Annotated in this window: 77 protein-coding genes, 4 pseudogenes and 1 riboswitch; of the genes and pseudogenes, 60 read left to right on the top strand and 21 right to left on the bottom strand. The window is 40.2% G+C overall.

What is annotated here, in order from left to right:
* The first annotated feature begins 75 nt into the window (after positions 1-75).
* Both ACUW85_RS06890 and ACUW85_RS06895 read left to right on the top strand, forming a co-directional pair.
* Positions 76-252, top strand: a complete 177-nt coding sequence (locus ACUW85_RS06890) for a hypothetical protein (RefSeq protein ID WP_453977981.1) — start codon at positions 76-78, stop codon at positions 250-252.
* A 324-nt stretch (positions 253-576) separates the two neighbouring features.
* The gene (locus ACUW85_RS06895; protein ID WP_046466214.1) at positions 577-903 is read left to right on the top strand and encodes a YnfA family protein; all 327 of its coding nucleotides are present in this window, start codon (positions 577-579) and stop codon (positions 901-903) included.
* A 245-nt stretch (positions 904-1,148) separates the two neighbouring features.
* On the opposite strand, the gene ACUW85_RS06900 is transcribed toward ACUW85_RS06895, so the two are convergent.
* Both ACUW85_RS06900 and ACUW85_RS06905 read right to left on the bottom strand, forming a co-directional pair.
* On the bottom strand, positions 1,149-1,712 hold the full coding sequence (locus tag ACUW85_RS06900) for a recombinase family protein (RefSeq protein ID WP_141410655.1): 564 nt from the start codon (positions 1,710-1,712) through the stop codon (positions 1,149-1,151).
* 255 nt (positions 1,713-1,967) lie between these two features.
* On the bottom strand, positions 1,968-3,893 hold the full coding sequence (locus ACUW85_RS06905) for a heavy metal translocating P-type ATPase (RefSeq protein ID WP_165696166.1): 1,926 nt from the start codon (positions 3,891-3,893) through the stop codon (positions 1,968-1,970).
* A 365-nt stretch (positions 3,894-4,258) separates the two neighbouring features.
* On the opposite strand from ACUW85_RS06905, the gene ACUW85_RS06910 reads away from it, so the two are divergent.
* From ACUW85_RS06910 to trpA, 9 genes are all read left to right on the top strand, one after another.
* A complete protein-coding gene (locus tag ACUW85_RS06910) occupies positions 4,259-4,573 on the top strand; it encodes an ArsR/SmtB family transcription factor (RefSeq protein ID WP_003143660.1) in 315 nt (104 codons plus the stop codon).
* Between the two features lie 38 nt (positions 4,574-4,611).
* The gene (locus ACUW85_RS06915) at positions 4,612-5,520 is read left to right on the top strand and encodes a cation diffusion facilitator family transporter (RefSeq protein ID WP_060779399.1); all 909 of its coding nucleotides are present in this window, start codon (positions 4,612-4,614) and stop codon (positions 5,518-5,520) included.
* Positions 5,521-6,266: 746 nt separating this feature from the next.
* On the top strand, positions 6,267-7,730 hold the full coding sequence (locus tag ACUW85_RS06920) for an anthranilate synthase component I family protein (protein ID WP_182023100.1): 1,464 nt from the start codon (positions 6,267-6,269) through the stop codon (positions 7,728-7,730).
* A gap of 2 nt (positions 7,731-7,732) precedes the next feature.
* Entirely contained in the window at positions 7,733-8,320 is a 588-nt protein-coding gene (locus ACUW85_RS06925; protein WP_069286370.1) for an anthranilate synthase component II, read from the top strand.
* Complete coding sequence (trpD, locus tag ACUW85_RS06930) at positions 8,313-9,341, top strand: anthranilate phosphoribosyltransferase (protein ID WP_149256354.1); 1,029 nt, start codon at positions 8,313-8,315, stop codon at positions 9,339-9,341. Before ACUW85_RS06925 ends, trpD begins: the two co-directional genes overlap by 8 nt.
* On the top strand, positions 9,338-10,120 hold the full coding sequence (trpC, locus tag ACUW85_RS06935; RefSeq protein ID WP_149256353.1) for an indole-3-glycerol phosphate synthase TrpC: 783 nt from the start codon (positions 9,338-9,340) through the stop codon (positions 10,118-10,120). Before trpD ends, trpC begins: the two co-directional genes overlap by 4 nt.
* On the top strand, positions 10,120-10,734 hold the full coding sequence (locus tag ACUW85_RS06940) for a phosphoribosylanthranilate isomerase (protein ID WP_182023101.1): 615 nt from the start codon (positions 10,120-10,122) through the stop codon (positions 10,732-10,734). Before trpC ends, ACUW85_RS06940 begins: the two co-directional genes overlap by 1 nt.
* Positions 10,727-11,911: a tryptophan synthase subunit beta gene (gene trpB, locus ACUW85_RS06945; protein WP_182023102.1), complete on the top strand. Its 1,185-nt coding sequence runs from the start codon at positions 10,727-10,729 to the stop codon at positions 11,909-11,911. The genes ACUW85_RS06940 and trpB overlap by 8 nt, the downstream gene beginning before the upstream one ends.
* Positions 11,904-12,674: a tryptophan synthase subunit alpha gene (gene trpA / locus ACUW85_RS06950; protein WP_182023103.1), complete on the top strand. Its 771-nt coding sequence runs from the start codon at positions 11,904-11,906 to the stop codon at positions 12,672-12,674. Before trpB ends, trpA begins: the two co-directional genes overlap by 8 nt.
* Positions 12,675-12,938: 264 nt before the next feature.
* On the opposite strand, the gene gloA is transcribed toward trpA, so the two are convergent.
* Together gloA and ACUW85_RS06960 are read right to left on the bottom strand one after the other, a co-directional pair.
* Complete coding sequence (gloA, locus tag ACUW85_RS06955) at positions 12,939-13,319, bottom strand: lactoylglutathione lyase (RefSeq protein WP_149256349.1); 381 nt, start codon at positions 13,317-13,319, stop codon at positions 12,939-12,941.
* 298 nt (positions 13,320-13,617) lie between these two features.
* Positions 13,618-14,100 (bottom strand): ECF transporter S component, encoded by a 483-nt coding sequence (locus ACUW85_RS06960; protein ID WP_165696165.1) that lies wholly within the window; start codon positions 14,098-14,100, stop codon positions 13,618-13,620.
* Positions 14,101-14,645: 545 nt separating this feature from the next.
* Between ACUW85_RS06960 and ACUW85_RS06965 the strand changes: the two genes are divergently transcribed.
* A complete protein-coding gene (locus ACUW85_RS06965) occupies positions 14,646-15,308 on the top strand; it encodes an RluA family pseudouridine synthase (protein WP_182023104.1) in 663 nt (220 codons plus the stop codon).
* A gap of 129 nt (positions 15,309-15,437) precedes the next feature.
* On the opposite strand, the gene ACUW85_RS06970 is transcribed toward ACUW85_RS06965, so the two are convergent.
* Entirely contained in the window at positions 15,438-17,336 is a 1,899-nt protein-coding gene (locus ACUW85_RS06970) for an endonuclease MutS2 (protein WP_016897329.1), read from the bottom strand.
* Between the two features lie 991 nt (positions 17,337-18,327).
* On the opposite strand from ACUW85_RS06970, the gene ACUW85_RS06975 reads away from it, so the two are divergent.
* The 13 genes and pseudogenes from ACUW85_RS06975 to ACUW85_RS07035 all read left to right on the top strand — a co-directional run bounded on the left by ACUW85_RS06975 (position 18,328) and on the right by ACUW85_RS07035 (position 29,642).
* A complete protein-coding gene (locus ACUW85_RS06975; RefSeq protein WP_149256346.1) occupies positions 18,328-18,615 on the top strand; it encodes a P-II family nitrogen regulator in 288 nt (95 codons plus the stop codon).
* A 64-nt stretch (positions 18,616-18,679) separates the two neighbouring features.
* Positions 18,680-19,576 (top strand): macrolide 2'-phosphotransferase, encoded by an 897-nt coding sequence (locus ACUW85_RS06980; RefSeq protein ID WP_016897331.1) that lies wholly within the window; start codon positions 18,680-18,682, stop codon positions 19,574-19,576.
* Positions 19,577-19,717: 141 nt separating this feature from the next.
* Positions 19,718-20,290: a sugar O-acetyltransferase gene (locus ACUW85_RS06985; protein ID WP_016897332.1), complete on the top strand. Its 573-nt coding sequence runs from the start codon at positions 19,718-19,720 to the stop codon at positions 20,288-20,290.
* Positions 20,291-20,677: 387 nt separating this feature from the next.
* Complete coding sequence (gene yaaA, locus ACUW85_RS06990; protein ID WP_154837994.1) at positions 20,678-21,409, top strand: peroxide stress protein YaaA; 732 nt, start codon at positions 20,678-20,680, stop codon at positions 21,407-21,409.
* A 200-nt stretch (positions 21,410-21,609) separates the two neighbouring features.
* Positions 21,610-22,191 (top strand): annotated as a pseudogene (locus ACUW85_RS06995) (DUF6241 domain-containing protein).
* A gap of 191 nt (positions 22,192-22,382) precedes the next feature.
* Positions 22,383-22,721, top strand: a complete 339-nt coding sequence (locus ACUW85_RS07000) for a winged helix-turn-helix transcriptional regulator (RefSeq protein ID WP_016897335.1) — start codon at positions 22,383-22,385, stop codon at positions 22,719-22,721.
* Between the two features lie 356 nt (positions 22,722-23,077).
* A complete protein-coding gene (locus ACUW85_RS07005) occupies positions 23,078-23,380 on the top strand; it encodes an ArsR/SmtB family transcription factor (RefSeq protein WP_016897336.1) in 303 nt (100 codons plus the stop codon).
* A 106-nt stretch (positions 23,381-23,486) separates the two neighbouring features.
* Complete coding sequence (locus ACUW85_RS07010; protein WP_182023105.1) at positions 23,487-24,671, top strand: NADH-dependent flavin oxidoreductase; 1,185 nt, start codon at positions 23,487-23,489, stop codon at positions 24,669-24,671.
* Positions 24,672-24,887: 216 nt separating this feature from the next.
* Positions 24,888-26,597, top strand: a complete 1,710-nt coding sequence (locus ACUW85_RS07015; protein WP_182023106.1) for a catalase — start codon at positions 24,888-24,890, stop codon at positions 26,595-26,597.
* A gap of 42 nt (positions 26,598-26,639) precedes the next feature.
* Positions 26,640-27,197 (top strand): hypothetical protein, encoded by a 558-nt coding sequence (locus ACUW85_RS07020; RefSeq protein WP_182023107.1) that lies wholly within the window; start codon positions 26,640-26,642, stop codon positions 27,195-27,197.
* Positions 27,198-27,399: 202 nt separating this feature from the next.
* Positions 27,400-27,885: a PTS sugar transporter subunit IIA gene (locus tag ACUW85_RS07025; RefSeq protein ID WP_182023108.1), complete on the top strand. Its 486-nt coding sequence runs from the start codon at positions 27,400-27,402 to the stop codon at positions 27,883-27,885.
* A gap of 30 nt (positions 27,886-27,915) precedes the next feature.
* On the top strand, positions 27,916-28,209 hold the full coding sequence (locus tag ACUW85_RS07030; protein WP_182023109.1) for a PTS sugar transporter subunit IIB: 294 nt from the start codon (positions 27,916-27,918) through the stop codon (positions 28,207-28,209).
* Positions 28,210-28,238: 29 nt separating this feature from the next.
* Positions 28,239-29,642 (top strand): PTS galactitol transporter subunit IIC, encoded by a 1,404-nt coding sequence (locus ACUW85_RS07035; RefSeq protein ID WP_182023110.1) that lies wholly within the window; start codon positions 28,239-28,241, stop codon positions 29,640-29,642.
* A 105-nt stretch (positions 29,643-29,747) separates the two neighbouring features.
* On the opposite strand, the gene ACUW85_RS07040 is transcribed toward ACUW85_RS07035, so the two are convergent.
* From ACUW85_RS07040 to lacA, 4 genes are all read right to left on the bottom strand, one after another.
* The gene (locus ACUW85_RS07040) at positions 29,748-30,503 is read right to left on the bottom strand and encodes a DeoR/GlpR family DNA-binding transcription regulator (RefSeq protein WP_182023111.1); all 756 of its coding nucleotides are present in this window, start codon (positions 30,501-30,503) and stop codon (positions 29,748-29,750) included.
* A 164-nt stretch (positions 30,504-30,667) separates the two neighbouring features.
* Positions 30,668-31,600, bottom strand: a complete 933-nt coding sequence (gene lacC / locus ACUW85_RS07045; protein WP_182023112.1) for a tagatose-6-phosphate kinase — start codon at positions 31,598-31,600, stop codon at positions 30,668-30,670.
* A gap of 11 nt (positions 31,601-31,611) precedes the next feature.
* Positions 31,612-32,124, bottom strand: a complete 513-nt coding sequence (gene lacB, locus ACUW85_RS07050) for a galactose-6-phosphate isomerase subunit LacB (RefSeq protein WP_016897234.1) — start codon at positions 32,122-32,124, stop codon at positions 31,612-31,614.
* A 24-nt stretch (positions 32,125-32,148) separates the two neighbouring features.
* Positions 32,149-32,577 carry a galactose-6-phosphate isomerase subunit LacA gene (gene lacA, locus ACUW85_RS07055; protein WP_048725896.1) on the bottom strand — a complete coding sequence of 143 codons (429 nt, stop codon included), beginning with the start codon at positions 32,575-32,577 and terminating at the stop codon, positions 32,149-32,151.
* Positions 32,578-32,788: 211 nt separating this feature from the next.
* Here lacA and lacD point away from each other — a divergent pair, with 211 nt between their 5' ends.
* From lacD to rlmD, 7 genes are all read left to right on the top strand, one after another.
* Positions 32,789-33,796, top strand: a complete 1,008-nt coding sequence (gene lacD / locus ACUW85_RS07060; RefSeq protein WP_048725898.1) for a tagatose-bisphosphate aldolase — start codon at positions 32,789-32,791, stop codon at positions 33,794-33,796.
* Positions 33,797-33,820: 24 nt separating this feature from the next.
* On the top strand, positions 33,821-34,138 hold the full coding sequence (locus ACUW85_RS07065; protein WP_149256580.1) for a PTS lactose/cellobiose transporter subunit IIA: 318 nt from the start codon (positions 33,821-33,823) through the stop codon (positions 34,136-34,138).
* Positions 34,139-34,142: 4 nt separating this feature from the next.
* Positions 34,143-35,852 carry a lactose-specific PTS transporter subunit EIIC gene (locus ACUW85_RS07070; protein ID WP_149256716.1) on the top strand — a complete coding sequence of 570 codons (1,710 nt, stop codon included), beginning with the start codon at positions 34,143-34,145 and terminating at the stop codon, positions 35,850-35,852.
* A gap of 25 nt (positions 35,853-35,877) precedes the next feature.
* Positions 35,878-37,299, top strand: a complete 1,422-nt coding sequence (gene lacG, locus ACUW85_RS07075) for a 6-phospho-beta-galactosidase (protein WP_149256579.1) — start codon at positions 35,878-35,880, stop codon at positions 37,297-37,299.
* Positions 37,300-37,631: 332 nt separating this feature from the next.
* Positions 37,632-38,216, top strand: a complete 585-nt coding sequence (locus ACUW85_RS07080) for a sugar O-acetyltransferase (RefSeq protein WP_182023113.1) — start codon at positions 37,632-37,634, stop codon at positions 38,214-38,216.
* Positions 38,217-38,252: 36 nt separating this feature from the next.
* Positions 38,253-38,744, top strand: coding sequence for a YehS family protein (locus ACUW85_RS07085; protein WP_048725910.1), 492 nt, complete (start codon positions 38,253-38,255; stop codon positions 38,742-38,744).
* A 112-nt stretch (positions 38,745-38,856) separates the two neighbouring features.
* The gene (gene rlmD / locus ACUW85_RS07090) at positions 38,857-40,266 is read left to right on the top strand and encodes a 23S rRNA (uracil(1939)-C(5))-methyltransferase RlmD (RefSeq protein ID WP_149256578.1); all 1,410 of its coding nucleotides are present in this window, start codon (positions 38,857-38,859) and stop codon (positions 40,264-40,266) included.
* Positions 40,267-40,511: 245 nt separating this feature from the next.
* Here the strand turns inward: rlmD and ACUW85_RS07095 are convergent, their stop codons facing one another.
* On the bottom strand, positions 40,512-41,393 hold the full coding sequence (locus ACUW85_RS07095; protein ID WP_182023114.1) for a polysaccharide deacetylase family protein: 882 nt from the start codon (positions 41,391-41,393) through the stop codon (positions 40,512-40,514).
* A gap of 219 nt (positions 41,394-41,612) precedes the next feature.
* Positions 41,613-42,188: a rhodanese-like domain-containing protein gene (locus tag ACUW85_RS07100; protein ID WP_149256576.1), complete on the bottom strand. Its 576-nt coding sequence runs from the start codon at positions 42,186-42,188 to the stop codon at positions 41,613-41,615.
* Between the two features lie 164 nt (positions 42,189-42,352).
* Here ACUW85_RS07100 and ACUW85_RS07105 point away from each other — a divergent pair, with 164 nt between their 5' ends.
* Positions 42,353-42,925 (top strand): LOG family protein, encoded by a 573-nt coding sequence (locus ACUW85_RS07105; RefSeq protein WP_149256575.1) that lies wholly within the window; start codon positions 42,353-42,355, stop codon positions 42,923-42,925.
* 32 nt (positions 42,926-42,957) lie between these two features.
* On the opposite strand, the pseudogene ACUW85_RS07110 reads toward ACUW85_RS07105, so the two are convergent.
* Positions 42,958-43,485 (bottom strand): annotated as a pseudogene (locus ACUW85_RS07110) (IS30 family transposase); the annotation flags it as partial.
* Positions 43,486-43,497: 12 nt separating this feature from the next.
* Positions 43,498-43,929, bottom strand: a pseudogene (locus tag ACUW85_RS07115) (transposase); the annotation flags it as partial.
* Positions 43,930-43,993: 64 nt separating this feature from the next.
* Here ACUW85_RS07115 and ACUW85_RS07120 point away from each other — a divergent pair.
* Positions 43,994-44,482 (top strand): GH32 C-terminal domain-containing protein, encoded by a 489-nt coding sequence (locus ACUW85_RS07120; protein ID WP_111857479.1) that lies wholly within the window; start codon positions 43,994-43,996, stop codon positions 44,480-44,482.
* Between the two features lie 229 nt (positions 44,483-44,711).
* Here ACUW85_RS07120 and ACUW85_RS07125 read toward each other — a convergent pair whose 3' ends face one another.
* Entirely contained in the window at positions 44,712-46,052 is a 1,341-nt protein-coding gene (locus ACUW85_RS07125; RefSeq protein WP_149256608.1) for an APC family permease, read from the bottom strand.
* A 411-nt stretch (positions 46,053-46,463) separates the two neighbouring features.
* On the bottom strand, positions 46,464-46,847 hold the full coding sequence (locus ACUW85_RS07130; RefSeq protein WP_205713437.1) for a beta/alpha barrel domain-containing protein: 384 nt from the start codon (positions 46,845-46,847) through the stop codon (positions 46,464-46,466).
* A gap of 72 nt (positions 46,848-46,919) precedes the next feature.
* Here ACUW85_RS07130 and ACUW85_RS07135 point away from each other — a divergent pair.
* Positions 46,920-47,812, top strand: a pseudogene (locus ACUW85_RS07135) (IS30 family transposase); the annotation flags it as partial.
* A 220-nt stretch (positions 47,813-48,032) separates the two neighbouring features.
* Positions 48,033-48,329 carry a hypothetical protein gene (locus ACUW85_RS07140; RefSeq protein WP_048728451.1) on the top strand — a complete coding sequence of 99 codons (297 nt, stop codon included), beginning with the start codon at positions 48,033-48,035 and terminating at the stop codon, positions 48,327-48,329.
* A 279-nt stretch (positions 48,330-48,608) separates the two neighbouring features.
* Here ACUW85_RS07140 and ACUW85_RS07145 read toward each other — a convergent pair whose 3' ends face one another.
* Positions 48,609-49,124 (bottom strand): hypothetical protein, encoded by a 516-nt coding sequence (locus ACUW85_RS07145; RefSeq protein ID WP_048728453.1) that lies wholly within the window; start codon positions 49,122-49,124, stop codon positions 48,609-48,611.
* A gap of 196 nt (positions 49,125-49,320) precedes the next feature.
* Here ACUW85_RS07145 and budA point away from each other — a divergent pair, with 196 nt between their 5' ends.
* The 5 genes from budA to ACUW85_RS07170 all read left to right on the top strand — a co-directional run bounded on the left by budA (position 49,321) and on the right by ACUW85_RS07170 (position 53,265).
* Positions 49,321-50,025, top strand: coding sequence for an acetolactate decarboxylase (budA, locus tag ACUW85_RS07150; RefSeq protein ID WP_182023115.1), 705 nt, complete (start codon positions 49,321-49,323; stop codon positions 50,023-50,025).
* Positions 50,026-50,036: 11 nt separating this feature from the next.
* Positions 50,037-50,777, top strand: a complete 741-nt coding sequence (locus tag ACUW85_RS07155; protein WP_259345349.1) for a M48 family metallopeptidase — start codon at positions 50,037-50,039, stop codon at positions 50,775-50,777.
* 107 nt (positions 50,778-50,884) lie between these two features.
* Positions 50,885-52,087, top strand: coding sequence for a dicarboxylate/amino acid:cation symporter (locus tag ACUW85_RS07160; protein WP_182023116.1), 1,203 nt, complete (start codon positions 50,885-50,887; stop codon positions 52,085-52,087).
* A 273-nt stretch (positions 52,088-52,360) separates the two neighbouring features.
* Entirely contained in the window at positions 52,361-52,642 is a 282-nt protein-coding gene (locus ACUW85_RS07165) for a VOC family protein (protein WP_396027402.1), read from the top strand.
* 122 nt (positions 52,643-52,764) lie between these two features.
* On the top strand, positions 52,765-53,265 hold the full coding sequence (locus ACUW85_RS07170; RefSeq protein ID WP_149358697.1) for an SRPBCC domain-containing protein: 501 nt from the start codon (positions 52,765-52,767) through the stop codon (positions 53,263-53,265).
* Positions 53,266-53,327: 62 nt separating this feature from the next.
* On the opposite strand, the gene gpmA is transcribed toward ACUW85_RS07170, so the two are convergent.
* Positions 53,328-54,017: a 2,3-diphosphoglycerate-dependent phosphoglycerate mutase gene (gene gpmA / locus ACUW85_RS07175; protein ID WP_149256605.1), complete on the bottom strand. Its 690-nt coding sequence runs from the start codon at positions 54,015-54,017 to the stop codon at positions 53,328-53,330.
* A 387-nt stretch (positions 54,018-54,404) separates the two neighbouring features.
* A riboswitch (Fluoride riboswitch) is annotated at positions 54,405-54,501 on the top strand.
* 47 nt (positions 54,502-54,548) lie between these two features.
* Between gpmA and ACUW85_RS07180 the strand changes: the two genes are divergently transcribed.
* The gene (locus ACUW85_RS07180) at positions 54,549-55,730 is read left to right on the top strand and encodes a cation:proton antiporter domain-containing protein (protein ID WP_149315075.1); all 1,182 of its coding nucleotides are present in this window, start codon (positions 54,549-54,551) and stop codon (positions 55,728-55,730) included.
* A gap of 77 nt (positions 55,731-55,807) precedes the next feature.
* Here the strand turns inward: ACUW85_RS07180 and ACUW85_RS07185 are convergent, their stop codons facing one another.
* On the bottom strand, positions 55,808-55,921 hold the full coding sequence (locus ACUW85_RS07185) for an SDR family oxidoreductase (protein ID WP_205713466.1): 114 nt from the start codon (positions 55,919-55,921) through the stop codon (positions 55,808-55,810).
* Between the two features lie 73 nt (positions 55,922-55,994).
* Here ACUW85_RS07185 and ACUW85_RS07190 point away from each other — a divergent pair, with 73 nt between their 5' ends.
* From ACUW85_RS07190 to nox, 3 genes are all read left to right on the top strand, one after another.
* Positions 55,995-56,195 carry a lipoate protein ligase C-terminal domain-containing protein gene (locus ACUW85_RS07190; protein ID WP_082148238.1) on the top strand — a complete coding sequence of 67 codons (201 nt, stop codon included), beginning with the start codon at positions 55,995-55,997 and terminating at the stop codon, positions 56,193-56,195.
* Between the two features lie 117 nt (positions 56,196-56,312).
* On the top strand, positions 56,313-57,533 hold the full coding sequence (locus ACUW85_RS07195; protein WP_154837954.1) for an AI-2E family transporter: 1,221 nt from the start codon (positions 56,313-56,315) through the stop codon (positions 57,531-57,533).
* A gap of 414 nt (positions 57,534-57,947) precedes the next feature.
* Complete coding sequence (nox, locus tag ACUW85_RS07200; protein WP_182023117.1) at positions 57,948-59,285, top strand: H2O-forming NADH oxidase; 1,338 nt, start codon at positions 57,948-57,950, stop codon at positions 59,283-59,285.
* A gap of 100 nt (positions 59,286-59,385) precedes the next feature.
* Here the strand turns inward: nox and ACUW85_RS07205 are convergent, their stop codons facing one another.
* Entirely contained in the window at positions 59,386-60,129 is a 744-nt protein-coding gene (locus tag ACUW85_RS07205) for an alpha/beta fold hydrolase (RefSeq protein WP_154837956.1), read from the bottom strand.
* 182 nt (positions 60,130-60,311) lie between these two features.
* Between ACUW85_RS07205 and ACUW85_RS07210 the strand changes: the two genes are divergently transcribed.
* The 11 genes from ACUW85_RS07210 (at position 60,312) to ACUW85_RS07260 (ending at position 73,740) form a co-directional block, all read left to right on the top strand.
* Positions 60,312-60,464, top strand: coding sequence for a hypothetical protein (locus ACUW85_RS07210; RefSeq protein WP_165696628.1), 153 nt, complete (start codon positions 60,312-60,314; stop codon positions 60,462-60,464).
* 282 nt (positions 60,465-60,746) lie between these two features.
* Entirely contained in the window at positions 60,747-61,175 is a 429-nt protein-coding gene (locus tag ACUW85_RS07215; RefSeq protein ID WP_059134876.1) for a pyridoxamine 5'-phosphate oxidase family protein, read from the top strand.
* Between the two features lie 530 nt (positions 61,176-61,705).
* The gene (locus tag ACUW85_RS07220) at positions 61,706-62,446 is read left to right on the top strand and encodes a CPBP family intramembrane glutamic endopeptidase (RefSeq protein WP_048728001.1); all 741 of its coding nucleotides are present in this window, start codon (positions 61,706-61,708) and stop codon (positions 62,444-62,446) included.
* Positions 62,447-62,824: 378 nt separating this feature from the next.
* Complete coding sequence (locus ACUW85_RS07225; RefSeq protein WP_154837958.1) at positions 62,825-64,384, top strand: LysM peptidoglycan-binding domain-containing protein; 1,560 nt, start codon at positions 62,825-62,827, stop codon at positions 64,382-64,384.
* A gap of 213 nt (positions 64,385-64,597) precedes the next feature.
* On the top strand, positions 64,598-65,314 hold the full coding sequence (yycF, locus tag ACUW85_RS07230; RefSeq protein WP_016896364.1) for a response regulator YycF: 717 nt from the start codon (positions 64,598-64,600) through the stop codon (positions 65,312-65,314).
* Between the two features lie 9 nt (positions 65,315-65,323).
* Positions 65,324-67,216, top strand: coding sequence for a cell wall metabolism sensor histidine kinase WalK (gene walK / locus ACUW85_RS07235; protein ID WP_182023118.1), 1,893 nt, complete (start codon positions 65,324-65,326; stop codon positions 67,214-67,216).
* The gene (locus tag ACUW85_RS07240) at positions 67,206-68,768 is read left to right on the top strand and encodes a hypothetical protein (RefSeq protein WP_182023119.1); all 1,563 of its coding nucleotides are present in this window, start codon (positions 67,206-67,208) and stop codon (positions 68,766-68,768) included. Before walK ends, ACUW85_RS07240 begins: the two co-directional genes overlap by 11 nt.
* Positions 68,769-68,770: 2 nt before the next feature.
* Complete coding sequence (locus tag ACUW85_RS07245) at positions 68,771-69,592, top strand: two-component system regulatory protein YycI (protein ID WP_182023120.1); 822 nt, start codon at positions 68,771-68,773, stop codon at positions 69,590-69,592.
* 18 nt (positions 69,593-69,610) lie between these two features.
* Positions 69,611-71,389, top strand: a complete 1,779-nt coding sequence (locus ACUW85_RS07250; RefSeq protein WP_182023121.1) for a DUF2207 family protein — start codon at positions 69,611-69,613, stop codon at positions 71,387-71,389.
* A gap of 65 nt (positions 71,390-71,454) precedes the next feature.
* Positions 71,455-72,270, top strand: coding sequence for an MBL fold metallo-hydrolase (locus tag ACUW85_RS07255; protein WP_048728018.1), 816 nt, complete (start codon positions 71,455-71,457; stop codon positions 72,268-72,270).
* Positions 72,271-72,381: 111 nt separating this feature from the next.
* Positions 72,382-73,740, top strand: a complete 1,359-nt coding sequence (locus tag ACUW85_RS07260) for a S1C family serine protease (protein ID WP_182023122.1) — start codon at positions 72,382-72,384, stop codon at positions 73,738-73,740.
* A 432-nt stretch (positions 73,741-74,172) separates the two neighbouring features.
* Here the strand turns inward: ACUW85_RS07260 and ACUW85_RS07265 are convergent, their stop codons facing one another.
* A complete protein-coding gene (locus ACUW85_RS07265; protein ID WP_149256596.1) occupies positions 74,173-74,847 on the bottom strand; it encodes a potassium channel family protein in 675 nt (224 codons plus the stop codon).
* Between the two features lie 9 nt (positions 74,848-74,856).
* The gene (locus ACUW85_RS07270) at positions 74,857-76,134 is read right to left on the bottom strand and encodes a TrkH family potassium uptake protein (protein WP_310648930.1); all 1,278 of its coding nucleotides are present in this window, start codon (positions 76,132-76,134) and stop codon (positions 74,857-74,859) included.
* A gap of 290 nt (positions 76,135-76,424) precedes the next feature.
* On the opposite strand from ACUW85_RS07270, the gene rlmH reads away from it, so the two are divergent.
* The 4 genes from rlmH to ACUW85_RS07290 form a co-directional block, all read left to right on the top strand.
* A complete protein-coding gene (gene rlmH, locus ACUW85_RS07275) occupies positions 76,425-76,904 on the top strand; it encodes a 23S rRNA (pseudouridine(1915)-N(3))-methyltransferase RlmH (RefSeq protein ID WP_182023123.1) in 480 nt (159 codons plus the stop codon).
* A gap of 296 nt (positions 76,905-77,200) precedes the next feature.
* Positions 77,201-77,665, top strand: a complete 465-nt coding sequence (locus tag ACUW85_RS07280) for a hypothetical protein (RefSeq protein WP_182023124.1) — start codon at positions 77,201-77,203, stop codon at positions 77,663-77,665.
* Between the two features lie 78 nt (positions 77,666-77,743).
* On the top strand, positions 77,744-78,040 hold the full coding sequence (locus tag ACUW85_RS07285) for a hypothetical protein (RefSeq protein ID WP_182023125.1): 297 nt from the start codon (positions 77,744-77,746) through the stop codon (positions 78,038-78,040).
* A gap of 77 nt (positions 78,041-78,117) precedes the next feature.
* Positions 78,118-82,385: G5 domain-containing protein (locus ACUW85_RS07290; RefSeq protein ID WP_453977984.1), on the top strand; the 4,268-nt coding region annotated here is incomplete at its 3' end.

Below are 82,385 nucleotides of genomic sequence, written 5' to 3' on the forward strand. Positions count from 1 at the left end.
ATTACAATAACACAGCAAACCCCCTCCACCTAGTTTACGTACACACGGACACATACTTCCTTTGCTGCGTTTCCAGTGCTAATTGACGAAGATCATGATCAAATTGTTGGTGCTCATTTGATTAGTAATGAAGCCGATGAACTGATTAATCATTTTGCAACAGCCATTCGTTTTGGGATTTCAACCAAAGAATTGAAACAAATGATATTTGCCTATCCAACAGTAGCTTCAGACATTGCACACATGTTGTAATTTTTATCATATGTTTTTCCAGCATGATTTTTCCATTATCTCTTGTACACGCTTATTCAGAAAAGGGCGATTGTTGAAAATCAAAAGCTTAATTTCTCACTAAAAATACGGAGGAATTAAGCTTTTTTATCTTTCAAAATCCTTAACGTCCGTATTTTTCCGACGGTACCTCGACTATTAAGTATTTGATTTGCATATATAAAATCCTCGTTCAATACTATCCCTCCAAACTGTTGTTAATCACTCTATGCTTGAAATAATTATCATAGTTCAAAAAGGATACGTTATAATTGCTATATTGATTAAATGTTCAAGGAGTGCTTTATGATTTATACAATTGTAGTATTCATTGTTGCAGGATTAGCTGAAATTGGTGGTGGTTATCTAATTTGGTTATGTCTCAGAGAAGGGAAGCCACTTTATTTGGGGATCTTTGGGGGAATAGCCATAGTTTTATACGGAGTCATTGCTACATTTCAATCATTCCCATCGTTCGGTAGAGTTTATGCTGCCTATGGAGGAGTATTTATTGTTCTTTCTGTATTGTGGGGATGGGGCATTGATAAAAAAACACCTGATTTATATGATTGGGTTGGTGCTGGTATTTGCTTGGTTGGGGTATCAGTAATGCTGTTTGCACCACGTCAATAAAAAAACTTCTTCAACTGGCGCTTTACTTGAAGAATCAACCTAAAAAAGTCGGTTCCTTAGCGTACAGGAATTCGACTTTTTTAGGTTGAAATTCCCTTAACGTACAAAATTTCCGAAATGTTGGCGGTACCCCTAACTATAGGTTGCAACATAAATCTTAACGAAAGATATGGGTAAAAATACTTTTTAGCTCAGTAACGTGAATAAGTGACTCACTTTTAAATATGAAATTGGCTCAAAATGCGTTATTTTTTCTTACTCTTTATATATCGATAGAGAGTAGCTTTACTGATACCAGTCATTTCTGTAATCTCTTTGCCACTATACGCTTTGCTCTCATACAGTTTCACGGCTCGTTCAATATCACGTTTGTTCACACGTGGTCTTCCGCCTATCCGACCTCGGGCACGGGCACTCTGGAGCCCCTCTTTCGTCCGCTCCACAATCAAATCACGCTCGAATTGGCTGAAGGCCTGGAAGACGGTCATCATGAGCCTCCCCTGCGGGGTGGTTGTATCGAAGTTCTCCTTCAGGCTGACCAGCTTCACGTCCTGCTCCTCGAAGTAGGTGACCAGGTCAATCAGATCCTTGGTGCTTCGTCCCAAGCGGGAGAAGCTCTCCACCACCACCGTATCCCCAGGTCGCAATTTATCCTTTAGACGGTTCAACTCAGGACGATTGCTCTTAGTCCCTGTCATTTTCTCCGTCAAGATTTCGTTGCAATTTTGTTCCGCTAGCAAGTCTAGTTGTCGGTTCAGATCCTGGTGTTGCGTGCTGACGCGCGCGTATCCGTAGATATATCCACTCACAGTTCTAACCCCCTTTCTTACTCTCATTTTATCACAAAGGGTGGTTAAAGATACATAGATATTGATACAACTTTTGAGACTAAAAAAGAGTGCTTTTAGAGAAGAAAGAGTCGCTTCTCAAAACAGTCTCATAATCGATTGTTTTTGAGACAAAGTAATTTATAAAAAATATGCCTCTAACGTTTTTAGAACGTTAAAGGCATATTAACTTCAGACAGTTATTACTATACCCTAGATTTATGGGTTTTGATAGAATTAATTAGATTTTAATAAACGAAGTCCATTCAGAATAACGACCAACGTACTTCCTTCATGAATAATGACACTGATTGCTATATCTGTTAGACCTAATAAACTCACTACAACTAAAAAGGCTACGACTGCCATTGAAAAAAGGATGTTTTGCCATATGACACGATTCATTTTAGAAGAAATTCCATGAGCTTTAACCAATTTAGATAAGTCATCCTGCATTAAAACTAAATCAGACACCTCTACTGCTACATCGGTTCCGTCTCCCATGGCAATCCCTACATTTGCATTCACAAGGGCTGGGGCATCATTTACACCATCACCCACCATTGCTGTTACGCCGTATTTCTCTTTTTGCTCGTCTATAATTCGAGATTTATCTTCTGGCATGACATTCGCGATTACTTCATCTATTCCTAATTGTTCAGCAACTGCTTTTCCTGTCATTTCTGAGTCGCCAGTGATTAGAGTGGTGTGTATGCCTTGTTCTTTAAAGTATTTAATAGTTTCTTTTGCATGTTCACTTGGAACGTCCATGAGAGCTATAAGTCCAATGACATTCTCATCTTCTGCTACATATACGACTGTCTTACCTTCTGATGCCCACTCATTATTTAAACGAATATATTCATTTGCAACCTCGTCAAATGAAGTTGGTTTTCCGATCCGATAATTTTTGCCGTTGTAATCTCCTGTCAACCCTTTACCAATCTGATTTTCTACTTCAATAGTCAGTTGATTTTTTTGTTCAAACTTTCTTAGAATGGCATCTGCTAAGGGGTGATTGGATTCTTTTTCAAGAGCTACCACGATATCAATCATATTTTCTTCGTTCACGGAATCAGCAAAATAATAATTGGTTACTTCAGGTTTTCCTTTGGTCAAAGTTCCGGTCTTATCAAACGCAATTGCTTGAGTATCGGCTAATTGAGACAGGTAAGAACTACCTTTTGAAAGGACGCCTTTTTTGGCCAGGTTAGAGGTCGTTGATAAAGTTACCGATACGGTAGCTGCTGCTAAAGCACAGGGTGAAGCTGCCACTAAAAGGACCAATCCTCTATAGATACTTTGTGACCATGTCCAGTCTAGGAGAAAAGGAGCCAATAACATGAATAACGGAATGGCAATTAAAACAACTGTAACGTATTTCGGTTCAAATTTTTGGATTATACTCGCAGCTTTTGTTTGGTTGTCTTGGTTCTGGTTTACTAACTGTAAAATTTTTGAAAATACTGTATCTTTATTTTCTTTAGTGACTTCCATTGTGAAAGTACCTGTTCCATTGATTGTACTTCCGAAAACGTCGTCTCCTTTGGACTTCTCTTTTGGGATACTTTCTCCATTAATAGACGACTCATCAATGGACGTAGAGCCTGACAAAATGACGCCATCAATGGGGACTTGATCGCCATTCAATACTTGAAGTTGATCTCCCACTTTTAATTCACTGACGTCAACATTTTTTGTACTGCCATCAGGCTGGATTAACCGGGCAGTCGTTGGATTCATTTCGAGTAATTTCGTGATTTCTCGTTTACTTCTTCCTTCAGCGTAATCTTCCAGGAAATGTGCGCCTGAAAAAATGAGAATCAACAACGTTCCTTCCCAAAAATTCCCTATCGCTGAAGCTCCTATAGCCGCTAATCCCATTAAAATATGAGAATTAGGCGTAAACTTATTATTTGCTTTTGTATTCTCAATTGTCTCTCCAAGACCTTCCAGAACAATGACATGATATCCTGCACTGATTGTAGCGATTGAGAATAAAATATTTCGCATTAACTGATAATCTTCATTCAAAAATAAAGCGATCACCGCTAAGGCTAAACCAATAAAGTATAAAACGATTGGCATTTTTCCGTGTTCATGGTCATGGTCGTGGTTGTGATTATGTTTTTCTTGAGATTGTTGCTCTTTGGTAGTTTCCATTTCTATCACCTTTCTATTAAATTTCTTTGATTTTTGTTGACTTTTTTGTGCCTTGCAAATTCTGATTTCGTATGCTTGCTTAAGTAAAGCAAGGATTTATATGGTTTGGGCTTATCCAGTCTCCATCTCCTTTTATTTGTAAATCGGAATGATTATTATTTTCATATGAAGTTTCGTTCATGTGTTTATGAAATCATATTAACTCACTGTATGAGCTTTGTCAAGACAAGATGCTTCTTATTCAAATGGACTACTATTGCTGATACAAAAGTCTTAATTTTGTCTATAAACAAAAAACTAGCATCGTTTTACTCATGTGGTATTATATATATGAATGGAAAATCATGTGAGAGGAATAAGAGCATATGGATACATCAACAACTTCGCCAATCAATAAAGAGAAGATCCAATCAATAAGCAAAGTATTCAAAGTGATTAGTGACCCTACACGCTTGTCAATTCTCTTTCTTTTACAGAAAGAAGAGCTCAGTGTTGGAAACATTGTGCTTGCATTGGATAAGGAACAGTCCGCGATTTCACACCAACTAAAAATATTGAAAGATTCACGTTTAGTGAAGGCAAGAAGAGAAGGGAAAAGCATGGTTTACAGTCTTGATGATCTTCATGTTTTCAGTATTCTCGAACAAGTCTTAACTCATATCAATGAACAAGAACAATAAAAGCTAATAAGGTATAAAACTAAATGGAGGTTTTTAAAATGTCAAAATCAGATAAAAATCATAATCACTCGCATCAGGATCAATCGAAAAAAAATATTAAAATTGCTTTTTTCACCAACTTTATTTTCTCCATAAGTGAATTTTTCTTTGGGTTTCTTTTCAATAGTGTGTCCATTATGTCTGACGCCGTTCATGATTTAGGGGACTCTATTTCAATTGGATTCGCTTGGTTTTTTCAAGGTTATTCAGAGAAAAAACAAGATGAACGGTTCACCTTTGGCTATAACCGATTTTCTTTACTGGGCGCGCTGATAACTGGCGTTGTGCTAATTAGTGGATCGTTCTTTATGATCTATCGTAGTGTGCCACGTTTGCTTGACCCACAACCCGTAAATTATAGTGGCATGTTCTGGCTTTCTCTCGTAGCTATTGCATTGAATGGATATGCGGCTTGGATTTTAAGCAAAGGCACATCCAAAAATGAGGGTATGTTGAACCTCCATATGCTGGAAGACGTATTAGGGTGGATTGGAGTCTTGATTGTGAGTATTCTAATGAACTTTACCGAGGCTTATCGATTGGATCCAATCTTATCGATTTTGATAGCACTCTATATCCTCTATAAAACTGTACCTGAATTTTTCAGTACAATGAAAATTTTATTGAACGGTTCGCCGGAAAATGTAAACGTAGAGAACCTGGCGAACTCCATTAACAATATTCCTGCTGTAAAGGACCTCTCTCATTTTCACATTTGGTCACTGGACGGAGAAGAAAATGCCCTTATCGTTACGGTTCTTATAGACTCTTCCGATATAAACAAGACTAGGGAAATCAAAGAAGAAATTGCAGAGCTTGCCCATACATCGGGTGTAAAGGATCATATCACAATAGAAATAACTACAAGTAAAGACGAACTGGAAAAAGGGTATGCTTATGGCAGTTAAAGTATTTATATATTGAAAAAAGGACTATTTTAAATCGAGTAGGAGACTAGCCAATTAATGGCTAGTCTCCTACTCGATTTATTAGTGCAAAGCACCCCTTAAATTTAATGCAAAATAAAATTACAATTTACACTTAATTGGCTTTTTTTACTTAATTTATCGGTTTCATAACTTATAGTTTTAGAAACCTTTCAAAGGATAAAATAATGAATTTTATTTCTGAGATACCTAAAATGGATAAAGAAGTTGCAATGAGCATATGATATGAATAATTAAGATATAATGATTTAAATATCCATTCTTTAATGTTTTGTTAATAAAACCCTTGACTTCTTTTTGCCTGTCCCGTTATACTCTAGTTAATCGAATAACAACTTTAAACCAATGAAGTGGAGATAACGGTGTAACGTGCAGTTACAGGGAGTGGGGATTACTGAGAGCCTCGCACAACGCAGTGCATCAAATGGACCACGGAGGGCGCAGTTAAAGGAAGTATATTTGGAGATAAACTTCTGATTATTCTGCGACGTGACGCATACGTCAGTTGCGAGGGATATGTTAGTATCCTGCAGAGTGTACAGGCGTAGTGTCTGTAAATTTAAGGTGGTACCGCGGATGTTTTTAGAGCACCCGTCCTTGACTTGTATTAGTCATGGATGGGTGCTTTTTCTGTTGTTTTCGCCCCAATCGTCATGACTAGCCGTAATTTTATGATTTCAATAATGAATTAAAAGGAGCGTACGACAATGATTAAACCAAGTTTAGAAGAGGCGAGACAGTTAGGGAAAGACCATACGATTATTCCAATTGCTTTAGAAATTTTTTCCGATGTAGCCACCTCAATCGAAGTGCTGAGAACGATCAGCAAACAATCCGACCACTTTTACCTACTGGAGAGTGTGGTGAATAAGGATAACTGGAGTCGTTATTCTTTTCTTGGCTATAAACCAAACTTGTCGATCTACTCAACAGACGGTCAAGTAACCGTGCAAGAGGGCAAGCATGAAGAAAGCTTCCAAGCAGATGATCCACTAGCACCCTTGAACGATATCCTTGACCGTTATAAGAGTCCAAGTATTGATTATTTACCGCCTTTTACAGGAGGTTTGGTTGGTTACTTGTCTTATGACTGCATCAAATATACGGAACCATCTCTACAGTTAACGAAAAATAACCCAGAAAATTTCCGGGACTACCATTTCATGTTGATGGATAAGGTCATTGCCTTTGACCACTTCCGCCAAAAGATTGTCTTAATCGTCAATATTGAAACCAACAAATTAGAAGAAAACTACATCCAAGGGGCTACAGACTTGAAGGATATGGAGCAGATGATTATGCGTCCAGGCCCAGTTCGCGAGGAGGACTTGACCCAAGAGGTTGGCGACTTTGAAGCTTTATTTAGCCAAGAAGATTACGAGCGTATCGTGGAGAAAATCCAACACCATATTGTGGAGGGTGACATCTTCCAAGCGGTGGTATCCAACCGGTTTAAGGCCCCATTTTCCGGGTCATTACTACAAACTTATCGCCTGCTTCGGACGATTAATCCGTCACCTTACATGGTCTACATGCATTTCGATGACTTAGAAATCGCGTGTGCATCACCGGAAACCCTGGTCTCTGTTCGTAACGGTGTCGCTTCATCCTTCCCATTAGCCGGTACTGTACCGCGCGGGGCAACGGATGCGGAAGATAGAGCATTAGTTGAAGGTCTCTTGCAAAATGAAAAAGAGTTGGCCGAACATGACATGCTTGTTGACTTAGCCCGCAACGATATCGGAAAGGTCGCTGAATTCGGTACACTAGAAGTCAGTGAATATAGAGCCATCAAGCAGTTTTCACACGTCAGCCACATTTCATCCAAGGTAACGGCCAAAGTCAGACCAGACGCAACTTGTTTAGATGTCTTAAAATCGGCACTACCAGCGGGTACTTTATCCGGTGCCCCTAAGATTCGGGCCTGCCAATTGATTGATGAAATTGAAGATACCAAACGAGGCCCATATGGCGGTGCTTTGGGCTATATCGACTTTGCCGGAAACATGGACATGTGTATCGGCATCCGGATGGCTGTCTTGAAGAATGACCAAGTCTTTGTCCAATCTGGCGCTGGGATTGTGGCAGATTCAGATCCTGAAAAAGAATACTTAGAAACGAAGAACAAGGCCAAAGCCATGATGACAGCATTAGGACACGAGGAGGCGTAACCATGATTTTACTGATTGATAACTACGACAGCTTTACCTACAATCTCTACCAATTGATCGGCAAGAATACGGATGAAGCCATTCAAGTTGTACGAAATGACCAAGTCACCATCGATGAAATTATTGATTTAAATCCTTCACATATTGTCATCTCTCCTGGTCCAGGACGACCGGAGGATGCAGGCGTCACAGTAGCTGTCACCAAAGAATTGGCTGACCACTTTCCAATTTTAGGGGTTTGTCTAGGCCTTCAAGCGATGTGTCTAGCTTACGGGGCGGATATTATTCATGCCCAACCGGCTGTCCACGGGAAACAGTCAACTATTCATGTGGCAAGTGGGAGTGAGATTTTTAGAGGGCTACCGCCAGTTGTGCCAGTAGCTCGCTACCATTCACTGATTGCGGACCGACAAAGTATGCCGGATGAGCTACTAGTGATTGCCGAATCGGACAAGGGTGAGGTAATGGCTGTCCGTCACCGTAAATATCCAATGTTTGGCGTCCAGTTCCATCCCGAGTCGATACTGACACCTTCAGGCGAAACGATGATTCAGAATTTTCTTAAAGTAGGAGGAAATACACATGATTAACAAGGCGATTAATGAATTATTCTTAGGCAATGATTTATCTAAAGAAACGGCAGGCCAGGTCATGAATCAGATGATGGAAGGGGAAGCTACTGACAGTCAAATGGGTGCTTACCTTGCAGCTTTGCGGATGAAGGGTGAAACAATTGACGAAATTACTGCTTCAGCTGAAGTCATGCGTGATAAGGGACTTAAATTATCCGCGAAAAAGGACGTCCTTGATATTGTTGGAACGGGTGGGGATGAGCTAAACTCCTTCAATATTTCAACCATTTCTGCCTTTGTCGTTGCGGCTGCTGGTGTTGCTGTAGCTAAACATGGTAACCGGTCAGTATCGAGTAAATGTGGGTCAGCGGATGTATTGGAAGCCTTGGGCGCAAATATTTTCCTAACGGCGGACCAAAGTGCACAAATCTTAGAGGAAACAGACTTCTGCTTTATGATCGCCCAAACTTACCATTCAGCCATGAAACATGTGGCGCCTGTCCGCAAACAATTAGGTGCCCGTACGATGTTCAATATTTTAGGGCCCTTAGCCAATCCGGCTGGGGCAACCAAACAATTATTGGGAGTATACGACGAGAAATTAGTGGAACCACTAGCTCAAGTATTAAACCAATTGAATATGAAACGGGCTATGGTGGTTCACGGTCATGACGGCTTGGACGAAATTACAATTACGGATACCACAACTATTTGTGAAGTCAATGATGGTAAGGTGACTAGCTACTTTATTACCCCAGAACAATTCGGCCTTGAACGCGGTCAATTGAGCGAGCTAATCGGTGGAGACCCAGAAGAGAATGCTCAGATTGCTTTAGATATCTTAAACGGTGAACAAAGTGCTCGCCGCAATATCGTCGTCATGAACGCGGCTTGCTGCCTGTACATGGGTAAAGATGAATTGTCTTTACGCGACTGTGTCCGTCTAGCTGAAGAAATGCTTGATTCAGGTAAGGCTAAAGCCAAATTAGATGAATTTATTGCCGCAACTAATCATGTTGGGCAGGAGGTCACTGTATGAGTATCCTAGATGAAATCGTCCTTGCCCGGGGAAAAAGGGTAGCCGAAGACAAGCTGAAAACACCTTTGGAAGAATTGTTGGTGACTTTTCCAGACCGTCATTTGCCACCATTTGCTTTTGAACAAGCCTTGAAAGAAGGGGACATGTCCTTTATATGCGAAGTGAAAAAAGCCTCGCCATCAAAGGGCTTAATCGCCAAAGATTTCCCTTATGTGGACATTGCCAAAGATTACCAAGCGGCTGGAGCGACGGCCTTGTCGGTTTTAACAGAAGAAGATTATTTCCAAGGGCGCAACCAATACTTACAGGAAATTAGCCAAGCAGTGACTATTCCCATTTTGCGGAAAGATTTTGTGATCGACCCTTACCAAATCTACCAAGCTCGGGCAATCGGGGCGGACGCTATACTATTGATTTGTGCAATCTTAAGTCCAGACCAGTTGGCCGCATACATTTCCTTAGCGGACGAATTGGGCTTGTCGGTTTTAGTGGAAGCCCATGATGCGGATGAAATCGCCATGGCCATTGAAGCTGGTAGCCGAATTATCGGGGTCAACAACCGAAATTTACATAACTTTGAAGTGGACTTCCAAAATTCGATTCGCTTGAGAAATCTGACGCCGGATGACACGGTTTTTGTGGCTGAGAGTGGGGTTAAGACAGCAGCGGATATCAAATTATTGCATGACAACCGAGTGGACGCGGTTTTAATCGGTGAATCTATGATGTTGGCTGAGGATAAGCAAGCGAAATTAAGTGAACTTAAAGGGGCTTTGTAATGGTTAAGGTGAAAATTTGTGGCTTGAGACGGCCGGAAGATATTGAGGCAGCAAATGCGGCTAAACCAGATTATGTGGGTTTTATCTTTGTGCCAGAAACCAAGCGATATGTGAAGCCTGACTTAGCGGCAAGTTTTAGACGTGATTTAGCGGCGGATATTCAAACGGTGGGCATTTTTGTAAATGCCCCAATTGAAGAGATTGTGGCGATTTGTCAGGCGGGAACTATTGATTTAGTCCAGTTACACGGTGAAGAAGACCAGGCCTATATTGAACATTTGAAGGGGCAAGTTAACCAAGACATTATCAAATCGGTTGCGGTTGGGAATGAATTGGTGGTAGATCCAAATCAAGCTGACTATTTATTATTTGACAGCTTGAGTCCTAGCCGCGGTGGTTCAGGGAAGATATTTGATTGGCAAATGGTGTCAGCATACCAAGACAAGCCCTTTTTCCTGGCTGGAGGTCTAGGGGTTGAAAATATTGAAGAGGCCTTAAAAGTGGTTCGACCTTATGCGGTAGACGCGTCGTCGTCACTTGAAACAGATGGGGTCAAAGATCCAGTGAAAATGCAGGAATTCGTAGCGAAAATACGGGAGGTAACACATGACTAATGGTAGATTTGGCGACTTTGGTGGCCAGTATATTCCAGAAACCTTGATGGCGGAAGTGCAACGGGTGGAGGAAGCCTACAATTTTTATAAAAATGATCCAGACTTTCAGAGAGAATTGACTGCTCTATTGAATGATTATGCGGGTCGTCCGTCGCGTTTGTATTATGCAGAGAATATGACGGCTGATTTAGGCGGGGCTAAGGTCTATCTAAAAAGAGAAGACCTGAACCATACCGGGTCGCACAAAATTAATAACGTCCTAGGGCAAGCCTTGTTGGCGAAAAAAATGGGGAAAGCCCGTTTAATTGCAGAAACTGGGGCTGGTCAGCACGGGGTGGCGACAGCAACTGCTGCAGCTTTATTGAAGATGGAATGTGAAATTTTTATGGGGCAAGAAGATACAGACCGCCAAGCTTTGAATGTCTTTCGGATGGAATTGTTAGGGGCTAAGGTTAACAGTGTGGCTAAGGGGACCAAAACCTTGAAGGATGCGGTGAATGAAACCATGCGTGAATGGAGTAACCGGGTGGAAGATACGCATTATGTACTAGGCTCTGTCATGGGGCCTCATCCATATCCAACTATGGTGCGGGACTTCCAAAGTGTGATTTCTCGTGAAATTAAAGATGAATTCCAGAAAAGTCATGGGCAATTGCCGGATGCGGTCATTGCTTGTGTGGGTGGTGGGTCTAATGCTATCGGGACTTTCTACCACTTTATTGAAGACGAAGGTGTTCGTTTAATTGGTTGTGAGGCGGCTGGAAAAGGGATTCATACCACTCAACATGCAGCGACTATGGCCAAGGGGACGACAGGTATTTTCCACGGCATGAAGAGTTTATTCTGCCAAGATGAATATGGTCAAATCGCCCCAGTTTATTCGATTTCAGCGGGTCTTGACTACCCAGGGATTGGGCCAGAACACGCCCGTTTAAATGAAGTTGGCCGTGCGGAATACGTACCAGTAACAGATGATGAAGCGGTGGCAGCTTTTGAATACCTATCTAAAATGGAAGGGATTATTCCAGCGATTGAATCTGCCCACGCTGTTGCTTACGCCCAAAAATTGGCGCCTACATTGTCACCAGACCAGAGCATCGTGATTTGTCTATCAGGACGTGGGGACAAGGATGTGGCAGCCATTGCCCGTTATAAAGGAGAAGAGATTTATGAGTAAAATAGCTGAAGCATTCCAAGATAAAAAAGCTTTTATCACCTATTTGATGGCAGGGGATCCCAATCTGGACCAATCAGCTGAAAATATCCTAGCTGCCCAAGAAGCAGGGGCTGACTTAATTGAAATCGGGATTCCTTTTTCAGATCCAATCGCTGAAGGGCCAGTTGTAGAAAATGCGAGTGTGCGGGCCATATCAGCAGGGGTGCGCTTGAATAATGTCTTTGATATGGTAGCTTCATTGCAGAATAAAATCCGTGTCCCTTTGGTATTCATGACCTATCTAAACCCGGTTTTTGTATACGGTTATGACAAGTTTTTCGCTAAATGCCAAGAAATCGGAATTTCAGGTATCATCATTCCTGACTTGCCTTTCGAGGAACAGGAGGAAGTGAAGGTTGTTGCGAATCAATACGGCATTGAAGTTATTACTTTGATTGCCCCGACTTCAAAAGATCGGATTAAGGAAATTGCTAAAAAGGCAGAAGGCTTCATCTATCTAGTATCGTCTATGGGTGTTACTGGTGTGCGTTCTAATATCACGACGGATATTTCTGCGATGGTAGCTGAAATTCGCACTGTTTCGGATATTCCGGTCGCAGTAGGTTTTGGGATTAACCAGCCAAACCAGGTGAAAGATATCTCAGCCAAAGCAGATGGCGTCATTGTAGGTAGCGGTATTGTGCGTCTAGTTGAAGCTCACGGAAATGATGCCAAGTCTCACATTTACGACTACGTTCATGAGATGCAGGCAGTTCTAAGATAGAAAGCTGTAGTAAATATTGGTACAAGTGGATGTTTTTGAAGAAAATACCGCTACTCCACCATGAACAATGCAAGTAGGCTAGAACCATCTTCTCCATCTATAAAGAGACCATATATACAATCTTTTCACGAGTAGGTAACCCTTATTACACTACACTTATACATATCTTGAAGCGCACGAAATGGGTATTTCAATAGGAGTGAAAGCATTTTAAAAGGCGTTACCCTAAGAATAAGGTAGCGCCTTTTAAAATGCTAAAGAAGTCTATTTTTTACGTTTAACTTCAATACGATAACCATCTGGGTCAGTCACGAAGAAGTATGATGGTGTGCCACCTGAAAGGCCTTTTAAGTCACCAGTTTCATAAGCAGATGCTTTACAAATTTCATGCATAGCTTCTAAATCTTCAACTGTTACACCTAAATGGCTAAAGCCGTCGCCAATTGTGTATGGATCTGCATCGTAGTTGTAAGTCAACTCGATTTGGACATTTGACCCTGGTGAGTTTAAGTAGATTAAATCAAATTTATTCTCCGGAAACTCTCTGCGGCTAGCTACCTCAAAATCAAATAGATTTGTATAGAAGTCTAAAGTTGCATCAATATCTCTCACACGTAAACAAATTTCAACAAGTACTTGGCTCATTCTAAATACCTCCGTTATTTTTGATTAATTTCATCATAACACAGATAATAAAAGTGGTCGCTTGATATGAATTATTCAATTAGGATATGAAGAATTCCGAGTATTATCTTTAAGATGAATAAGTAATTTGCGATGAAGGTAGCACTTACTAGAAATGCGACTAACAAGCAAAACTTCGACAAGATGAAGAGGGCAGTATTAAATCAAATTTTAGAAAAACTATCTTTAACTGCTTCACAATAACAAAAAAATGACCACTAATACATCAACTATGTTAGTGGTCATTTGATTAATAAGATTATAAATATCTTTGAATAACTGGTTTTAACCTGATACTGATTGGAATAGCGATCAAAACCCCTACACCAGATTGTAGAATGTTAGTGAACAAGCCAGCAATCGCTGCAGCAGCCGTACCATATAAGATCCAGCTAGCAATCGCATAACCGACAATCATCACAACTGCGGATAAAACTAAGTATAATACTTTTTCTTTACGGCCTTTATCTTTGGCTAAACCAGCAATATATCCCTGCGCTCCGTGGATAACTGCTGAGAAGATAATCCACTGTGCATAGCCTGAGAGTAAGTCAATTAAACCACCGCTCATTGCACCGACAACTAATCCGCCTATTGGCCCAAAAACCAGTGAAGCTGTGACGATACCTACATCAGCAAATGTGAAGAATCCATTCGATGCAGGAACAGGAATAATGATAAATAAAGAAATGGCTACAACTAATGCCGCCGTTACAGCATAAAATGCATAATGCTTTTTCATAAAATTTTCCTCCCTAACCATAGAAAAATAAAAAAAATCCATTAAATGAAATTTTTATTAGATAATATATATATATTTTTAATCCAATCTTTATCATACCATTTGACGAAAAATAAAGAAAGATATATAAAACGTTTTCATTTTTATCGAAGAAGAAAAGAATAATGTTTATAACTGGATTAAATTTACTCTATAAATGATTAATTATTATCGATTGTCTATCATAACCTATTCAATCACTCAAAAAGCCCAAGAACACTATAAAATGTCAAAGGTTCTTATAAAGAAAAACTTACTGCTGTAGCTATGTTGGAAATACGTAGTAACTTTATTACTACTATAAAGAGATGCATTTACCACTAATATTGAAAAACGAAATATGTACTAGTGGTTAGGTAGGTAAAAAGTTGATGTTCTAAGTTTTAAACCCTTTTTAGTTTGGAAAGGGGATCAGTTATAGCAATATAAATCTAGATAAATTAGGGAAAGCTAACGCGATATGCTATGGTGGGGCCACTATGTTTGCAAAGGAGTAGAGGCAATGGATGTACCAATATTATGAAGATAATCATTTATTATTGGTTCAAAAACCAGTAAATATACCAGTTCAAGAAGACCAAAGTGGAGATAAGGATTTATTAACCTATCTCAAAGAGGATATCAAATACCGCTATCAAAAACCGGGCAATGTCTATTTAGGATTAGTACATCGACTAGACCGTCCGGTTGGTGGCACAATGGTATTCGCCAAAACTTCAAAAGTAGCGTCAAGATTATCTGACCAGGTTCGGCGGAATGCTATGGAACGGACCTATCTTGCGGTAGTCAATGGGAAACCGGGACAGGCTAGCAACCGACTTGTGGATTATCTGTACAAAAACCGGCAAAAGAATAAAGTGTCAATTGTTTCAGAGCACCATAAAGAAGGGAAAAAGGCTGTCCTAGATTATAGTGTTAGCGCATCTAAAGACGGACTCAGTCTAGTTAGTGTGCAATTACAGACCGGTCGCCCCCATCAAATTCGGGTCCAACTGGCAGGACTTGGAACGCCTATTTGGGGGGATCAAAAATATGGTGAACAATATAGTAAAGTGGGTCAACAAATTGCTTTGTGGGCGCATAGTTTGACCTTACACCACCCTGTTCAAAAGACACCAATCACTGTAGCATCACCCTTGCCAGAAGCCTATCCCTGGAATATTTGGTAAAAATAACGACAAAAAAGCATTGCCCAAATTTTCAGGCAATGCTTTTTTAATCGGCTTTCAATAGCTAGAATGGAAGTGGTGGGCAATTTTCGTCCCGATCTTTATTTAATCCGATACTAGATCCTGAACTTAATCCTTATGGCGCAACTCTTTATGGATTTTCCGCAGGGCTTTTTTCGACCCGCGTTCAATGTCGTGGTTGCGTTTACGGGTAGCGTAATCTACAAATAGGTTGTCTAAATTGTAACCATCTGGGTATAAGTCGCTAGCTTTTTGGTCTAATTGTAGGCGGCGGACGTGGATATCCACATATTCATCGTCAACATAAACTGTTACTTGATGATATTTATCCACCTGTGAATAAATTAAAGCAGATTGGCCAGTTTCAAGTAGGGTCACTCGGTCACCTTTTTGGTAGTCAGTGAAAAGATCGTCTCCTGGTTTATCGGCTTTGGCTTTTCTGACTTTACTGTCTTTGACCAGGTCAAATTGGTAGTTTTTATCGACTAGGTAGCCTTCTGCTCGTTGCAAGATATGGTAAGGAACGGCCATTTTACGGGAAATCCACATGGCATTGCTGGCGCCGGCTTGACCCATCAATAGTTTATAGGTAGGTTCTAGACTTTCATTTTGGAACTGCATGGCGGCATTCATAAAATCTGGATGCTGGTCTGAAAAGTCCTTGATTTCGCCGTAATGGGTGGTGGCAATGGTAATCGCACCCTTCAGGTAAAACTCTTCTAAAATGGCAATCGCTAGGGCGGCTCCTTCATTGGGTTCAGTCCCGCTGCCGATTTCATCAAACAACAACAGGGTATTGTTGTTGGCCACGCGCAAAATATCCGATAAATTCTTCATATGCGATGAGAATGTGGATAAGGCATTTTCAAGACTTTGGTTGTCCCCAAGGTCGACGAAAGTCTGGTCAAAAACAGCCACTTCTGTTTCAGGGCTAGCGGCAATATGACAACCTGACATGGTAGCGAGGGTCACTAAACCGACCGTTTTTAAGACGATGGTCTTCCCACCGGCATTTGGTCCGGTAATGACCAAGCTTCGGTAGTCGTCTCCAATGGTGAAACTCAAAGGTACGACTGGCCCCGTTAATAGGGGGTGCTTGGCGTCTACCAGGTTGATGTAGCCATAATCGTTGGTTGAGGGAGCAATGCCGTCAATATGGCGACTGTATTTTCCTTTGGCGAAGATCATGTCGTACTGAGCGATTAACTCAATATTAACTCGAATCAGCTGGGTGTTTTCAACGATCAAACCGGTTAAACCAGCTAAAATCTGGTATTCAAGCATGGCTTCCTCGGCACGCAAGGCATCTAGCTCGGCGGATAATTTGCTGACCACGCTAGGCTCAACAAAAACCGTTGTGCCCTTTTGTGACATTTCAATCACTGTTCCTTGAACTTGATTTTTGTAGGAAGCTTTGATGGGAATGGTGTAGTGGTCGTTCTTGTAGGCCACGACGAATTCCTGTATGTAGGACTTATTGCTAGCACTAGTCAGAAATTTGTTTAGGCGATCCTTAATTTTTTCTTCGATTGTTTGTATATGGTGGCGAGCCCGTTTCAAGTCACGATTAGCCTCGCTATCTACCTGATTATTTTTAATGGCAAAATGAATTTCCTCCTCAATCTGGTGGAGGTCGGTCATTGATTGGGCGTACTGGGCAAGAGTTGGGGCGATGAAGGCGTGCTTGTCCATAAAGCTGGCAATCCGACGACAACCCCGCAGGAATTCAGCTACCGTGAAAAGTTCGCTGGCGGTCAGGACAATCCCCTTGTCTAACTTGGTCATGGTGTGGTCTAGGTTAGTGACCCCCATAAAGGGGACGGATGACCCGGTATCAATAATGGCACGTGCTTCTGATGTTTCCTTTAGCCGTAATTGGACCACGTCAAGATTGGTAGACGGGGTTAATTTGTCGATTAATTGACCACCAAGTTCGCTGACACAGTAAGAACGGACCATGGCTTTAAAGGCCTCGTATTGTAATTTTTCATAGGTGTTTTGATTCATGTATATGTCTCCTCATCAGTAGGCAATTTTACTTAGGGCGAATTGAAGGGAACCTCCCAGTATTTCAATGATATGTGGGTATAAAAAGAAGCCACGGGCACACCGTAGCTTCAAATCAATAGGGATAGGGAAATAGACCTAGTTCATCTAGGGGCATTCCAATATCTAGCATGTTTGTAAAGTGAGGTAGGCACCTTCTAAGTTAGAAATAAAACCATGTTGAAAAGCGGGTGACTAAATGTCCGTCCCGGTAATGATCTTACTTCTGATTTGAATAACTTAGTTTGCGGCTACCGCACTCATAAACAATCCTCGATTTCTTAAAAATTTATGGCTTTTATTTGTCATTGAAATTGACTTTACTTTTTTAGTATACGGAATTTGTGGCTGAAAGTAAAAGGAAATTTGAAAATGACTTGAGTTGAAGGAAGGGGATTGCTAAAAATGCTAAAATTTCAGTATTCAAATTTTATTAACCCCTTAATTCATGATAGGATTAAATAGAGATGAATCCTTATAAGGGATGGGGAAAGTCTGGATAAATTAATTGAAAATTTTAAGGAGACATCAATGTAAATTCTACCCATGGTAGGTGTGGTCTTATTGATACTGCTATTTTTACAACTAGTTGCTTGGCTAACCATGGTAAGGTTTTTGATAGGTGTCGTATTTCTATAGGTGACTTCACCTTTATTTTTAGTTGGGGTAGACCTAGGTGTCGAAAAAAACAGGTAGACCACCAACACGAAGGTCCATACAAATTAGTGACGACCATTTGTACCTACGAAGGCGAGGAATTCGTTGACGCCACTCAAGCCTTATATGCGGCCCAACACGTTTTCATTCAGAGGCACGGGTCAGCTGGATTATCTCAGAAATGCCTATGATGCCATCCAGTTAAGTGAAGCTGGGGCCATCGCATTCACAAGAGACATCGTTAATTTACACCGATTTTAGGAGGTCACTTATATAGTATACAGTATATGCGGTAGTGCTTAGTGGACGAACAGGCGAGGTCATTGAAGCTACAGAAGCCGCTGGGTTCCAAGAGTGTACCGTCATTCAAGGGAAGGGTATCGGCCACAAACACAAACGTTTTTTAAGATTTGAAGTGGCACCCATGCGTGAAATCTTGATGGTGATTGTTGAAGAATCGAAATACATGAAGGTTAGCCAGTCCATTTATACGAAATTAGGCATGGACCAAGAAGGCAAAGGCATTGTATTCGCAGAACCATTAGACCAGGTAGCTGGTTTAGTAGGCCAATTAGAGGATTAAGCAGGTTCGTCATGATTCGCTTGGGTATGTTTAAATCGATCGAATAACAGAAAGGGCAGAATAAATGCAAACAGATGAAATCATTCAATTAGCCAAGAATTTTGGCATTCACTTATTGGCGGACACCCTAGTTGCCATCAATATGGGCTTGGATTTTCAAGTCGTCTTAGGACAAGATGAAGGCCAAGAAAACTGGGTACTCCGGGTACCGAGACGAGATGAAGTTTTTGAAAAAGCCAAATTGGAAAAGGGCATTCTAGACCTTGTTAACCAAGAAGTGACGATAGTGGAAGTGCCTAACTGGACAGTCTTTGACCGGCAATTGATTGCTTATCAAAGTGTTGCTGGCAGGCCAGCAGTCACAACCGACATGACCACTTATGAAAATGACTGGTTGTTTGATGTGGAAAATGTTCCAACAACATATACACAATCATTGGCCAAGGCCTTGGTTGATATCCACCAAATTCCAGTCGCAAAAGCTGAAGAACTTGGCATTAAAAGTCAAAAAGCCAGTGGTTTACGGGCCAACATGCAGGCGCGAATAGACGCTGTAAAAGCAAAATATACAGTGAATGAAGACTTGCTTGCGCGTTGGGAAAAATGGTTGGCGGACGAAAGTTTATGGCCAGACCAAACTGGATTCTACCACGGCGACCTATTCCCAGGTCATATCCTAGTAGACGAAAGCCATAGTGTTGTAGGGGTTATTGACTGGACAGAAGCTCAGGTAGGGGATATGGCCAACGACTTCACCGCCCATTATTTACTCTTTGGTGAAACAGCTTTAGATGATTTAATCAATGCTTACGGTCAAGCGGGTGGTTATACTTGGCCCAAGATGAAAGACCATATTATTGAATTACTATCTATTCAACCCATTACCATCGCAGAATTTGCAGCTGCTTCAGGCAGCGAAGACTATGCTAAAGCAGCAGCAGATATGCTGACGAAAGGATAATTTTAAATAAAATAGAGATGAGTTTAGTCGTACTGACTGGGGCTCATCTTTTTTATTTATCCGTCTAAATAGTTGTGGTCTGCCCACTTGGCTTCTATACTAAGGATAAGCAAGAAAGACCAGTATAAAGGAGCGAAAATCATGGACTTACAAACCTATTTAGATGATATGGAAAAGGGTAAACGTGTCCAATCTGGGTCATCAGCCCACCAAATCATGCACCAGATGAGTCAGGAAGCTTTAAAAATTACCAACCAAATTAACAATCAATACCATGAGCCAGCAGCTCTTCGTCAATTGATAGCAGATCTAACAGGACAAGAGATTGACGAAACCTTCGCTTTATTTCCACCCTTCTACACCGACTTTGGGAAGAATATTCATTTTGGCAAAAATGTCTTTATCAATGCCGGATGCAAGTTTCAAGACCAAGGCGGAATTTACATTGGGGACGGGGCTTTGATTGGCCATAATGTGGTGATGGCAACCTTGAACCATGCGGAAGATCCAAGTGACCGTGGTTCCCTGATTCCAGGGGCCATTACCCTCGGGAAGGATGTGTGGGTTGGCGCTAATGCGACGATTTTAGCTGGTGTGACCATTGGTGATGGGGCGATTATCGCAGCAGGTGCCGTGGTGACTAAGGATGTGCCAGAGAATACAATCGTTGGTGGCGTACCGGCGAAGATTATCAAAGAAATTGAAATTGGGTAAATTAAAAGACCAACAAATGACGGACAAAACGTCGCTTTGTTGGTCTATATTGTGTTAGTAGGAATTGGTCGCATTTAAAGTCGCTTTCAGAATCACACCCTGAAGTTGAGCTCCTTCTAATGCATAGGCATCCCTATGTCACTATGTTCCGAAGGCTGCTCTAAAAATGTCAGACTCGTGCCACTTCAGGATTAGATTGCGTGAGGTGTCATCACTCCGTCTAATTTCCACATGAAAAGCATCCTTTCTCATTTCAATTATTTGTTACTTTTAGCATAGGGGTTTTGGACAAAAGTTGCTAACAATACACATGGCAATCATTTGGCCAACAGCCACAGAATAAGCTAAACTAGGACCATAGATTATAAGCGTTAGGACGAGTGAACAATGAAAATTATTTTTGCCCCAGCTAAAGAAATGAGAATAGATAAACTTTCAACAGATAAACCTCTATATTCAGCCACTACCCAAGCTATTATCCAAACCCTACAAGCCCAATCAGATGACCAGTTGAAAAATCATTACAAAATTTCTGACCAACAAGTGTCACAAGTCAAAGACTATATCCGACACTTAAATACGGGTCCTGCGTACAAAGCGCTAGACCTCTATAACGGCCTCGCCTTCCGTCAAATCGATGTAGACCTTGCAGACACAGCAATCGCAAGCTATTTAGGCCAACATTTCCGCATCCTATCCGCCTTATACGGCCCACTCAAAGCCACCGACCCCATCCGCCCCTACAGACTCGACTTCAACACACCTCTTAAAGTCGACGGCCAAGACTTGCGCCACCTATGGGGAAGTGATTTTAATGACTTCTTTGAAAAGGGGGAGACAGTCTTAAATCTGGCGAGCCAGGAGTTTTCAGTGATGCTGGACCAAGACCGCTACCATTGGGTCGACTTTGAATTCTACGAATACGACCCAAACAAGGCGGATGGATTGAAAAAACATTCAACCATTTCTAAAAAAGGGCGTGGTAAGATGGTTGCCTTTTTAGCTAGCAATCAAATTAAAAATCTTACAGATATTCAAAAATTCGACGCTGACGGTTATCAATTCGAAACAAACTACTCAAATGATAATAAGTTTGTATTTGTTAAGCGAAAACGATAAATCATGGGTCCGTTTATGATAAGATGGTTAAAATGGGTATTTTTCTAGTGAACACTGACACCTTGTAGGGAGAACGGGACGTCGATTTAACAGAATTTGTAGATGAAGAAAAAGTATTTTGGGAGGATGTATCGTTGAAAAAGGTATTAAATGCATTTTTAATTTTTTTAGCACTAGTAGTCGCAGGTGGGATTGTTGCTGTGGTCTACTTTAGTGTAAGTGAATCAGGCGAATCGAGTACCACCGCCGCGTCAAGTTCAGTAGCGTCGTCTACAAGTTCTACTGCTTCAAGTTCGGACTCAAGTGCTTCATCTGAATCAGAAGAGAGCGAATCTGATTCAGCAGAGGATTCAGAAGATGAAAGTTCAGAAATCGAAAAAGCGCTTGCTCAAGAAGCGGAAACCAAGGTTTTAATGGGTAGAGAATTATACGGTTCTTGGTTGCATATGGATATTACCCAAGAAAGCCAATTTTTAAATGCCATCCACTACATGACCCATCAAAAAGTTCAAGCCAACTCAAAACAGGGTGCGTTAGAAATCACACCAGAGAGAATCGATATCATGCTTGGACAAGCTGAAGTATTCAGCGACTCTGAACACTATCCTTTCTACATTTAAGTTTTAACTGCTTGGGATGAAGGGGACTTCTCAAATGCCGTTTACGCCCACAATTACGTGTGGAACGCCAATGACGGGGATATCGGAGAAGCCTATGCCTTGTCAGATGATGATCAAGAAGCTGCCTTTGTGGAAGCTAACTTTAGAGATGTAGATATGTAACAGTTTTTTTGCATAACAAGGTAAAATGGGGTTGAGATAATCATGTCTCAGCCTTTTTGCCTAATGAAATATATAAAAGGTGACTTTCCTATCAAAGGTGCAAAGTTTTTCTGAACTTAACCATATTATGGTATCTTTAATAGCGTTATCTTTAATAACGATTCAGTTAAAAGCCTGAATGGAGGGATACCATGTTTATCGAATTTAATAACAAGGAATTCTATACAACGAAGGATTTGGCGCTATCGATTATAGGTGGTAAATGGAAGATCCCCGTCATCTTTCACTTGTTGCAAAATGAAGTGCTACGATTAAGTGAGTTTGAGCGCTTGTTGCCAGACATTAATCAACGAATGCTCATTCGACAACTCAGAGAATTAGAACGCGACCGTGTGATTGAAAGAGTAGTCTATCAAGAAATGCCACCAAAAGTTGAATATAAGCTAACTGATATTGGTAAAAGACTGGATAATGTCGTCTATGCAATTTGTGACTGGGGCGACGAATTTCTAGAAGATTTGTCAAAATGACTTGTGCCGGTCAGTCTGAAAAACTAAAATACGCCGCTATACTGAAAGAAGAATCAGTATGGCGGCGTGTTTTTTTGAAAAGCTTCTTTTAACTTATGTGTAAGCTCATGTTTAAAACGGGGCTTTTCCGCCTTTGATGACCAGGTTTAGTGACTAGGCTGCCATATACAGAATATTTGTCCATAGCAATTCTCCTTCAAAGTTCTAAAGCGAAGTTTGTTATCTTTATTTTAGTGTGTTCAAAGGGTATATACAGAAGTTATTTAATAATTTAGCTTGCTTGAGTCGATTCATTTTACATATCGAAATAACCCGATATGATAGTTTTATGTTATTGAAAAAGGGGAGGTGATTATTTGGCGTCGATAGATATTTTTAAGGCTTTAGCAAATGAACACCGCTTACTGATTATGCACTATTTGAAGGATCCAACGGTTTATTTCGTCCATGAAACGGATGTTGATATGACGGAACACGGAGTTTGTGTCGGGGAAATTCAACGGGCGCTTGGGCTTACCCAGTCTACGACTTCTCATTATCTAACCATGATGAGTAAGGCTGGTTTGGTGACCCCAACTCGGCTTGGTAAGTGGACATACTACCGTCGCAATGAGGCAGCAATTCAAGAATTACGCAAATTTATTGATAAGGAAATATAGGTATTAGCTAGTCAGCAACCTATATTTTTACCCAAACATATCGAATTTTCTCGATGTGACAGTTGAAAATAAATGATGAAGAAGATGTATATAAGGAGTTAGCAGAATGACAAACAAATTAACGGACAAAGTAACCCTACGCCACGGAGCCGTTTTAAATAATCGGGTAGCTATGTCACCCATGCAATCCCAATCTGGTAAACGCAACGGATTTGTGAGCGATGACACCTTGAAATACTACGGTGCCCGGTCACAAGCAGGAGGCTTAATCGTCACTGAATTCCATTATGTCAGTGAAAACGGTGGACCTGCCTACCATCCTGGCTACCCAGAACAATTAGCGGTTTATTCTGATGCCCATTTGGACGGTCTAACAAAATTAGCGACGGCTATGAAGAAAGACGGCAACAAAGCTGTCCTACAAATCCACCACTCAGGTCGAGCAGCAGTAGGTCACGCAATTTCTGGTCAAGACGTTGTGGCACCATCAGCCATTGACTTCGATTTCTTATCTTATCCAGTGCGTGAACTAACTGGTCAAGAAATTGAAGACATCATCAAAGACTTTGGACGGGCAACAAGTCGTGCGATAAAAGCCGGTTTTGATGGGGTTGAAATCCACGGAGCCAACCACTACCTATTGCAACAATTCTTTTCAGCCTTTTCAAACCAGCGAAACGACCAATGGGGTGGCAGCCTTGAGAAACGCATGGCCTTCCCACTAGCAGTTGTGAAAGAAGTGAAACGAGTAGTCGCTGAACAAGCGTCAAGCAATTTTATTATTGGTTACCGACTTACCCCTGAAGAAATTCACGGCGATGTGGTTGGTTACGACTACAAAGATGCTACAGCCTTAGTCTCTGAAATCGTGAAAAATGAGCTCGACTATATCCACCTATCCTTATGGGGCGGCTACAACTCCTCACCAAACGGGGTGGACCAATCATACGCTGAATTATTTAAGGCCGTATTAGATGACCAAACTAAATTGTTAGCGGTTGGTGGCGTCTTTGACGAAGAAAGTGCTAAAGATGCTGTTGAAAACTATACAGATATCGTTGTTGTCGGACGCGGTACGCTAATAGAACCACAATTCGGGCGCAAAATCCAAGAAGGGCGTGGAGATGAAATCTTCCATGAAATTAGCCCAGAAAACATGGACTATGTCTCATGGACAGAAGGGTTGAAAGAAGCTTTCTCTCGTGAAGATTCATTAGGCTTACCTCCACTACCAGGTGGTGAAACCATTCGACACTTGCATACAGGTCGTTATGATATGTTAGGGAAATAAATAATAGTAGTTTAAAAGCGTTCATTTGAACGCTTTTTTATACATGATTGTTCTTTTACAATTAGTCACTCGCTACTATAGGAAGAGTAAGTATTCATTAATTAGTGGTCTATATTTGATAAATGTTTTTTATTGATTTAAAATAAGCAAAATTTTTGAGTGCCTTTACTATCTCTGTTAGAATAAAAATTTCAATAGAAAGTAGGAGGTTTTATTTTGAATAATCCAATGTCTAAAAACGGACTAGTCAACAGTAGCGTAAGTCGCAACCAAGTGGTGCCAAATAATCCAGCACTTCACACCGATGCAGGTGCGCCTGTTATCAACAATAACGACACCATGACTGCTGGTCGCCGTGGCCCTAGTGTATTGCAAGATACTTGGCTACAAGAGAAATTAGCGAATTTTTCTCGAGAAGTGATTCCTGAGCGTCGTATGCATGCCAAAGGTTCTGGTGCTTATGGGACTTTTAGGGTAACCCATGACGTGACTAAATATACAAAAGCCAATATTTTCTCTGAAGTAGGGAAAGAAACAGAAATGTTTGCCCGTTTCTCAAGTGTTGCCGGTGAACGTGGGGCAGCTGATGCAGAACGTGATATTCGCGGATTTGCGCTTAAGTTCTATACAGAAGAGGGAAACTGGGATTTAGTTGGAAACAATACACCCGTATTCTTCCTACGCGAACCTAAACATTTTATCGATTTAAACCGCGCTATTAAACGTGACCCAAAATCAAATATGCGTAGTTCAAATACTAACTGGGACTTCTGGACTTCATTACCTGAATCCTTACACCAAGTAACAATTACCATGTCAGACCGTGGTATCCCGTCATCATACCGCTATATGCATGGATTTTCGTCACATACTTACAGTTTAATTAATGCGGAAAATGAACGTGTATGGGTGAAATTCTTCTTCCGTTCACAACAAGGGATTCAAAATCTAACTGACCAAGAAGCCGCGCACGTGATTGCTGAAGACCGTGAATCACACCAACGTGACCTATATGACGCTATCGAATTTGGCCAATTTCCAAAATGGACCTTATACTTCCAAATTATGACTGAAGAAGAAGCCAAACAAGTCAGCTTCAACCCGTTTGACTTAACTAAAGTTTGGCCAAAAGAAGACTTCCCATTTGTTGAAGTAGGAGAAATGGAATTAAATAAAAACCCAGAAAACTACTTCCAAGATGTTGAAGAGGCAGCCTTTAATCCAGCTAACTTAGTACCTGGTATCGGCGTTTCACCAGATAGAATGCTACAAGCACGTTTATTCTCATATCCGGATGCACAACGTTACAGAATTGGTGTTAATTATCATCAAATCCCAGTGAACTATCCGCGTGGTGTAAAAGATTTCCACCCATATAGCCGTGATGGCCAAGGTCGTATGGATGGAAATGGTGGTGGCCAAATCCATGTTGAGCCAAATTCATATGGTAACTGGAATGATCATAAAGATATGGCTGAACCACCAATGGATGCAGGAGACGTGGACTACTACGACTTCAGAGGTGACGATAGCGACTACTATACACAACCAGGTATCCTATTCAACCGAATGACTTCAGAACAACAGTTAGTTTTATTTGAAAATACTGCACGTGCAATGGGTGATGCTACGCTACAAATTAAGCACCGTCATATCAACAATTGTTATCAAGCAAATCCTAAATATGGTGAAGGAGTAGCGAAAGCTTTAGGCATTGATATGAATACTGTTGATCTAGCACCTACACCAAGAGATTCAGACCAAGCTAACCGTGAAGCCAATGCACGTGGTGCGGAAAACCTAAATGTGCCAACTGAACCTGCACAACCAGCATCAGCCAAAGATTTACCAGACGAAGGTCGTGATACCAACGTTCAAGATCCAACAAGCTTAACAGTTATTATGGAAGACCCGTTCGTCTTGTAATCTATAACAGTTACTAGCTAGATATTTTTTAGGAGGACAATAATGAAAAAAGGATTTTATCCAATATTAGGTATGGCTATTTTTGCCACATTAGTAGCCAGCTTACTTGGCACAACAACCATTTCAATGGGACTAGTTATGGGTTTAATGGTATTCGCCCTAATGGTTGCGAGCACCTTGCAAGCTATCTTGACGAAAAACCATGACGCGCAAGTACAAGCAGCATCAACAACTATTATCGGTTTAGTGATGGCCATTCTTGGTCACGTAGCCCTATCATTCACAGGTCTAGGCAACTTATTAACTGGATCAGCCGTAGCCATCACTGGTTTCGTTGCTGTAATTGGTTTTATCACTTATGCAGTGGCCACATTTATCGGTCAAATTGCTTCTGGCAAAATGACACCTAATCGCCAACCTACCTTCAGCAAATGGACAAAAGGCTTACTTGCAGTGAGCACAACTGCTACACTTGTCCACATGGTGGCCTTTGAATTCTTGCGTGAAAATGCTGTCTTCATGGGACTAGTAACCCTATACTATGCGGTAACAGTCGCAGCCACTGTATACGCAAACAGCAGACAAAAAGCAACAGCTTAATTTTTGAGAAATTTTCTAAATAAGAAAGACCTCCAATAGACAGGGGAAACCCTGTTCTGATGGGGGTCTTTTTGATTTTGCTGTCATATTTTTAATTTGCACTATTGTTGTTAATTGTTTATTTATGTTTAATAATGTTGACAAATAAAATGTAAGCGCTATAATAACAAATGTAAAGTACACAAGTAGAGGAGGATGACCATTGTCAGAAGTTAAAGAATCGTTAGTGTCGATTGAAGATACCTTTATTTCTCACGCGACAACAAGCGAAGAAGTCTTAGAAGAAATTGGTTTGAAATTATTGAAGAAAGGACTCGTGAAAGAAAAGTTTATTGAAAATATTTTAGAACGTGAAGAAAATTATCCCACCGGCTTGGATTTGTCCGTAATTGATCCTAGCTATAGTAATATCGCTGTTCCGCACACTGAAGGGGAATACGTGAATGCGACCAAGGTGATTCCTGTTGGCTTAACCAATAAAGTTGTTTTTCACAATATGATTCGCCCTAAAGAATCGCTAGAAGTGTCTAACTTATTCATCATTTTGAATAATAGTCCAGAAGAACAGTCGCAAATTCTAGCCAAGATTATGGATTTTATCAACATCTTAGATACTGAAGAAGCGCAAGCTTTATTCCAAGCGTCAACACCGTTAGACCTTTACGACATTATCGAAGGTAAATTATAAAAAATAGATATAAAAAATTCAGGAGGTAATATGATGACAAAGATTTTAGCAGCTTGTGGGGCAGGGGTTAACTCAAGCCATCAAATTAAACATGCCATTGAAGAAGAAATGAAAAAACGCGGGTACAGTGTGACTTGTGACGCTGTAATGATCAAAGATATTACTGAAGATATGTTAAACAAGTATGATATTTTTGCGGAAATCGCGGATACGGATTTCTCTTTTGATATCAAGATTCCAGTTGTCAATGCAGGACCGATTCTATACCGTATTCCAGCGATGGCCAAACCAGTTTACGATGAAATTGAATCGATTATTAAATAGATGCTAGGAAAAGTATTTGGAGGTAGAAGATGAGCTATATTATTGATTTGGCGAATACAGTACTCCAACCTTTGATAAATTTAGGGGCAGCGCCTTTAATGACGATTATTTTGACCGTCATTGCCTTATTATTCCGGGTGAAATTTACCAAAGCACTTGAAGGTGGGATTAAATTAGGGATTGCCTTAACAGGGGTTGGGGCGATCATGAACATTTTAACAGGTGCCTTCTCGAGTGCACTAGGAGAATTTGTTGCCAATACAGGGTTGAATTTAAATGTGACTGACGTTGGTTGGGCACCCTTAGCGACCATTACTTGGGGTTCACCGTACACGCTATACTTTATGTTTGTTGTATTGATTATTAACGGTATTATGCTGGCTTTAAATAAAACAAACACGCTAGATGTGGATATCTTTGATATTTGGCATTTATCAATCGTTGGATTATTTGCAATGTATATGGGCGCCAACTTATTCGTAACAACCTTATTAGTTGTTTTTATTGGGGTATTGAAAATCATTAACTCTGACTTGATGAAACCGACATTCAATGACTTATTGAATGCACCGGATGAAAACCCAATGACCACGACTCATATGAATTACATGATGAACCCAATTATCATGTTATTAGATAAAATCTATGACAAGTTGTTCTCTTGGTTAGATAAATACGACTTCGATGCCGCAAAATTAAATAGTAAAATTGGTTTTTGGGGATCTAAGTTTGCCATTGGGATTTACCTAGGCTTCTTCGTAGGCATCCTAGCGGGTATTTCAATTCAGGAAATGCTGACCTTAGGGTTTACAGCGGCTGTCTGTTTGGAACTCTTTTCAGTTATCGGTCAATGGTTTATTGCCTCCGTTGAGCCCTTATCGCAAGGGGTAACAGACTTTACCAGTAAAAAATTCTCAGATCGTACCTTTAATATCGGGTTAGACTGGCCCTTTATCGCCGGTCGTGCTGAAATTTGGGCGGTTGCCAACGTATTAGCACCAATCATGTTGATTGAAGCCCTGGTTTTACCAAATAATGGTTTACTACCACTAGGTGGAATTATCGCCATGGGACTAACACCAGCTTTATTAGTTGTTACTCGTGGGAAAATTATCCGTATGATTGTAATTGGTACAGTCTTATTACCAACCTTCTTATATTCTGGTACCTTAATCGCACCATTCGTTACAGAAACAGCCAAGCAAGTAGGGGCCTTCCCAGCTGATGTAGCTTCTAACGCCTTGATTTCACATTCAACCTTAGAAGGGCCGATTGAAAAATTTGTGGCTTACTTTATTGGACAAGCCTCTCAAGGAGATATCGAAATGATCTTGTATGCAGCCCTAGCGGTTGCTATCTACCTTGTCTTATTCATTTGGTACGCAAAAGAAATGAAGAAACGTAATGCTGAATATGCAAAGAAAAAAGCATAAGCATTCATCAACAAGATAAAGAAAAAGCAAACCCGCAACGTCCGAAGATGTTGCGGGTTTGCTTTTGTTTATAGCGGTAGTCATTTTTCAAAGGGTAAATGACGCCTATTCAGAAACTAATAGGATGTTTGAATGCTTCACAATCTGTTCATACCGATGGTCTTCATCATTATTAATGACTACAGCAGTCACGTCGTTTAAAGAATAGTAAGTGAAGAAGTCCTCTTTACCTACTTTAGAGGCGTCTAGCAGTAGGTACTTCTCAGTTGAATTATTCAGAGCCAGTTCCTGCGTCTTTCCTTCTTCAAGGGTGGCAGTCATAATGCTGTTATTGGTGACCCCATTGGCAGAAAAGAAGGCCTTGTGGAATTTTAGGTTTTCTAGTACAGCAAGGGTGATATAGCCATTAAAAGCTTGGGTATTCTTCTTAATTCTACCCCCTAGTAGGTAGACATTGATGTCTTTATCAGCCAGGGTATTGAAGACGGGTAAGCAGTTGGTGTATACCTCGTAATCTTGCCGTTCCATCTTTTGAGCCATGATTTCCATGGTGGTACCAGGGCCCATGTAGATGATGTCACCGTCATTAATTAGCTCAATCGCTTTTTCAGCGATATGGTTTTTCTCGCTGATATTAATGACTTTCTTAGCGTCATGAGATAGTTCTTCTTTTGGATATTCGCCTAGTGAAATTGCTCCCCCATGAACTCGTCTTAATGAACCACTTTCTTCTAGTTCTGTTAAGTCTCGTCGCACAGTCATATCTGATACATTTAACTTGTCGACGATATCAGTTACGGATACGGTGCCGTTACGTTTTAATAAATCTAAGATAAGTTCATGTCTCTTCTTTTTTAACATTGTTGAGTTCACCTCATTTCCGGTAATGTGTAATAGGTATTTTTCAATTATTATTAGCAAGTGCTTCAATAGCATCGTCATAGAAAATAGGTCGTATATATATCATATAACGAAATAATGCTCTTCTCAAATACATAGTATACTTGAAAAGAGCACAAAATGAATTAATATTCGATTATAGTCACGCGATTAAATAAATCATCAAAATGATTGATATCGATATGGCCCGTGATACTCTCCATAGTATTTAACATACCTGTAGTCATGGCTTGTTTAAGTAGTTGAATATCATCTAAATTATCCTCTAAGGCCACTGCAATCCCTGCAACTGTTGCGTCACCGGAGCCAACAGGATTTACAACAGAAATGGTTGGTATATTTACCTTATAAAAGCGGTTGTTATGTTTAGCAAAAGCACCGTCGCCTCCTAAAGACACGACAATCCACTCAATCCCCGAAAATAATTCATCAGCTAAGACAGCTTTTAAATCTGCAGGATTTGAACTGACTGTTTGACCTAATAAATCGGACAATTCCTCAATATTGGGTTTGATTACAGTAGGTTTAAATGAATTTTCTAGTACATTTGAAAGGTTAGATTTGGACGTATCAAGCACGGTTTTCTTGTCTAAATTGTTGGCGATTTGAATCAGTTTTACATAGTAATCTTCTTCTAACCCTTTGGGTAAAGACCCGGAAATCGTAATGACATCAGCGTAGCCAACAGCTTGTTTGAAGTGGGTTAAGAAGGCCGCATTTTCATAATCGGTGATGGTAGGACCTGATTCTAATACTTCGGTTTGTTGGCCATCATGTAAGATGGCAATACAATTTCTGGTTTCACCTTCGATAGATAAGAAATCTGTTTTGATACCGTTTTTATTTAATTCCGAGACAATGCCTCCACCTAAATGTCCACCGATAAAACCAGTGGCGGTGACGGCTTTATTTAAATCATGAATGACCCTAGTCACGTTAATCCCCTTGCCACCAGCTGTCTTACCCACTTGGTCAGTTCTATTTGTTGTGTCTAATCGCAGGTCGGGGATGGTGTATGAGATATCAACGGAAGGGTTTAAGGTTACAGTCAAAATCATATAATCACCGCTTAATCGTGGTATTCGCCACGGTCCCATTTTTCAAGGTATTCAGTGAATAAGTCAGGGTTGTCTGAATGATTGCTTGATTCAAGGTGGGTAATTTTGTTGATTAGAGTTTTATTTTCCTCAGAAGGTTGATATTCCTCTTGGATAAAGGCAGAAATGATATCTTCCATTAATAATTCACCAGTAATCATCCCACCGAAGGCGATAACGTTGGCGTTTAATTCTCGCTTAGAGTATTGAGCAGTTGTCATATCTCTTACCAAAGCTGCACGAACGCCTGGCACTTTGTTGACGGCGTTTGAAATCCCAACACCAGTACCACAAATGACGACACCAAGATCAGCTTCACCATTTGTTACTGCCTCACCAACTTTACGCCCAAAGATAGGGTAGTGGGTTCTCACGTGATTATGGGTACCTACATCAACCACCTCATAACCTTGTTCTACTAAGTAATCTGATACGCGAATTTTTATATCTGTCACGATATGGTCACAACCAATTGCAATTTTCATAATTTTACCTCCGATTCTATTCTCTTAGCACATAGCGTTTAACATATCTACACGGATTTGGTGACGACCACCGTCATAATCGGCAGATAGAAATGCATCCACAATGTTCTCTGCTAGTTCGTGCCCCACAATTTGTTCACCTAATGTAATGATTTTTGAATTATTGTGTTCTCTTGTCATATAAGCAGACCGCTCATCAGAAACTTCGGCGGCAATAATGCCTTTGATTTTTGTGGCTGAAATGTATGAACCTGCACCATAGCGATCAAATAAAATCCCGCGTGCATTGTCATCCGCTAGAATTTTTTGGGCTACCTTAGTGGTAGATTCTACAAAATCCACGCTAGGTGTTTCTGATAGATCTTCATAATCAATCTTGTTTGTTTGTAAGTATTGTTTAATGACTTCTTTTAATTGCATTCCGTCCTTGTCAGCACCAAGATACACTTTCATAATATAACCTCCAAAGTTTAATTTTTATATTTACAAACACATTGTAGAACATAAATAAACAAACTTCAACAATAACAATCAAAATAAATCGAAAAACAAACAAAAAAATTCGATAAGGGCTTGACTAGAAGGTTAAAGCGTTATAATATCTAATTAAACAAATAGAAACATAAAACAACATAAATTAACAATCAGTTACAAGGAGGATATTATGAAATTCGTATCAGAAGGTAAACTAAATAAATTAAAACAATTATCTACTAAAGAAGGATTTATTTCCGCGCTAGCTATTGATCAACGGGGGTCATTGAAGAAAATGATCGCTCAAGCAGGAGAAACAGATGATATTCAAAAGGCGGTTGAAACATTCAAAGAAGCTATTTCTGAAGAGTTGACACCATACGCTTCGTCTATCTTATTAGACCCTGAATATGGTTTACCAGCGGCAAAAGTGAAAGCGCCTTCTGCAGGTTTGTTATTAGCTTATGAAGAAACAGGTTATGACGCTTCAGAACCAGGTCGCTTACCAGACTTATTACCAATTTGGTCTGCTAGACGAATTAAAGATGAAGGGGCAGATGCTGTTAAATTCCTTCTATATTATGATGCAGATGAAGATACTGAAATTAATGAACAAAAAAAAGCCTTTGTAGAACGTATTGGTTCTGAATGTAAGGCAGAAGAAATTCCTTACTTCTTAGAGATCTTAACTTATGACAAAGATATTGAAGATGCTAAATCGAAAGAATATGCAGAAGTGAAACCAAGAAAAGTTTTAGAAGCTATGAAAGAATTCTCTAAGGATAGATATGATGTAGATGTCTTAAAAGTGGAAGTGCCTGTAAATATGAACTTTGTTGAAGGCTTTACTGATGATGAGCCAGTATACACTGCTGAAGAAGCAAAAGGTTACTTTAAAGCGCAAGACGAAGCGACAGAATTGCCATATATCTACTTAAGTGCAGGAGTAAGTTCACAATTATTTAGAGATACCTTAGTATTCGCCAAAGAAGCTGGCGCAGACTTTAATGGGGTTTTATGTGGCCGGGCTACTTGGAAAGAGTCGGTTGCCGTTTTTGCTAATGAAGGAGAAGCTGCAGCCCGCGAATGGTTGAGCACACAAGGTGTGGCCAATATTGAAGAATTAAATCAGACATTAAACGAGACAGCAGTGTCTTGGGAAAGTAAAATTTCCAGTAATTTAGCCACAAGTAAATAAGATCAATTAACGGAGGTAGCAGTGATGAATAAAGAAGAAGCAACTATGATAGGTTTTGAAATTGTCGCATATGCTGGTGAGGCACGGTCAATTTTGGTGGAAGCTTTATCCAAAGCGCGAAACGGCGAATTTGACGAAGCTGAACGATTGGTTGGTGAAGCCAACGAAAGTTTAGTGGATGCCCATAATGCCCAAACAAATATGCTAGCTAAAGAAGCGAGTGGTGAGAATATTGAGTTAGGTTTCATTATGGTCCACGGACAAGACCACTTAATGACGACCTTGTTGTTAAAAGAGATTGTAACTGATTTTATCGAACTTTACCGTAGAGTAGGTGACTAAAATGATGGACAAATTGATTTCTCAGATTGAGAAGATGAAGCCATTCTTCGAGAAACTATCTAGAAATATTTACTTAAGGGCGATTAAAGATGGGTTTATATCAGCCATGCCTGTCGTCTTATTCTCAAGTATCTTTATGCTGATTGCTTATGTGCCAAATGTGTGGGGATTCTACTGGAGTGATGAAGTTGTTGCCTTCATTGTAAAACCCTATACCTTCTCAATGGGGATTTTAGGGCTACTCGTTTCAGCAACAACAGCCAGGGCGCTAACAGATTCCTATAATAGACGATTGCCGGCAACCAAGCAGTTAAATCGCGTTTCCACCATGATTGCAGCGATTGTTGTCTTCCTATTCCTTTCATCAACTGAAATTGCACAGGGTGAAGGGGATGCAGTTGTTGCAGGATTCTCATCTGGTTATCTCGGCACAACAGGGCTATTAGCAGCCTTTGTAGCAGCCTTTATTACCGTGATTGTCTATAATTTCTGTATGAAAAATGACATTGCCATTCGAATGCCAGAGGAAGTACCACCAAATATCTCACAAGCATTTACGGACGTTATCCCATTTGCTATTGCAGTGGTCATCGCGTATGGTATTGACATTGCGATTCGTGCTTTTACAGGCGTAAGTTTTGCACAAGCCATAATTCAAATGTTTCAACCCTTGTTTACTGCAGCCGATGGTTATGTGGGGATCGCCATTATTTACGGTGCTATAGGATTCTTCTGGTTTATTGGTATTCATGGACCATCAATTGTAGAACCAGCCATTACTGCAATTGCCTTCTTGAATATGGATGCAAACCTAGCATTAATCCAAGGTGGTGAGCATGCTGCTAACATTATTACACCGGGATTACAGTACTTTGTTGCAACATTAGGGGGTACAGGTGCAACGTTTGTCGTGCCTTACTTATTTATGTGGTTTGGTAAATCAAAACAAAATAAAGCAGTGGGGAAAGCGTCATTTATCCCAACCTCTTTTGGTGTGAATGAGCCAATCCTATTTGGTGGACCATTGGTATTGAATCCAGTATTCTTTGTACCTTTTGTTTTAGCACCTATTTTAAATGTCTGGATTTTTAAATTCTTTGTAGAAGTTTTTGGAATGAATGGATTCTCTTATTTCCTACCTTGGCCAACACCAGGACCTATAGGTATCGTATTAGGGACAGGAATTGCACCTTTATCATTTGTTGTAGTGGCTCTACTGATTGCAGTAGATGCGATTATTTACTACCCATTCTTTAAAGTTTATGACAAACAAATTTTAGAAAAAGAATTAAGTAACGAAGATGAAATTATTGAAGAACAAGCAGAAACTAAAGCTGATGCAACTGAAGTCGGAGAAAATGACGGTCAAGTTTCAACTGGTAGTCATATCAAAGATGAAGTATCTGTCTTGGTCTTATGTGCCGGTGCAGGAACCAGTGGGCTATTAGCCAACGCCCTAAACAAGGGGGCTAAGGAATATGATGTTCCAGTAGTAGCAGGTGCAGGGGCTTATGGTGCTCACCAAGAGATTATGGGGAACTATGATTTAATCATATTGGCACCTCAAGTCGTTTCTAACTATGATGATATTAAAGAAGATGCTGATCGGTTAAATGTGAAGTTAGTCAAAACAAAAGGGAAAGAATACATATCATTAACGCGTGATCCAAAAGCCGCATTAGAATTTGTTGATTCCGTATTAAAAGAAGCATAATAGTTAAAGTTAAGCAAAGGAGTTTATGATGAATTTACCTAAAGAATTTTTATTGGGTGGCGCAACAGCTGCTTATCAAGCAGAAGGTGCAACGGCAGTAGACGGGAAAGGTAAGGTGGCCTGGGATGATTATTTAGAAAAACAAGGTCGATTTAAAGCCGATCCTGCGAGTGATTTTTATAACAAATATCCGATAGATTTAAAATTGTCCCACGAATTTGGTGTTGATGCTATTCGTATATCTATCGCATGGTCGCGTATCTTCCCTAATGGAGATGATGCGGAAGCTAATCCAGCTGGTGTACAATTTTACCATGATTTATTTAAAGAAGCACGTGCTCAAGGGGTTGAGCCTTATGTTACACTACATCATTTCGATACACCGGATGCCTTACATAGTCAAGGAGATTTCTTAAATCCGCATACAATTGAAAGTTTTGTCAGATATGCAGAATTTTGCTTTAACGAATATCAAGAGGAAGTAAAATATTGGATCACCTTTAATGAGATTTGGCCTGTAACTAGTGGGCAATATTTAGTAGGAAAATTCCCACCAGCAATTACTTATGATTTCTCAAAAACTTTGCAAGGACAACATAATATGATGGTTGCGCATGCAAAAGCTATTAAATTATTTAAGGACAACCAGTATGATGGTGAGATTGGAATTATTCATTCATTAGAAACGAAGTATCCTTATGAAGGTAAAAAAGAAAATGAGCGTGCAGCATTCTTATATGATGTACTTGCGAATAAGTTTTTACTAGATGCTACCTATAAAGGTTACTATACCGAAGAAGTGATGGATGCTGTAAATGAAATACTACTAGCAAATAATGGTGAAATTCATATTACAGAAGAAGACTTAGCGCATCTTGATGCAGCGAAAGATTTAAATGACTTCCTAGGTATTAATTACTATCAAAGTAATTTTGTGAGAGCTTATGATGGTGATAATGATATCCACCATAATGGTACTGGGGAGAAAGGCACGTCAGTTTTTGCGTTACATGGCGTTGGTGAGCAAATGTTTGATATGGACATCCCAAGAAATGATTGGGATTGGCTAATTTATCCAGATGGTTTAAGAGATCAAATGATTCGCGTGGCAAAAGAGTATCCAAACTATAAGAAGATTTATGTAACTGAAAATGGGATGGGGTATAAGGACGACTTCAACACAGAGTTAATCGATGATACGCCTCGAATTGATTACATCAGAAAGCATTTAATAGCTTGTACAGAGGCAATTGATGCTGGTGTCAATGTAGCCGGTTACTTTGTTTGGTCATTGATGGACGTCTTCTCTTGGTCAAACGGCTACAACAAGCGGTATGGTTTATTCTATGTTGACTTCGATACGCAAGAAAGATATCCCAAGAAGAGTGCATATTGGTGGAAACAATTGAATGAGAATAGAGATCTAAGCTCAAACGATATAGGATAATAGTAGTTAGTTAACCATCTAAGGTGGTATACTTTAGATGGTTATTTTGTACTTTTACCTTAAAAGCTACAAATTTTACTAGTAAGCTTGCACCAATAATTGTAAGTAAACTTGATCTTAAAAAGAATTAAGTTAGCATAAAAGGTCGGGACTTAGTTCCGGCCTTTTTAATATGAGACTTGGAACTTAAATTTTTTAACGAGACCAATATATTAAAAGCTTTATTCAATCTAGATAAATTTGTAAATGTTTAAGATAGTTATTTCTGGTTATAAATAGATTTTGTTATACTAAGATTAAGAAATAGGTTAATAATATAAGGAGTTTCCTTCATGACAACTGAAAAAAATAAGATGTTAGCTGGGCTGATTTATGACGCCAACTATGACCAGGAATTAATTGACGCCAGAGCGGATGCCAAGGAATTGTGTTATGACTTTAATCATGCACGGCCTAGTGAAAAAGTAAAGCGACAAGACATTATCCGCCAGTTACTAGGCAAAACGGGCGATAGATTTGAAATTGCAGGGCCATTTTATTGTGATTATGGGTTCAACATTGAAATCGGGAAAAACTTTTATGCCAACCACAATTTAGTTATCCTTGACGGGGCTAAAGTCACATTCGGAGATGATGTCTTTGTTGCCCCAGACTGCGGCTTTTATACAGCCGGACACCCGCTAGATGCAGACCGTCGCAATAAAGGTTTAGAGTACGCCAAACCCATCACAGTCGGCAATAACGTCTGGTTTGGTGGTGGTGTGAAAGTCATGCCCGGTGTAACGATTGGGGACGGGGCTGTCATTGGTGGCGGTTCAGTAGTCACAAAAGATATCCCAGCCAACATGATTGCATTCGGTAACCCTTGTAAGCCAATCCGTGAAATTACTGAAGCAGATGCCCACCGTGATGGTTAATCTGCTATAATAGTTATTGAGAGAGGTTGAGATAAAATGAATAATAATGACCGACTAACGCGCTTGCGTTATGCTTTAGATATCAAAGACGAAGATGTTGTAAAAATTTTCGACATGGGTGGGGCAAGTGTCACAGCTGATCAAGTACGTGCCTTCACTACTTCAACGCCTACTAGTGAAGACGAGTATGAGCGTGAGTATGAAGAAGTCTTAGACAATGAACACTTTGAACGCTTTTTAAATGGGATTATCACTTCCCAACGTGGCGTCCGTGAAGGGGCACCGGAACCAAAGCTTGAGTTAACTGACGACAATGCCAACAATCTATTATTGAAGAAAATGAAGATTGCCTTGTCATTAACCACAGAAGATTTGCATGAAATCATGGAAGATGCTGGCGGCCGTTTAACTAAAAGTGAATTAGGTGCCGTCTTACGTAAAGAAGGGCACCGCAACTACAAACCATGTGGCGATCGCTACGCACGTAACTTCCTAAATGGGTTGAAAATGCGCTACCGCGGGGAATAAATTACTGCCACATATATAGTAGATAATAGTAGAAATCAGGCTGGGGAAACCTAGTCTTTTTTCGTATAAACTGTTATAATTTCTTGACAATTGCCAGAAGAGGTGTGAAACATTGAAGAAAGATATATATCCAACAGAAGTTCTTGAGGTGACAGTTGAGAAACTGGACCATACAGGCGTGGGTTTTGTGCGCTATATCCATCCGCCAGAAAAAGGCCCCCACGGAAAACATTTACTACTATTTATCGATAATGTCGTCCCGGGCGACAAAGTCCGCGTGACTGTGCCCAATGCCAAAGGACGTCATAAAGCCAGTCTATCATTTGACGAATTGCTGGAACCAAGTCCCATGCGGAATTTGGATATGCCAGTAGACCGAGAAATGGCTGCCGGCGCGCCCCTACAATTTATGAAATACGAAGACCAGCTAGCCCACAAAGAAAATCTGATTAAGGGTTATTTAGCAGAAGCTGGCTTTGATACCAACCTAGTCAAACCCATCATCGGCATGGACAATCCTTACCGATACCGCAATAAGATGGAATTAACTTTTGGCGTAGACGGGTCTTTAGGTATGCACCAACAAGGAAATTACCGTAAAGTTATCGACTTAGAAGACTCCATCCTAGCCCCAGAAGAGATGATTGCCATTAAAAAAGTTGTCTCTAAATGGCAAAAAGACTACCAATTCCCAGGCTTGGATAAAGATACCAAAGAAGGTTTGCTATGCAACCTATTGATGCGTCAATCATTTGCAACAGGGGAAATCATGGTCGCCATTTACGCTTTAGAAGCACCTGACGCTTATACTGAAGCCATCGAGGACCTTACCCAACGCCTTCTGAACGCGCAACCACGGATCGTTTCCTTCCAATGGTTGAAGAAAAATGGGGGTACCGAACGGTCGTATGACAATGATGTCTATCTCATTCACGGTCGTGACTATATCAACGACGAACTACAAGGTTTTAAATTCCGTATTTGGCCAGATACTTTCTTCCAAGTAAATCCTGTCCAAGCCGATAAGATGGTAGAAACTGCGATTGACATGGCTCAGGTCAAAGAGGATATGAAAGTTTTAGACCTATTCTGTGGTATCGGGACTTTTTCACTACCATTAGCAGCCGCTTCTAAATCGTTGGCAGGGATTGAAATTGTAGAGAACTCAATCAACTCAGCTAAACGAAATGCATCAGATAACAACCTAGATAATACTTTCTTTATGGCCTCAGATGCCAGAGCAGGATTGCGGGTTTTACCAGATGTTTGGGGGCAGCCAGACTTATTATTATTAGACCCACCGCGTAACGGGGCGGGCGGTAAAGTCATGCGTGCCATCGGTCGATTCGGCACCGACCGCATTGTCTACGTGTCATGCGGACCGAAAAGTTTAGCAGCCGACCTCGTTTGGTTACTTGACTTTGGCTACGAAGTTGTAGAAGTGCAACCAATCGACCAATTCCCTCATACTGCACATTTAGAAAATATCGTGTTATTAAAGAAAAAAGAAATAAAAGATTAATTAAAATATGAAGCCTCTGGTTTCAACTCTATTTAGTAACTTTTGATGATTAATAGATAAGCCAGTGGCTTTAAGGTAATCCACGAATACATTCAATAGTTACAGAATATAAATATATGCTAATTATGATGAGTAATTTCTCAATGTAGTCAAATTAATAACCAATATAAAAAGATAGTGAATGTTAACTTAAACAGACACTATCTTTTTGCGTGTATAAATGTTTTTAAAATCAAGTGGTTAGATTATAAGTCAGCCATTTCGTCTCGTGTGGCGATGTCACGGGCGTCAACAAATTCGTAACCTTTGGCTTGGATACCGTCTAGTATGGCCGGCATAGCTTCGTTGGTCCAAGTTAAGTCGTGCATTAATAAATTAGCGCCTGGAGATAAGAATTCAGTGTTCACCATGACATCTGCTAGCGTTGCTGGGTCTGAATAGTTTTCGTCCCAATCAAAACCATACGACCAGTTCATCGCCACCATGTTTTCTTCTTCTAAAATCCCCTCTAATTCTGGGGTTTCAATACCGTGTGGTGGACGGAAGAATTGTGGGCGATAACCAATAACTTCTTCAATAATATCTTGGTTACCAATAATTTCGTGACGCAAGGTTTCTTCGTCAGGTACTTGGTCAAGACTATAATGCGTAAGCGTGTGGTTACCAATCACATGACCCATGTCGGCAATCTCTTTTAATGCTTGCCGGCCTTCTTCGCCATCTTCACCTTGTAAGTACATACCGTTGACGAAGAAAATCCCGTAAATACCGCGATCGGCCATAGCTTGTGCTTCCTCTACTGACGACGTTGGTGTGTCGGGTAACTTCCTTGGTACATCATCGACAGTGGCGAGTACAACATTAGGGTTCGCATCCTCATTAGCCGGCAATACACTTGAAATCTCAGGGTCGATATAGTAGTTAGCTACTTGATTATCTGTTTCTTCATTAGTATCCTCATCTTGGTCAATGCTTTCCGCATCTTCACCATCATTAGTATTGTTAGCCTCTGAAGATTCACTAGTAGTAGCTTGTTCTTGGGACCCATCGCCATTTTCTTGTTCATTTCCAGCACAACCAGCTAAAAGCAAACCTGTTAATAATAGAACGGGTATTCTTTTCAACATGTCCTATTCCTCCCTATAACGTATAATATAAATATATATCTATCATACACTAATATATAAAAGATTACGGAAAAACCATTCAAATTTCAGAAAAACAATCACGCAAATGAAAAAGATAGTGACCGCTGACTCGGCAATCACTATCTTTTTAATAATATTAGTGGAGATTCTCCTCAGTAAAGCAACATAGCAAACTAAAATAAAATACAGCTAACACAATTATTCCCCTTGGGCTTGAATGACTGCTTTGATGCCGCCTTCGATGACATGTGTTTTGTTGTAGCCATGTGCTGTTAAGTAGGCGTCGCCTGCTGTGGCACGGCCGCCTGATCCACAGAGTAGGTAAATATCTTTGTCGCTATCAATTCTTTCTAAGTTATCGGCTAGCTTTTCTAGTGGGATATTTACCAAGTTTTTCTCTGGTGCTGGGCGGGTAATTTCATCTGGGTGACGTAAGTCTAATAAAATATAGTCATTATCATCAGATAATTGTAAAAAATCTGCCGCTGTGATTTCTGCACTTGTAACTAATACTTCTTGCGGGATATCTTCAAAAAAAATATAAGCGTTTGGATCTAGGTCTTCAAAGTCAGCGAGCGAATCTTCCTTATCTGTAAGGATGACAATGTTTTCTTTGTTTTTGACCAAGCCATCCCAGTATTTGTCTTTTTGCTTGGCTGTGACGTTCAAACTATTCGGCAAGTGACCTTGGCGGAAGGTTGTATTGTCACGGATATCCACCACTACTTCGTCTTGTAAGTTTTCGTATACGATTTTATTTAATGTTGTTGTCATATAACCACCTCTTCTATTTACATTATGACAGGACGCGTGGGGTGGGTCAATGTGGATGCTTGATAGAGAATGGCAGCAAGATGCGTTTCGCCCTTTTTCAGGGGGAGGTACTTGTCAGATGATGATGGTTTGGCTAAAATATTGGGAAAGAAGGGGTGTTGTGCATGGAACTTGAAAATGTTGCGGTATATTTGGGGTCGGCTACTGGAGATGACCCAGTTTATGAAGAGATGGCGACAAAGGTCGGCGAGTTGATTGCTAAATCTGGGCGAACTTTGGTTTATGGTGGGTCAAATGTGGGCTGTATGGCTGCTGTAGCGAACGGGGCTTTGGCTTTTGGCGGCGATGTGATGGGGGTTGTGCCACAGAAGTTGGCGGATAACAATATTCAACATCCTGACCTGACTAAATTGTTTGTTGTCCAAGGGATGCACGAACGGAAGGCACAGATGATTGATTTGTCTGACGGGTTTATTGCCTTGCCGGGTGGTCCAGGGACCATGGAAGAGTTGTTTGAAGTGATTTCCTGGAAGCAGGTTGGCTACCACGACAAACCAATCGGGATTTTGAATGTGAATAACTACTATGACGGCTTGTTAGACTTTTTGGATTTCCAAGTCGACCATGGGTTTATGCATCAACAATACCGAGATATGTTGTTGGTTGAAAGCGATCCGGAAGTCTTGTTAGAGAAAATGGCTGCTTATGAACCGACAGCAGAAGCGAAATGGAAATAGATATAAAGTCGAAATAAATGTATCTTCAATTGTCAGATTAAGTGCAACGATTCATTAAAAAATACTTCATAAGGGGTTTTCCAGTTTAGACATTTCCGTGGTCGCGTGTTTAATTTATTCGCTCATTCTTGAATTTGACTATCGAAAATACCTGAAATATCTTCACCTTTAGGTGAATATTCACGTAATAAACCATTAGTATTTTCGTTTGTACCACGTTGCTATGGAGCATGTGGATCTGGAAAATACACTTTAGTGCCATTTAATTCTAGCGTTATTCGACTATGTTGGGAGAATTCTTTTCCTCTATCGGGTGTAACGGTTTTACATTTATCTTCTCCTATATTTCTTAGTAGATTGATCATACAATCAATCACATTTTTAGAGATTTTCTTTTCAACCTTACCAAGTAGGGAAAAACGATATCTACGATCGACTAGAGTTACAATACAAGCCCTACCTGTTTTACCGGCTACAGTATCAGCTTCCCAATGACCGATCTCAAGGCGCTCATTGGCAGCAGATGGCCGTTCATGAATCGTATTCGAAATTGCTATTTTTCCACGGCGCTCTCAATAATTGTTTGTGTGTCGTGTTTTACCTCGATGTTTTAACTTACGAATTGCACCTTTATTGCCGTGAGAAAGATTCGGTTCATCAAAATCTCCGCGATATATTGCACGATAAATCGTATTATAACTAAGAGCTTGCTGATTTATTTCTAGTCTCATTCGGGCACTAATCTCCTCTGGAGACCATTGTTCTTCCAAAAAGAGTCGTTGTACCCGAGAATGAATTTCTGTATCTAGAAGTATGCGTTTACGACCACACTTTCTTCTCTTTCTTTGCTGATACTTTTCTTGTGCTTTTGAGGGAGAATAACTTTTTTCTTGAATAGTATTCCGCTTTAGTTCTCTTGAAATTGTTGATTTTGCACGATTTAGTTGCTTAGAAATATATCCTAAAGACTTTCCTTGCTCATGCAATAGGAATATTATTTCGCGTTCATTAAATGAGTATCCTGTTTACCAAGATGGTTGGACAAATTGTTTAAATTTAGTGAAGGAATTGAAAGTAAAAGGAAACCAATTATATCAATATCCTGTAGAAGAAATGAACAAAACTAAACGATTGCTTGAAGAAAAAGCAGAGAAAATAAATGGTTTGGTAACTTTACACCAGCCAGATGAAAATGCTTATGAATTAGAAATTCTTCTTCCTGAAAATCAACAAGGGATCCTCTATCTTTTGGCAAATAAAGAGCGGACTCGCTACTTAAAAGTTGATTTTGACTCAGAACGAGGTTTTGTTGAAGTAGACCGCACGAATGTAGGGATTGGAAAGATGAATGAAACAAAATCAACACGTCAAAGTAAATTCCTTCCAAACAAAGAGTTGAAGATGAATATCTTCGTTGATACTTCATCCGTAGAAATCTTTTTCAATGATGGTTTGAAAGTATTATCGAGTCTTGCTTTCCCAGAAAAAGAAGATACATTTATCTTTTTGGAAATGAAAGAAAGTCATGTCAGTACGCGCCTTTTTAAAATTGAATAGAGCATTCAAATAGAGACAAGCTCCAAAATTCGGAGCTTGTTTCTATTTTTTTCTTCGAACGTATCATTACTGCTCGTCGTCATTCATTTCTTTAGGAAATGTGTATGATACAGCTCATAAAAAAGTTCTGTACTATACAAACCTCCCCAAATCCCTATAAACCACCCCAAAAAAATGCAAAACAAGCAGCTTCCATATGGGGCTGCTTGTTCGATAATCTATGCCAATATTATTCTTCTTCAATTAAAACGGGAGCTTTTTGATTTTTTTGAGTATATAAGAAAACAGGAACACCTAACAGAGTCAAGACGATTCCCAATAAAGCGTTGAACGGCTGCGTCAGCAAAGTACTCATTAAAATAAACAAGCCTCCTGCAATTGCTACCAGCGGAATAAAGGGATAGAGTGGCACTTTGTAAGAGCGCTCAATTGCGGGTTTTCTTTTCCGCAGGATAATGACTGCCAGGAAAGTCATGGTAGAGAAAATCCATATAACGAATACAATCAAATCAGTCAGCTGATTGAACGAACCGGACAGCATCATCACGACAGAGATAGAAACAATCATTATGCCGCCATTCATTGGGACATAAGTTTTGGGATGCAAAACACCGAACCAATCAGCAAAAGGAAGCAATCCTCTTTTTGCCAGTACATAGGGAATGCGCATAGCAGAAATGAAGTAGCCATTCATTGCACCAAAAACAGAGATTAAAATTCCCACCGTGATTAATTTGCCGCCAATACCTGGAAACAGTTTAGAAGCAACAGCTGCTGCAGGGGTAGCAGTACCTGCAAGAGTAGCGCTATCGACTACAAAAAGATAGGCAACATTGATTGCAAGATAAACGGCCATCACGATGGAGAGTCCGCCGACAATCACGCGAGGCAATGTCTTCCCGGGATTTTTCATCTCTCCCGCCAACGTCCCCACGTTCATCCAACCATCATAAGCAAAAAGGGTGGCAACCAGTGCTGAGCTAAGAGCAGTCAGGAAAGAATGGTCTTCTGAAACAAAAGGCATAAGGCTCTGTTGACCTCCTCCAGGATAAAGTAACCCAGCAATAATGATAATAAAAAGAGGAATAAGTTTCAGGAAAGTAGCGACATTTTGAATCCTGCTGCCATGCTTCGTTCCCATAAAATTCATGAGGGCTACAAAGAGGGCGGTCCCAATCGCAATGGGAATGATCAATTGATCGCTTAACCCGAAAAGATTGATAACTTGCGTCGCAAAGATAATGGCCAAAGCCGCAAAGTTTGCTGGGAAATAAACAATCATCTGTGCCCATCCAGCCAGAAACCCCCAAATCTTTCCATATACTTTTTCCATATACAGCATTAATCCGCCCGATTCCGAGTAAATCGTGCCAATTTCAGCAACAGTCAGACCACCAGTGATGGTAATGATACCGGCAACAAACCAAGCCAACAGCCCAACACCCGGAGCCCCGCTAGCAGAATACACCGCTGTAGGCTTAAAGAAGACCCCCGCTCCAATTACAGTACCCACTAATACTGTCAGCGCAGTCAAGCCGCTGATACTTTTTTTCAATTCCGTTTTTTCCATGTTTTCTAATTCTCCTAAATGACCTTTGTCAGTGATACGTCCATACATTCTAGGGACGAAAAAACGATTCGTCAAGAACTATTTCATAGCAGAATCAACAAATATGGCGCAGGCATTTTTATTGCCTGTGCTACCTGCCATGAATAGGCAAGAGAAGGGTTTTGATTTGCCGTCTCTGATTAAAAAAGGAAACATCGATATGAAAGATAACCTTCAGAAAAGTATTTTATATTTCTTTTAGATCAAATGGAATGGAAAAGTGGGAAGGCCGAGCGATTCCTGCTGTCAAAAATACCTCCTTCACGTAATCAACTGCTAAGCCTTTCGTGAAGGAGGTATTTTTCTTTATATTCATTTTACATCTGTAAATCCTCTTAAAAATGATCGTCACAGCATTCTACTTCTGTCTTTCTAAGCCTTTTTATTTACGGAAGCATCAAAAATGCTATCAATTGCATCCTTTAATGCGGCGTTAATTTCCTCATCGGTCTGGTTGACGTTCAGGTCTTGGGAGAGAGCACGGGAGAAGCTGGCGATCAAACCATCATTTTCTTTCAGTTTTACGTTTGCCTCATCCCTTGAATAACCGCCGGAAAGGGCCACGACCCGAAGAACATTTAGATGGTCAATGGTTTCTTTATAAGTATTAGCCACAGTAGGAATTGTCAACTTCAACATAACATGATCGTCTTCGTGTAAGGTATCCAGATTCCGCAGCAATTCTTCTTTCAGAATAGTCTCCACTTCATCTTTTTTCTCACTATAGATGTCGACTTCAGGTTCAATGATTGGCACAAGCCCCGCATCCAGAATCTGTCTGGCAACTTCAAATTGTTGCTCGACAACTGCCCGGATTCCTTTTGGGTTCAGCTCCAAAATGGAAAAGTGTATGACACCTACTATTCTGTTTATGACGCTGATGCAGGACAGGCCTTCTATGAAAATCAACGACTGAACTGTGGCAGACGCCCCAAATGGGCGAACACAAATGCCTTCATTGACTGGGTAGATGACAAAATGTTAAATGAAAAATGGTCGCCGGACGTCGTAGTCGGATTTGCCAGAAAACACGCGCTGTTCGATTGTGCCATCATTCCTGGAACAACTGCTCTTTATCAATGGATTGACCGCGGAATCATGCGAACAAAGAACATGGACTTGCTTGAAAAACTGTCCCGTAAAATCAAAGCGGGCCGCCCAGGACACCGTCCCAACAAGCGTGTTCTCGGGACGTCAATTGAAGAACGCTCTAAAGAAGTTGAAACCCGGGAAACATTCGGTCATTGGGCAATCGACACAGTCGTGGGAAACAGACCAAGTCGGATGCCGTGCTGCTGACGCTGGCTGAACGGCAGACACGCTTTGAAGTCATCCTAAAGTTGAACGGGAAGGACACCGAATCGGTGGACCAAGCGGTTCAACAGCTAAGAGAACGGGCTGGCGCTAACTTCGATCAATTATTTAAGACCGTGACCTCCGACAATGGCTCGGAGTTTTCGGGGCTACACGATGCTCTGCAAGATGTAGCTGACGTCTATTTCAGCCACCCCTATGCTTCTTGGGAGCGTGGGACGAGCGAAAATCAGCATAAATTAATTCGCCGTTTCGTCCCCAAGGGAAGCCCGATTAGTGAGGAGAGCGAGAACCAGATTTTGCGGATCCAGCGTTGGATGAACGATTACCCGCGGAAAATTTTCGGTTATGCAACACCACATGACACATTTGTTCAAGCATTCAAGCAAGAACGATTGGGGGCTTGACCTATCATTACTTGACCTCGGCATGGCTTCATGTCTGGAAAGATGGCCTGAGGCCAGACTGGTCGGAAGACTACCTTCCCTCAGTTCATTATCAGAGGGTCACTGATTTAGAATAACAAGGCAGTTACGGTACCAAACAAATGAGTTACCTGTAGTGGCTAACTTAACCTTGAAATTTACGAAAAAATAAAAACATAATTTTTAGGAAGGAAGTATTCAGTTGGTTCAATTGTTTTCCATTGTTTCAAAACATAGAGGCGTGGATTTCCATCATCCCCATTCCGAGAAAATTGGTCATCCTGAAGGAATTGATGTTTACCTTGCTCTCTTTATCAAAACAAATGCTATTTTTTATATAAATGATAAATTTCATCAAGTGAGACCAAATTCTATAGTTATATTTTCTCCTGGCACTTCTTTTTCTTATCATAACCCTGAAGGTGATTGCATTAATGATTACTTTAGATTTCATTGTTCGGATCCAGATTTTTTTGAAATTTTTATGTGTTGCACTTAAATTGTAAATTCGACATATAGAAAAAGGGGCTTTGACATTAGTGTCAGGCCCCTAATTACTATTTACCACAAGTCGTAATATCAGGCTCTTCTTACGAAAGGCATCGGTATGTCGCTGCGTTCCGTCGGCTGTCCCACAAAAGTCAAACTCTTTCGATGCTTTCCAAAATACGCCAATTACTTCCGGTAATTGTTCGGCTTTTTAAGGTGTAAGAGCCGACACCAAGAAAGGAACCTTTGGAAGATTAGAGCAGCGACTTTTGTCGTAGCTTCAATCTATCTACCACAAGTCTTCTCCTTGGTCGTAATAAGTCTGGTATTTTTTTATGATGTCGTCTTTTTGTTTCAAGATGTTGGCTAGACCTTTGACCAATTCGCTAGATGTTTCCACCATCGACATGTCCTCTTTTTGGCTTAAAATGGCGTCTGAAACCCCGTCGTAGGGTACTGCTTCGTAGATTTCATCCAGGACTTTGGTGATTTGGTATGCTAAGCGTTCTTTTCGCTGTTCTTCGTAGGCTTTAATTTGCGGTAGGGCACTGATCATATAGCGAAAGTCAAGGTGGCGGGTCATCTGCCCATTTTGCACGAGGACATATTCCTTCTCGAAGGGTGAAATGCCAGGAAATTGGCCGTGAATTTGGTACCAACCATCATAAATTTCCCAAACACCAGGCCGGATCTCAGGCTGAAAATCCCGTTTCAAGACGAAAGTCTCATCATCCCCCGTAATTTCCGCCATCCACCGCTTCTCATCCTCGCCAATCGGCATCAAAGGCAACTCGTGCGAAATCATCCAACCACTCCTCTCGAATTTTTTGTCTAGTAAGTACTAGTTAGTATAGGAAAAAGGGCCAACAATTTCAAGCTGTCATTCCTACAACAGCTTGCGAGACGAGGGCAAAAAAGGTAGTATGGACATGACAAGAAGTGCCATCGTTTAAATAATATGAAAATGAACTGTGCACAGAAAGCGATACGGGGAGACAGATATGGCGAAACTATTTCAACATCAAACATTGGGCGACTTAATGGCGGGCTTTTTCGATGGGTCGATGACCATAGAAGCCTTATTAAAAGAGGGCAACTATGGGATTGGCACCATGGACCATTTAGATGGGGAATTGATCGTGATTGACGGTAAGGCATACCAGGCCAAGGAAAACGGCGAATTAGTCGTTTTAAAAGGGGACGAAACCGTGCCGTATGCCGCCGTTACTGACTTTACGCCTGACCAAACCTTCACCGTAAACGAATTATTTACCCTAGACGAATGGCATCAATACCTAAAAGGGAAATTGAAATCCTTATCGACATTTTCAGTCATCCGCATCGAAGGGTCTTTTGATTTCATGCATACCCGGGTCATCCCGCGCGTTGAAGAACCTTTCCCGCGCTTTATTGACGCCAGTCGCAAGCAACCCGAATTCAAGCAAGAAAACGTCAAGGGTACTTGCATCGGGATTTACGGTCCTTACCTATTTGAAGGTGTAGTTAAACAAGGCTTTCATTGCCATTTTATCAGCGAAGACAAAAGTTTTGGTGGCCACATCATTGATTATACGATTAATCATGCAGACGTATCCGTCCAAACCGTCACCGACTTCCACCAGCATTTCGCAACTGATAATACAGCTTTCATGAATGCCACAGTCAATTACGATAACCTCATTACAGAGATTAACGAGAGTGAATAAGGGCAGTCATTTTGCCAAAACAATCACGCAGGGAGGTGCTAGCTATTAAACTTGATATGACCATCGCGGGCTATCCCGTTCAAGTAACCAAGCAGGCCAACTATAAAAACTTGACCTTAAAAGCCGTCCCACCTCATGGAGACCTGCGTATTTCAGCACCCAATTATGCCAGTAAAGCCGCTATTGTCGCCTTCGTGGAAACTAACTTAGCCCAAATTGAGCGGATGCAGGCAGATATCCAAAACCGTTACCAAGACCAGGTCAAACGCTATGAAACTGGCGAAATCCATTATTTATGGGGCCAATCCTATCCTTTACTAGTCATTGAAAAACCGGGGCCAACATCTTGCCAATTAATGGATAACCAGCTAGTTTTAACTGTCAAACCAGGAATGGACCAGGATGGGCGGGCACAAGTCATGACGGCCTTTTACAGACAAGCGTTGAAAGACCAATTGGTCATTACCGGCCCTAAAATGATGGCCCATATGGACGTATGGGCCAATGAATTTCGGATCAAGCAAATGAAAACTAGATGGGGGACCTGCAATATCCAGAAGAAACGCATCTGGATTAGTTTGAACTTGGTCACTGCACCATTAATTTGCCTGGAATCAGTTGTTGTTCACGAATTAGTCCATTTACTAGAAACCAACCATACCAAGCGTTTCTACCAGCTAATGGACCAATATTTTCCGAAATGGCAAGAAGCGAATGCAATTTTGTCGAAATTACCTAGTTTATTTCATTAAAAATCTGTTAAAATAAAAGCAGTAATCTCATAAAAATAAGTTAAGCCCCAAGTTGATTTGGGACTTTTTTCTTTTTGAGAAAGAAATGATTTAGAGGAGTTGTTCATATGGCAAAGAAGGGGTTTAAAATACCGCTAGCCTTGAAATTAGTGATTGCAATTATATTAGGAATTATTGTCGGCCAATTTGGTTTTCTACCAGAAATTTTCTTCCAAGTATTAAAAACATTATCCGGATTATTCTCCGAGTTCCTGGCCTTCATCATTCCATTGATGATCGTCGGCTTGATTATTCCAGGTATCGCTGAACTAGCAGAAGGTGCGGGTAAACTTTTAGGGATTACTGTAGCCATTTCCTACGGGTCAACAATCGTTGCCGGTATCATTGCCTATGCTGTAGCCAGCAATTTATTCCCAATATTTATCACCTCCGACTTGGCAAATACCATCCAAAAATCAGGTGAAGGGGCCACCGCCTTATTCTCAATTGGTCTAGAACCCATGTTTTCAGTTACCGCAGCCATTATCTTCGCCTTTATGTTAGGCTTAGGGATTTCTTGGCTACGAGCAAGAGGACGGGGAGAAGCTTTGATGACAGTATTTACCGACTTCGGTAAGGTCATCGATCTAACCTTACAAACAGTCGTCATTCCACTACTGCCGTTCTATATCTTCTTTAACTTTGCGGATATGTCATATTCAGGCTCTGTATTTGCTGTTATGTCAGTCTTTTGGCGGGTATTAGTCACTGCCATCGTCTTACATATACTATACCTAGCCTGCATGTTCGCCGTGGTTGGTGCTTACGCCGGTAAGAACCCAATCCAAATGATGAAGAATCAAATTCCGGGTTGGTTAACAGCCGCAGGTACCCAATCATCTGCCGCAACCATTCCAACAAACGTTGAAATTGCCCGGAAAAATGGCGTCTCTGAGCAAATCGCTAACTTCGTTGTGCCACTATGCGCCACTATCCATCTAGCTGGTTCAATGATCACCATCATATCTTGTGTGACAGCCATCTTAATGATGTACTCAATGCCAATCTCAATTGGTACAATGGCTGGCTTCATCATGGTACTAGGAATCGCTATGGTCGCTGCACCAGGTGCACCAGGCGGGGCCATCATGTCAGCTTTACCTTTCTTACCAATGGTTGGTCTAACAGAAGCCTTCAACCAATTAGCCATTTCTTTATACATCACCCAAGACTCATTTGGTACCGCAACAAATGTATCAGGTGACAACGCCATCGCCGTCATCGTCGATGCCATCTACAAAAAAGATAAAAAAGCAGAACAAGCTAAGTAGATTTACTCTAAAGGATTCAGTGTAAAGGCTGGATCTTTTTTTATTTTATTGTTGATAAGTCGATAATATTGTAGGTCATTTTTTTTAGTGGGGGTAGGCCTAATTGGGATAGACTGTTCGAATTTTCACTTTCTTGTGGTAAACTATATAAGTATTAGTGACGTATGACTGACCAGCACCCAATGAAGTAGAGCTATCATGAAGCGTATTGCACCTTGTTTATGTTTTAGTGCCGGCGATTGTGAAGAGGCGGTTTGCTTCTAAGTAGATCTGATTCCGAATTCAGAAATTCAGCAGATTGAGTACTATCCAGATGCCAGTTTAGACGAATACTTTGAGGGTATGACAGGTAAAGTTATTACGGCAGAGTTCACTTTAAATAACCAACCTTATATTGCTTTGGAGGGTGGGCCATATTTCCGTTTTAATGAAGCAATATCTTTGAGGCTTAATTGCGAGAGTCAGGATGAAATAGATTATTACTGGGAAAAATTATCCGCTGTTCCTGAAGCTGAGCAGTGTGGTTGGGTAAAAGATAGATATAGTTTATCCTAGCAAATTGTGCGGCAAATATCGGAGAGTTACAACAAAATCCAGCACAAATTCAAGTCATGATACAGATGAAGAAGATTGATATCCAAAGGCTATTAGATTTAGCGTAAGGGAAAGGAAACACGATGTTATTTGGGCAATTAATTGAAAACGAAAGTTCGTATACACTATACTTTGAAAGGGACTTTTACCAGTCAAAAGAGGCAGTATTCAACGCTTTGACAGATCCAGTCATTTTTTCAAAATGGTATCCATTCGCAACAGGGGAAATGGATGGCCAAGTTGGCGGATTGATAAAATTTGATGACGGCGAAGGGAATCTTTACCAAGGGGTGATTACTAAGTTTTCACTTGAAGATGGTTTTGAGTTTATCGAAGATGGCCGCGATGTGATACGCATGGAGATTTCTGAAACGGAATCTGGTGCTAGATTACATTTTAACCATACATTTTCAGACCTTGCCTGGGTAGTGCAAACGGCTACCGGTTGGCATAATTGCTTAAATGTATTCGTGCAAATCATGAACGGTCAACCACCACAATGGCCATTGCCAGATGAATTGGTTGAGTTAACGCAAGCTTATGAAGCATATTTTAAAGAAATAAAATTTAAAGAAGAAAAATAGCCTAGAAGTCGAGGAAACAACGTTCCTGGCTTCCGGGCTATTTATTTGCATGTCATTACATGTTATTTGGCGATATGTTTCGTTAAGACTTTTTTGTTTGAGATATGAAGGTTTTCGTCAACGTCATAAATAATGGGTTCACCAGTTGCGATTTCTAAGTTAGGAATATCTTCATCAGAAATACCCTCCAAGTATTTGGTTAATGACCGCAAACTGTTGCCATGAGCAACAACAAGGACATTTTTGCCTTCTTTTAAATCAGCTGCAATATGGTCTTCCCAATAAGGCATGGTCCGGTTTAATGTGTCTTTTAAACTTTCGCCAGCTAATAAATGGTCGATATCAAGGTCTTGGTATCGACGGTCAAAAGTATCGGCAGTCGCTTGAGGCGGGCGGACATCATAAGAACGGCGCCAGATATGCACTTGGTCTTCGCCGTGAATAGCGGCCGTTTCTGCCTTATTCAATCCTTGAAGGGCACCGTAATGGCGTTCGTTTAACCGCCAATGTTTGTGGACTGGTAAGTAAAGTTGGTCTAAATTATTTAGCGTATAAAAAGTTGTTTGAATGGCACGTGCTAGTAGGGAAGTGTGTACAATATCAAAAGTTAAACCTTCTTCTTTAAGCGCTAGACCAGCAGTCTTAGCTTCCTCCACCCCTAGAGGACTTAAAGCCGGATCTAACCATCCAGTAAACACATTTTGTAAATTCAATTCACTTTGTCCGTGGCGGATAAATACTAATTTGGCCATCTTTCTCCATCCTTTCAAGGATACTGTATTTTTATTTTTAGGCTCACCTATAATATACACCCGAGTAAAAATGATAGCAAGAAAAGACACTTCAAATTCTTTAATAACGATCATTAACAAGTGATAATATCTTAAGGGTTATTTAGGGGAAATTGTCTGGTTGAAGAGGTTAGTTTAGTTAGTTATTAAAGGGTATTTAACCGTGATTAATCGATAGATTTTTGAGGATCGACAAAACAGGGGAAAGCCCTTTTTTGGTGCATAAGTCAAAGTGCTTTTGGAATGAACAGTAGATTTATGAATATGCTAGAGAAATGATAAGCCAAAGGGTTATTTTTAAATATAGTACCTTGTATTTTTCAGAAAAATGGCGTATGCTTAAGGAACATAAAAAGAGGGAATGAGGTTCTCCCTGGTCAAGTAGATGGTGATTTTAGGCCATCCCATACCGAACCGCTGAAAAGCTGATGACTTCTGCAAGTAAAACTGCAGGCGTATCAGCTTTTTTTGTGCCTGCAAAAGGAGGGAATTATGTTACTATCGTTAGGTTTTATCATTGTTGTGGGGTATTTATTGGGGCGCTTGTTGAGTGCAATGAATTTACCTAGTTTAATCGGCTACATCATCGCTGGCTTAATCATGGGACCATCATTTTTCAATCTAATTGACCAAAGTACATTGGATATATCCAGTGATTTAAGACGGATTGCCTTGATGATCATCTTACTTAGAGCGGGTTTAAATATCGATTTGCAGGACTTGAAGAAAGTAGGGCGCCCAGCCATCTTGATGAGCTTCCTACCAGCCACCCTAGAAATCATCGGGACAATCATTTTGGCACCAATATTCTTTGGGATGTCATACTTATCTGCCGCTATCTTAGGGGCTATTATCGCGGCCACATCACCAGCCGTCGTCGTTGCCCGCATGTTAGATTTAATGGGTAAGGGATACGGTAAGAAAAAAGGGGTACCGCAAATGATTCTAGCGGGCTCTTCTATGGATGATATCTTCGTCATCATCATATTCACCGCCTTAACAGCCCTTGCTCAAACTGGTGAATTCCATTGGTTAAGCATGCTATCTATGCCAACCTCTATCATATTAGGCATCGCTGGGGGGTTATTGGTAGGTTGGCTACTGTCACTAGCCATTGAAAAATATCAATTATCAGGTGGATACCCAGTCATCTTAACCTTTGGGATGGCTTTGTTATTTGATGGAATTGAAAAAGCCATGACAGGACCAATCGGCTTCTCAGCCTTACTTGCTGTGATGGCAATGGGCTTTATGATGCTTCGCGTCAATCCAGTTCAAGCCAAATCTGTTCAAGTAGGTTTTAATAATTTATGGCAAGTCTTTGAAATTATCCTATTCGTGTTAGTTGGTGCCAGCATGTCCATCGAATCCGTCGAAGATTCAGGCCTCATTGCAGTAGTGTTAATTGTCTTGTTGTTGGTATTTAGAGGACTTGGAGTACTTTTATCTGTTTTAGGCACTCAATTAAACAAAGAGGAAAAAGCATTTGCCATCTTTGCCTACATTCCAAAAGCCACAGTACAAGCAGCCATAGGGGCGGTGCCCTTAGCGATGGGCTTGCCGAATGGTCAAATCATTTTAACCATCTCAGTCGTTGCCATCTTAGTCACCGCACCGCTTGGCGCTGTCTTAATCGACCAAACCCATAATCGACTATTGCGTGATGATCGATAAATAAGGATATAAAAACAAATAAAAGCTGGCTCTCAAAAAAATGAGGACCAGCTTTTTTTACGGAAAATTTATTTATTTTAGAATGGCGCCGTGAAGCCACCATCTACAGTGATAATATCACCGTTCATAAATTTATCGTCATCTGATGCTAAGAATACTGCGGCATGGGATATCTTCGGGTGGACCAACACTTGGGTTTAAACCGCTGAAGGCACCAATCCGGGCGTTCCCAAAGTCACTTAAGTTGGTCATTGTTGAGGCAATATTTGTAGCGATTGCACCTGGGGCAATCCCGTTAACACGGATCTTGTTGTTGGAACACTTGAAGTCAACTTAAAAGTTGTCAAGGGGCATATTCAAAAATGTCGAATTTATGGTGATTTTTTTGAAAAGAAAAATGTTGCAGATATAGAAAACCTACTCGTAGGTTGCACATTAGGGGAAGATGTAGTAGCGAGTGATTGAACAGATATTGACTTAACACCGTATTTTGGTCCGATTAATTCAACTATTCTAACTAACCTAGTTTTAGCATAATATGCTAAAATATATATATTAAAGTAGAGAAAGAGTTGAATTGAATTGAAAAAATTAAATGGTCCAACAAAGCAAGGGGTCCAATGGTTGGCTTTGATTGCGGTATTTATATTAGCCGTAATCAACTGGTCATATCTTGTCCAAGCAGTTTCTATGATTTGGTCAGTGATTTTCCCCTTAATCTTAGGTGGGATGATTGCCTTTGTCCTTAACATATTGATGACCTGGCTTGAAAAATACTTATACCCGAATGCAAAAAATAAGTATTTGAAAGCATCTAGACGACCAGTTGCTATTATTTTAGCTATCTTAGTTGTCTGTTTAGTGATAGCAGCGACGGTTGTAATTGTGTTACCACAATTGGCGTCTGCGATTATGACGTTGATTGAAGTGGTACCTGAGACTATTGAAAATCTAACAAATTGGTTTAATAATCAAGATGCTTTGGTTCCTTTAGTGAACGACTTAGCAAACAAAGCGAATCTCGATTGGGGTAGTATCTTCTCTAATGTGGCAAGTGGCATTAACAATGTAGCTTCAGGTCTAGCGACGACGTCTGTTTCGGTATTAACCACTTCTGTTGGTGCAGTAACTAATATCTTCTTGGGTATCTTGTTTGCAATTTATATTCTCTTCTCAAAGGAAAAATTAGCCAAACAAGTAGAACGATTGCTAACGGTTTATGTTCGCGATGATATCCACCAATTAATTGAAAATGTGGCTCGAGTTGCTAATGAAACGTTTTCTAAGTTTATTTCAGGAATGGTTATTGAAGCAATCATCTTGGGTACTTTAGTGACAGTCGGGTTATTTATTCTTCAAGTTCCTTATGCTGCGATGTTGGGCGTTCTACAAGGTGTAATGGCATTGATTCCAATTATTGGTGCCTTCCTATCGGGTGCGGTCGGCGTCTTGATCCTACTCGCTTTAAACCCAACCTACGCCTTGATTTATCTCATCTTCGTCTTATTTGTCCAACAATTAGAAGGGGACTTGATCTATCCACGAGTTGTGGGGGATTCAATTGGACTACCATCTATGTGGGTGTTATTCGCTGTAACTGTTGGTGGGGGCTTGATGGGTATTCCTGGTATGTTAATCGGGGTGCCGGTTCTAGCTTCAATCTATAAGATTATCAAGATTGATGTCAAATACCGCGAGCAAGTCCGTCAAGCAGCAGGGAAACAAGATGTAGAGCTAAAAGTAAGCTTTTTAGAGAGTCTGCGTCACCCAGCGTTAATCGAAGAAGAGATTGATAAGACGTAACATCGTATAAAAATGCACAAACTTTTTCACATGCGACACATTCACAAGGTTGAAATGCGAAAAACGTTGATATAAAAGGAAAAGACGCCACTTAATTGTGAGCGTTTTTTTCATTTATCTAGGCTCAAAATCTATAAAAATACAAAAAATGTACAAAAACACCCGAATTTGTGAAAAAGCGAATTTGAAGTAAAAATGATTATTTTTAAGAAAATAACAAAAATTGCAATAATTAGACCAAAAACAAAGGGTCTTAATAAGTTTTTCACAAACTTTCCTTTAAAATTGCTTGCTATGGACTTTGTGAGCTTTTATAAATTATACAACTTTGGTTTGTCATCCAAAAAAAATGGTGTTATTCTGTGCTTGTAAATAAATGAGCAAATGATATGTACACCGAGGAGGAAACATTTAATGAAAGTTGTAGTAGTAGGAACTAACCATGCAGGTATCTCAGCAGCAAATACATTATTAGATTCAGATCAAGACGTAGAAGTTACATTAATAGACCGTAACTCAAACTTATCATACTTAGGTTGTGGGACCGCATTATGGGTAGGTCGTCAAATCGATAGCTACGAAGGGTTATTCTATACAAAAGCTGCAGATTTCGAAGCTAAAGGTGCTAAAGTATCTTTAGAAACTGAAGTAAAAGAAATCGACTTTGAAAATAAAGTTGTTTACGCAGAAACTAAATCAGGTGAAAAATTAGAAGAAAACTATGACAAATTAGTTTTAGCAACTGGATCTCTTCCAATCGCACCTAAATTACCAGGTAACGACTTAGAAGGATTACACTTCCTAAAATTATTCCAAGAAGGTCAAGAAGTAGACAAAGCCTTAGCAGCAGACGACGCTAACGTTGTATGTGTTATCGGTGCTGGTTACATCGGTGTTGAAATCACTGAAGCAGCAGCTCGTCGCGGTAAAGAAGTACACATCTTCGACGCAGAAGAACATTCATTAATGAACTACTACGATGTAGACTTCGCAGTAGCGATGGACGAAAACTTACGCGCTAACGGCGTACACACTCACTTTGGTGAATTAGCTGAAGAATACTTAGGTGAAAACGGTAAAGTAACAGGTCTTAAAACAACTAACGGCGAATACAAAGCTGACGTTATCATCAACTGTATCGGTTTCCGTCCAAACGCTGGATTAGGTGCAGACCACTTAGATACATTTGTTAACGGCGCTTACTTAGTAGACCGTACATTCAAAACAAACGACGACTCAGTATATGCAGTAGGTGACTGTGCAACTAACTACTCAAACGCTGTAAATGACACAGCTTATATTGCATTAGCTTCAAACGCTGTTCGTTCAGGTATCGTTGCAGGTCAAAATATCTTAGGTAACCACGTAGAAGGTGCTGGTATTCAAGGTTCAAACGGTATCGAAATCTTTGGCTTGAAATTAGTATCTACTGGTTTATCAGTACGTGCAGCAGAGAAAAACGGCTTGAAAGTAAACTACACAGACATCGAAGATACACAATTACCCGGTTTCATGCCAGCAGAAGAAAATGGCGAAGTTAAATTACGTATCGTATACGAAGAAGAATCTCGTCGTATCGTAGGTGCGCAAATGGTATCACGCGTTGACATATCAATGGGAATCCACATGTTCTCATTAGCAGTACAAGAACAATTAACAGTCGACAAATTAGCATTATTAGACTTGTTCTTCTTACCTCACTTCAACCAACCATACAACTACATCACAAAAGCAGCATTAAAAGCTGAGTAATAAAAATCTTAGTAATAGAAATCTAAATCATTGAAAAAGGGCAACCCTCTTAGCTAACCCCAGCTAGGAAAGGTTGTCCTTTTTTCGCGATGAGGACAATCTATAAATGGCCTAAGAAGAAAGTCGTCATCATATCCATTGTTTCTGTCTTAACCAAATGGTCTTCATCCTCGTGTACAAAAATGATATTGTCCAAGTGGTTGTTGTCTTTTACGAACCCCGCAGTCTGGTCATAAGGAACCCGCCAATCACGTTCGCCGTGCCAAACCAAGAAGGGTCTGCCCGCTAAGCTGTCAACTTGGGTGGACAAATCATACCGGTCAACCCAAGCCGTCAAATCTCTTAAATCATCTGGCACAAACCGGTTAAATGATCTGCTGGCATGTTCAATCAGTCGCTCTCGGTATTGGATAGGGGTAGGTGACCCCATCATACAAGACGCTACTTTAATTTCTGGATGGTGGGTCAGTAAAGCAGACGACGTAAACCCGCCCATAGAAGTCCCGCCAACCCCAATCCGGTCACCTAAGACCAAGTTGAGTCGTTTGAAATGTTGGATAATAGCCCCAAATTCAAATAAATTACTTTGGATACTTTGCCAAAAAGTCAATGATGGGATGGCAGATATGGCTTGCTTGCGGCGACCATGGTTCATGGCGTCTGGTAACAGGACCCGAAAACCTACTTTTGCTAACTTTCGCCCCTGGGTTAAGTTTAGTTCCTTATTGGATTGCCAGCCATGATAATAGACAATCAAGGGTAAGGGGGCGTTTCGCTGGTCCAATGGAACGACTTCTAGTAAGGGGATTTCCCTAATTTGTCGTCTTCTAATGGTTGTTTTCAATGGTATTTCCTCGCATTCAATCACTGGCTTCAGCTTTTATTCACTTGCAAATATAGCGACAGCTAGGAGGAAATGCAAACATTAGGAACTAGCTGGTAGCGGGTAATTTTAAGGGGAGGGTTTTTGTGAAGAACTTTGAATATTGCTTTTTCAAAATCTAAACGGGGGACCTATTATACACAATGGCCCCTGAACAAGGAGTGAAGGATGTTTTAGCAGACTTAGTTTCAACTTCAACCGTGAACACATTCGTTATAGCGGATGACTTAAGCAATTTAGCAGACGCTAAAGAAGCTGTTAAAAAGCAGATGCAGTTGTTATCATGGCACGGTTAGTCGCAACAGAAGGGGCAGACATGAAGACTGCCCACCAACCACCCACTAGTTCTAAGGGTCAATAGCGCTCATGACTTTATCATCGAGTCTGGTGAGTACAAGTTCTACGTAGGGCGCAAATGATAATACACCATTCGATAGAGTTTAGACACCATAAACTGGCAAACGGTAACCCTGTCATTTTCCAGTTTTTAATAGATTTTTGACTTAGGTTTTACTAAAGAAATATGGGATTTTGCGATACAATAGAAGAAAGTAGAACTATGAAGGAGATGTTGAAAAATGGCATTACAAGATTACATGACAATCTTAGAAAATATGGGTGCAGCGGTTTTTGCGACGGTAGATAGTGAAGGGAAACCTCGTACACGGTTTGCGAATGTTGGTGTGGCGAATGAAAACGGGATTTTCTTTATGACTAAACCAGGTAATGAATTCTATACTCAATTACAAGCAAATGAGCATGTATCAATTTCAGCTATGTCAAATGACGAAAATGGGATTCAAGCCATTACCATTGAAGGTAAAGTGCGTGAAGTGGATCAATCTTACTTAGAGGATATTTTAAAAGACAATCCATATGTAAAAGATGTCTATCCTGATGAAGAAGACCGGAAATCAGTTGTCGCTCTTCAAGTATATGAGGGTAGTGGCTTCTATATGAACTTAAAAGAGCATAAAAACGACACATTCGAATTTTCAGCAGAATAATAAAATTTCTAGTAATCTTTTGGTTTCAGTTTTTTCCTATCATTGCCTGACGATTCAGAATGTAACGGGGTGCTTCCGAACATTCTGATATGTGGTAGGACATCCTTGCTTCACCGCGAAGGCATGCTAGGAAAACTTCTGCCTAAGGTTTAACTCGGAAATCTATCGTACTACAAATAATACAATTGGAATTGAAAATGGGGAGAGACAAAAACTCTTCCCATTTTATTTACTCAAGGAATGAATAAACGCTTATTGAAGAAATGCTAGGTTTTCAAGGCTATAGTTTTTCTAACATGTATTTTCATATCATTGTCACTACTACAATTACATATGCTTCTAACTACAGTGCAATCGTTTTAAATATCGTTACACTTGTTAATGGTTATTAGTTTTTGAAAGTATTCTCACTAGTCTAGTGAATTCACTTTTCAGATATGGTAAGGTTAGGATAATTTATTTTGATATAAAAAATAAGTAAGTCATATATATAAGAAAGTTGTAATCAACAAAAAAGTTAGGGGTATCATATGGGGAAAAGGAAGAATCGAAATACGGATGCTTATTATCAAGATCCAACTAGACAGAAGTGGACGAGTTGGATAGTTGGCGCGGCTAAGGTTGTTTTGTGGACGATTGCTTATACATTAATGGTCTCGATACCTCAATTATACGTCATGTTTGGTAACTATTTGGATAATACCTGGTTAACGATATTGGGCATTTTAAGTATTGTTTATATGTTTGCTGTGAGCTATTGGTTTTATCGCCGATACCAAAAGCAAAATCCAGAAAATGTTGTGGGTTTAACTTGGGATGATATTATAAAGGACTTAGCCATTTTTGCAGGTGTTTTAGCCTTTAAAATGATTATGTCAGTCATTATGGGTAACATGTACGGAGTAGAGACGACGGTAAATGATGATATGATTTTTGGTTTGCTAGGTAGTAATAGCAATATCCTAGTGGCCTTAAACCTAGGCTTAACCGTGATTACTATGGCCCCAGTGATGGAGGAAATCATTTTCCGCGGTATGATCAGTAAAGGGATGTTCAAGGATAGCTTCTTCTCTGCAGCTATTATCATCTCTTCAATCTTCTTTTCAAGTATGCATCTTTCAGGTAACTTCATTTCTTTCATTATATATGCAGGAATCGGGGCGGCTTGTTTTATGGCTTATTGGCGGAAGAAAAATATCAATGATGCCATCTTTATTCATTTCTTGAATAATGTACCGGGCGCAATCATGATTATATTTGGTTTATTTTAGGGAAACTTGTTTAAATAATGCCTCCTTGAAGGGTATGGATGGGATATCGATACTACTTTAAAGAGGTTTTTTTACATTTATTGCAACCAATGTTACGTTATTGTTACATAAATATGGCGTTTATATTTAAAATAGAAATCTTTAATTTGAATTTAAGACTTTCTTAAAAGATTGATTTATTAACCTTTTTTAAATTTTTTTATTATTTTTTTGTGATTTTAGTTCAAGTAAGGTAAATTTTATTAGCGGAGTATAGCGTAAAATTAAGGATTTGTGTAAGAAAGAGTAAATGATTTGTAACCTGATTGTTACGGAAAATTGCGGTTCGCTTGTATATAATAGCTATTGTAATCAGTAATTTCAGGGGGTAGAAATTTAATGAAGTTTTCAGTAAAAAGAATGGTAGGGACATCGTTAGCGACGTCAGCGGCTTTAGCAGCCTTTGCAACCACTAATGTTTCAGCAGACGAAGTATATACAATCGAATCAGGTGATACTTTATCCGCTATTTCACGCAAATTTGACTTATCAATTGCAGACTTAATAGAAGTGAACACAATCGATAACCAAGATTTAATTATCGCAGGTCACTCTTTAAATATTCCAACTGTTGATGCACCAGTAGTAGCAAGCACTAAACGTGTTGCAGATGCTTCTAATGTATACACAGTTGTTACAGGTGATACTTTAAACAAAATCGCTGCAGATTTTGACACAACAGCACAAAACTTACGTGATTTAAATGGTATTTCAGGTGACTTGATTTTAGTTGGTCAACAATTAAAAGTTAAAGGTGAAGTAGCTCAAGAAACAACAGTAGAACAAACAGCTCCTGTAGCTGAAGAAACAGTTGAAACGGAAGTAGAAGCTACTCCAGTAGTAGAAGAAACTGTTAACAACTATGTAGCAGACGTAAATGGTAACTACACTGTAGTTGCTGGCGACTCTATCAACAAAATTGCAGGTCAATTTGGCGTTTCAGCGTCTGAATTACGTGCGCAAAACAACTTATCATCTGACTTGATCTTAGTTGGTCAATCATTGGCTATTCCTGGCCTAGCTGCAGCACCTGCTGTTGAAGAAGCACCAGTAGTAGAAGAAACTGAAACGGTTGTTGAAGTAGCATCTGTTGAATCAACAGTAGCTACAGAAGAAGCTGAAGTTGCACCAGTTGCAAATACAGTAGAAGAAACTGAAACTGCTGACGCAGAAATCGAAGCACAAGTTGCAGCAGAAGAAGCTTTAGCAGCAGAAGAAGAAGCGCAAGCAGCAGCAGACGCACAAGCGGCAGCTGAAGTAGAGGCTCAAGAGCAAGCGGACGCAGAAGCAGCAGCTCAGGCGGAAGCAGAAGCACAAGCAGCAGCGGAAGCACAAGCAGCAGCCGAAGCAGAGGCAGCAGCTCAAGCACAAGCAGCGGCAGAAGCAGCAGCCCAAGCGGAAGCAGAAGCAGCAGCCCAAGCAGAAGCACAAGCGGCAGCGGAAGCACAAGCAGAAGCACAAGCGGCAGCGGAAGCACAAGCAGCGGCGGAAGCAGCAGCCGAAGCAGAGGCAGCAGCTCAAGCACAAACTGGTAACGTAACAGCATTATTAAACAATGCTTACGCACAAGTTGGTGTACCTTACTTATGGGGTGGTAAAACACCTTCAGGTTTTGACTGTTCAGGTTTCGTAAACTATGTTTACAAACAAACTTACGGCGTAAACGTTGGTAGCTACACTGGTGAACAACAATACGCTGGTCCAAAAATCTCAGTTTCATCTGCACAACCAGGCGACTTAATTTTCTGGGGTTCATATGGTTCTCCATACCACGTAGCAATTTCATTAGGTAATGGACAATACATCCATTCACAACGTCCTGGGGAAACAGTTCACTCAGAATCAATCAATCCATACTGGGCACCATCATTTGCTGTAAGTATGGCTGCTTATAACTAAGCAATCTTTTAAATATAAAATATGAAAGGTCGAGATGATTACCCCCTCGGCCTTTTTTTATTAGAAAAATTTGATATCAAAAGCAAATGTCAATAGATATGAAAGCCCTTTAGTAGGCATTATTGGCATTTTCACCTAAAGGTGTTAAAATAAGGTGATAAGTTCTAGCAAATTTTCCAAGATCATATGTTCACAATCAAGGAGAGCACATTAATGAAAAAAATATTAATTGTTGACGATGAGAAACCAATCTCAGATATTATATCTTTCAACTTAAAAAATGAAGGTTATGAAATAGATACTGCCTATGATGGGCAACAAGCTTTAGAAAAATTCGCATCATTCCAACCCGACCTAGTGGTCTTAGATTTGATGTTACCAAAAATCGACGGGCTAGAAGTCTGCCGTCAAATCCGTAAAGATAGCCAAGTGCCAATCATTATGCTAACTGCTAAAGATAGTGAAATTGATAAGGTATTGGGGCTTGAATTAGGGGCGGACGATTACGTGACCAAACCATTCTCAAACCGTGAGTTAATGGCGCGCGTAAAAGCCAATATTCGCCGTACTGCGGTAGTTGCTGAACCAGTAGTAGCTGACGAAGTGACGGAGAAAGACAATATTATTGAAATTGGCGATTTATTGATCCATGAGGATGAGTATATTGCTTCTAAAAATGGGGAGGATGTTGAGTTAACACACCGTGAATTTGAGTTGCTACATTATCTTTCACAACACATTAACCAAGTAATGACCAGGGAACACTTGCTTCAAACGGTTTGGGGTTATGATTATTTTGGTGACGTTCGTACAGTGGATGTAACTGTGAGACGTTTACGCGAAAAAATCGAAGAAAATCCAAGTCATCCTAAGATTTTAATTACCAGACGGGGCGTTGGTTATTTCCTTAAAATTCCAACTCAAGAATAGAGGTCAGTCATGCCAAAAACTAGGAAGAAATCTGGGATTCCTTTTTTCAAATCTATTCATTTCAAAATACCCGTTATTTTTATATTAACGCTACTAATTTCGCTCCAAATTGTCGGAGCGTATTTTATTCGTTCACTAGAAACGGAAATGTTAACGTCGTTTGACGACCAAGTAACGAGTCAGACCACTTTTATCATTGATAATATTCAGTCGGTGATGGAAGATGAAGATTTGAATGAAGATGAAAAAGAGACGCAGGTGAATTCAATCTTGCGTCGCTTTAATAATGATAGTGTATTAGAAATTCAATTATTCGATAGCAATGGTTTCTTATTAGCTACTTCAAACCCCACTTCGCAAGCCTATATTGGGCAAAGAACGGTGGATGAAGATATAGAAGAAACGTTATATACAGGTATTCGTAGTGAAACGTCAGGCTATGATTCCAATCAAGAAATTCGCATCAAAAAATTTGTGACACCAATTTTTTCTACAGCATCTTCAGGAGCCATGATTGGTATTTTAAATGTGTCTGCAAATCTAGAGACTATCTATAGTCAGATTCAAAATATTATGACTCTATTCTTGATTGCATCAGGTATTTCACTTGTTTTTACGACAGGATTAGCGATGTTAATCTCTAGTCAGATCATCAATCCGCTACAAAAAATGCGCGATCAAACCAAGCAAATTGCTGAAGGAAACTATTCAACTACTTTGGATATCAATTCAGAAGATGAGATTGGGCAGTTGGCAGAATCTATCAACTACCTATCTGTTCGTGTTGGGGATGCACAAGACCTAACTGAAGCAGAGCGGCAGCGGTTGGATTCAGTCCTACGTCATATGACGGATGGGGTTATTGCCACCGATCGACGCGGGAAAATTACCATTATTAATGACCGGTCATTGAGTATTTTGAATAAGACACAAGAAGAGGTGATTGGGGAATCTATTATTGAAGCCCTAGACCTTTCTGATCGTTTCTCATTCAGGGAATTATTTGACCAACATGAATCCATCCTCTTAAATTATGCAAATGATGAAGGGGAAACAATTATTCGCGCTGAGTATTCAGTTATTCAACGAGAATCGGGCTTTATTTCCGGTTTGGTTTGGGTATTAACGGATATTACGGAACATGAAAAAATTGAACGTGATCGTAAGCAATTCGTTTCAAATATCTCACACGAGTTGCGTACACCACTAACGAGTGTGCGTTCATACAGTGAAGCATTGGTTGACGGGGCCATTAAAGATGAAAAAGTAGCGGTTGAATTCTTGAACGTTATTCAAACTGAAACTGACCGTATGATTCGGATGATTTCAGACTTACTACATCTTTCTAGAATGGATGCTAAGCAACAGGTGATTAACCGAGAGTTGATTATTTTCAAAGACTTAGTGAACCATATCTTAGACCGCTTTGACATGATGCTTCAATCTGAAGATTATGAAGGTAAAAATTATATTATTAAACGTGAATTAATGGAAGAAGAGGTCTGGGTAGAAATTGACCAAGATAAGTTAATTCAAGTTATCGATAATATTATGAATAACGCCATTAAATACTCGCCAGATGGTGGGACGATCTATGTACGTTTAATGTCTACACATAACCAACTGGTTTTAAGTATTCAAGACCAAGGGTTAGGTATCCCTCAAGAATCGATTCCACACCTATTTGACCGTTTCTACCGAGTAGATAAGGCGCGTTCACGTGCTCAAGGTGGTAGCGGGTTAGGGTTATCCATCGCAAAGGAAGAAATTGAATTGCATAACGGGACAATTTGGGTAAATTCGATTGAAAACAAAGGAACCACATTCTTTATCTCACTTCCATTTGAGGAGTTTGATAGTGATGATTGGGCAGGGGAGGATGAATGGGCCGATGAAGAATAATAAATGGAATTGGATCCTTCATGCGATACTTGCCATACTAGCGCTTGTATCGGTTGCTGCTTCAGTCAGTAACCTCTATGGGCCTAGTGCCTTAAATGCCTTATTTAGTCAGGCTAATCAAGAAAGTAATGGAGAAACAACTACTGAATTGAATAATATGGCGATATCTAATGAAACAACAAACGAAAATTCCACTGAAGAAGTTGAAATTACAGCGTCTCAGACCTTTATTTTACATAGTGAGACGGATGAATACGTATCGGTTGATAATATGTCAGCGATTAAAGAGCTAAAACATGTTGCTGCAGGATTCGACTATGATAGTGAAATCGAAGAAGATTCTGCCTACAATATCCGCAACTACGTCCAAGCCCAACCTTATGTTGAAGATAAATTGAACAATGAAACACCGATTAACTTGTTGATTGCGGATGTGTCTAGACTTCCTGAAGAATTACAGGAGATTTCAATCACTTCTTATATTTATGTTATGGAAACCAACGAAGTCTATCTATTGAATGATGTGACTGATACGGCCTATTCGTTGACTATTTCAGATAGTATAGATGATGTAATGGCCCGGATCCATGATTATTTATCTTCATATGAAGGCTTAATGGCACCAGTTGTGCCAGTTACCCTAGCCAATGGGGTGTCTTATGTATCAAAAGAGGCACAAGAAATTGACCAGTTAACTTATTTACAAGAGCGTCAACCAACAACTTACTTCTTGAATCATTTCTTTGAAACACCAGAAGATATCCATGATTATTCAATGAATAAAATTTCACGCTATTATACAGAAGGTCGTCAGTTAACGATCAATATGGAAACTTTTGAAGTAGTCTTGTTACAAGATAGTACGAAAGCGGAAGAAACGAATTTAAATCAACAAATTGAGGTCACATCTGCTGCCATGGCGGATATTTTAGCTGACCAAACATCATGGCTGTATGTAGAGTCTAATGGTGACGACGAAAGTGAAATGATTACTTACCGTAAGTATGTACATTCATTGCCGGTTTTTGGGAATAATTACGTCTCAAAAGCCCAGTTTGTCATGTCTAGTAATACCATTCAAAATATTTATATGTCTGCTTTGACTATTCAAACCCAGGTGACTGATTTATCAGAATCTTATAGGGTTATGGCAGGTGCGGACGCTTTGAATTTACTGAATAATGCAGGTTATCCTAATGGGGACATTTCGGAATTGGTCTTAGGCTATCGGTGGGTACAGAATCCTGAAACGAGCCGCCTAGTAGAATTAATCCCATCTTGGCATGTTCAAATTGGTAATAAGTGGTTTATGCTTGAAGATTTAATTGATATGAGTCAGTATCCATCACTGCAAACTACTTATACTGAATCTGGTGAGGCCGTTGATTTATCTCTTTATTTTGACAATCTAGGCCAACAGGTGAGTGAGGAAGAAGTGAAGACCCAGTTAGACGAAAGTATTTCGGAATCTTTTTCTTCTGATGTAGACGAAACTGATTATTCTCAATTTTTGAATCCGCCAGTATCAGATAGTGATGAGGAGGAGAGCTAGCGATGAATTTTAAAAAAGTAGAAATCATTTTTATTCTAGCCTTCCTGATTTTAGATGTATTTCTGATTAATATTTTTATGAATAAGTATGTGGGGGCATCGAATCAAGCGATTGAAAATCAGTCATTGGATATTGTGACGGAATTTAAAGCCAATAATATTCATTATGATGAGATTTCAGATGAGGTCTTGCGGATTCCTTTCATTAGGTCCTTGAATACAACCTTAAGTGAAGAAGATGTGTTAGCCGTCACAGAAGATACGCAAAGTGTTGAAGTAAACGGTAATCAAATCTTAGGACAGATTAATACCCCCATTCAACTGGAAGGGGTGACTGGTGAAACACCAGCAGGGGAACTTTCTGATTCTGCCTTAGCCAGCTTGAATCAATTTATTAATAGTGAAATTTATCAAGGAAACCAATACCGGTTTATTAGCTATGATAAGAATGCAGGTAGGGTGACTTATATGCAAGAGACGGCATCGGGTGCAGTGATTGCGGATGGAACTGGAGAAATTGTGTTTCAGGTGAATGATGATTTTGCAGTCTACGCCTATGACCAGACGATTGCTGGTGGTACTGCGACTCAAGGCGAGGAACGGACGGTCATTAGTGAACAACAGGCCCTTGAAAATGCCTATTTAAACAACAGCATTCCAGATGAATCAACGATTGTGCGTTCATTCTTATCATACCGCGTAACCCTAGTGCTTGATGAAATGACCCTCTACCACCCAGTGTGGGCCCTATTGATTCACACGAATGAAGGGACGACGCAGCGTGTATTTGTAGATGGTATCAATGGGGCAATTATGACCCAATAATTGGAAAGAGGACGATTCATGTTTCAAAATTATCAAGAAAAAGTCAGTAACCGCTGGCACAAGTTGACGATTATTGCAGTCAGCTTAATCGCATTATTCTTTTTGACGGGATACCAGACAGCCGTGCAGGCGGTGGCTTCGGTGAGTGATTACACGGCGACTGTGAATGTGCAGGCCGATGGGACCATGCAACAAGATGAAATGATTGGTTTTGATGTGAAGGGGACGGTTGAGGAATTTAACCACTGGATTGCCCTGACTGATATGAGTAAGTTGGCCAATCTTGGCGTGGAAATGAAGAGTGTGTCGGCGGATTCTTATTTCACTTTTGTGGAGAGTGGTTCAAATGAAGTGGGGACTTTTACGGTTTCTACTGCCGATGATCAAGGGGCGGACATCACCATCTACAATACGGTGACGAATGCACCACATATTACCCAGGTTTCAGCGACGATTTCAGATGCTTGGACCAATTATTCTGAGTGGACGATTTTAAAGAGTAGCTTTCTAGCATTACCATATGACGTCGATCAAGCCACTTTAACTGTCACATTCCCGCAAGCCGTGCCGGAAGACCAATCTGATTTAATCATTTCAGTTCCTGGCAAAACGGACTTGCAATGGGCTGATGATAGAAAATCATTTACAATCACAGTAGATAACTTAAAAGCTGATGAAAGCGTGGCCCTTCAAATGTACATGCCAGTGTCCATTCTACCTGATAATCAAAAGGTGGGGGCAGACTCTGAAGGCCAATCTACTATTGAAAGTATGCAGGCTAGCCAAGAGGCAGCAACGAGTTTACAAAGACGCCAAACCATGAAAATATGGGCTGTGGCGGGGACTTTATTTGTCTTAATTTTTGCTTATACCATTTATTTATATATGAAGAAGCGCCAAATTGTGATTGCGGTGCCGAATAAGAAAGGCTTCGTGGCGAGTCAACCCAATGGTTACGGTCCACAAACTGTGGCCCGGTTAATGGGTAAAGGGTATTCGGACCATCAAAAGATTGTCTTGTTAGTCTTAGAGATGATTCAAGCAAAAGTTTTGGCGGCCCATTTTGAAGTCAATAAACGTGGCCAATTAACGGATATTCAAGTATCAACATTGAAACAGGAAGTCAATAATCCAGCAGGTCAATTATTATTAACGAGGCTTCAAGAAAATACCCAATCCAGTCGTGATGTGGTGTCTTTAAATGACTTAGTCTTTAACAATACCGGCAAGGTAACGATGATGTCACGATTTGGCCGGAAATTAGTCCGTAAGATTAACCAAGTAGCTAAACAACCCTTAACCAAAGACGGTGTTTATAGTAAAATGAATCAAGTTTACATGGCAATTCTAACCCTTTATATGGTAGCATGGTTATTTGGAACTGGTTTCGTGATTTACTGGCAATTGCAGCTGCAAGCTTTAAATGTATGGGCTTCGTTATTGCTGGTTGTCAGCGTGGCTTTGGTTGCCCTTTTACAAAAAAATGTCTTACCAATGCGGAGTGAAAAAGGGGTATCCTTATTCAAGTTGTGGCAGGGCTATTTGAAGGGCATCGGCAGCCAGTTAATGAATCCGGATGCTTGGGGCCGTCAATCGGCAGAGTGGTTGGACCATCAATATTTATATGCTTGGGTTGCGGGGTCGAATGTGAAGGTTGCTAAGGCGCTGGGACAAGAGGCGCAGGTTGTGCAGTTACCTTTGATGGGTTCGGCACAAGCGATTGACCATTTACAGTTAGAGAAATTGAAGTGGCAGCCACAGGCTGAGGAAGATTCGGATGATGACGTCGCTGAATAGTCGGTGATAAGATAAAGAATAATAAATGAAAAAGTAACAGTATTTAGATCTAGAAGGAGGCAATCATGGAGACTGCACAAAATGATTTTACAATGCGTGTTTCCATGCTCGGCAGTAGCTCTAGCGGAAACGCTACTTATATTGAAACCCCTAAGCGGAAGATTTTAGTGGACGCAGGATTTAGTGGGAAAAAGATGAAGGAATTGTTAGCGGGCATTAATCGCGATATCAATGAGATTGATAGTTTATTTATTACGCATGAACATTCTGACCATATTAAGGGGATGGGAGTTCTAGCGCGTAAGTACGATTTAAATGTCTATGCTAATGAGGCGACCTGGCAAGCAATTGGGAGTAAGGTTGGGGTTATCCCAGTAGAAAAACAGCATGTCATGGAGCAAGGTGATATACTAACTTTAGGCGATGTGGATATTGTGTCCTATGGTGTGAGCCATGACGCTGCTGAACCGCAGTTTTATGCCTTTCAAAAGGATGACCGACAGTTTACCATTCTAACGGATACAGGTTATGTGAGTGACCGGTTAATAGGCTTGTTGAAGAATTCAGATGGCTATTTAATCGAGTCCAACCATGATTTGGATATGTTGCGGATGGGTGCTTATCCTTGGTCTTTAAAACAACGTATCCTTGGTGATGAGGGCCATTTATCAAACGATGCCGGTGCTCAAGCCATGATTGATATGATTGGGGATAGAACGAAACGTATCTATCTAGGCCATTTATCTAAAGAGAATAATATGAAAACCATTGCCTACCAAACTTGCGTATCCGCAATGCTTCAGGCTGATATGGGAGTAAATGATCAGTTTGAGGTATATGACACCAATCCTGACAAGCCGACTAGCTTGTATACTCTATAAATGTTTATAAATATTTATAATTTTACCTGTAAAAAGTCATAAACAATTCAAATATAATTACTATAATCAAAGTGTTAAGAGTCTAAAATATAAATCGAGGGAGATGAGCAAATGTCTCAGTCAAATAATCCAAATAATTTAAATGACCAGTCATCAGTGGATAACCAAAATGATGAACCAATTAAAAACCCAAATGAACCACATAGACCTGAAAAGAAAGAACGTAAATTGACCTCCTTACAATCAGGATTAATTGGTGGTGCAGTTGCGGCTGTGTTAATTTCTGGTGTGAGCTATGCTGTGACTACTGCCAATGATACGGATGATCAGATTTCAACAGAAGAAGTGCAATCGATTGTAGATGAGGCAGTTTCTAGTGCGCAAGCAGATAACACAGCTTCTTCAGTCCAATCGGCTTCACTTGATGTGACTACGGATGTTTCTGAAACAGTAGCTAATGTACAAGATTCAGTTGTTTCTGTTGTGAACATGACAGAGTCTGTTTCAACATATGATTTATTCGGATTTACTTCACCAACTCAAGGAGAAACTACAACAGAGTCTTCAGAATTAGAAACTTCTTCTGAGGGTTCAGGTGTTGTCTACAAGGTTGACGGGGACACTGCTTATGTTGTCACTAACAATCACGTAATTGACGGGGCAGATGCGATTAATATTATTATGGCTGACGGTACCCAAGTTGAGGCTGAAGTGGTTGGTTCTGATCCATGGACTGACTTAGCGGTATTGGAGATTTCTTCAGATGTTGTGACAACAGTTGCTGAATTTGGGGATTCTGATAGCTTGAAAGTAGGTGAGCCTGCGATTGCCATTGGTTCACCTTTAGGTTCTGAATATGCAACAACTGTGACGCAAGGGATTATCTCTGGTTTAGACCGTTCGGTACCTGTTGATATAGATGGCGACGGCACGTCTGACTGGGTGGCTAATGTTATCCAAACAGATGCAGCGATTAACCCTGGTAACTCTGGTGGTGCTTTATTAAATGCTGCTGGACAAGTGATTGGGATTAACTCGATGAAGGTATCAAGTGACCAAGTAGAGGGTATGGGATTTGCCATCCCAGCAGGTGAGGTGCAAACAATCATTGGTGAACTGGAAGCCAATGGCGAAATTGTCCGTCCGGAATTAGGTGTATCTATGGTTGACCTTAACCGAGTGTCATTAGATTATCAATCACAAAACTTACAATTACCTGATGATGTTGATGGTGGTGTTTATGTTGCAGAAGTATCAGCAGGATCGGCAGCGGAAGCAGCTGGCTTACAAGCTGATGATGTCATCGTTGAATTTGCAGGTGAAGCTGTAACGGATTCAGCATCATTACGTCAAGCTTTATACCAACAAAAATCTGATGCAAGTGTAGAAGTTTCCTTCTACCGCAATGGTGAATTACAAACAACGACTGTACAGTTACAACCACAAAACAACAGTTCCGCAACCCAATAAAGAATAAATTCTGTTCAATTACACAGAATTATTAAATAATATAAATGAAGCTCAACCGTCAGTTAATATCGGTTGAGCTTTTTCGATGGTATAACTTGCATCAGGTGGAAAGTATCATTTAATTTATCGAGGGATAGAAAACTTAGAGACTTGTCCACTTATCCCCATACCTTATCCACATAGATGTGGATAAAATGGTGTGGATGTGTATAAAATGTTGGTACCGCTTAAAACATTGAGATATAAGCTTTGTGAATTGTGAACCTTTATGTGGATAGTGGGGATAACTATGGGGGCGGAGTGTACTTTTTTAAAAATGCCGATAAATCGCGTCTAATGGTTGTGGAAACTGTGGATAATCATAAACATTAGGTAAATGAATAATAAAAAGGTTGAGACCAGCGTCCCAACCTAATAGTTGCATAAGGGCCATTAACGAATTTCACGTAAATAGTCAGCTTTTTCAAATTTGTCAGTATTAGCAATAGCGACATAGATATCATCGGCCTGGATGATATAGTCAGCAGGGAAGGTTGTGGTTAATGCTTCACGGCGACGTTTGCGGATACCAATGATATTGATGTCGTAGCGTTGACGTGTATTCAATGAAGTGAGTGATTTGCCCACCCATTCTTCTGGTGGACGGAATTCTACTAAAGATGTTTCGTCATCTAGGTTAATAATTTCTTCAATGGTGTAGTGAATCATACGGCGAGCAATTTGAACGCCAGATTCTTTTTCTGGTTGCACAATGGTATTTACACCTAGCGCTTCTAAAACTTTACGATTTGTTTTATTTTTAACCTTACAGATGATATGGTCGATACCTAATTCTTTTGCATTTATAACACCTAATACAGAAGCTTCAAGGTTGGTACCTGTAGAAATAACAATCGCATCACATTGGCCAAAACCAAGGTTACGCATATATTCTATATCAGTAAAGTCTCCAACTGAACCAACTGTTAAGTAACCATCTAAACGGTTAACATTTTTTTCATCTAAATCACAGGCAATGATTTCAACACCGCTTTCAGATAATTCTTTAGCGATGGTTGACCCAAAAATTCCTAAGCCTAAAATACCTACTAAATTCATTTTTCCCATTTTTAACACCTATCCTATTAAAATATTTGTGTTTGTATATTTAATATCCCGTTTTTTATTATTTTTACTTGGTAATAAAGAAAGAAACATCGTCATTGGACCGATTCGGCCGATAAACATTAATGCCATCAAAATAATTTGACTAGCCATTGAAAGCGCTGGCGTTAAATTGGCTGTTACACCAACGGTTGCAAAAGCAGAAATGGCTTCAAATAGTACGTATAAGAAATCCACTTGAGGATCAAAAGTTAAGATTAAACCAGAACCAATAATCAATAAAGTGTTATATAGTAAGAAAATAACGAATGCCTGACGTAATAGTTTTGCTGGAATCGTGTGTTTATCAAAGTTGATAAATTCTTTCTGGCGAATTTCTGCAATAGCTAACATTAATACTAAAGCAAATGTTGTTGTTTTTAAACCACCAGCTGTACCACCAGGACTACCACCGATAAACATGGTAACAACGAACACCAATATACTAACAGGATGTGCCAAAGTATAATCGATAGAAGCAAATCCCGCAGTACGCATAGTAACAGTTTGAAAAACAGCGGTCATAAATTTGTTACCAATAGACATCTCTCCAATTGTGTCGTTATTGTTCCACTCGAAGGCTAGAAATAACAAAGCCCCAAACGTAATGATTAAGATGGTCATTTTTAAAGCCAATTTAGTATGTGGGCGTAATTGACGGATCGCTTTTTTAAAAGCAGATTTTGGTCTAGAACGGTCGAATTTCTTCATTTGGTTAGCCACATCAAACCAAACTGAAAATCCTATACCACCAAGAATGACAAGAGAAATAATGGTCCAAATAACCACTGGCTGTGTCTGTAAACCTATCATAGAAGAATTTCCTAATGGGTCAAACCCAGCATTACAGAAAGCAGAAACAGCCATAAAGATACTCAGAAAAGTACCGCGACCTAAACCATATGTAGGAATAAAATAAGTAGCAAAGAGTAAAGCACCAATACCTTCAATAATAAAAGTGTATCGGAAAATTTTACCTAGCCAATTGGCAATATCGTTTAGTGAACTGTTGTTTAAAGCACCGGAAACAGCAACTTGATCACGTATGCGGACATTTTGGCCAATTCTAAAATAAATGAGCGAGATGAATGCCATCAAACCTAAACCACCGATCTGGATTAACATCAACATAATAATTTGTCCAAATGTATTATAGGTATCAAAAATGGATTCAACCCACAAACCTGTCACACAGACAGCAGAAACAGCAATGAATAGATGGTCAAAGTATGTTGCATCTGATGTGGCCACCTGGCTAATTGGTAGACTCAGTAGTAGTGAACCTACAAAGATGACGACAGCAAATGATAAAGCAATTTTTTTAGCACTAGATAATTGGCTTACTGGTTTTATAAAAAAATGTAGTGCTCGATATATTAAATTAATTTTAATAACCTCCCATAAAGCTTGATGACTTTAAGAAATTTTAAGATTCATTTTTCAAATACGATTAATTATAAACACTTTAACAGAAAAATCTAGTAGAATAAAAAATAAAAAAGTTAATAACGAAATATTTGCATGATTGGAGTTATTTTTGCATGTTAATTAAAATTATCTCAGTTGGTAAATTGAAAGAAAAGTACCTAAAACAAGGCATTGAAGAGTATAGCAAGCGCCTTTCGCGCTATACCAAGTTTGAAATTATTGAAGTGAAAGACGAACCAACAAAAGAAAACGCTAGTGAATCGGAAGATGAAATGGTGAAGGATGCGGAAGGTGAACGTATCTTGAATAAAATAAAACCGGATGATTATGTTTATCTGCTAGCAATTAACGGACAAATGCTGTCTTCACCAGAATTAGCTAAATCAATGCAGAGTCAAATGACCCGTGGGAAATCAACTTTAGTTTTTGTGATTGGTGGATCCTTAGGTACGAGTAGTGCAGTCAACCAGCGGGCAAATCAAGCCGTTTCTTTTGGTAAAATGACCTTACCTCACCAATTGATGCGATTGGTCTTAACAGAACAAATTTATCGCGCCTTTAGAATACAAAATAATGAACCGTACCATAAATAGATGAGGTTTTTTCGTAGAAATACCCGTATACTCTGATGAAGATTCATAGTGAGATTTTTAAAAGTTTACTGTAATTGCGTTCGGTAGTTCTGTAAAGACTCTTGAAAATAGCTAAACGGTAATAAAATTATGATAACCACTTACGATTGAAGTTAAGACTGCACATAGTGAGCCGTCTAACCCCTGGTCATCCCGGGATAGCGTATTATATTTTTTTCATACTTGTACCAGAGCACATTAAGCAGATTGTAGACGAAATGAACGAACAGATAGAATCGAACCGGAAGCCATGGGAAATGGAGTTAAACGGCTTAGATGGAAAAATTGAAGAAACAGAAGGAAAATTAAAGAAATGGCAAGAGTTAGTCAAATCCAATCCGGAATTAACCAAGGAACTTGAGGGAAGAATGACTGAATTAGAAATTAAATACATTGAAAAGAAACACAGGAAAGACGAGCTTCTAAAACTCCCACAAGCAGAAGGGTACAAAGTCAAAACAGAAGATGTGTCTAAGGTAATGAAAGTAGCTAATCGAGCCATAATGGATTCAGATAGTAAAGCGGATACCAAAGAAATCTTACGAACATTCATTGACAAAATAACATTCAACAAAGAAACTAAGGCGGACTACCTCATCTACACCCATTTTAGCAAAGAAATAGTCGATAGATTAAATGACCTAACTAAAGAAGAGCCAACAGCAGGTAAAAGTGCTGTTGGCTCTTTAACTTTGAAAAATCTAATAAAGGTAATTATCTAAATTATCCTTTAGTTTATTGATCTATTAGTTACTAAAATAAATATAATTGTGTTATGATTATAGAAAATAAGAAGAAGATTGGAAAAGAAGAAAAAAACTGGATATAAGAATCTCTTAACCATTTTAACAATAGCAGCGATTCTCTCAAATGTGAGTATGCAAGAGGTGAATGCTGCAGAAGAAAATAGGTCTAATGAAGTAGCCCCGGAACAAGAAGTAACTGTATTCTCGTTATTTATCCAGCTATTTGAGCCGTTTTTTTCAAACGATGTGAATGCTGTAGGTAATGGTGAGCTAATACGAGATGAAAACGGTGTCATATTGGAGGGCAGAGACAACCCTCTTAAGGAATTATTTAGGTATGGCAACTTCTGATGTAAATTGAAGGGGGGTGCAAGTGAAAAAAACAACAAATTGTAAACTTGATGAATTCATTGAAAGGAGGCGTAAGCTTGAAAAAAATATATAATAAAATTATCTCCTTATTCGTTTTATTTACATTACTTTTAGGATATGGAGGATCTGTCGTCTCACATGTAAGTGCAGAATCTACAGGTGGATTACAAGATACAATTGGAGTAGATAAAACAGCTAAACGAACACCGGGATGTCGAACATTTGAAGTGAATTTGAATATTACTGGAGAGCCACAACAAGCTCCGGTCGATGTTGTACTTGTGCTGGATAGATCTGGAAGCATGAATCTTACAGCAACAACTAATCCAACAAGAACTAGACTTGACTATGCAAAGCTTGCAGCAATTAACTTTGCCGAGAGAGTCTTGGGTCCAAATGGAATCCCTGGTAGTAGGGTTTCTGTAGTAAGTTTTAGTGGGCCAACATCAACAACTGGTAATGGAAATCAAAATCAGGCGAGTACAGACTTAAATTTATCTACTAACTTAACAACAGTTACTAATACTATAAATGGTATATCCGCAGTTGGAGGAACTAACACAGAAGCAGGATTTAAACAGGGTCAATCCGTTATTCAAGGACCAACAAGTAATCAAAATCCAAACTCAAATAAAGTAGTGGTTATGCTCACTGATGGATTACCAACTGCAAGTAACGGCAATCGTTATGCTGAAACTACGAATATTAACCATGTTCATATCCAAAGGGCTATAAATGCAGGTAAAAATATCTATCAAAATAATATAGCTGATGTCTTTACTATCGGTTTAACAACCGGCATGAATGCTACAGAAAAGGCACTAGCAGATAATATACTAACACAAGCACAAAATAAGGGTTATTACCCAGCTCCATCAGCTACAGACCTTGAAGGGATATTTAATGCAATTTCACAAAGTCTTGGCTATGCGGCGACAAATGCAAAAGTAGTCGATAAAATTGGTGACAACTTTGATTTAGTTGAAAGTTCATTACCAGCAGGTGCAACTTACAATTCTGACACTAGAGAAATAACTTGGGACCCAGGAACAATATATGAGAGTGCTCAACTTAAATATACAGTTGTAGCGAAGCCGGATTTCCCAGGAGGACCAGCAGACACTAACGAATTTGCAAAATTAACCTACAAAGATATATTTGGTAATGATCAGACAAAAGATTTCCCAGTACCAAATGTAAACGTTCCAACTCTTATTAAAGTTAGCCTGACTGATGCAACAATCAATTCAGGAGATTCAATTAACTTAGGAAGTGGAACAGACGCTGATGGAGAAAACTACATGAGTCCTGTCACAGGTGGAGACAATGATGGTACGACCTTCACTTATGAATGGCGAAAAGTAGGGGATGACACAGTCATATCAAAAGATAAAAATCCAAGTGTTAGCCCTACAGAAGATACTCAATATGAATTAACAGTTATAGACTCAAATGGTTGTATAGCTAAAGCAACGATGTGGGTTAGAGTGAGTAGTCTTACAGTAGTTGAAGAAACACGCACCGAAGATGTAGCCTTTGAAATCGAGTATGTGAATAATCCAGACCTACTAGTCGGTACAGAAGAAGTATCCCAAGAAGGTGTATTAGGCGAACGAACAATCGTTGAAAAAGTAACGACAGTAGGTGGAGAAGAAACTGCTCGAGAAGTTATCTCAGATGAAATCACAACTGCACCAGTAAATAAAGTGATTCAAGTGGGTACGAGAGAAGTGACAGAAGAAACGCGCACTGAAGATGTAGCATTCGAGACCGAGTATGTCAACAACTCTGACTTGCTTGTCGGAACGGAAGAAGTCACACAAGAAGGTGTGAACGGTGTACGCACGATCGTGGAAGAAGTCACCTTAGTCGAAGGCGAAGAAGTCGATCGCATCATCATCTCAGATGAGATCACGACAGCGCCAGTGAACCGCGTGGTTCAAGTGGGCACGCGAGAAGTCACAGAAGAAACACGCACTGAAGACGTAGCATTCGAGACTGAGTATGTCAACAACTCTGATTTACTTGTCGGAACGGAAGAAGTCACACAAGAAGGTGTGGACGGTGTACGCACGATCGTGGAAGAAGTCACCTTAGTCGAAGGCGAAGAAGTTGAGCGAGTAGTCATCTCAGATGAGGTCACAACAGCGCCAGTGAACCGCGTGGTTCAAGTGGGCACGCGAGAAGTCACAGAAGAAACACGCACTGAAGACGTAGCATTCGAGACTGAGTATGTCAACAACTCTGACTTGCTTGTCGGGACAGAAGAAGTTTCGCAAGAAGGTGTGAACGGTGTACGCACGATCGTGGAAGAAGTCACCTTAGTTGAAGGTGAAGAAGTCGATCGCATCATCATCTCTGATGAGGTCACAACAGCGCCAGTGAACCGCGTGGTTCAAGTGGGCACGCGAGAAGTCACAGAAGAAATACGCACCGAAGACGTAGCATTCGAGACCGAGTATGTCAACAACTCTGACTTGCTTGTCGGAACAGAAGAAGTTTCGCAAGAAGGTGTGAACGGTGTCCGTACGATCGTGGAAGAAGTAACCTTAGTTGAAGGTGAAGAAGTTGAGCGAGTAGTCATCTCAGATGAAGTGACCACTGCACCAGTGAACCGCGTGGTTCAAGTGGGCACGCGAGAAGTCACAGAAGAAACACGCACTGAAGACGTAGCATTCGAGACTGAGTATGTCAACAACTCTGATTTACTTGTCGGAACGGAAGAAGTCACACAAGAAGGTGTGGACGGTGTACGCACGATCGTGGAAGAAGTCACCTTAGTCGAAGGCGAAGAAGTTGAGCGAGTAGTCATCTCAGATGAGGTCACAACAGCGCCAGTGAACCGCGTGGTTCAAGTGGGTACGAGAGAAGTGACAGAAGAAACGCGCACTGAAGATGTAGCATTCGAGACCGAGTATGTCAACAACTCTGACTTACTAGTCGGTACAGAAGAAGTATCCCAAGAAGGTGTATTAGGCGAACGAACAATCGTTGAAAAAGTAACGACTGTTGGTGGAGAAGAAACTGCTCGAGAAGTTATCTCAGATGAAATCACAACTGCACCAGTAAATAAAGTGATTCAAGTTGGAACAAAAGCAGCTCCAATTGAAGATATTGCAACTGTAGTGAGTGAAGAAACTCGTACTCAAGAAGTCGCTTTTGAGATCGAGTATGTGAATAATCCAGACCTACTAGTCGGTACAGAAGAAGTATCCCAAGAAGGTGTATTAGGCGAACGAACAATCGTTGAAAAAGTAACGACTGTTGGTGGAGAAGAAACTGCTCGAGAAGTTATCTCAGATGAAATCACAACTGCACCAGTAAATAAAGTGATTCAAGTTGGAACAAAAGCAGCTCCAATTGAAGATATTGCAACTGTAGTGAGTGAAGAAACTCGTACTCAAGAAGTCGCTTTTGAGATCGAGTATGTGAATAATCCAGACCTACTAGTCGGTACAGAAGAAGTATTCCAAGAAGGTGTATTAGGCGAACGAACAATCGTTGAAAAAGTAACGACTGTTGGTGGAGAAGAAACTGCTCGAGAAGTTATCTCAGATGAAATCACAACTGCACCAGTAAATAAAGTGATTCAAGTTGGAACAAAAGTAAGAGAAGTAGTTGAAGAGACTCACACCGAAGAGGTAGCATTTGATACCATTCGTGTCGAGAACCCAGACATGTTAGTGGGGGAAGAAGTCGAGTCACAAGAAGGAACACCAGGAGTTCGTACCATCGTAGAAGAAGTAACGTACGAAAATGGCGAAGAAGTTTCACGGGTAGAGGTTTCTAGTGAAGTTACAAAAGATCCTGTGAATCGAATCATCCAAGTTGGTACAAAAGTAAGAGAAGAGCCAGTGGACCCAGAAGAGCCAGTGGACCCAGAAGAGCCAGTGGACCCAGAAGAGCCAGTGGACCCAGAAGAGCCAGTGGACCCAGAAGAGCCAGTGGACCCAGAAGAACCAACCGATCCAGAAGAACCGACGGATCCAGAAGAACCGACGGATCCAGAAGAACCGACGGACCCAGAAGAGCCAGTGGACCCAGAAGAGCCAGTGGAGCCAGAAGAACCAGTGGACCCAGAAGAGCCAGTGGATCCAGAAGAACCAGTGGATCCAGAAGAGCCAGTGGACCCAGAAGAGCCAGTGGGCCCAGTGGACCCAGAAGAGCCAGTGGACCCAGAAGAGCCAGTGGACCCAGAAGAGCCAGTGGACCCAGAAGAGCCAGTGGGCCCAGTGGACCCAGAAGAGCCAGTGGACCCAGAAGAACCAGTGGACCCAGAAGAGCCAGTGGACCCAGAAGAACCAACTGATCCAGAAGAACCAAC

Source organism: Aerococcus sp. 150760013-2 (genome assembly GCF_053627715.1).

Bases quoted from the DNA above. Each gene is read 5' to 3' on its own strand.
- ACUW85_RS06970 (WP_016897329.1), bottom strand. From the start codon at position 17,336: ATGAATCAAAACACCTATGAAAAATTACAATACGAGGCCTTTAAAGCC.
- trpC (WP_149256353.1), top strand. From the start codon at position 9,338: ATGAGTATCCTAGATGAAATCGTCCTTGCCCGGGGAAAAAGGGTAGCC.
- nox (WP_182023117.1), top strand. From the start codon at position 57,948: ATGAAAGTTGTAGTAGTAGGAACTAACCATGCAGGTATCTCAGCAGCA.
- ACUW85_RS07210 (WP_165696628.1), top strand. From the start codon at position 60,312: ATGGCCCCTGAACAAGGAGTGAAGGATGTTTTAGCAGACTTAGTTTCA.
- ACUW85_RS07030 (WP_182023109.1), top strand. From the start codon at position 27,916: ATGATGACAAAGATTTTAGCAGCTTGTGGGGCAGGGGTTAACTCAAGC.
- ACUW85_RS07125 (WP_149256608.1), bottom strand. From the start codon at position 46,052: ATGGAAAAAACGGAATTGAAAAAAAGTATCAGCGGCTTGACTGCGCTG.
- ACUW85_RS07245 (WP_182023120.1), top strand. From the start codon at position 68,771: ATGAATTTTAAAAAAGTAGAAATCATTTTTATTCTAGCCTTCCTGATT.
- walK (WP_182023118.1), top strand. From the start codon at position 65,324: ATGCCAAAAACTAGGAAGAAATCTGGGATTCCTTTTTTCAAATCTATT.
- ACUW85_RS07260 (WP_182023122.1), top strand. From the start codon at position 72,382: ATGTCTCAGTCAAATAATCCAAATAATTTAAATGACCAGTCATCAGTG.
- ACUW85_RS07160 (WP_182023116.1), top strand. From the start codon at position 50,885: ATGGCAAAGAAGGGGTTTAAAATACCGCTAGCCTTGAAATTAGTGATT.
- ACUW85_RS07065 (WP_149256580.1), top strand. From the start codon at position 33,821: ATGAATAAAGAAGAAGCAACTATGATAGGTTTTGAAATTGTCGCATAT.
- ACUW85_RS07220 (WP_048728001.1), top strand. From the start codon at position 61,706: ATGGGGAAAAGGAAGAATCGAAATACGGATGCTTATTATCAAGATCCA.
- ACUW85_RS07010 (WP_182023105.1), top strand. From the start codon at position 23,487: ATGACAAACAAATTAACGGACAAAGTAACCCTACGCCACGGAGCCGTT.
- ACUW85_RS06985 (WP_016897332.1), top strand. From the start codon at position 19,718: ATGGACTTACAAACCTATTTAGATGATATGGAAAAGGGTAAACGTGTC.
- ACUW85_RS07170 (WP_149358697.1), top strand. From the start codon at position 52,765: ATGTTATTTGGGCAATTAATTGAAAACGAAAGTTCGTATACACTATAC.
- lacB (WP_016897234.1), bottom strand. From the start codon at position 32,124: ATGAAAATTGCAATTGGTTGTGACCATATCGTGACAGATATAAAAATT.
- ACUW85_RS07225 (WP_154837958.1), top strand. From the start codon at position 62,825: ATGAAGTTTTCAGTAAAAAGAATGGTAGGGACATCGTTAGCGACGTCA.
- budA (WP_182023115.1), top strand. From the start codon at position 49,321: ATGGCGAAACTATTTCAACATCAAACATTGGGCGACTTAATGGCGGGC.
- ACUW85_RS07100 (WP_149256576.1), bottom strand. From the start codon at position 42,188: ATGACAACAACATTAAATAAAATCGTATACGAAAACTTACAAGACGAA.
- ACUW85_RS07145 (WP_048728453.1), bottom strand. From the start codon at position 49,124: ATGATTTCGCACGAGTTGCCTTTGATGCCGATTGGCGAGGATGAGAAG.
- lacC (WP_182023112.1), bottom strand. From the start codon at position 31,600: ATGATTTTGACTGTAACCTTAAACCCTTCCGTTGATATCTCATACACC.
- lacG (WP_149256579.1), top strand. From the start codon at position 35,878: ATGATGAATTTACCTAAAGAATTTTTATTGGGTGGCGCAACAGCTGCT.
- ACUW85_RS06895 (WP_046466214.1), top strand. From the start codon at position 577: ATGATTTATACAATTGTAGTATTCATTGTTGCAGGATTAGCTGAAATT.
- trpB (WP_182023102.1), top strand. From the start codon at position 10,727: ATGACTAATGGTAGATTTGGCGACTTTGGTGGCCAGTATATTCCAGAA.
- ACUW85_RS07040 (WP_182023111.1), bottom strand. From the start codon at position 30,503: ATGTTAAAAAAGAAGAGACATGAACTTATCTTAGATTTATTAAAACGT.
- ACUW85_RS06925 (WP_069286370.1), top strand. From the start codon at position 7,733: ATGATTTTACTGATTGATAACTACGACAGCTTTACCTACAATCTCTAC.
- ACUW85_RS06905 (WP_165696166.1), bottom strand. From the start codon at position 3,893: ATGGAAACTACCAAAGAGCAACAATCTCAAGAAAAACATAATCACAAC.
- trpA (WP_182023103.1), top strand. From the start codon at position 11,904: ATGAGTAAAATAGCTGAAGCATTCCAAGATAAAAAAGCTTTTATCACC.
- yaaA (WP_154837994.1), top strand. From the start codon at position 20,678: ATGAAAATTATTTTTGCCCCAGCTAAAGAAATGAGAATAGATAAACTT.
- ACUW85_RS07265 (WP_149256596.1), bottom strand. From the start codon at position 74,847: ATGGGAAAAATGAATTTAGTAGGTATTTTAGGCTTAGGAATTTTTGGG.
- ACUW85_RS06980 (WP_016897331.1), top strand. From the start codon at position 18,680: ATGCAAACAGATGAAATCATTCAATTAGCCAAGAATTTTGGCATTCAC.
- ACUW85_RS06920 (WP_182023100.1), top strand. From the start codon at position 6,267: ATGATTAAACCAAGTTTAGAAGAGGCGAGACAGTTAGGGAAAGACCAT.
- gpmA (WP_149256605.1), bottom strand. From the start codon at position 54,017: ATGGCCAAATTAGTATTTATCCGCCACGGACAAAGTGAATTGAATTTA.
- ACUW85_RS06960 (WP_165696165.1), bottom strand. From the start codon at position 14,100: ATGAAAAAGCATTATGCATTTTATGCTGTAACGGCGGCATTAGTTGTA.
- lacA (WP_048725896.1), bottom strand. From the start codon at position 32,577: ATGAAAGTGTATCTTGGTGCTGACAAGGACGGAATGCAATTAAAAGAA.
- ACUW85_RS07095 (WP_182023114.1), bottom strand. From the start codon at position 41,393: ATGTTGAAAAGAATACCCGTTCTATTATTAACAGGTTTGCTTTTAGCT.
- ACUW85_RS07240 (WP_182023119.1), top strand. From the start codon at position 67,206: ATGAAGAATAATAAATGGAATTGGATCCTTCATGCGATACTTGCCATA.
- ACUW85_RS06910 (WP_003143660.1), top strand. From the start codon at position 4,259: ATGGATACATCAACAACTTCGCCAATCAATAAAGAGAAGATCCAATCA.
- ACUW85_RS07105 (WP_149256575.1), top strand. From the start codon at position 42,353: ATGGAACTTGAAAATGTTGCGGTATATTTGGGGTCGGCTACTGGAGAT.
- ACUW85_RS06915 (WP_060779399.1), top strand. From the start codon at position 4,612: ATGTCAAAATCAGATAAAAATCATAATCACTCGCATCAGGATCAATCG.
- ACUW85_RS07070 (WP_149256716.1), top strand. From the start codon at position 34,143: ATGGACAAATTGATTTCTCAGATTGAGAAGATGAAGCCATTCTTCGAG.
- ACUW85_RS07035 (WP_182023110.1), top strand. From the start codon at position 28,239: ATGAGCTATATTATTGATTTGGCGAATACAGTACTCCAACCTTTGATA.
- ACUW85_RS06965 (WP_182023104.1), top strand. From the start codon at position 14,646: ATGTACCAATATTATGAAGATAATCATTTATTATTGGTTCAAAAACCA.
- ACUW85_RS07250 (WP_182023121.1), top strand. From the start codon at position 69,611: ATGTTTCAAAATTATCAAGAAAAAGTCAGTAACCGCTGGCACAAGTTG.
- ACUW85_RS07280 (WP_182023124.1), top strand. From the start codon at position 77,201: ATGGAGTTAAACGGCTTAGATGGAAAAATTGAAGAAACAGAAGGAAAA.
- lacD (WP_048725898.1), top strand. From the start codon at position 32,789: ATGAAATTCGTATCAGAAGGTAAACTAAATAAATTAAAACAATTATCT.
- ACUW85_RS07080 (WP_182023113.1), top strand. From the start codon at position 37,632: ATGACAACTGAAAAAAATAAGATGTTAGCTGGGCTGATTTATGACGCC.
- ACUW85_RS07180 (WP_149315075.1), top strand. From the start codon at position 54,549: ATGTTACTATCGTTAGGTTTTATCATTGTTGTGGGGTATTTATTGGGG.
- trpD (WP_149256354.1), top strand. From the start codon at position 8,313: ATGATTAACAAGGCGATTAATGAATTATTCTTAGGCAATGATTTATCT.
- ACUW85_RS07085 (WP_048725910.1), top strand. From the start codon at position 38,253: ATGAATAATAATGACCGACTAACGCGCTTGCGTTATGCTTTAGATATC.
- ACUW85_RS07215 (WP_059134876.1), top strand. From the start codon at position 60,747: ATGGCATTACAAGATTACATGACAATCTTAGAAAATATGGGTGCAGCG.
- gloA (WP_149256349.1), bottom strand. From the start codon at position 13,319: ATGAGCCAAGTACTTGTTGAAATTTGTTTACGTGTGAGAGATATTGAT.
- yycF (WP_016896364.1), top strand. From the start codon at position 64,598: ATGAAAAAAATATTAATTGTTGACGATGAGAAACCAATCTCAGATATT.
- ACUW85_RS06940 (WP_182023101.1), top strand. From the start codon at position 10,120: ATGGTTAAGGTGAAAATTTGTGGCTTGAGACGGCCGGAAGATATTGAG.
- ACUW85_RS07255 (WP_048728018.1), top strand. From the start codon at position 71,455: ATGGAGACTGCACAAAATGATTTTACAATGCGTGTTTCCATGCTCGGC.
- ACUW85_RS07020 (WP_182023107.1), top strand. From the start codon at position 26,640: ATGAAAAAAGGATTTTATCCAATATTAGGTATGGCTATTTTTGCCACA.
- rlmH (WP_182023123.1), top strand. From the start codon at position 76,425: ATGTTAATTAAAATTATCTCAGTTGGTAAATTGAAAGAAAAGTACCTA.
- ACUW85_RS07000 (WP_016897335.1), top strand. From the start codon at position 22,383: ATGTTTATCGAATTTAATAACAAGGAATTCTATACAACGAAGGATTTG.